At 61.4% G+C, this 115,343-nt stretch carries 84 protein-coding genes and 1 tRNA gene (2 of these 85 only partly in view); 48 read left to right on the forward strand and 37 right to left on the reverse strand.

Translation table 11 applies throughout. From position 1 onward, the window contains the following. Positions 1-985, reverse strand: partial view of a metallophosphoesterase gene (locus KBB96_RS02900; RefSeq protein ID WP_211632069.1) — the 5' portion only. 5 nt of this gene lie to the left of the window's left edge; only the first 985 of its 990 coding nucleotides appear in the window; it begins with the start codon at positions 983-985; its stop codon lies beyond the left edge, outside the window. Positions 986-1,361: 376 nt separating this feature from the next. Here KBB96_RS02900 and KBB96_RS02905 point away from each other — a divergent pair, with 376 nt between their 5' ends. Then, a complete protein-coding gene (locus tag KBB96_RS02905) occupies positions 1,362-3,752 on the forward strand; it encodes a tetratricopeptide repeat protein (RefSeq protein WP_211632070.1) in 2,391 nt (796 codons plus the stop codon). A 152-nt stretch (positions 3,753-3,904) separates the two neighbouring features. Further along, positions 3,905-5,068, forward strand: coding sequence for a rhamnogalacturonan acetylesterase (locus KBB96_RS02910; RefSeq protein WP_211632071.1), 1,164 nt, complete (start codon positions 3,905-3,907; stop codon positions 5,066-5,068). Positions 5,069-5,073: 5 nt separating this feature from the next. Here KBB96_RS02910 and KBB96_RS02915 read toward each other — a convergent pair whose 3' ends face one another. Further along, a complete protein-coding gene (locus KBB96_RS02915; RefSeq protein WP_211632072.1) occupies positions 5,074-5,808 on the reverse strand; it encodes a L,D-transpeptidase family protein in 735 nt (244 codons plus the stop codon). A gap of 37 nt (positions 5,809-5,845) precedes the next feature. Then, complete coding sequence (locus tag KBB96_RS02920; RefSeq protein ID WP_211632073.1) at positions 5,846-6,829, reverse strand: SAM-dependent methyltransferase; 984 nt, start codon at positions 6,827-6,829, stop codon at positions 5,846-5,848. 534 nt (positions 6,830-7,363) lie between these two features. On the opposite strand from KBB96_RS02920, the gene KBB96_RS02925 reads away from it, so the two are divergent. Together KBB96_RS02925 and KBB96_RS02930 are read left to right on the forward strand one after the other, a co-directional pair. After that, complete coding sequence (locus tag KBB96_RS02925) at positions 7,364-7,738, forward strand: hypothetical protein (protein ID WP_211632074.1); 375 nt, start codon at positions 7,364-7,366, stop codon at positions 7,736-7,738. A gap of 5 nt (positions 7,739-7,743) precedes the next feature. After that, the gene (locus tag KBB96_RS02930; RefSeq protein WP_211632075.1) at positions 7,744-8,088 is read left to right on the forward strand and encodes a hypothetical protein; all 345 of its coding nucleotides are present in this window, start codon (positions 7,744-7,746) and stop codon (positions 8,086-8,088) included. A 201-nt stretch (positions 8,089-8,289) separates the two neighbouring features. On the opposite strand, the gene KBB96_RS02935 is transcribed toward KBB96_RS02930, so the two are convergent. Further along, the gene (locus KBB96_RS02935) at positions 8,290-9,051 is read right to left on the reverse strand and encodes an HPP family protein (protein ID WP_211632076.1); all 762 of its coding nucleotides are present in this window, start codon (positions 9,049-9,051) and stop codon (positions 8,290-8,292) included. A 98-nt stretch (positions 9,052-9,149) separates the two neighbouring features. Further along, positions 9,150-10,325, reverse strand: a complete 1,176-nt coding sequence (locus KBB96_RS02940) for an adenosine deaminase (RefSeq protein ID WP_211632077.1) — start codon at positions 10,323-10,325, stop codon at positions 9,150-9,152. 165 nt (positions 10,326-10,490) lie between these two features. Here KBB96_RS02940 and KBB96_RS02945 point away from each other — a divergent pair, with 165 nt between their 5' ends. The 6 genes from KBB96_RS02945 (at position 10,491) to KBB96_RS02970 (ending at position 15,898) form a co-directional block, all read left to right on the forward strand. Continuing rightward, positions 10,491-11,132, forward strand: a complete 642-nt coding sequence (locus tag KBB96_RS02945) for a TPM domain-containing protein (protein WP_211632078.1) — start codon at positions 10,491-10,493, stop codon at positions 11,130-11,132. After that, positions 11,129-12,352 (forward strand): hypothetical protein, encoded by a 1,224-nt coding sequence (locus KBB96_RS02950; RefSeq protein ID WP_211632079.1) that lies wholly within the window; start codon positions 11,129-11,131, stop codon positions 12,350-12,352. The genes KBB96_RS02945 and KBB96_RS02950 overlap by 4 nt, the downstream gene beginning before the upstream one ends. Before the next feature lie 390 nt (positions 12,353-12,742). Continuing rightward, positions 12,743-13,342, forward strand: coding sequence for a methyltransferase domain-containing protein (locus KBB96_RS02955; protein WP_211632080.1), 600 nt, complete (start codon positions 12,743-12,745; stop codon positions 13,340-13,342). Positions 13,343-13,414: 72 nt separating this feature from the next. Continuing rightward, positions 13,415-14,389, forward strand: a complete 975-nt coding sequence (locus KBB96_RS02960) for a S1C family serine protease (protein ID WP_211632081.1) — start codon at positions 13,415-13,417, stop codon at positions 14,387-14,389. Next, positions 14,379-15,380: a S1C family serine protease gene (locus KBB96_RS02965; protein WP_211632082.1), complete on the forward strand. Its 1,002-nt coding sequence runs from the start codon at positions 14,379-14,381 to the stop codon at positions 15,378-15,380. Before KBB96_RS02960 ends, KBB96_RS02965 begins: the two co-directional genes overlap by 11 nt. Next, on the forward strand, positions 15,377-15,898 hold the full coding sequence (locus tag KBB96_RS02970) for a P-loop NTPase family protein (protein ID WP_211632083.1): 522 nt from the start codon (positions 15,377-15,379) through the stop codon (positions 15,896-15,898). The genes KBB96_RS02965 and KBB96_RS02970 overlap by 4 nt, the downstream gene beginning before the upstream one ends. Here the strand turns inward: KBB96_RS02970 and KBB96_RS02975 are convergent. The 3 genes from KBB96_RS02975 to KBB96_RS02985 all read right to left on the reverse strand — a co-directional run bounded on the left by KBB96_RS02975 (position 15,876) and on the right by KBB96_RS02985 (position 22,484). After that, positions 15,876-20,690 carry a PKD domain-containing protein gene (locus KBB96_RS02975; protein WP_211632084.1) on the reverse strand — a complete coding sequence of 1,605 codons (4,815 nt, stop codon included), beginning with the start codon at positions 20,688-20,690 and terminating at the stop codon, positions 15,876-15,878. The genes KBB96_RS02970 and KBB96_RS02975 overlap by 23 nt on opposite strands. Positions 20,691-20,753: 63 nt before the next feature. Further along, a complete protein-coding gene (locus KBB96_RS02980; protein ID WP_211632086.1) occupies positions 20,754-22,172 on the reverse strand; it encodes a cryptochrome/photolyase family protein in 1,419 nt (472 codons plus the stop codon). A 51-nt stretch (positions 22,173-22,223) separates the two neighbouring features. Beyond that, entirely contained in the window at positions 22,224-22,484 is a 261-nt protein-coding gene (locus tag KBB96_RS02985) for a hypothetical protein (protein ID WP_211632088.1), read from the reverse strand. A 704-nt stretch (positions 22,485-23,188) separates the two neighbouring features. Between KBB96_RS02985 and KBB96_RS02990 the strand changes: the two genes are divergently transcribed. From KBB96_RS02990 to KBB96_RS03035, 10 genes are all read left to right on the forward strand, one after another. After that, complete coding sequence (locus tag KBB96_RS02990) at positions 23,189-24,268, forward strand: DNA-directed RNA polymerase subunit alpha (RefSeq protein WP_211632091.1); 1,080 nt, start codon at positions 23,189-23,191, stop codon at positions 24,266-24,268. Positions 24,269-24,301: 33 nt separating this feature from the next. Further along, on the forward strand, positions 24,302-24,706 hold the full coding sequence (gene rplQ / locus KBB96_RS02995; protein WP_211632094.1) for a 50S ribosomal protein L17: 405 nt from the start codon (positions 24,302-24,304) through the stop codon (positions 24,704-24,706). Between the two features lie 345 nt (positions 24,707-25,051). Further along, a complete protein-coding gene (locus tag KBB96_RS03000; RefSeq protein WP_211632096.1) occupies positions 25,052-25,765 on the forward strand; it encodes a MotA/TolQ/ExbB proton channel family protein in 714 nt (237 codons plus the stop codon). Beyond that, positions 25,762-26,208, forward strand: coding sequence for an ExbD/TolR family protein (locus KBB96_RS03005; RefSeq protein WP_211632098.1), 447 nt, complete (start codon positions 25,762-25,764; stop codon positions 26,206-26,208). Before KBB96_RS03000 ends, KBB96_RS03005 begins: the two co-directional genes overlap by 4 nt. Continuing rightward, positions 26,205-26,984 (forward strand): hypothetical protein, encoded by a 780-nt coding sequence (locus KBB96_RS03010; RefSeq protein ID WP_211632099.1) that lies wholly within the window; start codon positions 26,205-26,207, stop codon positions 26,982-26,984. The genes KBB96_RS03005 and KBB96_RS03010 overlap by 4 nt, the downstream gene beginning before the upstream one ends. Positions 26,985-27,303: 319 nt before the next feature. Further along, positions 27,304-28,551 (forward strand): beta-ketoacyl-ACP synthase II, encoded by a 1,248-nt coding sequence (fabF, locus tag KBB96_RS03015; RefSeq protein WP_211632101.1) that lies wholly within the window; start codon positions 27,304-27,306, stop codon positions 28,549-28,551. A 13-nt stretch (positions 28,552-28,564) separates the two neighbouring features. Next, the gene (locus tag KBB96_RS03020) at positions 28,565-28,960 is read left to right on the forward strand and encodes an acyl-CoA thioesterase (protein ID WP_211632104.1); all 396 of its coding nucleotides are present in this window, start codon (positions 28,565-28,567) and stop codon (positions 28,958-28,960) included. A gap of 221 nt (positions 28,961-29,181) precedes the next feature. Next, complete coding sequence (locus tag KBB96_RS03025; RefSeq protein WP_211632106.1) at positions 29,182-29,814, forward strand: hypothetical protein; 633 nt, start codon at positions 29,182-29,184, stop codon at positions 29,812-29,814. A gap of 7 nt (positions 29,815-29,821) precedes the next feature. Next, entirely contained in the window at positions 29,822-31,312 is a 1,491-nt protein-coding gene (locus KBB96_RS03030) for a Y-family DNA polymerase (RefSeq protein WP_211632108.1), read from the forward strand. Between the two features lie 34 nt (positions 31,313-31,346). After that, complete coding sequence (locus KBB96_RS03035; protein WP_211632110.1) at positions 31,347-34,481, forward strand: DNA polymerase III subunit alpha; 3,135 nt, start codon at positions 31,347-31,349, stop codon at positions 34,479-34,481. A gap of 8 nt (positions 34,482-34,489) precedes the next feature. Here KBB96_RS03035 and KBB96_RS03040 read toward each other — a convergent pair whose 3' ends face one another. The 3 genes from KBB96_RS03040 to der all read right to left on the reverse strand — a co-directional run bounded on the left by KBB96_RS03040 (position 34,490) and on the right by der (position 38,063). Continuing rightward, a complete protein-coding gene (locus KBB96_RS03040) occupies positions 34,490-35,278 on the reverse strand; it encodes a cysteine peptidase family C39 domain-containing protein (RefSeq protein WP_211632112.1) in 789 nt (262 codons plus the stop codon). A 103-nt stretch (positions 35,279-35,381) separates the two neighbouring features. Then, positions 35,382-36,356 (reverse strand): ABC transporter ATP-binding protein, encoded by a 975-nt coding sequence (locus tag KBB96_RS03045; RefSeq protein WP_226373629.1) that lies wholly within the window; start codon positions 36,354-36,356, stop codon positions 35,382-35,384. A gap of 321 nt (positions 36,357-36,677) precedes the next feature. Then, entirely contained in the window at positions 36,678-38,063 is a 1,386-nt protein-coding gene (gene der, locus KBB96_RS03050; RefSeq protein ID WP_226373630.1) for a ribosome biogenesis GTPase Der, read from the reverse strand. Positions 38,064-38,223: 160 nt separating this feature from the next. On the opposite strand from der, the gene KBB96_RS03055 reads away from it, so the two are divergent. Then, positions 38,224-38,580: a hypothetical protein gene (locus tag KBB96_RS03055; protein ID WP_211632114.1), complete on the forward strand. Its 357-nt coding sequence runs from the start codon at positions 38,224-38,226 to the stop codon at positions 38,578-38,580. Between the two features lie 14 nt (positions 38,581-38,594). On the opposite strand, the gene KBB96_RS03060 is transcribed toward KBB96_RS03055, so the two are convergent. Further along, positions 38,595-39,152, reverse strand: coding sequence for an arylesterase (locus KBB96_RS03060; RefSeq protein ID WP_264176987.1), 558 nt, complete (start codon positions 39,150-39,152; stop codon positions 38,595-38,597). 98 nt (positions 39,153-39,250) lie between these two features. Between KBB96_RS03060 and KBB96_RS03065 the strand changes: the two genes are divergently transcribed. Continuing rightward, entirely contained in the window at positions 39,251-40,012 is a 762-nt protein-coding gene (locus KBB96_RS03065) for an ABC transporter ATP-binding protein (RefSeq protein WP_226373631.1), read from the forward strand. Next, a complete protein-coding gene (locus tag KBB96_RS03070) occupies positions 40,002-42,578 on the forward strand; it encodes an ABC transporter permease (protein ID WP_211632117.1) in 2,577 nt (858 codons plus the stop codon). Before KBB96_RS03065 ends, KBB96_RS03070 begins: the two co-directional genes overlap by 11 nt. Positions 42,579-43,029: 451 nt before the next feature. Here the strand turns inward: KBB96_RS03070 and rpsU are convergent, their stop codons facing one another. Next, on the reverse strand, positions 43,030-43,263 hold the full coding sequence (gene rpsU, locus KBB96_RS03075) for a 30S ribosomal protein S21 (RefSeq protein ID WP_211632119.1): 234 nt from the start codon (positions 43,261-43,263) through the stop codon (positions 43,030-43,032). A 264-nt stretch (positions 43,264-43,527) separates the two neighbouring features. On the opposite strand from rpsU, the gene ccsA reads away from it, so the two are divergent. The 5 genes from ccsA to KBB96_RS03100 all read left to right on the forward strand — a co-directional run bounded on the left by ccsA (position 43,528) and on the right by KBB96_RS03100 (position 48,023). Then, entirely contained in the window at positions 43,528-44,295 is a 768-nt protein-coding gene (gene ccsA / locus KBB96_RS03080; protein WP_211632121.1) for a cytochrome c biogenesis protein CcsA, read from the forward strand. Then, the gene (gene hemA / locus KBB96_RS03085; protein ID WP_211632123.1) at positions 44,295-45,305 is read left to right on the forward strand and encodes a glutamyl-tRNA reductase; all 1,011 of its coding nucleotides are present in this window, start codon (positions 44,295-44,297) and stop codon (positions 45,303-45,305) included. The genes ccsA and hemA overlap by 1 nt, the downstream gene beginning before the upstream one ends. Positions 45,306-45,324: 19 nt before the next feature. After that, entirely contained in the window at positions 45,325-46,287 is a 963-nt protein-coding gene (gene hemC, locus KBB96_RS03090; protein WP_211632126.1) for a hydroxymethylbilane synthase, read from the forward strand. After that, the gene (cobA, locus tag KBB96_RS03095; protein WP_211632129.1) at positions 46,284-47,795 is read left to right on the forward strand and encodes a uroporphyrinogen-III C-methyltransferase; all 1,512 of its coding nucleotides are present in this window, start codon (positions 46,284-46,286) and stop codon (positions 47,793-47,795) included. Before hemC ends, cobA begins: the two co-directional genes overlap by 4 nt. A gap of 153 nt (positions 47,796-47,948) precedes the next feature. Continuing rightward, positions 47,949-48,023 (forward strand) — tRNA-Thr (locus tag KBB96_RS03100). A 48-nt stretch (positions 48,024-48,071) separates the two neighbouring features. Here the strand turns inward: KBB96_RS03100 and KBB96_RS03105 are convergent. From KBB96_RS03105 to KBB96_RS03115, 3 genes are all read right to left on the reverse strand, one after another. Next, complete coding sequence (locus KBB96_RS03105; RefSeq protein WP_211632131.1) at positions 48,072-56,333, reverse strand: choice-of-anchor D domain-containing protein; 8,262 nt, start codon at positions 56,331-56,333, stop codon at positions 48,072-48,074. A gap of 319 nt (positions 56,334-56,652) precedes the next feature. After that, the gene (locus KBB96_RS03110; RefSeq protein ID WP_211632133.1) at positions 56,653-57,138 is read right to left on the reverse strand and encodes a GNAT family N-acetyltransferase; all 486 of its coding nucleotides are present in this window, start codon (positions 57,136-57,138) and stop codon (positions 56,653-56,655) included. A gap of 8 nt (positions 57,139-57,146) precedes the next feature. Continuing rightward, on the reverse strand, positions 57,147-57,917 hold the full coding sequence (locus KBB96_RS03115) for a DeoR/GlpR family DNA-binding transcription regulator (protein WP_211632135.1): 771 nt from the start codon (positions 57,915-57,917) through the stop codon (positions 57,147-57,149). Positions 57,918-58,197: 280 nt separating this feature from the next. On the opposite strand from KBB96_RS03115, the gene KBB96_RS03120 reads away from it, so the two are divergent. The 7 genes from KBB96_RS03120 (at position 58,198) to KBB96_RS03150 (ending at position 64,595) form a co-directional block, all read left to right on the forward strand. Then, positions 58,198-58,920 carry a hypothetical protein gene (locus KBB96_RS03120; RefSeq protein ID WP_211632137.1) on the forward strand — a complete coding sequence of 241 codons (723 nt, stop codon included), beginning with the start codon at positions 58,198-58,200 and terminating at the stop codon, positions 58,918-58,920. Between the two features lie 25 nt (positions 58,921-58,945). Beyond that, a complete protein-coding gene (locus KBB96_RS03125) occupies positions 58,946-59,710 on the forward strand; it encodes an MIP/aquaporin family protein (protein ID WP_211632139.1) in 765 nt (254 codons plus the stop codon). A 34-nt stretch (positions 59,711-59,744) separates the two neighbouring features. Beyond that, the gene (gene glpK, locus KBB96_RS03130) at positions 59,745-61,235 is read left to right on the forward strand and encodes a glycerol kinase GlpK (RefSeq protein WP_226373632.1); all 1,491 of its coding nucleotides are present in this window, start codon (positions 59,745-59,747) and stop codon (positions 61,233-61,235) included. A gap of 28 nt (positions 61,236-61,263) precedes the next feature. Beyond that, positions 61,264-62,850 (forward strand): glycerol-3-phosphate dehydrogenase/oxidase, encoded by a 1,587-nt coding sequence (locus KBB96_RS03135; protein WP_211632145.1) that lies wholly within the window; start codon positions 61,264-61,266, stop codon positions 62,848-62,850. Between the two features lie 187 nt (positions 62,851-63,037). Further along, positions 63,038-63,598 (forward strand): CAP domain-containing protein, encoded by a 561-nt coding sequence (locus KBB96_RS03140; protein WP_211632148.1) that lies wholly within the window; start codon positions 63,038-63,040, stop codon positions 63,596-63,598. Between the two features lie 6 nt (positions 63,599-63,604). Beyond that, positions 63,605-64,228, forward strand: coding sequence for a ribonuclease HII (locus KBB96_RS03145; RefSeq protein WP_211632151.1), 624 nt, complete (start codon positions 63,605-63,607; stop codon positions 64,226-64,228). After that, a complete protein-coding gene (locus tag KBB96_RS03150; RefSeq protein ID WP_211632154.1) occupies positions 64,215-64,595 on the forward strand; it encodes a YraN family protein in 381 nt (126 codons plus the stop codon). The genes KBB96_RS03145 and KBB96_RS03150 overlap by 14 nt, the downstream gene beginning before the upstream one ends. Positions 64,596-64,605: 10 nt before the next feature. Here the strand turns inward: KBB96_RS03150 and KBB96_RS03155 are convergent, their stop codons facing one another. Next, positions 64,606-65,103, reverse strand: coding sequence for a DUF5362 family protein (locus KBB96_RS03155; protein ID WP_211632155.1), 498 nt, complete (start codon positions 65,101-65,103; stop codon positions 64,606-64,608). Positions 65,104-65,253: 150 nt separating this feature from the next. On the opposite strand from KBB96_RS03155, the gene KBB96_RS03160 reads away from it, so the two are divergent. Next, positions 65,254-66,369 carry an aldo/keto reductase gene (locus KBB96_RS03160; RefSeq protein WP_211632157.1) on the forward strand — a complete coding sequence of 372 codons (1,116 nt, stop codon included), beginning with the start codon at positions 65,254-65,256 and terminating at the stop codon, positions 66,367-66,369. 68 nt (positions 66,370-66,437) lie between these two features. Further along, on the forward strand, positions 66,438-67,577 hold the full coding sequence (locus KBB96_RS03165) for a DUF6607 family protein (RefSeq protein ID WP_211632159.1): 1,140 nt from the start codon (positions 66,438-66,440) through the stop codon (positions 67,575-67,577). A 3-nt stretch (positions 67,578-67,580) separates the two neighbouring features. Here KBB96_RS03165 and KBB96_RS03170 read toward each other — a convergent pair whose 3' ends face one another. The 8 genes from KBB96_RS03170 to KBB96_RS03205 form a co-directional block, all read right to left on the reverse strand. Beyond that, positions 67,581-69,503, reverse strand: a complete 1,923-nt coding sequence (locus KBB96_RS03170; RefSeq protein WP_211632161.1) for a heavy metal translocating P-type ATPase — start codon at positions 69,501-69,503, stop codon at positions 67,581-67,583. A gap of 2 nt (positions 69,504-69,505) precedes the next feature. Beyond that, entirely contained in the window at positions 69,506-70,633 is a 1,128-nt protein-coding gene (gene hflK, locus KBB96_RS03175; RefSeq protein ID WP_211632163.1) for a protease modulator HflK, read from the reverse strand. Beyond that, positions 70,630-71,634, reverse strand: a complete 1,005-nt coding sequence (hflC, locus tag KBB96_RS03180) for a protease modulator HflC (protein WP_211632166.1) — start codon at positions 71,632-71,634, stop codon at positions 70,630-70,632. Before hflC ends, hflK (KBB96_RS03175) begins: the two co-directional genes overlap by 4 nt. A gap of 10 nt (positions 71,635-71,644) precedes the next feature. Next, positions 71,645-73,324, reverse strand: coding sequence for a protease modulator HflK (hflK, locus tag KBB96_RS03185; RefSeq protein ID WP_211632169.1), 1,680 nt, complete (start codon positions 73,322-73,324; stop codon positions 71,645-71,647). Between the two features lie 73 nt (positions 73,325-73,397). After that, complete coding sequence (locus KBB96_RS03190) at positions 73,398-74,858, reverse strand: LamG domain-containing protein (RefSeq protein ID WP_211632171.1); 1,461 nt, start codon at positions 74,856-74,858, stop codon at positions 73,398-73,400. A gap of 15 nt (positions 74,859-74,873) precedes the next feature. After that, positions 74,874-76,073 (reverse strand): thrombospondin type 3 repeat-containing protein, encoded by a 1,200-nt coding sequence (locus KBB96_RS03195; protein WP_211632174.1) that lies wholly within the window; start codon positions 76,071-76,073, stop codon positions 74,874-74,876. A gap of 29 nt (positions 76,074-76,102) precedes the next feature. Beyond that, positions 76,103-77,533, reverse strand: a complete 1,431-nt coding sequence (locus KBB96_RS03200) for a LamG domain-containing protein (protein WP_211632177.1) — start codon at positions 77,531-77,533, stop codon at positions 76,103-76,105. A 4-nt stretch (positions 77,534-77,537) separates the two neighbouring features. After that, positions 77,538-80,012, reverse strand: coding sequence for a LamG-like jellyroll fold domain-containing protein (locus KBB96_RS03205; protein ID WP_211632179.1), 2,475 nt, complete (start codon positions 80,010-80,012; stop codon positions 77,538-77,540). Positions 80,013-80,333: 321 nt separating this feature from the next. Between KBB96_RS03205 and KBB96_RS03210 the strand changes: the two genes are divergently transcribed. Then, positions 80,334-81,341 (forward strand): glycoside hydrolase family 43 protein, encoded by a 1,008-nt coding sequence (locus tag KBB96_RS03210; protein WP_226373633.1) that lies wholly within the window; start codon positions 80,334-80,336, stop codon positions 81,339-81,341. A gap of 193 nt (positions 81,342-81,534) precedes the next feature. On the opposite strand, the gene KBB96_RS03215 is transcribed toward KBB96_RS03210, so the two are convergent. From KBB96_RS03215 to KBB96_RS03250, 8 genes are all read right to left on the reverse strand, one after another. Further along, positions 81,535-82,338, reverse strand: a complete 804-nt coding sequence (locus tag KBB96_RS03215; protein ID WP_211632182.1) for a PA14 domain-containing protein — start codon at positions 82,336-82,338, stop codon at positions 81,535-81,537. 11 nt (positions 82,339-82,349) lie between these two features. After that, on the reverse strand, positions 82,350-84,113 hold the full coding sequence (locus KBB96_RS03220) for a hypothetical protein (protein WP_211632183.1): 1,764 nt from the start codon (positions 84,111-84,113) through the stop codon (positions 82,350-82,352). Between the two features lie 5 nt (positions 84,114-84,118). After that, entirely contained in the window at positions 84,119-85,807 is a 1,689-nt protein-coding gene (locus tag KBB96_RS03225) for a DUF4175 family protein (protein WP_211632184.1), read from the reverse strand. A 1-nt stretch (position 85,808) separates the two neighbouring features. Continuing rightward, a complete protein-coding gene (locus KBB96_RS03230; protein WP_211632186.1) occupies positions 85,809-88,190 on the reverse strand; it encodes a VWA domain-containing protein in 2,382 nt (793 codons plus the stop codon). A 36-nt stretch (positions 88,191-88,226) separates the two neighbouring features. Continuing rightward, a complete protein-coding gene (locus tag KBB96_RS03235) occupies positions 88,227-90,353 on the reverse strand; it encodes a BatA domain-containing protein (RefSeq protein ID WP_211632189.1) in 2,127 nt (708 codons plus the stop codon). Between the two features lie 3 nt (positions 90,354-90,356). Beyond that, the gene (locus tag KBB96_RS03240; RefSeq protein ID WP_211632191.1) at positions 90,357-91,247 is read right to left on the reverse strand and encodes a DUF58 domain-containing protein; all 891 of its coding nucleotides are present in this window, start codon (positions 91,245-91,247) and stop codon (positions 90,357-90,359) included. Next, positions 91,237-92,277 carry an AAA family ATPase gene (locus tag KBB96_RS03245; RefSeq protein ID WP_211632194.1) on the reverse strand — a complete coding sequence of 347 codons (1,041 nt, stop codon included), beginning with the start codon at positions 92,275-92,277 and terminating at the stop codon, positions 91,237-91,239. The genes KBB96_RS03240 and KBB96_RS03245 overlap by 11 nt, the downstream gene beginning before the upstream one ends. Positions 92,278-92,534: 257 nt before the next feature. Continuing rightward, complete coding sequence (locus KBB96_RS03250) at positions 92,535-94,022, reverse strand: O-antigen ligase family protein (RefSeq protein WP_318971843.1); 1,488 nt, start codon at positions 94,020-94,022, stop codon at positions 92,535-92,537. Positions 94,023-94,152: 130 nt separating this feature from the next. Here KBB96_RS03250 and KBB96_RS03255 point away from each other — a divergent pair, with 130 nt between their 5' ends. Genes KBB96_RS03255 through KBB96_RS03265 form a run of 3 tightly spaced genes read left to right on the forward strand, consistent with a single transcriptional unit; the run spans position 94,153 to position 98,160 of the window. Then, on the forward strand, positions 94,153-95,238 hold the full coding sequence (locus tag KBB96_RS03255; protein ID WP_211632198.1) for a transglutaminase-like domain-containing protein: 1,086 nt from the start codon (positions 94,153-94,155) through the stop codon (positions 95,236-95,238). Positions 95,239-95,288: 50 nt separating this feature from the next. Continuing rightward, complete coding sequence (locus KBB96_RS03260) at positions 95,289-96,332, forward strand: transglutaminase-like domain-containing protein (RefSeq protein WP_211632200.1); 1,044 nt, start codon at positions 95,289-95,291, stop codon at positions 96,330-96,332. A 34-nt stretch (positions 96,333-96,366) separates the two neighbouring features. Then, positions 96,367-98,160: a leucine-rich repeat domain-containing protein gene (locus KBB96_RS03265; RefSeq protein ID WP_211632201.1), complete on the forward strand. Its 1,794-nt coding sequence runs from the start codon at positions 96,367-96,369 to the stop codon at positions 98,158-98,160. A gap of 50 nt (positions 98,161-98,210) precedes the next feature. On the opposite strand, the gene KBB96_RS03270 is transcribed toward KBB96_RS03265, so the two are convergent. Next, on the reverse strand, positions 98,211-99,377 hold the full coding sequence (locus KBB96_RS03270; protein WP_211632203.1) for a sulfotransferase family 2 domain-containing protein: 1,167 nt from the start codon (positions 99,375-99,377) through the stop codon (positions 98,211-98,213). Positions 99,378-99,631: 254 nt separating this feature from the next. Here KBB96_RS03270 and KBB96_RS03275 point away from each other — a divergent pair, with 254 nt between their 5' ends. Next, the gene (locus tag KBB96_RS03275; protein ID WP_211632206.1) at positions 99,632-101,044 is read left to right on the forward strand and encodes a M60 family metallopeptidase; all 1,413 of its coding nucleotides are present in this window, start codon (positions 99,632-99,634) and stop codon (positions 101,042-101,044) included. A gap of 18 nt (positions 101,045-101,062) precedes the next feature. On the opposite strand, the gene KBB96_RS03280 is transcribed toward KBB96_RS03275, so the two are convergent. Continuing rightward, positions 101,063-102,007, reverse strand: coding sequence for a hypothetical protein (locus KBB96_RS03280; protein ID WP_211632208.1), 945 nt, complete (start codon positions 102,005-102,007; stop codon positions 101,063-101,065). A 344-nt stretch (positions 102,008-102,351) separates the two neighbouring features. Between KBB96_RS03280 and KBB96_RS03285 the strand changes: the two genes are divergently transcribed. Beyond that, positions 102,352-102,606, forward strand: a complete 255-nt coding sequence (locus KBB96_RS03285; protein ID WP_211632211.1) for a hypothetical protein — start codon at positions 102,352-102,354, stop codon at positions 102,604-102,606. Between the two features lie 198 nt (positions 102,607-102,804). On the opposite strand, the gene KBB96_RS03290 is transcribed toward KBB96_RS03285, so the two are convergent. Beyond that, complete coding sequence (locus tag KBB96_RS03290; RefSeq protein ID WP_211632213.1) at positions 102,805-103,641, reverse strand: glycosyltransferase; 837 nt, start codon at positions 103,639-103,641, stop codon at positions 102,805-102,807. 51 nt (positions 103,642-103,692) lie between these two features. Beyond that, positions 103,693-106,185 (reverse strand): hypothetical protein, encoded by a 2,493-nt coding sequence (locus KBB96_RS03295; RefSeq protein ID WP_211632216.1) that lies wholly within the window; start codon positions 106,183-106,185, stop codon positions 103,693-103,695. A 522-nt stretch (positions 106,186-106,707) separates the two neighbouring features. Here KBB96_RS03295 and KBB96_RS03300 point away from each other — a divergent pair. The 5 genes from KBB96_RS03300 to KBB96_RS03320 all read left to right on the forward strand — a co-directional run. After that, the gene (locus KBB96_RS03300; protein WP_211632219.1) at positions 106,708-109,227 is read left to right on the forward strand and encodes an RHS repeat protein; all 2,520 of its coding nucleotides are present in this window, start codon (positions 106,708-106,710) and stop codon (positions 109,225-109,227) included. A gap of 30 nt (positions 109,228-109,257) precedes the next feature. After that, positions 109,258-110,619, forward strand: coding sequence for an RHS repeat-associated core domain-containing protein (locus KBB96_RS03305; RefSeq protein WP_211632221.1), 1,362 nt, complete (start codon positions 109,258-109,260; stop codon positions 110,617-110,619). Positions 110,620-110,726: 107 nt separating this feature from the next. Beyond that, a complete protein-coding gene (locus KBB96_RS03310; protein WP_211632224.1) occupies positions 110,727-112,511 on the forward strand; it encodes a hypothetical protein in 1,785 nt (594 codons plus the stop codon). After that, positions 112,512-113,771: a hypothetical protein gene (locus KBB96_RS03315; RefSeq protein WP_211632227.1), complete on the forward strand. Its 1,260-nt coding sequence runs from the start codon at positions 112,512-112,514 to the stop codon at positions 113,769-113,771. Positions 113,772-113,950: 179 nt separating this feature from the next. After that, positions 113,951-115,343, forward strand: partial view of a glycosyltransferase family protein gene (locus KBB96_RS03320; protein ID WP_211632230.1) — the 5' portion only. It continues 449 nt past the right edge of the window; the window shows 1,393 of its 1,842 coding nt (coding positions 1-1,393); it begins with the start codon at positions 113,951-113,953; its stop codon lies beyond the right edge, outside the window.

Consider the following 115,343-nt stretch of genomic DNA (forward strand, 5'->3'; position numbering starts at 1 on the left):
CCGTCTTCCACTTGAAGTCCGGCGTCTTCTCGAAGGCATGCAGCAGCTTGCCATTCGCATCGATGTGGCGGAGCAGCAGCTTGTCCTTCGTGATGGAGAGATGTGAGAAACCGAACACCGCCTGCGCGAATTCGGCGGGGTGGTTTTCGTGGATGTCGGTGAGACGTCGACCACCACCACCGGAGATGACGAAGCTGGTCCTGCGGCCTTCCAGTTCGAGATGCTGGAGATCGTGGTCGTGGCCGCCGAGGTAGAGATGCACGCCGTATTTCTCCAACAGCGGTGCGATCTCATCGACGAGTTCCTTGGTGTCGTTGTGCGGACCATTGGAGAACACCGGATGATGGCCGACCATGGCGGTGAAGGGCGCGCGCTTCGATTGCAGCTCCTTTTCCAGCCAGCTCATCTGGGCCTTCTTTTCCTCCTCGGTCATCCAGATCGGGCGTTGCTCGGCGAGCTTGCCGTGGATGGCGCGGTTGATCGGCTCCCAGTCGGTGTCGATGAAGAGCAGGGTGATGACCGGGTTTTCCTTTGGCAGATCCACGCGATAATATTTCGCTGGCATGGTCCAGCGGGTTCCTTCCGGGCGCTTGGCGTAGTCGAGCTCGGCTTTTTCCTGACCGGCGGTCTCCGCGTAATCGTGGTTGCCGAGGATGGCCCAGCAGGGACCGGGGAAGACTTCCTTCGGATAGCAATCCTCGAAGCCCTTTTTCCAGCGCGGCGAGTTCACGCCATCCATGCCGCCGCCGTAAAAATTGTCACCGAGCATCAGCATGCCCACCGGCGGGGCGGGGAGCTCCTTGGTGTAGCGGGTCATGCCGCGCGCGACCGCCCATTGCGATTCCTCCGCACTGCCGAAGTCGCCGATGGCGAGCAGTTCGAGACTCCCGGCCCCGGCTTCCGGAGCGGCCTCGGAACGACGGAGATTCAGCCCGAGGGCCAGACTGGAACAGAAGGCGGTCTTGAGCAGGCGGCGACGGTTCATGGTGGCTGTAGCAGATCACTCCAACGCCGCGCCGCCCATGGAAATTTCGCCAAAATCATTGTCTGGGGGAAATGGCGAGGACTCTCTCTTTGACCTCGGAGAGGTCACGGAACATAGCCGGTGCGTCGCGAAGCGACCTCCGGTGTGCGTCCTCATTGAATCTGCGCCCATGCGTCAGCGGGGCGCGAAATAGCGCCGGGCTCCGCCCGGCGTGCTGGGAGGATTGCTTTGCCGGTGATGCCATCCCCGTCTGGCAAAGCACCGCTGGAAGCACGCAAGGCAGGAGCCCCACGCTACCCGGTGCGACCCACTTCGGGGTCGAAGAAAAAGAAAAGGGGGCAGCCGAGTCCGGAGGTCGCTGCGCGACGCACCGGCTATGTTCCGCGACCTCTCCGAGGTCGGAGAAACCGGCGGCCTGATGTGGTGGTGGGGCGGTTTCGAATGCTTGGGCAAGCGGCTCTGGAAGAAGACTTCGCTCGGTTCTGGCCATTTCCCCGGGGCTCGTACATGCTGCGCGGAAAGCATGGGGCAGGCACGGAAACGGCATGGGGCTGAGGCGGGCACGACGCGGGGCGGTGGCGGTGGGATTTGGATCATCGCCGTCCTCGTTGCGGCGGTGGTCGCGGGCGGAGTGGGTTGGTGGTTGTCCCGGAAGCCGGAAGCTCCAGTGGTCCCAGTTGCCGAGGCAAAGGCCGCGCCCGCACCGGTGATCCCGCCGGAGGACAAGGTCCACGCGGGCTATGCAGGGTCGGCTTCGTGCAAGGACTGCCATCAGGCGGCGCATGAGAAGTGGATGACCTCGAACCATCACTTCGCGGAGCGCATGCCGGACGCGAAGCTGGATGGTCCGGCATTCGATCCCGCGCATCCGATTTCCCATGGACGCCAGACCTCGGAGGCGAAGCTGGATGAAAAGGGCCTGATGCAGCTCATCACCCAGGGTCTCGACAAATCGAAGCAGTCGTTTCCGGTGCGGCGTGTGATCGGCCACGATCCCTTGCGCCAGTTCCTGATCGAGGGGCCCGGCGGTCGCATGCAGGCGGCGGAGTTGGCGTGGGACCCGCACAAGTCGGAGTGGTTCGATGTCTATGGCACGGAGGACCGCCAGCCCGGCGAATGGGGCCACTGGACCGGCCGCGGGATGAATTGGAACGCCCAGTGCGCGAACTGCCACAACACGCGCCTGCGCAAGAACTACGAGCCGGAGACGGACAGTTACCACACCCGCATGGCGGAGATGAGCGTGGGCTGCGAGTCGTGCCACGGTCCGATGAAGGCGCACGTCGATTGGCAGGCGACGAAGACCACGCAGGCCGCGGAAGCGAAGGATCCCACGCTCAAGCCCTTCAGCCGCGATCAGATGCTGGAGACCTGCGGCGCCTGCCATGCGCGCCGCGGTGAGGTCACCGGCGATCTGGTGCCCGGCGAATCGTTCTACGATCACTTCAATCTTACCGTGCCGGATGGCAGCGACCTGTTCTATGCGGACGGCCAGGTGCATGAAGAAGATTACGAATTCACCGCCTTCCTCGGCAGCAAGATGCACGCGGCCGGAGTGCGCTGTGTGGACTGCCATGATCCGCATACCGGCAAGCGGGTGCTGGAAGGAAACGCCCTGTGCATGCAGTGCCATGCCGGTGGCGCGCCGCGTCCCGGCGTGACCAAGCCCGCGCCGGTGATCGATCCGGTGGCGCACAGCCATCATGGCGAAGCCAGCGCCGGAAACCTCTGCACATCCTGCCACATGCCGGTGACGGATTACATGCAGCGCCATCCGCGCCACGATCATGGCTATACGATTCCCGATCCGCTGATGACGAAGGAATACGGCATCCCGAATGCGTGCAGCCGCTGCCACACCGACAAGGATGTGAAGTGGGCGATGGAAGCCACGGAGAAGTGGTATGGCGGCAAGATGAACCGCCCGACGCGCGCGCGCACCGATCTCTTCTCCCGTGCGAAGCTCGGTGACCCGGCATCACGCCAGCAGCTCATCGATTTCCTGAAACAGCCTAACGAACCGCTGTGGCAAACGTCCGCCGTACACCTGCTGGGCACGTGGGCGGGTGAGCCTGCTGCGACCGCCTCTTTGCTCGCCCAGCTCAAGCATCCCAGCCCGTTGGTCCGTGAGGCCGCCGCGCGATCCGGTGGTGTGTTGGCATTGGAGGGAGATGAAGCCACCCGTGCGGCGCTCAAGCCCCTACTGGAAGATCCCGTGCGCAGCGTGCGTGTGGCTGCTGCGTGGATGTTGCGCGATACGGTCGACCCGGAATCGCGCGCGGGCACGGAGCTTTTGCACATGCTGCGCATCGGAGCGGATCAGCCGATCGGGCAGATGCAGTTGGGACAGTATGAATTCGCCCGTAAGAATGCGGCGGTCGCACTCGGGCATTTCCGCAAGGCGGTGGAGTGGGACCCGAACTCCGCGCCCTTCCATCATGATCTCGCGGTGGCCCTCAGTGCCAGCGGTGATGCCACTGGAGCGATCCGTGAGCTTCAGCAAGCGGTGAAGCTCGCGCCGGAGATGGCCGAGTATCACTACAAGCTCGCGCTCGCCTGGAACGAGGCGGGCTCGCTGCAGAACGCCATCGCTTCTCTGGAGGAAACGGTCAAACGCGATCCCGGCATGGGGCGGGCGTGGTATAACCTCGCAGCCGCCTACGCCCAGTCGGGCCGCAAGCAGCAGGCGATGGAAGCCGCACAACGCGCTGCTGCGATCAATCCGCAGGACCCGCGGGTGATCCAGTTGTTGCGGTCGCTGAGGTAGCGGGTCCGTCTTTGCCCCGGCAGGGGCAAAGAGTAATGGGATTCTGCGGCGGCTCTCTACCTCATTTGGCACCGGGGATTTTCTTGCGGCGCTTTCCCGCACCCTTCGTAATGGCAGGCACTCTATTGCAAATGTCTGCCACCGGTATCTTCATGAAAGCCACCTTGCCCTTGCTGCTTCTCGCAGCCCCCGTCCATGCCCAGGAAATCTGTCATGCGGACTTCCGTGATGGCACGCCGCCAAAGTGGTCGGTGGAGGTGCCGGAAGGGAACTACGATGTTACCCTGACTTTCGGCGGCAAGGACGCGACGGATACCACCGTGCGCGCCGAGGCGCGGCGCTTGGTGTTGCCGAACTTCAAAACCGAGGCGGGCAAGACCGCGACCCGCACCTTCACCGTGAACATGCGCACGCCCGCGCTTCCCGATGGCAAGCGTGTGAAGACCAACGCCCGCGAGAAGGATCATCTGGATTGGAACACCACGCTCGATCTCTCCTTCACCGGCAGTCATCCCGGAGTCACCGCCGTGGAGGTAAAGCCCCGTGCGGATGCCCTCACCGTCTTCATCGCCGGAGACTCCACCGTCACCGATCAACAGAACGAACCCTACTCCGCATGGGGACAGATACTGCCGATGTTCTTTCAGCCCGGCACCGCGATTGCGAACATCGCGGAGTCGGGTCTTGCGCTGCGTAGCTTCCGCAGCCAGCTCCGCTTGGAAAAGATCCTCTCGCAACTCAAGAAGGGCGACTACGTGCTGATCCAGTTCGCCCACAACGATGAGAAGGAAAAAGGCGAAGGTGTCGGTGCGTTCACGACCTACAAGGCGGATCTCGAGGACTACGTCACGAAGATCCGTGAAAAGGGCGGCCAGCCCGTACTGATGACGCCGATGTTCCGCCGCCGCTTCGACAAGGACAATCGCCTGCAGGACTCACATGGCGACTATCCCGTGGCGGTGCGGCGGGTGGCGGAGGAGAAGAAGGTGCCGCTTGTCGACCTTCATCGCCATAGCGAATCTCTTTTCAGCGCACTTGGTCCGGATGGCACCACCAAGGCCTTCGTCCACTATCCGGCGAACACCTATCCCGGGCAAACGCAGGCGCTCAGCGATGACACGCACTTCAACACCTATGGCGCATGGCTGCTGGCGAAGTGCGTGGTGGAAGGCATCCGCAAGGACGTGCCGGATCTGGCGAAGCGCCTCACGCCCGGCTTGCCGGTGTTCGATCCCGCGAAGCCGGATCAGCCCGGTTCATGGTCCGTGCCACCGTCTCCTCCTCCGTCCTCCGTGGAGGTTCCGGCGGGGAGTTGAGATACTCACGGTAATTTCCACTCCGCGCGCTTCGCCTGATATTCGGTGGCGGGCAGCAGCACGTAGACGGGATTGCGGGCCGGATCGATGCTGGAGATCAGCCAGCGCAGTTTTGCTTCCGGCATCGTCGTGCAGCCTGCGGTCGGCTTTGTGCCATCGGCGCGCCAGACGTGGAAGAAGATCGAACTGCCACCACCGGGGGTGACACGTGGCGGCGCGTTATGAGCGATGAACAGCTTGATCTTGTGGGCCGGGTCATCCTGCTTCATCTGCTGCTTCTTTTCCCAGGCCGTGGACGGCTCGTGATCGAGGATGACGTTCTTGTTGTAGTCTTTCGAGGCGGGGTCCTCCACCCACAGGTCGCGGCTGGTCACCTTGCGGTAAAAGAGGCCCGGCTTCTTGTTGATGGCCGCGTCATTGCCCCACGCGCCGCCGATGGAAAAAACGCCTGCGGGCGCGCGCCAGTCGCCTTCGTTCTTCAGCTTTGCTCCGGACGGGGCCGGGCTCATGCCGCGGCCCCACACCAGGCCATCGCGGCCAAGGCGTCCGCTCCACGTCGGGCCGACCTGCTTCCACGGGCCACCGCTGTCGCGCTGCCACAGGGCCAGCGTTACGTAGGAGTTGTTCCAATCCTTGGCCGTGCCGACCACGCACTGGGTCGAGGAGGACGGGATCTGAAAGGCGGAAGCGGAGGCCAGAGAGACGAGGCCGACGGCGAGAAAACGGAGCAGGCGCTGCATGGGTCTATGAGACGCCAGATCCGCCGGTTTTCAATCATTAGAACGTCGCACGCGCCCGCAGAACCTTGAAGGCCGATCCCGCGCCCTCCGGGTCGACCAGCGCCTCATCGACCGGATTCAGCGGGTCGATGTGCGGCAGCAGGAAATCCCGCTGGGTCATGATGAGGATTTCCTTCGCCCATGGGGACACGGTCAGATCGAGGTCGGTGAAATTCACGTCCGCGGTGAGGTCCTGCCGGCCCGCATGTTGAAACACCGCCGGACCTTCCACCCGCTGCTGCATCAGGTAGCCGCGGAGGGTACCGTGAGGCCGCCGGTGATAGAGCGTCTCCGCCTCATCCCCATAGTCGATCACCAGCATCTCGCTTCCCACCCAGTCCGATATCCATTCGTTGATCCAATCACGTGCGGATTCATGCACCTCGATGATTTGTCCCACCGCGTGGGGCTGCTTGAAGGAGGTGGAACACGGCAGCTTGTCCGCCGGTTGCCAATCCTCCGTGGGGCCGTCCGGCAGGAGAAACAGCTCGTCCCAGCCGTTTTCCGTCCGGCGGAAACGGCGCACCGGGAAGGCGTCGATGAGTTCGTTCGAATAGATCGCGGCGGAGTGGTCGCAGGCCTCGAGGGCTTCTGCCATGGTGTCATGCCAATGGACGCTTTTTCCGAGCAGGGCCTGTTGTTTTTCACGCAGCGGCAGGGATTTCTCCACCAGATGCAGCTTGGTACGGAGCCGCGTCCACCATGGCAGGGCTTTCATGACGTCCGCCGCCAGCCGTCCTTCGCCGGGGCCGATCTCGATCACGTTCCGCAGACCGGTTTCCGCGATCCATGCGGCGATGGCGCGTGCGAGCGCGCCGGACAGCATCGGCGTGGTGGTGAAGTCTCCTCCGCGCCCCACGCCCCGGATACGGCGTGCATAGTAGCCGCGCCGCGGATCGTGCAGCGCGCGGTCCATGAAGCGGTCGAAGCGCAGTGCTTCGCCATCGGTCCATGGCCAGGGAAGGGCGGGGGATTCGGGCATCCGCCGCTACGCAAGGGGAACTCCGCCGTGGAATCAAGACGTGTGACGGCCCCGCCGGAAACATCGCCCGGTTTTTTTTGACGAAACGCGGAATGCCCGATCAAAATCGTGGGAATGAAGAAGGAATGGATTGCGGGTGTTCTCCTTGTGCTTGTTGCGGCCGGAGTGTTCTGGGTGACGAAATGCGGTGGCAAAACGCCCGCCGTCGTTTCTCCTCAATCCGGACAAGGTGTCGCTTCCTCCGTCCCTGAAAAGACCGCACCATCTCCGGAAACTCTCCCGGAGGCAGCCAGACGCCAGGCCGAACCGCGCCCCAAGCTGGATAAACCGGAATACCCCGTGGCGACGTGGGTGGAAGGCAGTTCCAAGCTGGTGAGAAGTCCTTTCAACAATGAGACCATGATCGACGTCGGAGGGATGCCTCCCGGCGGTCTTGCGCGGGATCCCTCGGAAGGAAAAATCTTCCGAATCCCCGCACCCCGGCAATGAAGGCGGCTGCTTGACGATGCCGGACATCCGGCGGAGTATGGGAGAATGAAGGAACTGTTAGCCGGTTGCATTGGCCTGCTGGGCCTGGCGGCCTGCAAGAAGGAGGAAGCCGCCCCCATCGGAGAGGCGGAGCGGAAGGCCGTGCAAAAGTCCGCGCCGGGACTGGTGGCGGATGCGGACAAAGGTGCTGGCGGGAGGAAGCAGGCGGCTCCGCGGCCGAAGCAGGAAAAGAAACCCGAACATCCCGTAGCCAAGGTGGTGGGAGGGCAACCGGGTTTCGTGGTCAGTCCCTTCAACAAGCAGATCGTCGATGTCCGGGGTGTTCCCGCGGGCACCCTGGTGCTGGATCCCACCTATCCCACCGAGGAGAAGCGTTTGTTCCGGGTTCCGGAATCCACATCCAATCCCAAACCATCCTAATCCCAATGAAATCCATCCTGTTGCTGCCGTTGGCCCTGTTGTGCGCTCTGCCATCCTGCGCGCCGAAAGGTGAGATCGTGCTCGTCCCGGACAACGTCCCGCGCTTGTTCCGCAACCGCTCCGTGCAGGCCGTGTCCTTCGCAGGCCAGTACCCCGAGGCCACGCCCATCCGCTGCTGCCCGTGTCTGGTCCGCAGTCCCTATACCGGAAAGGTCGTACGCGTGAAATCGGTGAAACCCGGCTACATCGCCAAGGACCCCACCGTGAAGTGTGCCGTCCGCTACTTCCGCGTGCCCCAAGATCCGAGCCTTGATGTGGTCGTGGAACAGGAAATCCACACCGCCAAATGAACGCGCTTTCAAAAGCTGTCGTCACTCTCCTGCTGCCGGGTGTGATAACGTCCTGTGGTCCGAATCCTGCCGCCGTGAAATCGAGCGTCATGGACCGCACCGTGGGCAACCGCGTTTACGCTGCGGAAGCCAAGGGGCAGCCGCTGCCTGGGAAACACTATCCGGTCGCCGAGGTCGTGCCCGGCCGGCCGGATGTCATCATCAGTCCCTACACGCAGCAGCCGATCCCGCGGAGCCGCCTGAAAGTGAAGCAGGGACCGCTGGTGGAGGATCCGACCGTTCGCTTCGCGGTGCGCTATTTCCTGCTGCCGGAGTAGGGGATAGCAGGCCCACCAGCCGGATCAGGTCGTCCTCGGTGATATCCACGAAGGAATCCAGACTGCGCAGCGCCGCGACCACCGCCTCATGGCTGGGCTCCGCTTTCGCGACCCGGCGTTTCGCCACGAAGGCGGGGTAGCGCCGCCAAGGGAAGAAGGTGTTGAAAATCACCGCGATGGATACCATCGCCAGCGCGTTGGCCAGCACCGGTTGGAAGACAAACCTGAAACCCAGATCGTGGATCGCCTGCCCGCCGAGCACTGCGGTCAGGCCGGTGGCTCCGCCTGGCGGATGGATGCACTTGAACTGGTGCATCGCGCCGATGGACAACCCCACCGCACAGGCTGCCGCGATCTCCGGCGAGGGAATCCATTTCGCGCATGCGACTCCGATCAGGGCGGAGAAACCATGACCCGCGATCACCGGCCACGGCTGTGAAAGCTGGCCGTGAGGCACCGCGAACAACAGCACCGCGCTGGCCCCCATGGAGGCGATCACCGCCGCCGCTCCGGACAGGTGAAGCACGCTGCGACTGATCGCCACCAGCGCGAGCAATGAAAGAAAGCCGCCCAGCATGGAAAGCAGCTTCTCCTTCGTGCTCACGGGACTGAGTTCGATCCCGAGCCAGTTTCGCCAATGATCCATACGCGGGCGGCGAAATGAATCGTGATGCGATATAAATCAAGCCTTTCATGCCAACCATGGCTGCGGCTCATGACGGGGTTCCCCGGCTGTTGGTGCCTCTACCCCTGGCTGCTCTTCCGCAAGTTCTCCGCGAACGCCCGCTCGGTCAGTTCCGCGAACAGCGTGGCATAGGACGGCAGGAGCCGCTTGTGGATGACCTCCACCCGCTCGTGATGCGGGGCGAAGGCGCTTTTCATCGCATTCATCGTGATCTTTTCCAGATCCACCAGATCGAGCCCGAAGGTGGTGGTGGCGGTCTCGAATTCCTTGGTCATCGAGGTATCGCTCATCAGGCGGTCATCCGTGTTCAGGCAGGCGCGGAATCCAGCGCGGTGGAAGAGTGGAAACGGATGTTCCTCCAGGCTCGGGGTGGCTCCGGTGTGAACGTTGCTCAGCAGGCACATCTCGATCGGGATGCGGCGGTCGAGTACGAATTGTGCGAGTGGTCCGAGTTTCAGGCTGCCGTCCGGTTGCACCTCGATGTCATTCCGCAACCGCGTGCCGTGGCCCAGGCGATGCGCGCCGCACCACTGGATCGCCTGCCAGATCGATTCCAATCCGAAGGCCTCGCCCGCATGGATGGTGATGTGGAAATTCGCGCGCCGGATCGCTTCGAAGGCGGCCATGTGTTTCTTCGGCGGATGCCCGGCCTCACCACCCGCGAGATCGAAGCCGACCACGCCCTTGTCCCGCCACCGGATCGCCAGCTCCGCTGCTTCCAGCGAATCGGTTCGATCACGCATCGCGCAGAGGATCAGTCCCCATTTCACCCCGTATTGCCTGCCACCGCGATCCAGTCCCTCCAGCACCGCCTCCACCACCTCATCCTGGCTCAGCCCGTGGCCGGTGTGGAAAACGGGGGCGAACCGCACCTCCGCATAGATCACTCCATCCCGGTGCATGTCCTCGATGAACTCGAAGGCCACGCGCTCCAGCGCATCGCGCTCCTGCATCACGCCGATGGTGTGGGCGAAGCCTTCCAGATACTCCGGCAGGTTGCCCCGCTGTGCGCCGCGGTGGAACCACGCCGCCAGTTCGCCCGCATCTTCCGTCGGCAGACCCGTGTAACGATGGCTCTTCGCCAGCTCCAGGATCGTCTGCGGGCGCAGGCCGCCATCGAGGTGTTCGTGCAGCAGCACCTTCGGAATGCGGGTGAAATCGAGCGCGTTCACCAGCTCCTTTCCTGAAGGCATGGGAGCGGTGGGAAACAGCTCGGGATAACGATGTTCGATCATGACGCAGTCTAGCAGAACGATGCAGCATCATCCAACCGCCAAAGACTGAAATCGTGCTCTGCAAATCATCTTCGGGCACCCCATTTGACTTTGACCGGATGAAGGTCCGGGCGTAGTCTATCAGCGGTTTTCCACACTCCTCCCTGCATGAAATGTCCGCGCTGTGTGCAACGAATCCACCGCGCGGCCGCGGGCTGTCCGCACTGTGGATTCACGCTTGCGGATGCGGATGCGATTTTCGGTGCGGACGAGGTCGGATTGCGCGCGCTGACGGATGCCGCGGGATTGTTGCGGAGGGATGAACAGCGCCGTGTGGAGCAGGCGATGTGGGATTTCAACCGCCGCTTTCCCCAGCTTTTCATCGCCGTGCATACCGGCTCCTTCAGTGGCGTGGCGAACCTGCGGCAGTTCGGATTCTGGCTGCTCAACCGCGGGGCCTTCGAGGATGTGCCGGTGGATCGTCCGAACGAGGCCGGCGTGCTCATCGCCATCGATGCCGAGGCAAAGGCCGCGGGCATCACCTTCGGCTACCTTCTCGATCCGTTTCTGGAGGAAGAGGACACGTTCCTGTGCCTGTCGCGCGCGCATTCGTATTGGCTGGAAGGACGTTTCGCCGATGGACTGGTGAAGGCGATCGAGCAACTGGAGAGCCTGCTGAAAAAACGCTGCCGCCAGGCCCGGCGGAACCCGGCGAAGTTCGAGCGCCGGGTGGCCCGTCCGCCGCAGGTCGATCATCTTGTGCAAAAGATCCGTCGCGGACGGCAAACCGGGTCCACGCTCACGGAAAACGAGGAGGCCCGCCGATGAACGCGCGCCTTCCGATCACCCTGTTGCTGGCATTCCTCACGGCAGCGGCACCGGCCCGTACCAGCAAATCGGAGAAATCCGGAAGCGGCAAGGGCGGCTCCCGCACCGAAAAGAAGGAGAGAGCGGTGGAGGAACGCCCGCGACCCGCCAAGCCGGAGCGCGCGGAAGCGGCTGCAGTTCCCACCACTCCGCCGCCCGATGTCGTCATTCCGAAATTCCCGCCCACTCCCACGCTCGGACCGGAGGGGGTGCCCGATCCCGCGTTGCCCAAGTGGACCGAGGCGGATCTGACCCTGCTGAAATCCGGCAAGGGGCCTGCCGCCTCCATCCTGCTGTCCGAGGAAATGCCGCCGGACGAATCCGCCGAGCCGAAGACCCAGCCCCCGAAAGTGGCCGGTCCGACCGCGGAGGAACTCGCAGGTGATCTCACGCCGTCCACCGCCATTCCGGACAAATACCTCGCCGCGTATTTCAACGAACGGCCGAAGGCTTTCCTCGTCGATCCGCAGAAGCTGCTCACTCCCGAGCAGTATCGCGACCGGCTCGCCTTCCTGAACTACCATGCTGCGGACTCCACTATCGACCTTTACGTCTATATCTTCGGCGCCTCCCAGGAAATCCCCGGTGAAGTGCGAGCGGAGGAACTGGCGGAGCGCATGTTTTCCAGCGGTCGTCCCGCGGCCTTTGTCTATTACTTCATGGGCGTGCCACAGCGGTCCGTCTTTTATCTGAGTCCTTCGCTGACGGACATGGTCTCCGGAGTGGAACAGCGGCGGGCGCTCCAGAGTTCCGTGCTCCGGGCTCTCGACAAGGCTGATCCGGCGGAGCAGCTCGATGCATTTTCGGTGCAGATGTCGATCCGTCTGTACTGGATGGAGCGCATGCTGGCCGGTGGCACCATTCCGGAAAACGTCGCCTATGTGGGCAATGCTCCGCCGAAGGCCCCGGAAAAGGAAAGCAAGCTTGAGGCTCTCTACCGCAAGCTGCCGCCACGCTGGTGGCTGCCCGTCTCCGTGATCCTCGGATCGGTGGTGGCGGGCTGGAGCATGCGAACCTGGCTCCAGTTCCGGGCGCGCTACCGTTTTCCCGAATTTGATGTGGAGCCGCGTCTTGGAGGGGATCATGCCGCAGGTATCGGTGCGGTGATTTCCTTCGCCAGTTCTTCGCTGCCGCCCGCGGTCCAGCGCGAGCAGGTGCCGGATTACCTGAGACGGGCGTGATGGGTCCGGGAAGTCACGCCTGCATTACGACCTCGAAGAGGTCGCGGAAAGCTTGCCGGAGTGTCGCGCAGCGACCTCCGGATGAATCGATTCTCTTGATATTCTTTCGACCCCGGAGTGGGTCGCACCGGGCTGGTTGGTTGGGTGACGTGATACCGGTGATAGCGGCTTCAAAGGCCTTTCCGCCTCCCGCACCCCGCTGGCGCATGGGTGCGGATTTCAAAATACTCACCCTCCGGAGGTCGCTGCGCGACTCTCCGGCTATGGTCCGCGACCTCTCCGAGGTCGTAGAAAGGCTCTTGGGATGATGTGCTACGGCTTCACAAAACCATTCAAATCCCAGCTATCGCTCTTGCGTCCTGCCGTGTCCGGTCTTCTTTCTTCCGCATCATGACCGACTGGGAATCCCGCTACCGTCAGAACGACACTCCATGGGACAAGGGCAATGCGGCACCGCCGTTGTTGGAATTGATGGAGCGATGGCCTGCCGCCCGGATGTGGGGTGGGGGCGAGGTGCTGGCACCGGGTTGTGGATTTGGCCATGACGTCCGGGCCATCGCCGCCGCGGGTGTTCCGGTGGTGGGCTTGGATCTGTCCGAATCCGCGGTGGAGGGGGCGCGTCAATTTACTCCGACCGGGACCGAGCGATATGCCCGTGCCGATCTCTTCGACCGCTCGTGGTGGCCGGAGCAGGGATTTGGCGGCTGGTGGGAGCACACCTGTTTTTGTGCCATCGATCCGGCGGACCGCCCTCGATACGCGGAGGCGGCCGGTGCCTTGGTGCGTCCCGGCGGCTGCCTGAGCGGGGTGTTTTACCTGACGCCGAATGATCCGGGAGAGGAGGATTGCGGGCCGCCGTTCAATGCTTCCATCGCGGAAATCGATGGATTGCTCGCGCCGTGGTTCGAGCGGGTGGACGCTTGGGTGCCGGAACGGAGCTATCCGGGCCGGGAGGGGCGGGAATGGCTGGCGGTGTATCGCCGGAAATAAGCTCCGGAGCCGTATGCCATTCGGACGGTTGCGAGATCGGAGTTGCCAAGCTAGTATGAATCCCGCGCTTCCATGATCCGCCTTCTTCTCCTGATCGCCTCCGTGCCGCTCGTGGCTGCCGCCGCGCCGGACCGGCCCTATTTCAATGACAAGAAGGTGCCGGACAGCCGCAAGGATCTGGATGCCATCCAGAAGGCGCTCGCGACCGCGCTGCCGAAGGCCCGCGAGGCCACCATTTGCATCGAGATGGGCGAGGGCAGTGGCAGCGGTGTGATCGTTTCCGCGGATGGTCTGATCCTCACCGCCGCCCACGTGGCTTCCGCTGCCAACAAGGAAATGACGGTGGTGATGGAGGATGGCAAACGCCTCAAGGCGGAGTCGCTCGGCCTGGTCTCCACCACCGACTGCGCGATGGTGAAGATCACGGAAAAGGGCAACTACCCGCACGTGGAGATCGATCGCGACGAGTCGACCAAGCTGGGGGATTGGGTGTTCGCGCTCGGTCACTCCGGCGGCTTCGACAAGGAGCGGGGCTCGGTCGTGCGTCTCGGGCGCTTGGTTCGCACCGCGGATTCCACCATCCAATCGGATTGCACGCTCATTGGCGGCGATTCCGGCGGTCCGCTGTTTGACATGCAGGGCCGCTTGATCGGCATCCATTCCCGCGTCGGTCAGGTGTTGGCGCAGAACATGCACGTCCCGGTGAAGGAATTCCTCAATCACTGGGATGAGATGCTCGGCGGCAATTTCGTCGGTGAAGGCCCGTTCGCCAAAGCTCCGGAAAAAGGCAAGGGCTTCCTCGGTCTCGCCACCGAAGCGCGGCTGGAAGGCGGCGTGCGCGTCTCCAAAGTCGGCCGCGAAAGCCCCGCCGAGAAAGCCGGCATCGTAGAAGGCGACGTGATCCTGAAACTCAATGGCAAACCGCTCGCGACCCGCGACGATCTCCAGGGCATGCTCAAGGAGATGGCCGCCGGCGACAAGCTGGCGCTGGAGATGCTCCGCAACGGCAAGCCTGAAACCCTCGTCCTCAGACTCGGTGAACGTTAAGCTCCTTTCCCTCGCGCTTTGTCTCGGCGCTTTGTCTCCCGTCCTCCACGCCGCGCAGAATTTGGAATCGGATTCCCGCAAGAATGGCGATGCGGTGGTGGCGGTGTTCGAGCCGGTCCGGCAGGTGCTCCAGACCAGCAGCGCCGTGATGCGGGATGGCCGCAAGGACATCGCCTACGGCACCGTGGTTTCCGCGGATGGTTACATTTTGACCAAGGCCAGCGAGATCAACGGAGTCGGTTCGCTCGGTGTCATCATCGAAGCCACCAAGTACGAAGCCCGCGTCATCGCCACCGACCCGGTGTGGGATGTGGCTTTGGTGAAAGTGGAGGCACAGGGTCTCCAACCGGTCGTGTATTCCACCATCACGGACGTGCCGCAGGGAACATGGGTGGTGGCGAATGGCGCGACCAGCCTCACCCGCCGCCGTGCCCTGGCCGGGATCATCAGTGCGAAGGCTCGCGAAATCCCGGCCGGGGGTGGTGCCGCGCTCGGTGTGGTGATGAAGGAAAAGTCCAAGGTGGCCGAGGTGGACTCCGTGAACGACCGCAGTGGCGCGCATGAAGCCGGGATTCAGAAAGGCGATATCCTGATGGCGATCGATGGGAAGAAGATCTCCAAATCCGAGGACATCATGGCGGCTCTCAAGGACAAGAAAGCCGGCTCCACGGTGAAGGTCACTTTGCGCCGCAACGGCAAGGAAGAGACCCTCGATGTGCGGTTGGCGGTGCGTGGGGATCTTTATGAAGAGGAGAGGACCCGCAACGACGAGATGAGCGGCGAGTATTCCCGGCGTCGCACCGGGTTCCCCCGTGTGATCCAGCACGACATTCTCGGGCGCAAGGATTCCGTCGGCGGTCCGCTGCTCGATCTGGATGGCAAGTGCGTGGGCATGAACATCGCCCGCGCCGACCGAGCCCAGAGCTTTGCAATCCCGGCTCCCGATTTGAAAGCGCTCGCCGAGAAGATGATCAAGGACGCGTCCAAGTGAGACGCATCCTCGTGACAGGCAATGCCGGCTCGGGAAAAACGACTTTTGCCCGCCGCGTCGCCGCGGAACTCGGCATTCCTTGTCACGGCCTCGATCCGATTGTCTGGCAGCCCGGCTGGAAGAAAACTCCTGCTCAAGAGAAAGCCCGGCGCATTGCGGAGTTGATAACGTCTGATGCCTGGGTGATCGACGGCGTTTCCGATCAGGTGCAAGCAAGCGCGGATATCGTGGTGTTTCTGGACGTGCCGAGATGGTGCTGCTTCCTGCGGGTGGCGAAGCGGAACTGGCGTTACCTGTTCCGCTCGCGCCCTGAATTGCCACCCGGTTGTCCGGAGATCCGGATCATCCCGACATTGATCCGGATCATCTGGAACTTTCCCGCCAACGTCCGGCCCGGGATTTTATCGCAGGTCGGCCAAGCGGGAGAGGGCCGGTGGTTCTTCCATATCCGGACCGCTGCCGGGAAGGACCGATGTCTGGTTGCACTGTCGGAAGTTACTGCGGCACTTCCACGGTGACGCGCAGGAACATGCGGGAATTCCCCGCCTGGGCATCCGGCACGCCGCATCGTACGGCCCGCGAGCCGCCGGAGGGCGAGTCGGTTTCGATGCGCGAGGTGCCCGGAGCGAGCCATTGCCAATTCGCGGTGCCCACCTTGCGGGCGATGGGTGTCCACTGGATCAGGTCCGCACTCATCATGACACGATACACTCCGTCTCCCGGAGTGGGATCGGGCAGCGTGAAGGCACAGCCGCGGCGGCCGGAGAGCGTGGCACCGGCTTTCGGTAGATTGGGAGAGACCGGGCTGTTCGAGTTCGGGTTCAAATTGAATCCGTATTCGATGAAGTTCTGCAAGCCGTCCTGATCCGGATCCGCATTTCCGGAGCTACCAGACGGGTAGTAGTTGATGACCCACTGGCTGTAGCTGCCCGCGACCGGGACGATATCGCTCTGCCAGATCGAGAGCGCATCACCGACGGTGAGGAAGGTTCCTCCCGAGGAGGCCGCCGCACGGCGCCGGTTGGAGGTCGGAGAGGTCAGTGCATACCAGTTGATCGCATCCTGGGAGACGAGGTTGGTTTCGAATGCGCCCCCGTTGACGGATTGGTCGCGGCCTGCCGCGAAATACAGGTTCGAGCCGTAGGCGAAACCTTCGATGACTTCCTTGGCGGTGCGGTTGCTGGTGAAGGTGAGGCCATTGTCCACCGAGGTCCGCAGCAGCGAGGAAGAGGTGGTGTAAATGCCGCTGCCGCAAATCAGGAAACGGTTGTTCAGGAAAGCGGCTTCCGTGCCTGCATTGTTCGTGTCCGTGACGCCGCTGCTTGCCGAGACATCCGTCCAGCTCAGGCCGTCCGTCGAACGGAAGACACGCTGGGCGGTGCCGGTGTTGTAGGTGGACGTCATCAGGAAGTAGCCGTTGCCGTAAGTGACCGCGCCCAGGGCGGCGGCGGATGGAAGGAACGAAGTGGTGGCGACGGCCGTCCAAGTGATGGAGTCGGTGGAGCGGTAGAGCGATCCATTGTTGCCGCACGAGACATACACCGGGCTGCCGGCATTGCCGTTCCATGCAACGGCTTTTTGCTCCATGCCATTGTTGGCGAAGAAGCGCTGGGTCCAGGCGATGCCATCCGTCGAAGTGGCGATGTAGGAACGCCAACCGGCGGTGCCATCGAAACCATACTGCTGGCCGCAGCCCACGAAGCGGGTGCCATCATGCAGCATGCCGTAGAGGTCGGTGTTCAGCCCGAGCTGGTAGCCGGTCCACGTCGCTCCGCCATCAGTGGAGACCGCGATCGGTCCTTTGAACGCTCCACTGAAGAGGGAACCCGCCGCTACGATGCGCCCGCCTCCCACGGCCACAGTCTGCAAATCGCCCGCGTAGCCGCTGACACCCGCGCCGGGAGTGATGGTTCGTTGGGTCCAGTTGGACAGCGGATCTGTCACCACCAGATTCTGCGCGACCGTTACCGGGCCGGAACGTCCGTCATAGACCCGCAACGTGATCGGATAGGTGCCACCCGCAGGGAGGCTCTTGAAGATGCTCGCTCCCTCCGAAAGCGGATAGGACACACCGAAATCCCACACATAGGTCAACGGATCGGCATCCGCGTCGGTGGCGGAGGCGGTGAACTCCATCACGCTGCGGGCGGTGGCCGGAGAAGGAAGGGTGGCGGCGGCACCGGTGGGCGCGTGGTTCGGCACGTCGATCGGATCCGCGTATCGGGCGATGCCGCCGCTCTGCACCACCACGAAACGACCATCACCGAAGGCCATGTCCCAGTCATCACCCGCGGCTTGGTTGGTGGTGGGGCGCGCCCAGGTGCTTCCATTGTCCTGCGAAACGAGGATCGTGGAAGGCGCTCCGGACTCATCCATGGCCTGGGCCGTGCAGACCAGAGTGCCGTCGTGAGCCTTCCGGATGGTATTGGTCGACCAGCGGGTGGCGGAAGGCAGGCCGGCCGGTGCCCACGTGACGCCGTCGTCGTCCGAGTAACGGATGCCGCCATACCAACCGGTGATGAAGCTGCGGCCGTTCGCGCCGGTCAAACCATCGACATCGATACCGGCATCAAGTCGCGGCGTCCACGTGATGCCGTCCGGAGAGGTCAGCACCTTGCGGTCGGAACTGGTGGAGGCCACCCATACCGATCCTTCCCACGCGACATGGTTGAAGGTGGGTGCTCCCGCGACCGAATGGCGCGTCCAGGTCTTGCCATCCGTGGAGAGGAACGCATGACCACCGCCGGTCACGGCGAGGAAGCCTGGTGTGCCGTAGGCCACTTCTTCGATGCGGCTGGCCGTGGCCGGGAAAGCAGATGCCTGCCAGGCGCGGCCATCTTCCGACCACGAGAAACCGGCATCCACACCAGCACCGCTGCCATCGCCCGCCGCGACGAAGACTCCGGCCCCATACGCGGGATGGCAGGCTCCGTCGGTCACATTGGTGGAACCGGCACCGGTATTCCATGTGACGCCGTCCCAACTGAAATAGGGCGTGCCGAAGTAGCCGAAAGCGACGAAGCGATGCTCGCCCCACGCGATGCCCACCACCGGATTGGTAGTGCCGGGGAAGGCGCTGGAAGTCCAGGTGAGCAGGGGATCGGTCACGGTCACCGTCTTGCTGACGACCGCGGTGCCACCCTTCATGTCACTGACGGTGCAATCCACCGTGTAGGTGCCGCCGATGGTCCAGTTGAGCGTCTGGGACGAGTTGGAGTTCCGGTAAACATTGTCCTTGGTATCCCAGGCATACGCCAGCGTGTCGCCGTTGGAGTCGCTGGCGGAGACGGAATAGGCATTGGCCGTGCGCGCGGCCACGGTGGCATTGCCGGTGATGGAGGACGCGGTCGGTGCCGCATTGCCCGGGAAGGGGCCGATATTGACCCGCAGATCGATGTATTCGTTTGGTACGGTACCTCCCGTAGCCAGTGGAGTCACATGGATGTTCGCGGTGGTATCGGAGTAGGTGCGTCCCACGGTCAGGGCGGCATCCGAGACATCGGTCGAGGTGGCGGGTTTCGTATCGAGCAGGTCGTGGGTGCCGTGGACCCAGGCGAGATGGAGGCCGTGGGTCATGGAGGGATTGTTCGTGCGGCGGGGACGGTAGGTCAGCCAATAGTACTGCTCGCTGCCCGGTGTGGCCACCTTCGTCATGCGCACTCCGCGCGGATTGAGGATCGAGGTGGCTCGGTCGATGCCGTAGAGGCGCACGTTCTGTGAAGTGGTCGCATTGGTCCAGTCCGCGGTGGTCAGCCAGTTCAGCTTCGATTTCTGGCCCGCACCGAAATGATCCACGGGCACGGAGCCGCCGCCCATCACATCGTAGATGTCCCCGTATTCCGTGGAACTGCCCGGTCCGGCGATCGATCCGTCGGTGGTGTCCCAGCGGTTCGAGTGTCCGAGGCCGTAGTTGTGTCCGAGCTCATGGGTGATGACCGAGGAACTCACGGAATTCTGGAGCCACATGTTGGTGCCGCCCGCCAGACCGGCGTAGTGGACGCCGCCGCTGGACAGGTTGTATTCCGCGAACACCACGCCGACGATGTCGTAGTCGCCGAAGCCGCCGGCGTCTCCCGCAGGGCCGATGTTGATGGCGGAATCCGCTCCGCTCTTCGTGGAGCGGAAGGTATTGCGGGCATCCAGCAGCAAGCCGCCATTGTTGTTGGTCGCCTTGTAGGTGGCGGTCGTCTGCGGCAGGCGGTAGACGTTCGCGCTCACTCCGATGGTCAGCGAGGTCTTGCCGTAGGAAAATTCCTCCACCGCACTTTTGACGGAACCGCTGAAAGGGTCCGCCACCTGGGCTTGGGTGAAGGGTGCGCCCGGAACGTCCGAGGTGTCGACGCGGATCATGAAGATCCGTTTCACCGTCTCGGTCCACGTCGAGTTCGCCTGGGCGTTGGCGATCGACTGATAGAGCGAGAGGCCGGGGTCCTGGCCTGCGGAGGGCTGGAAAGAGGTCTCCAGCAGAATGGCGGAGCTGATGTGCGGATCGGGCTTGTGATCGAGCGCGGAAAGCCGGCGGTTGGTTTCCTCGAGTTCGGCCAGATCGGAGAATGAGAACACCTTGCCCCCGGCGATGGCGGTGGTGGTGCCGTTGGTAAGGGCTCCAGTGACCACGCTGGAGCGGGGAGCGGACATCCCGAGGGCGGCAAGGTCGGCCGCGTTGACCGGAATGAGCGCGTGATCATATACGGCGGCGTCACCATCCAGAATGATGCCAGTGAGAGGCGCGTGGTCCTTCGACATCATTTCGACACGTTGTCCATAGACCCACAGGGAAGCGCGGGATCCATCCTCGAAGGTGAGCGAGCGGATCGCGTCCGGAGTTCCGGGAGGGAGGGTGCCCGAGTCTCCGCATACCGGATACACCTCCACCTTGGCTGGGGCGGTGAAGGGCCTTTCGACCAGCGCCTGGATCTCCTGCGGAAGAGTGGCGTATTCGGAAAAGGAAAGGGCATGTTGGAGGGCGGCCTCCGGATTCAGCCGGATCAGTTGCTGCATGAGGACGCGCCTTGGCCCGGCGGCTTCCTTCATCGCGCCCAGGGCTTCCGGAGAGTGGTCTCCCTTTATCAACCGGTTCGCGATGCCGTTCTTCAATCTGGCATCCGCCTCCGCCATGTTGGCGAGAGCTTTGGCGGCTGTCTGGCTCCGGGAGCTTTCATCCGGCGTTGGAGTGGCCGCGCCATTTGTTCCGGCGGCGGCCGCCGTTACGCGATCGTTCGATGCGGGCGGAAGTTTTTTCCAAAGCAGCCAGCCGACCGCCAGGGCGGACAAAACTCCGATGACGACGATTCCGCGCGTTTGTTTCATGCAGGCGAGTGTTTAGCTGCCTGCATAGTCAACATCAAGAAAGCTCTATTGACGGAGTTGTCGCTACCTCCGCCCGTTCTTATGCTTCTTGAATATCGCCAGAGTACGATTTCGTTCCGCCTGATGGTCCACAATGGGAAGGGGGTAGCCTTCAGCGATCGGCTGCCCATCCTTTGGAGGTTGCATCAGCTTCTGCGCCGGGACGTGCGTCAATTCCGGCACCCACTTCCGGATATAGTCTCCCTTGGGATCATAGCGTTTGGTCTGTGACCACGGATTCTGGATGCGGAAATAAGGAGCGGCGTCCGCACCGGTCCCTGCGGACCATTGCCAGCCGCCGTTGTTCGAGGCGATTTCGCCGTCGATCAGGTTTTGGAGGAACCATGATTCCCCCAGTTTCCAATCGATGTGGAGATCCTTGGTCAGGAACATCGCGGTGATCATGCGCACGCGGTTGTGCATGAAACCAGTGTGCAAAAGTTGTCGCATTCCGGCATCCACGATGGGAAAACCCGTGTGACCTTTCTTCCATGCTTCGAACCGGTCGCCCGGCTCGTCCCACGGCAGCCCGCGCCACTGGGGGGTGAATTCATGATCCAGCACGTCCGGATAGTGATGCAGGATGGCGAAGTAGAATTCCCGCCAAGCCAGTTCCTTGATGAAGGTCTCGATGCTGGTCCTGCTGGTGCCCCGGGCGTGCTTCATTGCCTCCGCGCACTTCGCATACACCGTCCGGATGGAAACCAAGCCGAAGCGCAAATCCTGGGAAATCCTCGACGTGGCTTCGTCGGCCGGTAGGTCGCGCTGCTTTCCGTAGGAGGTGATTTTTGTTTCAATCAATCGATCCAAGCGGGTGATTGCGGCGTGCTCTCCCGCTGCCACGAGATCTCCCTTAGGCTCGTCCAAGCTCCAGACTTTGACGGTCGGGAGGGGGAGCGAGGACAGCTTATGGGGAGTGCGGAGAGTCTTCGGTCCCGGTTTTTTTTGGGGCTTCTCCTGGTTGAGCCAATTCTTGCTATAAGGGGTGAAGACCCGGTAGGGGCCGCCGCCGCCCGTCAGGATCTCATCAGGCGCGTGCAGGGTGTGATCGTGAAACGGGTGGCACTCAACGCCGAGGCGCTCGCACAGTGCCCGCACTTTCTTCTCCACTTCTTTCCCGAATGGATCGGGATCCTCATTGAAGTACAAAGCGGAGGCTCCGGATTCCCGCAGCAACTTCTCCAACTCGGCCACGGCCTCCCCTTGGCGGAAAATCAAACGACCTCCCATGGCATCCAGGTCTTTGGACAACGAGGCGAGCGAGAGGCACAGGAAGTGCTGCCGCTTCGGCCCCGTCCAATGGTGCCGCTTTTTCCAATCGCTGAGAATGTAGACCGGAACCACCGGCCCTCCCGCGGCCGCCGCGGCGTTCAACGCGCGATTGTCCGCGAGGCGGAAATCGCGCCTGAACCAGTGTACGACCGGGGGATTGTCGGAAGGCATGGCCTCCAACAAAGCGAAACTGTCTTCACGCGCAACTGTTCATGGGACACCTTAGTGTTCCATCAGCAGTTTTTCGGCTTTGCGGATGGTGGATGGCATGAGTTTGCCGTTCACCTTCTTCGAGCCTTCCAACAAGGTTTTCAGTTCTTCGAGGGCGGACTCGGCCGCATCAAGGGCCTTCCGTCCGCCTCCGTAGTGCTTGTCGGAGAAGTAGCGTGTAAACGTGGTCCCGCCACGGCTGAGGCACAATCGCCATCCTTGGAAGGCGGTGTGCTCGTAAGTGAAACGGGTGAGATTTCGCTTCGATCTCATCGTGTTTAGTACGTGAGTCTTCACTCCTAACTGTTGCTCCGTTTTCAAAGAAATTCCATCCCTAAATGATTCCGTTCTAGCGGAAATTTTCCACCCGTCGGATGGGGGCGGGGGCGCTGTCAAAATTGTAACGACACCGGGGCGGTTCCTATTCGGTCATATTCGCCAAACACGTATATCCCCGCATGCGGGCGGAGGCGCTCGGACTACGTCTCGCCGTGCTATATCCAGCCCAAGGACGAGAAGGTCTTTACCAAGGAGGATGATCGCGAGGCGGTCAAAGTTGTGCCACAATCCACTCCCAGCTCGCCGGGGTATAATCAGGAATGATTCGGCATGATGAAGGTGAAGGGCGGCGCTGCCGCGTAATCCAACTGCCTGTCTGACGGAAATCATCCTACCCCGCTGCATCGCGCTGCGGGCGAGAGGGGCTCTCCGAACTGCCCGCAGGCCGCGGCTTGAGTGACGCGGAACAACCGGCCGGGGTGGGGGTGAGCCGGTGGAGCGGGGAGGCTGTGGGGACTGCATGCCTTGTCGCTCCGGGCTTTCCGGTCCAGATATCGGGAAAAAAAGCTTTGCAAGCGGGATTTCATCCGATTTAGTCCCGCCCCCGCGAGCCCTGAAACCGCCGTTGGTCCTCCTGTCGTTTCCGCATGGAAAAGACACCGCTCGCAAGGAGGGCAACCCGGCAACCCACTGATACCATGTCCGTTAAACTGTCTCGTTTCGAGATCCCGAACCGCCTCGTCCGCAACGAGGACACCGCCACCGACGTCTACGCCCAGTTCAGCGCCGAACCCTTCGAGCGCGGCTACGGCCATACCCTTGGCAACTCCCTGCGCCGCGTCCTTCTGTCCTCCCTCGAAGGCGCCGCCATCACCTCCGTCCGTATCGCGGGTGTGCAGCACGAGTTTTCCAGCCTCCCGGGCGTGGTGGAAGATGTCACGGACATCATTCTCAATCTCAAGAAGGTGAAGTTCCTTCACCACGACAAGGACTCCCGCATCCTCTCGATCAAGGTCGAGAAGGAAGGCGTCGTCACCGCCGGTGACATCCAGACCGACCACGTTTTCGACGTCGTCAACAAGGATCAGGTCATCTGCACCCTCGACAAGAAGGTGAAGTTCGACTGCGAGTTCGAAGTCCGCGTCGGCCGTGGTTTCTCCACCGGTGACGAGAACAAGCGCAAGGACCAGCCGATCGGCGTGATCGCGATCGACTCGATCTTCTCCCCGGTGACCCGCGTGAAGTACGCGGTCGACACCACCCGCGTCGGCCAGATGACCGACTACGACAAGCTGGTGCTCGACATCTGGACGGACGGCCGCATCACCCCGCAGGACGCCCTCCTGCAGGCTTCCGCCATCCTCCGCCACCACCTCGACGTGTTCGTCAACTACGACGAGAACGCCGTCGATTTCGAAGAGGCTCCGATGGAGTCCAGCGAGGAGAATGCCGCGCTGAAGAAGCTCCTGAACATGTCGGTGAACGAGATCGAGCTCTCGGTCCGCGCCGCCAACTGCCTCAACAACGCCAACATCACCACCGTGGGCCAGCTCGCGATGAAGACGGAGGCGGAAATGCTCAAGTATCGCAACTTCGGCAAGAAGTCGCTCAACGAGATCAAGGACAAGCTTGTCGAACTCGGCCTCGGCCTCGGCATGTCCTTCGATCCGTCGCTCCTCACCGGCCCAAGCGCTTCGTCGCGTGCCCCGCGCCTCGGCGTGGAGGAAGAGGCTCCGGTGGGCCTTGCCGACCTGATCGCCCAGAACCTCGACGACTGAACCAAGCTTTTTAAATAGAAAGGGACGCACCCGATGAGACATCGCCGCAACACCACCAAGCTCAAGCGCACCGCCGCACACCGCCGCTCGCTCCTCGCGAACCTGGCGTGCAGCCTGATCGAGCACGGCCGCATCAAGACCACCCTCGGCAAGGCGAAGGCCCTGCGTCCGGTGGCTGAAAAAATGATCACCCTCGGCAAGCGCGGGGATCTCCACGCCCGCCGTCTGGCTCTGGCTTTCCTGCGCCAGAAGGACGCGGTGAAGAAGCTGTTCGAAGAAGTCGCTCCGGCTTCGAAGGACCGCCAGGGTGGCTACACCCGTATCACCAAGCTTGGTGTCCGTCCGTCCGACGCCGCTCCGATGGGCTACATCGAGTGGGTCGACGCTCCGGTGACTGCTGAAGCCGCCGAGCCGGCCGAAGCCGCCAAGGCCGAGTAAGGTCCCCGGGATTCGTCCCGACCAAACAATTCAAGAAAAGCCGTCCGCGCCCCGCGTGGACGGCTTTTCTGTCGTACTCCGGGTATGAAAGGCACCATCCGATCGATGTCATTGGGGTGCTGATCGTTTATAAACCGCTCTTTCCCGGGTGGCACTCGCCGAGGCTCGTTGGCCCGCGGCTATGATCCGTGATCCCATCAGGATCCAAGAGTCATTTCAGGCACCTTTCCGGGCACCGGTTCGGTCTCAGAGAAATGTTTTCCCAGCTTCGCTTTTCAATATTCTGAAAGATTTCCGAACAATCGGCGCTGGTCACGGCTGCGGGGGGAGGCTAGGGTCGGCGCAATGATTTTCCGACTGCTTGAACCCTCCGGCCTGATCGAGCAGGGCGGCCCGCTGGTGTGGGTGCTGCTGGTGCTTGCCTTTGTGGGTGCGGTCTGCGTGGTGGAGCGGTTGTTTTTCTTCCACCGGGCGCGGATCAATGTCGGCGACCTGCTGGTGGGGCTTTCCAATCACGTGCGCCGCAAGGCCTTTGCGGAGGCCCAGCACGAGGCGGCCCGGGCTCCGGGACCGGTGGCGCGGGTGGCGCATTCGCTCCTGTTGCGGCATCATCTGGTGCGCTCGGACCTCCGTGATGTGGCTCAGGAAGCAGGTCAGCTTGAAGTCCCTCGCATCGAAAAAAACATCCGTTTGATTCTCGGTGTCGCGCTTCTGGCCCCCTTGGTGGGGATGTTGGGAACGCTGCTCGGCATGGTGGAGACCTTCCAGCGCGTGGGCGAGCAGGGCGGTTATGCCGGACCGGCGGAGCTGGCTGGTGGTGTGTTCCAAGCGCTTGTGACTTCGGTGATGGGGCTGACGGTGGCCGTGCCGATGTATCTCTTTTACCTCTACTTCCTCGGTCGGGCGAAACGTCTGGTGCATCGCATCGAACGCGCTGGGATCGAGATGGTGAATCTCATTTCCGATGCCCGTGCGGAAACCGGGATCGTGTCCTTCCGTGAGGAGGTCGAGGCCCGCAAGCGCTCCGCGCGGAAGAGCAAGGGGGAGGACGCTTCATGAAGCTGGAGCTGACCTTGCCGGAACGGCCGGGTTTCCTCCATGTCGTTCCACTGTTCAATCTCTTCGCGCTGCTGCTGATGTTCTTCGTGCTGGGACCGTCCCTGGTCCTGCAAGCTGGCAAGCAGGTGGAGCTGCCGCCGTCGAAGTTCCAGATGGAGCGCTTCACCGGCGCGCAGGTCGTCACGCTCGGACCCGGTTCTCCGGCCAAGATCTATCTCGGCCGTGAGGCGATCTCGCTGGATGCGCTGGGAAAAAAGCTCGACGAACGGCGCGGCAGCGGGCCCGCCGCGGTGCTGCTGCGCGCGGACGTGGGTACGCCGGTGGTGCTGGAGCAGGAGGTGTCCGAACTGATCCTGCGGAAAAACTACAAGGTGATGCTGGTGGGACGCCCGGCCCAGGTCGGGGCGAGTGACACTTCTTCCTCGAAAGAGACCGACCAGTGAACGACCCCGGCACCAAACGCGAGCGGCGCGATCGTGCCAGCGGCCTGATCTTCGCCTGGCGGGTGGGGGATACGTTCCATGTGGCCACGTGGATGTCGGTGGCGATCGTGATCCTGCTCGGTGCTTTTCTGTTGGGAACGCTCAAGGTGCGGGTGGTGCCACCGCCGCGGATCATCGAGCGCAAGGCCGCCGTGGTGCTGGTGCCCAATACCGCCGATGGGCATGCCTGGGTCGTAAGGGCGGAGGAAGAGGGTCCGTTTCCGGCGCGCTTCCGGCCTGCGGACTCCGGGATCGTGCGGGAGATGAAGGAGGATTTGTTCCGCGATCCCGTTTCACGGCCCGCCTATCGGGCGGTCTTGCGGGAGTTTCCCCAGGACACCGGTCCGGGTGCCGTGCAGGTGGCGGCTCGTGGAGAGCGGGTGTTTCCTCCGCAACTCCTTCCGGAATCCGCTCCGGTGGAAATGGACGCTCAACCGCTGCGCCCCGTGCTGACATTGCTGGCGAAGCTTCCTGCGGATGCCAGGCCGCAGGAGCTGCCTCCATTTCCTGAACCCATGAGTCCGGAAATGGCTGCCACCACCTGGCAATACATGGTGGAGATTGGTCCCGGGGGCAGGGCTCTGAGATGTGTCGCGCTGGATGGCGGCAAGCCGGAAGGCCAGCAGGACGGATTCGCCCGCAGTCTCGGCTCATGGCTTTGCCATGTGCGTTTCGGTCCCGGTGCCGCCAAGGCGGGCTGGGTGGGAGTGGAGATCAGCTTCAGCCGCACACCGTAATGGAGGTCACTCTTCCGGAATTCGTCCTGTGTGTGTTGCTGGTGGCCCTCGGCATCGTGGGCCTTTTCACCTTGGTCTCACGGGTTTCGCGGCGCGGAGTGGAATTGCGGGCGGTTCGCCACCGCATCATCTGCCGCTTGTGTCTCCATCCCTTCGAAGATCACAGCTCGGAAAAAACTCCGACCTGTCCGGCCTGCGGTGCTCTCAATGAGCGCGGGCGGGACCGGCGGCTGGGCTGAAACGGCGGGCCGCCTCCGGGCTTGCGTCGGCGGATTTACGGCCCCATCGTCCCCTCGCGCCCAGCGCGCCCCTATTCACTATGAGCGAACGACGCGTCGTCATCACTGGCATTGGTTGTATTTCCCCCCTCGGCAATGATCTGGCTTCCACTTGGGATGGCCTGAAGAACGGCCGCAGTGGAATCGGTCGGATCACCCAGCTCGATCCCGAACCGTATGAGTGCAAGATCGCCGGTGAGGTGAAGAACTTCAATGCGGACGGCTACTTCAAGGCCCCGAAGGACGCCCGCCGTTCCGACCGCTACGTGCAATTCGCCGTGGCCGCCGCCAAGCTGGCGATCGAGGACTCCGGCCTGGACACCAATGCCATCGACCCGCGCCGCGTGGGCGTGATGGTCGGCTCCGGCATCGGCGGTCTGGCCACGCTCGAGCGCGAGCACGAAGTCTGCCTTTCCAAGGGACCGAAGCGTGTTTCGCCCTTCACCATCCCGATGATGATTTCCAACATCGCCAGCGGCATCATCTCCATGGAGCACGGCCTGCTCGGCCCGAACATGGTGATCGTGACCGCCTGCGCGACCTCGAACCACAACATCGGGGAAGCCTGGCGCATGATCAAATTCGGCGATGCCGATGCCTTCGTCTGCGGTGGTGCGGAAGCGACCATCCTGCCGATGGGCCTCGCGGGCTTTGCCAACATGAAGGCTCTCAGCACCCGCAACGACGAGCCGGAGCGCGCCTCCCGCCCGTTCGACAAGAACCGCGATGGCTTCGTGATGGGTGAAGGTGCCGGCGTGGTGGTGATCGAGGAACTCGAGCATGCCCTCAAGCGCGGTGCCACCATCTACGCGGAGCTCACCGGCTACGGTGTCAGCGCGGATGCCTACCACCTCAGCGCTCCTTCCCCGGACGGTTCCGGCCCGGCCTACGCCATCCAGATGGCGCTGCGCCACAGCAAGCTGAACCCGGAGGATGTGAACTATCTCAACGCCCACGCGACCTCCACCGGTCTCGGTGACATCGCGGAAACCAAGGCGATCAAGCGAGCCTTCGGTGATTACGCGACCAACGGCCTCGCCGTCAGCTCCACCAAGTCCATGACCGGCCACATGCTCGGCGCGGCCGGTGGCATCGAGCTGATCGCCAGCGTGATGGCCATCAAGGACGGCGTCATCCCGCCGACCATCAACGTCGAGGAGCAGGATCCGGAGTGCGATCTGGATGTCGTCCCGAACACCGCCCGCGAGGCGAAGGTGGACGTGGCGATGAGCAACAGCTTCGGTTTCGGCGGCCACAACGCCACCGTGGTGGTGAAGCGTTACGCCTGATCCGCTTCATCGCATGGATGCGCCGCTCTATCGCCACGCCACGGAGATCGCCTTCGGGGATACCGATGCGAGCGGCCTGATGCACTTTCCCAGCGTGTTCCGCTACGTCGAGGCGGCGGAACACGCTTTTTTGCGCGCGAACGACATCCATGTCTTCGACCGCGAGAACGGCGGCTGGCCGCGCGTCCACGTGGATTGCGACTACCGCCGCCCGATGTTCTTCGGCGACAAGATCGAGGTGCGGCTCGGCATTTCGAAAATCGGCGGTTCCTCGCTGACTTGGGTGTTCGAGATCTGGAAAGGCGAAGAATGCTGCGCCGCCGGATCGATCGTCACCGTGCGCGTGAACGCCATCGGCAAGCCGCTGGTAATCGACGCCGCCACGCGGGCGGTGCTGGGTGGTAGCTGAAGTCGTGAGACTTCAGGTGGGGAGGACTTACGTGATCCCCAAGACGTTTTTCCGAATAGGATGTCCGTGCATAGACCGAACACGCACGGGTTTTACCCAACCCGCGTTGTCACCAACGCGGCTACGAAGAGGTGTTCCCCTTGCCTCCGGTCAGCCCTACGGGCGTAATAGAAAAATAGTGTTCTCTTGAACATTTGTTCCGGTGGGCTAAGGTGGCAGCCGTGTCCGCCCTCGACCAACTGCGAAGCGAGCTGCACCGGAAGTTTCCGGGCGCGCATGCGGGATCGTGGCGGTTGCAGGAGAGCGGCGCGGAGTTCACTCGCTTCACCGATCTGGAGGCTTTTCAACCCGGTACGATTTCGGAGGTAGTACCAGCGGCCGGGCTGTCGGTGTTCGGTCTGCTGATCGCGTCCCTGCTGGGAGATCCGGATCGCACTGCGGATTTTCCTGAGCTGGTGCTGGTGGATGGTGGCGATGGCTTCGATCCGGAGTCCTTCACAGCCGCCGCGTGTTCGAAGCTGCTGTGGGTGCGCTGCACCTCCGCCATGGAAATGCTGAAGGCGGGCGAGCTGATGGTGCGGGACGGCAGCATTCCCACGGTGCTGCTGGATGCCGCCGGGCTGGATCTGCGGCAGCTCCGTGCCATCCCGGCGTCCTCATGGTGGCGGCTCAAGCAGGGTGCGGAGCAGACCGGCTCGCGCCTGATCGTGCTCTCGTCCGCGCAGGTGGTGCCGTGCGCCAGCCTGCGGCTCGCCCTGACGGCGGACCTTTCCCTCGCCGATTTTTCCGAACCCCGGCCGGTTCTTCTCAACCGTTTGCAGGCGCGGCCGGAGCGCCTGCGTCACGCCACCTGATTGCGCCATGTTCGCCGCCCTTCATCTCGCCGATCTGCCCGTCATCGCCGCCCTGCGCGGTCATCCATCGCTGCAAGTTCGCCCGTGTGTGGTGCTGGGCGGGGACCATGAGGATGAGAAAGCACGTGGCAAGCTGCCGCTGCTGTCCGTGAATGAAACGGCCCGCGATGCCGGAGTGGTGGCAGGGTGGACGCTCGATCGCGGACGGGTGCGTTGTCCGGATCTGGTGGTGATGCCGCGGCACCGGCGGGTGGAGCGGGAGCTGCTCGCGGAGCTGTTGGTGCGGGCGGAGGCGTTGACACCGGATCTGGAAATCACCGCCCCGGACACCATCCTGCTGGATCTGACGTACGCGCCGCTACGGCAGATCCAGTACTTGGACGATGTCTGGATCAAGGGCGCGGTGGTGCATCACGTACGGGCGGAGACGCCGGACCTGGCGCATCTCGGAGTGCTGGATCCGGATTTCGATGGCGGCACGGTTTCGCCCGTATCCATCGCGGCGCTGCCATTGGGATTGCTGGCGAAGCTGGTGGACGATGCGCCGTTTTTCCAACTGCTGGAGCTCTGGGGGCTGCGCACGCTGGGGGATTTCATGGCCCTGCCGCGGCAAGGCCTCACCGAGCGGCTGGGGGCGGAGGCGGGGCATTGGCATGAGATCCTCCATGCCCGGCATTGCCGCCTGCTGCGGTTGCACCGCGTGCCGGAATCGCTGCAACAAAGCGTGGATTGCGAGGCCCCATTGCATGCCGTGGAGCCGATGCTGTTCGTGTTGAAGCGGATGCTCCACACCTTGTCCGCTCGCCTCGCCAGCCGCCATCTCGCGGTGAACCGGCTGCACCTCACCTTGCGGCTGGAGTCCGAAGAAAGCGTCTTCCGTTCCATCAGCCTGCCGGAGTCCTTGGTGGAACCGGTGGAAATGTTGCGACCGTTGCAGACGCTGCTGGAGTCGCTGCGATTGGCGGCGCCGGTGGTGGGACTGGAACTCGATGGAGAAACCGCGCTGCCCGGCACGGCCCAGCGCGAGTGGTTCACCCGCCAGCTTCCGAATCCCAGTCGCTGGGCGGAAACGCTGGCACGCGTGGAGGCTTTGGTCGGTGGCGGCAGAACCGGAATTCCCGTACCGGCCGCCACACACCGACCGGATGATTTCCGTTTGCTGCCGCCACCGGCTGTCATTGGCTCCGGTGTTCCTTGCGGCGATGACGAACGCCGTCCCGCGTCGCCGCTGCCGATGCGCCGCTACCGGCCCTCGCGGACGATCGCGGTGGCATCCGATCTCGATGGCGAGGTGCCGCGTCCCCTCGCGCTGCTGACCGGCCCGCATCCGGGCCAGATCGTGGAATGCCAGGGACCGTTTCCCATGTCCGGCCAATGGTGGGATCCGGAGGCACGCTGGAAGCGTTTCGAGTGGGACATCCAGATGGCGGACCAGCACCTGCTCCGCCTCGCCTACGTGCCACCGGACCGCTGGCAGCTCGAAGGCGTGTATGCGTGAACGTGGCTGGCTCATTGCGTCCATTTTCCCTGACATGAAACCGATCTTCGCAGGCGAGTTCCACGCGCGCTCGGCGTTCTCGTTCCTGCGTGGTGCGAACACGCCGGATGAGTTGGTCATCCGGGCGCTGGAGCTGGGTTACGATTGCCTCGCGATCACGGATCACAATGGGTTCTACGGTTCGGCCCGCGCCAACAAGCGGAGAGACTTCCTGAAAGAAGATGGTGCAGGTGTGATCCGCGCGAATGTGGGAGCGACCTGGGAGATGGCGGATGGTTCCCACCTTCCGGTCCTTTGCATGGATCGGGACGGCTATCAGTCGCTCAGCCGTGGCTTCACCCATATGCATTTGGACGGCGGATTTGTGATCGAGTCCGGTGTATCCGGGTTGATCGCCTTGACCGGGGATCGGGAAGGGCCGGTGTGCCGGCATCTGCTGCGCGACAACAGGGCGGCCGCCCTTCATGAAGCGGAGAAGCTGGTGGCTCTCTTCGGGCGCGACAACGTGTATGTCGAAATCAACCGCCACGAGCTGCGCGACGACCGCCGCTTGAACCGGCAGCTTGTGGATCTCGCGGAGCATTTGAAGCTCCGCTTGCTCGCGTGCAATGCACCGCTGCATGTGTTCAAGACGGACCGCTTGTTGTCGGATGCCTTCGCTTGTCTGAGGAATCATGTGACGCTGGATGAAGCGGGGCATCTGCTGGCGGTGAATGGTGAGCGTCATTTGAAATCGCCCGCGGAAATGGACGCCTTGTTTGCCGATCTGCCCGAAGCGCTGGAGAATACACGGCATCTGCGGGATCGGCTGGAGTTCACGCTGGAGGATCTCGGTTACCGCTTCCCGGATTTTCCGGATGAGCGTGGCCAGCCGATGTCGATGGCGGATCAGACCCGCAGGTTGCGCGAACTGGCCGAGGCGGAATTCAACCGGATCAGCCCGCGCCATACCATGAACGGTTGGAATCAGATCGCAAAGGAGGTGGATGTGATCCACCGGCTCGGATTCTCCGGCTACTTCCTGACAGTGCATGACATCGTCCACTTCGCGAAGTCACAGGGCATTTTCTGCCAAGGGCGTGGTTCCGCTGCGAACTCCGTGGTTTGCTATACCCTGGGCATTACTGCGGTAGACCCCATCAAGAACGGGCTGCTGTTCGATCGTTTCCTGGTCGAGGATCAGGTGGCGTGGCCGGATGTGGACATCGATTTTCCCTCCGGGGAAAAGCGCGAGTCCGTGATCCAATATGTGTTTCAGAAATACGGCGCACGTGGGGCCGCGATGACGGCGAATGTCATCTCCTATCGCTCGCGGTCCGCCTTCCGAGAAATGTCGAAGGTGCTGGGGTTTTCCGAATCCATCGCCGACCGGTTTTCAAACGAAGGCTCTTCCAGTTGGAAGCATTCGCCGAAGACCGCAAAGGAAAAGCAGGAGGACTTCGAGCAGCGGACGTCGACATTCCTGCCTCCATCCCATCCACGCTTTGGCGCGCTCTCGAAGCTCTTCAATGCCGTGTTGGGAAAACCGCGTCATCTGGGGCAGCACTCTGGCGGCATCATCGTATGTGCGGGGCGGTTGGATTCTGTGGTGCCGATCCAGCGCGCGACCATGCCCGGCCGGGCTGTGGTGCAGTGGGACAAGGACGATTGCGAGGATCTCGGCATTGTGAAGATCGACCTGCTGGGCTTGGGAACACTGGCGGCGATGGAGGACATCATCGAAATCTGCGGGAAGCGCGGTGTTCCGGAAGTGCTGGGCGGGATGGATCTGGAGGAGCCGGAGGTCTTTGCCATGATGCAGCGTGCGGACACGATAGGAACCTTCCAGGTGGAATCCCGTGCGCAGATGGCCTCGCTGCCCTTGTTCAAGCCGAACTCCTACTACGATGTCGCCATGCAGGTGGCCATCATCCGGCCGGGTCCCATCGTGGGGGATCTGGTGCATCCCTTGATTGCGAGACGGCAGGGGAAGGAGAAGATCGATTACATCCATGAGGATTGTCAGGACATTCTGGAGCGTACCTATGGTGTGGCCCTGTTTCAGGAACAGGTGCTGTTGATGGCCCGGAAGATGGCGGGCTTCGACAGCAGGCAGGCGGACAAACTGCGCCGTGCCATCGCCTTCACCCGGGATGATGAGCGCATGAAACGCATTGAGGCGGAGCTACGGGAAGGCATGACTCGGAACGGACATGATGAGGAGGTGCAGGAGAAGATGGCGGAAGCCATCAGCAAGTTCGCCCTCTACGGCTTTCCGGAGAGCCACGCGCTCTCATTTGCCTACCTCGCTTATGCATCCTGTTGGCTGAAGCTCCATCATCCCGCCGCTTTCTACACCGGTCTCATCAACAACCAGCCGATGGGCTTCTACTCCGTCCACACCCTGATGCAGGATGCGAAGCACCGTGGCATCCGGTTCCTGCCGGTGTCGGTGGTTCATAGCGGTGTGATGACGGATGTAGTGGATGAGAAAACGATCCGGCTCGGGTTGCACCGGGTGAAGGGCTTGTCCGCGGATACGATGAAGCGGCTTGTGGATGAGAGAGGAAAGCATGCCTTCGAATCGCTGGAGGACTTTCTCGAACATGCGCGGCCGAAGGATAAGGAACGTCGTGCACTGGCGAAGGCGGGAGCCTTGAACGATCTGCCGCAGGTGGTGCATCGTCGTCATGCACTGTGGCAATCCGAACTGCCGATCCGGGAAGAACTGCTTCGTCATGAGAACACCGCGCCAGTCTTGCCTCCAATGGCGATGGCGGAGCGGTTGAGCGCGGACTTGGAAACGCAGGGCGCGTCCACCGGGCCGCATCCGATGAAACTCTGGCGGCAGACGAACACCCTGCGCCTGCAACGCGCGCGGGATCTCGATTGCCAGCCGCATGGCATGCCGGTGACGGTGGGCGGCATGGTGATCTGCCGCCAGCGCCCGGGCACGGCGAAGGGGCATTGCTTCATCAGCCTGGAGGATGAGACCGGCATCGCGAATCTGTTCGTGCCGGAGTCCACCTACAAGCTGTTCCGGCTGGTGATCGTGACCGAGGGTTACCTGTTGGCGGAAGGCCGGGTTCAACGCCGCGGTGACAGCCTGCCAACGGTGTATGTCACTAGCATCCGTTCCTTACCGGGCTTCGATCCCACGCATGGGACGAGCTCGCATGATTTCCATTGAGGCGTGCTCTAACGGATCCGCATGAAGAACGGCGAGATCTCCCGCTTTTCCAGATCCTGGCGGCTGATGACTTCCATGCCCGACAGCGGATCGGCGATGGTCCACAGGTCGCCTTCGCATTTCAGCAGGGCGATGAAGTGGCCGTTGCCGGTGACATTCACGCCGAGCACTCCGGGGAGATGATCAGGTGAGGGGAGGCCATTGAACTCGAAGTCCACGGTGCGGCCGCGGCGACGCAGGGCGCGGGCGAGGTGCCAGGCTTCGGTGCCGCTGCTGGTGGACCATGCGCGGCGGGCGAGATCCTTTTCCGTGGCGGTCTTGTCGCCGAGGAAACGTAGTACGGTCGCCGAGCTGGCGGGGCCGCAGGTGGACTCGGTGGATTGGATGCAGGAGTCTCCAATCCACTGCTCGATCAAACGTGATTGATCCAGTGGCCGGCGGATCGGCTTCAGGAATGGAGGCAGCATCGCGGCGATGGCGAGGCCGTAGGAAGCCACGGCCAGCGGGCGTGGAATGAACGCGCTCCAGGACACCGCAGCCGGGAGGAAGAACGCCAGCCACCATTCGGAGAGCGGCTGCGCGCGCAAGTCGTAGAGCAGTTTCGTCTCCGGCAGGATGTGGAGATAGTAGACGCTGAACCACAGGCTCGGCAGGCTGAGAAGGGTGAGCACGAGGGCGATGCCAAGCCGCCAAGGTTTCCGCGCACGCTGTGCGAGGAGACCGATCCGCCGTGCCAGCAGCAAGGCCACGGCGATGACGAGGATCAGCGTGGAGATGGCGGCGGTGGTGGGGGACATGCTGAAGTTTGCTAGTTTTCAGTGTTCAGTTTTCAGAGGAAGATCCTGTAACGCCCTCCTCTCGTTCTTGCTGAAAACTGAAAACCGAACACTAGTAAACTCTTCAAGCCAGGCACCCGGGGCAGTTCTGGACGAAGTGGCCGGGGGAAACTTCCGTCAATGCCGGATGGCGGTCGGTGAGACAGAGCTCGGGCTTGCCGATGCGGTTGCGCGGCTGGAAGGCGCAGCCGACGGGCGGACGGGTGAGATCCGGTGGCAGACCGGCGATGGTGTAGAGCGGATCGCCCTTCGGATGGGAGGCCGGGATCGATTTGAGCAGGCTGCGCGTGTAGGAGTGGCGCGGGTGCTTGAAGAGGTCTTCCTTGCTGGCGCTTTCCACCACACGGCCGGCATACATCACGTTGATGTGATCGCACATCTCCGAGACCACGGCGAGGTCATGGGTGATGAAGACCACGGCGGTGCCGAGGTCACGCTGGCGCTCGCGGATCAGGTCGAGCACCTGCTTCTGCACGGTCACGTCGAGCGCGGTGGTGGGCTCGTCGCAGATCAGCAGCTCGGGGCGGGTGATGAGGGCCATGGCGATCATCACGCGCTGGCGCATGCCGCCGGAGAACTCGTGCGGGTAGCTGTGAACGCGTTTTTCCGGCTCGTGGATACCGACCTCCGCGAGCGACTGGATCGCGCGGTCGAGCGCGGCCTTGCCCTTGATGCCCTCGTGCAAGGCGAGCGGTTCCATGAGCTGGTCGCTGACCTTCATGTAGGGGTTCAGCGAGGTCATGGGATCCTGGAAGATCATCGAGACACGCTTGCCGCGGATCTTCTGGAGCTGCTTCTCGGTGGCCTTGAGCAAGTCGATGCCATCAAACATCGCCGAGCCGGAATGGATGCGGCCGGGAGGCTGCGGGATCAGGCCGAGCAGCGAGTAGCAGGTGACGGATTTGCCCGACCCGGACTCACCGACGATGCCGAGGGTCTTGCCCGCATCCACGGAGAACGAGACATCCTCCACGGCATGGACGACGCCATTGCGGGTGTGGAAGCGGGTGGAGAGGTTTTTGACGTCGAGCAGCGGCATGGGCTTGAATGAGATTCCGGAATCCAGACTCCGGAATCAAGAGAAGAGGGTGATCACGTGGGCGTCTTTTGGGAATTGTAAACGAGAGCGATTGGGAACCACGAAAGGCACGAAAAAACACGAAAGTTTGGCGTCAGGGACTTCGCTGCTTGTTCGTTGTTTCAGGGTTTCTGCCCGAATTTTCAAAGCAATCCGTGGCCCAAAATCCGGTGAACTTCGAGATCGGTGTCCACAATCAGCGCAGCCTCATCTTTGGCTGGCGGGCAGCACCCTCCATTTTCGTGAAATTTAGTGCCTTTCGTGGTTCTCCACGTTTGAAGGCTACCTCTCGTCTTTCTTCAGATCCCGCCGGTCGCGTGAGCGCACGGAGAAGACCACCGGGATGCCCGGGGCGGGGTGCTTTTCGCGGTAGCGGTTGGTGAGATACTGCTCGTAGCTGGTGGCCATGAGCTTCTTGTCGTTCACGAACAGGACGAGGGTCGGCACCGGGATGACGCTGTATTTCTCGTTCAGCGCGGTGGTGGCGTAGTAGAGCTTGAGACGCTTGCCGGACTTGCGGTCGCTGCCCGGCGGATTCATTTCAAAGGCTTGGTGCAGGATGCGGTTGAGGACGCCGGTGCCGGGGAGGTTCTGGGCCTTGTCGCGGATCTTGAGTGCTTCCTTCAGCACGTGGTCGACGGCCTGGCCTTTCTTCGCCGAGGTGGCGACGAAGGGAGCGTAGGCGAGGAAGAACAGCTCGCGGCGGACGTGCTCGGTGGCTTCCTCCAGGCGGGCACCGCGCGGGGCGTCCGGGTGATAGAGGTCGAACTTGTTCAGCACGATCAGGCAGGGCTTTTTCTCCTCCATGATGAGCTGGGCGATCTTGCGGTCCATCGCGGAGATCCCGGCTGCGAGGTCGATGACGAGCACGCAGAGGTCGCTGCGGCGGATCGCCTTCTCCGTGCGCATGGCGGAGAAGACCTCCACGGAGGAATCGCGCTTGCCGCGCGGACGCAAGCCGGCGGTGTCGATGAGGGTGAAATTTTCCCCGGCGAACTGGTAGGGGAGGTCGACGGCATCACGGGTGGTGCCGGCGATTTCGCTGACGATGGTGCGCTCGTCCTTAAGGATGGCGTTGATGAGGGAGGACTTGCCCGCGTTCGGCTTGCCGACGATGGCGAGCTTGATGCCCACGGCTTCCGCGACCTCTGCCTCGGCTTCGGTTTCCGCGACGAGCGGGGCGATCACTTCCTCGATGACGTCCACCAGCGCGCCGACGTTGCGGCCGTGTTCGGCGGAAACGTGGATGCCCGCGCCGAGTCCCAGTCGTGCGAAGTCCGCGAAAACGTTTTCGTGCTTTTCGTGGTCCACCTTGTTCAGGACGAGGCGGACGGGCGGCTTGGCCTTGCGGAGCTTCTGGGCGAGCGCCTGGTCGATGGGAGTGAGGCCTTCGTGGGCGTCCACGATGAAGAGGATCAGGTCCGCGGTTTGCATCGCGATGTCCGCCTCGATGGCCACCTGGTCGGCGAAGCCGTCATCCAAGGACGCGCCGATACCGCCGGTGTCGATGATGGTGCAGGCGGTGGTGGTCGCCTTGCAGGGCGCGGAAATGCGGTCCCGTGTGACGCCCGGCTGGTCGTGGACGATGGCGATTTTCCGCCCGGCGAGGCGGTTGAAGAGCGCGGATTTCCCGACATTCGGGCGTCCGACGATGGCGACGGTGGGCATGCGGGAGATTATTGGGGCGAATCCGCTTTTGGGGAAGAGTGTAAAGGACTTTCAGCTCTGAAAGGCGCGAAATTCCACGAAATGAGGACGTTGGAGAGGATTCGGGAGCGTATCGCTCTGCCCGGTTGACCGGCGATGGTGGATCGCGTCTGATTTCCGTATGTCTTCCCGCACCTACATCTGTGTTTCATGCCGCTGGGCGCGCAGGGCGGAGGCGGCTTTCGGATTGGTCACGGAGCTGCGTTGTCCGCTGTGCCAAGGAGGACTGTGGGAGCTGAGCAGGCGCTGGCGGATTCCCCGGAAGACGGACGATGATGGGTGGCGGGAGCTTGCCGTGAAGGTGGAGCGGGATGCCGCGGAATGGCTGCCAAGAAGGCAGCTCATGGGGATTGCGAAGTTGGCCCGGTTGGACGAACAGATCTCAGCACTGGAGAAACAGGCGGCTTCGAAGGGCAGAAACATCCGGCTCAAGAGGCTTCATCGGGAGCGTGCCGAAGTGGTGGTGCGTTACCGCTGATCTGGATGGAATCATCACTTCTTCTTCCGCTCCTTCAACACTGGCTCCAGCACCTTCCACACGTTTTCGGCGACAATCTTCTGCCCTTCCGAGGTGGGATGGATCTGGTCGGCCTGATTGAGCTTGGGATCGCCGCCCACGCCTTCGATGAGGAAGGGGATGAGCTTGGCTTCCTTGTCCTTCGCCACTTTTGGAAAGATCTCGCGGAAGCTGGTGGTGTAGTCCGGTCCCATGTTCCCGGGCATCTGCATGCCGGCGAGGACGATGGTGATGCCGGGAACTTTCTCGCGGGCCTGGGTGATGATGGCGGTTAGATTTTCCTCAGTCTGCTTCGGTTGGATGCCGCGCAGGCCGTCATTGCCGCCGAGGGCGATGACCAGCACGTCCGCGCCGCTGCCGAGCACCCACTTGATGCGGCGGAGGCCGCCGGAGGTGGTGTCGCCGCTCACGCCCGCATTGACGATGGTGTAGGGCAGCTTCGCGGCCTCCACCTTCTTTTGCAGCACGGCGGGGTAGGCAGCCTCCGGATCATCCAGACCGTAGCCGGCGGTGATGCTGTCGCCGAGAATCACGATGCGGCCCGGCGATTTCGGCGTGCCATTTGCATTAGGCTCATCCGCGGCCCATAGTCCGGCGCACGATCCCAAAAGCCCCAGCGCGAGAACTTTCCATGATGCCGCCGATTTCCGACCCAGCCGTTTCAACCACCGCATTGGCCAGCGTAGGCACGGATGCCCGGACCGTCAACCGGCCCATTCTGGAGGTCCGCTCGCTGCGCAAGACCTATCGGAACGGCGGTCACGAACTCACCGTCCTGCGTGACATCGATCTCACACTGGAAGAGGGCGACACCTGCGCGATCATCGGCCCATCCGGCAGCGGCAAGACGACCCTGCTCGGCCTGTGTGCAGGGCTCGATGACGCCAGTGCGGGAACCGTGAAGATTGATGGCCAGCCGTTAGAAACGCTCGATCAGGACGCCCGTGCGGCGCTGCGCAACCGGCTGGTGGGCTTCGTGTTCCAGAACTTCCAGCTCATCCCCACGCTCACCGCCTTGGAAAACGTGCTCGTGCCATTGGAACTGCGCGGTGAAACGGGACGGCAGCAGGATGCGGCGGAGCTTCTCAAACAGGTCGGCCTCGGCGAGCGGCTGGATCATTATCCGCTCCAGCTTTCCGGCGGCGAGCAGCAGCGTGTGGCGCTTGCGAGAGCCTTCATCCACCGCCCGAAAATCCTCTTCGCCGATGAGCCGACCGGCAACCTCGATGCCGAGACCAGCGGCCCGATCGTGGAGATGCTGTTCCGGCTGAACCGCGAAGCGGGCACCGCGCTGGTGCTGGTGACGCATGATCCCTCGCTGGCCGCAAAGGCGCGCCGGGTGATCAAGATGGGCGGCGGAGCGATCATCGGGGAGGAGGAGCATGCCCGCTGATTCCACCCGGCCGCTGCCGCGGACCCTGCTCGGCGCGCTGTTTCACCCCTGGACCTGGCGCATGGCGTGGCGGGATAGCCGCACCCAGCGTGTGAGACTCGCGATTTTCTCGCTGGCCATCGTGGCGGGCATCGCCGCGCTGGTGGCGATCCATTCGCTGAAGGCCAGCGTGCAAACCGGGATCGATACCCAGGCGAAGTCGCTGCTGGGCTCGGACCTGATGGTGTCCTCGCGCCAGCCGATCCCCGCGGATGTGGTGGCGGATCTCACTGCACGGGCGAAACGCGCCGGACACGAGACCAGCTTTTCCTCCATGCTCTACTTCGCCTCGGCGGATGCCACCCGGCTGGTGCAGGTGCGCGCGCTCGATGGCGGCTATCCCTTCTATGGCACGGTGGAAACGGTGCCCGCGGAGGCGTGGCAGCGGCTGCAATCGGAATCCGGCATTCTGTTGGAGCCCGCGTTGCTCGATCAGTTCCAGGCGAAGGTCGGCGACAAGGTGAAGCTTGGTTCGTTGGAGCTGACCATCCTCGGCACGGTGAAAAAAGCCGCGCCGCGCAGTGGTCGCTTCGGGGCCTTCGCGCCGGAGGTCTACGTGCGTCCTTCGGATCTGGAACACAGTGGTCTGCTGGGCTCCACCAGCATGAGCACGCGGGCGCTGCATCTGGAGCTGCGGCCCGGCGTGAACGTGAAGAAGTTGAAGGAAGACCTGCGCGACCGCTTTCCGGATACGTCCATGCGGATCGAGTCTTCCGAGGACCGCCGCGAAACATTGGGCGACGCCCTGGACAATTTCCAACAGTTCCTCGGCATCCTCGCGCTGGCGTCGCTGGTGCTGGGGGCCATCGGCGTGGCGGCGGCGGTGCATGCGCATGTCACGCGCCGCGGACCGACGGTGGCGATCCTGCGCTGCCTCGGTTGTCCGGGGAATCTCGCCTTCGGCATCTACTTCGCGCAGGCGGTCGCGCTGGGTTTGTTAGGTGCCTTGTCCGGCGCGGCGGTGGGCGTCGCGCTGCATGCCGGAGTGGTGGCGGCGTTTCATGACAGCCTGCCGATCGAGATCGATGCCGCGCCGGAGTGGCGGGTGGTCTCTCTCACGGCGGCGGCGGGACTGGCGGTGTGCTGCGGCTTCGCGCTGCTGCCCTTGCTGCGTATCCATGGGATTTCCCCGGCGGCGACCTTGCGCGATGGCGCGGTGTTGGAACGACGCGGGAACTGGCGTTCGTGGCCGGTGTATCTGCTGTTGGCCGGATTGCTGGTGCTGCTGGCGCGCTTGAATGACGATCATTGGAAGCGCGCGCTCGCACTGGTCGCGGGGCTGGCTGTGGCGTTCGGCGTGCTGCTCGCGGTGGCGCGGCTGCTGGTGTGGTTCACGCGGAAACTGGTGCGGCCCTCGTGGCCCTATCTGCTGCGGCAGGGCATTTCCAATCTCCATCGCCCGCGCAACCAGACGCTGTTGTTCCTGCTTTCGCTGGGACTCGGCACCTTCCTCGTGGTCACGGTGTTGCTGGTGGGAAATCTCATCAACCAGCGGCTGCAACTCCGGCAGTTCGATGAAAGCCCGAACCTCTATCTCGTGGATGTGCAGCCCGATCAGGAAGCGGGCGTGAAGGATCTGCTCGCGGAGCAAAAGCTGCCGGTGCTGGAAAGCGCGCCGATGGTCACCATGCGCATCCAGTCCATCCGCGGTGTGCCGGTGCGCGATCTGGAGGCGAAGAAGGAAGTGCCGAAGTGGGCGATCCGCCGCGAGTTCCGTTCCACCTATCGTGACCAGCTGAATGCCACCGAGACGATCGTGGCCGGGGAATGGAAGACCCGTGCCGATGGTCCGGATCAACCGGTGCCGCTGTCCTTGGAAGAGCAGATCGCGAAGGACCTGCGCGTGAATATCGGCGATGAGATGACGCTGGATGTGCAGGGCGTGCCGGTGAAGACCCGTGTCACCAGCCTGCGCAAGGTGGACTGGAGCCGCTTCAACCTGAACTTCTTCATGGTCTTCACGCCCGGTGTGTTGGAAGACGCGCCGGGGTTTCATGTCGTCACCACGCGCGTGCCCGCGGCGTCCTCGTCGGGAGAACTCCAGCGGGCGATGGTGAAGAAGTATCCGAACGTCTCCGCTATCGATCTCACCGTCGTGCTGGAAACGGTGCGTGGCATCCTTGCCAAGATCTCCACGGTGGTCGGCGTGCTCGCGGGCTTCACCGTGTTGGCCGCGCTGCCGATTCTTGCGGGCACCTTGCTGAATGGCCGCGACCTCCGCATGCGTGAAAGCGCGTTGCTAAGGACGCTCGGTGCCTCTGCGCGGCAGGTGCGACTGATCCTGTTCACCGAGTATGTCACGCTCGGCCTGCTCTCCGCACTCACCGGACTGATGCTGGCGGTGGGTGCGAATGTGGTGCTGGCGCTGAAGCTCTTCAAAGCCTCGCCGTGGCCGAGTCCGGTCGTGCTGGTCGTGCTGGTCGGAGCCTTTCTCGTCACCACCGGCCTCGCGGTTCTCGGAGGATTGTTGCTCGGAAGGGGCGTGGCGAAACAGCCGCCGCTGGATTTGTTGCGGAGTGGCGGGTAGGAAGCTGGATTTGGGATAACAGGCTGACGCACACATCCGGAGTGCATCTTCCGACCTCGAAGAGGTCGCAGATCATAGCCGGAGAGTCGCGCAGCGACCTCCGGATCAGGATCGTTCTTTTATTACGACCCCGATAGCGGGTCGCAGAAGGGCGGAACGTTTGTGGAGAACGAATGATCGAGTGAGAGCCACAGGCCTTTCTGCCCTTCTGGCACACCCTCCGGGGTGCTGATACTTTATAGATCGCTCACCCCGGGTGGCACTCGCCGAGGCTCGTTGACCCGGGGCTATGATCCGTGATCCCTTCGGGATCAAAGACAGGCTGCATGGGAACGGCCGACTTCATCCAACCCGCGCTCTCACCAGCGCGGCTACAAGAAGCAGGCACAAAAAAACGGACGCCCTTGAGAGGCGTCCGTTTGTTCCAACCGGTATCGGAACCGGGAAATTTTCAGGCTTCGACGGGAGCGTCAGCGGAGACGGCGGCCGGAGCATTCGAGAAGCGCCAGCGGATCTTGTTGCGCTTCGAAGCGGAGCGCAGCTTGCGGGCCTTGCGCTGGGTCGGGGTCTCGAATGCGCGGCGGCGGCGCATTTCCTCGAGGATACCCTCGGTATCAAGCTTGGTCTTGAGGCGCTTCAGGGCGCGATCAACAGGTTCGCCTTTTTTGACGTTCACTCCACGCATGCGATCAGTAAGTCGTTGGTTTGGTTTGGTTCCGGTGGGTTGGGGCGCGGAAGCTGGCGGAAGGCCTCCCGATTGTCAAGGAGGAACCTTTTCCGATTGTGAATAACTCCAAGAAAATCCCCACTCCGCTCCGTGATTCCACGGTGGGGTGGAAGAATGGCCGGTTTTCGCCCGTCCTTGGGGGAATCCATGCCGGATTCCCGGATGATCCGGGTTCCAAAACCGCTTGCGTGCAAAGCGCCCGGGGGGCATGGAGGGGCTGCCATGGACCGCTATCTGCTGATCGTCTCGACCCTGCTCGCCGCCGTGGGCGCGGTGTTCGGGATGATGTCCGTGCATCACGGCATCCGCAGCCGCTGGACGGTCCTTTGGATGCTGGCCTCCTTCGGCTGCCAGCTCGGCTTCCTGGCGATCCGCGGAGAAGCCCGCGGAGCCTGCCCGCTGCGGGACCTGGGGGAAATCCTGGCGTTTCTGGCGTGGTCGCTCACACTTTTCTATTTCGTCGTCGGGCCGCCCTACCGGCTCTCCCTGCTCGGCGTGTTCACCGCGCCGGTGGTGGTGGTATTCCAGTCCGTGGCCCTGTGGCCCGGGATTCTCACCGAACTGGCTCTGGTCAAGCGCCTGCCGGGAAATGCCTGGGGCGAGACCCACGCGGCCACGTCCGTCCTGTCCTACGGTGCGCTGGCCTTGGCCGGAGTGGCCGGGGTGATGTTCCTGGTACTGGACCGGCAGTTGAAGGAGCATCATCTGAAGAGTGGGCTGTTCCGGAATCTGCCGCCGGTCCGCGAACTGCTGGATTGCATGGTCCGCCTGCTGTGGCTGGGCACGGCCCTGCTCACGGTGGGCATCATCGCCGGATTCATCATGCCGCACTCCGGCGGCTATGGTCACTTCGTGGCGGCGGTCGTCACTTGGATCGGCTACATCCTGTTGCTGGGGATCAAGATGGTGCGTGGCATGACCGGCAGGCGGTTTTCATTGTCCGCGGTGGGCATGTTCCTGGTCTCCCTCACGGTATTCGCTTTCGTCTGATGGAATTGGTTTGTCTCGGCCTCAATCACCGCACCGCGCCCGTGGAGGTGCGCGAGCGCTTCGCCGTGGGCAATACCAAGCTCGGCGAGGCGGCACGCGAGATCGCGTCCATCCAAGGCGTGGCCGAGGGCGTGGTGGTTTCCACCTGCAACCGCACCGAATTCTACTTCGCCGCGGACGAGGGTGGGGAAACCCTGAGCCGCATCGAGCACACTTTGGTCGAGCGCCACGGCCTCGATGACACGGTGCGCGATCATTTCTACCGCAAGGAAAAGGCTGATGCCGCGGAGCATCTGTGCCGCGTTGTCAGCGGCTTGGATTCGATGGTGCTCGGGGAGACCGAGATCTTCGGCCAAGTGAAGCAGGCCTACAAAGCCGCTCTGGAGGCCGGTACCACCGGTGGCTTCCTGAACCGCCTGTTCCAGAAATCCTTCGGCGTGGGCAAGAAGGTCCGCACCGAGACCTCCATCCAGGAAGGCGCGACCTCGATCGGCAATGTCGCCGTCGATCTTGCGGAAAAGATTTTCGGCCATCTCAAGGACAGCGAGGTGATGATCCTCGGTGCCGGGGAAATGAGCCGCCTCACCGCGCAGGCGCTGGTCTCCCGTGGTGCCCGCGGTATCTTCGTCACCAACCGGTCGTATGATCGCGCGGTGGAGCTGGCCAAGGAAACCGGCGGCAGTGCCGTGCGCTTCGATGAGTGGCAGAAGGTGCTGGAGCGGGTGGACGTGGTGATTTCCTCCACCGGCGCGCCACATGCGATCGTCCATCGCGAGGAGGTGGAAAAAGTCCGACGCGCGCGGAAATTCCGTCCGCTGTTCTTCATCGACATCGCCGTGCCGCGTGACATCGATCCAGCCGTCGGCGAGATCGAGGAAGTCTATCTCTACGACATCGACACGCTGGAGCAACTGGCCGAGGAGGCTCGTAGCCGCCGCCAGCGCCAGATCGAGGAATGCGAGCGCATCATTGAAAGCGAGCTCGCGAAGATGAACCTTCCCGGTACCTGATCCGATTCCACTTATACGCATGAGCGAAACCTTCACCATCGGCACCCGCGGCAGCGATCTCGCGCTGGCTCAGGCCGTGTCCACCGAAGCGGCGTTGGCCGCGGCGTTTCCTGATCTCCAGGTCGTCCGCAATGTGATCCGCACCACCGGCGACCGCCGTACCGATGTGGCGCTCAGCGAAGTGGCGAAAGTGGAAGGCGTGCTCGACAAGGGGGTCTTCACCAAGGAACTGGAAATCGCGCTCGATGCCCGTGAGATCGATCTTGCGGTGCATAGCCTGAAGGACGTGCCGACGGTGCTGGAGGATCGCTTCGCCATCGCCGCCGTGCTGGAGCGCGCGCCGATCCGGGACGTGCTGCTCACCCGCGATGGCACGGCTTTGGAAAACCTTCCCGCCGGAGCGGTGGTGGGCACCAGCAGTGTGCGTCGCGCACGCCAGCTTCAGTGGCTGCGTCCGGACCTGAAAATCATCGACCTGCGTGGCAATGTCCCGACCCGCCTGCGGAAGCTGGCCGAGGAGGGGACTTATGATGCGATCATGCTCGCGGAGGCCGGCCTCGTCCGTCTCGGTTATCTGCCGCTTGTCTCTGCTGGCAAGGTGGAGCCTCTTGCCGGTGAGGATGCCGTGATCGCCACGCTTCATGCCGAGCGGTTGCCGGAGGATGTCTTCTATCCCGCCGCGGGGCAGGGGGCCATCGGCTTCGAGATCCGCGCCGATGATGCGCGCGCCTGCGACATCGCGGAGATGATCGGCCATCGCGACACTTGGCTGCGGGTGGTGGCGGAGCGCGAGTTCCTGCGCCTGCTCGATGCCGGTTGTCACACGCCGGTGGGCGTCTATACCGCCATCGAACACGGCCAGCTCCATCTCAAGGCCCGCGTTTTCCCCGAGCAGGGTGGCGATCCGAAAACCGGCGACCTGTCCGCCTGCACCTCCGATCCGCTCCACGCGGCCTTCCTCCTTTTCGAATCCCTCTCATGAGCACTCCCGGTATCTGTTATCTCGTCGGCGCTGGTCCCGGCGACCTCGGCCTCGTCACTCTTCGCGCGAAGGAGCTGATCGAGCGTGCCGATGTCCTGGTGTACGATGCCCTTAGTAGCCCGGAGCTGCTCCGCTGGACCAAGCCCGGCGCGGAAAAGATGTACGTGGGCAAGCGCGCCGCCGACCACGCCCTGTCCCAGGACGGCATCAATGCGCTCATTGTCGAGAAGACCAAGGCGGGCCTCAACGTCGTCCGTCTCAAGGGTGGCGATCCGATGATCTTCGGCCGTGGTGGCGAGGAAGCCGCCGAACTGGCCTCGGCTGGTGTGGCCTTCGAGATTGTTCCCGGTATCAGCTCCGCCATCGGTGGCCCGGCCTATGCGGGCATTCCGGTGACGCACCGCGATCATTGTTCGCAGCTCACCATTTTCACAGGCCACGAGGACCCGACCAAGGGCGAAAGCTCCATCGACTACGCCCACCTGGCCAAGACACCAGGCACGAAGGTCTTCCTGATGGGAGTCGCCCGTCTCCGGGAGATCACCAGCGCGCTGGTTGCCAATGGGGCGGATGCCACCACGCCGATCGCGCTCACGCGCTGGGCGACGACCGGTTCGCAGCGGACGATCACCGGCACCCTGGCGGACATCGCGGACATTGCGGAGCGTGCCGAATTCGGTTCGCCTGCGGTTGCTGTCATCGGCGGCGTGGTGAAGGAGCGGGAGAAGATCAACTGGTTCGAGAAGCGTCCGCTCTTCGGCAAACGCATCGTGGTGACCCGCACCCGCGAGCAGGCTGGAGAACTCTCCCGCGCGCTTTCGAATCTCGGCGCGGATGCCATCGAACTCCCGACGATCCGCATCGATGCCCCAACCGACAAGCTCGCCTTTGCCGAGCACGTCACCCACGCCCACGAATACGACTGGCTGATCTTCACTAGCCCGAATGGTGTGCAGCGCTTTTTCGATGCCTTCTTCGCCGTCTATGAGGACGCCCGCAGTCTCGGCAATCCGCGCATCGCCGCCATCGGTGATGCCACCGCGAAGAAGATTCGTGAATACCGCTTCGGCATCGACCTCCTGCCCGAGCGTTTCGTGGCCGAGGGCTTGTTGGAAACCTTCGAAAAGGAATCCGTTGAGAACCTCACCATGATGTGGGTCCGCGCGGAAGACACCCGCGATGTCCTCTATGACGGCCTCACCGCCCTCGGTGCCATTGTGGATGAATGCGTCGCCTACCGCACTGTCGCTGAAACTTCCGATCCCACCGGCAATCTTGCCCGCGTGAAGGAGGAGGGTGCGGACATGATCACCTTCACCTCCGCCTCCACGGTGGATCACTTTTTCGCCCTCGGCGTGCCATGGCCGGAAGGTTGCGCCGCCGCCAGCATCGGTCCCGTCACCAGTGAGGCCCTGCGGAAACATGGAGTGGAGCCTGCCTTCGAGGCGAATCCCCACGACATCCCCGGACTCGTCGCTGGCATCCGCGGGCACTATGCCAGAGGGTAGGGACATGGCCGTCCCGTTTCTGCCAGCAGCTCATTCGTAATGAGCAGGTCGTGCGAAGCGGGCCGGACGAATTCCGCAAAATCTTTCGCCCGGATACTTCCCGCTTGCCGGGCCGTTCCAACTTTGCATCATACCGCCCGCCCAAGGCGAGACGCCGCTGTAGCTCAGGGGTAGAGCAGCTCATTCGTAATGAGCAGGTCGTCGGTTCAAATCCGACCAGCGGCTCCAGTTTTCAAAGCCGATATGGCGATCCGAGGTTGCCTGAAGAGGTCGGCTTCACTCCGCGGTCACCACGAGCCGGATGAAAAGGCCCGGATTTCCGGCCATGGGAACCGAGAAGATATGGTTTCCACCGGTGCCGGTATCCGCGACGGGCAACCAACTGCCCGGGGAGAGATTGCTGGTGTATTCCGCACCGTAGATGATTCCATCGATGCCGGTTGGCTCGGTGAAGCTCAGGGTGAGATTCCCGCCCGCCGTGAGCGGCTGGGGAAGCTGCTGGGAAGCTCCGGAGGTGGGATTCAGTCCGAGGGCGAACTCGAGCAGGTTTTCCAAGCCATCGTTGTCAGGATCTGCGAGATCGGCTCCGTCACCGGAGTTGTCGGGACTGCCGAAGAAGGTCGTGCGCCAGTTGGAAACAATGAGGGTGCCGTTGCCGGTGAGAGCGATATCGAAGGGATTCTCGTCCGTATCATTGCTCGCGATGTGGATGGCCGCTGTGCTGGCACCACCCGAACTGGGACTGAACGTGACGGTGAAGGTCGTCGTGGCTCCCGGAGCGAGGGTGGTAGCCGCAGGTGCGCCGAGGGTCAGGGCGGAGGCACCGGTACCATCCTTCGTCACTGCCAGTCCGGTGAGATCGGCGGTGCCGGTATTGCGGATGGTGAAGGTGAGAATGGATGAGCCGCCGACCGGAGTATCCGCAAAGGCGACGCTGGAGGTGCCATCGGTGAGGCCGGTTCCCACCGGCTGTTCGATGGCGATCTCGGGAACGGTGCCATTTCCTGTCAGCGCGATGTTGAATGGGTTTTCGTCGGCATCGCTGCTGGCGAGGTGCAGGGCCGCTGTTTTCGATCCGGTGGTGGTGGGAGTGAAGGTGATGTCGAACGTGAAGCTGCCACCCGCCGCCAGCGTGGTGGGAATGGTAGTGGCGCTGAAGAGAACGGCGTCCGCTCCATCCATCGTGAGTGCCAGTCCGGTGAGGGTGGCGGTGCCGGTGTTTTTCACCGTGAAGGATTTCGCCTGTGGCGTGCCTGTCGGAACATCTCCGAACGAAACCGTGGCAGAACCACTGGTGAGACCGGTGCCGACCGGTTGTTCGATGGCGATCTCGGGTGCCGTTCCCGTGCCACCGAGTGCGATGTCGAAGGGATTCTCATCGGCATCATCGCTGGCAATGTGAATGGCGGCGGATTTGGCTCCACTGCTGGCCGGTGTGAAGGTTACGGTGAAGGTGGTGTTCGCTCCGGCTGCGAGGGTCGTGGCACCCGGTGCGCTCACGGCGAACTGGGCGGCATCGGTTCCGTCCTTGGTGATGGAGATCCCGTTGAGATCGCTGATGCCGGTGTTCTTCACCGTGAAAGTGCGGATCACCGGTGTGCCGACGAGAGAGTCGCCAAAGGCAATGGTGGCGGAGCCATCGGTGAGATCCGTGCCTGCCGGTTGCTCGACCGTGATCTCCGGTGCCGCGCCGGTACCACCCATGGCGATGTCGAAAGGATTTTCATCCGCGTCATTGCTGGCAATGTGAAGGGCGGCGGTTCTTGCTCCGGTGGCGGCCGGAGTGAAGGTGACCTCAAACGTGGTGCTGTCTCCCGGTGCGATGGTGGTGGCTCCCGGGGTGCCGATGACGAAGTCTCCCTGGTTCGGGCCGTCTTTGGTGATGTCCGTCAGTGTCAGGTTTGCATTGCCGGTATTGCGGATGGTGAAGGTCCGTGCCACCGGATTGCCGGGAGCACTGCTGCCGAAGGAGATCGATGCGCTGCCATCGGCGAGGTCCGTGTCTGCCGGTTGTTCCACCACGATTTCGGGCGCGGCTCCGGTGCCGGTGAGAGCGATGTCGAACGGACTCTCCGTGGCATCATTGCTGGCAATATGAATCGCGGCGGATTTGGCACCGAATGAACTGGGATTGAACGTGACGTCAAAAGTTGTGGTGGCGGCTGGAGCGAGGGTCGTGGCTCCAGGAGCGCCGATCGTGAAATCGGCGGCAGCCGTGCCGTCCTTGGTGATCGTGCCGAGCGTGAGATTGGCGGTTCCGGTGTTGCGGATGGTGAATGTTTTCACCACCGGTGTTCCGGATGGCGTGGTCCCAAAGCCCACGGTGCCGGAGCCATCCGTCAGCGGCGTCGCGGCCGGTTGTTCGACGGCTATCTCCGCGATGGCCGGAGTGGTGAAGGTCAGATCCGAGCCGGTCACCGTGCCACCGCTGTTGGTGGTGCTGATGCGGAAGTGATAGGTCGTGTTTGAGGCGAGATTCGTGAGGACGGCCGAGACGTTCTGGAACGCATTGCCGTTGTTGGGGGACAGGGTGACGATGGCATCCGTGCCATAGGAGGTGGTCAGGCCGTATTGGAATTTCGCGGTGGTCACCACGCCCTCCGGATGCACCGTTGCATTCAGCGTCGCGCCATAGGCGGTCACACTGGTGGCGGCGAGGGTGGTGGGGACCGGCGGAATCCCGATGTTGGTCATGATGACCCCGGCATTGCCCGTGGTGTAGAGCGTGGAGCCCGATCCCCACAGGGCGTTCAGGGTGGCGGTGGTGTTCGAGACATCCGCGATCCACGATTCCCCGCCGTCGTTGCTTTTCAGCAGCAGTCCGTTGAGCCCGCAGGCCCAGAGGTTGGTGGTGTCCGTGCCCCAGATCGCATTCAGATCGCTGGTGGTGCCGGAGGTTTTCACGCTCCACGCGGTGCCGTTCCATTTTACGATGGTCCCAGTAGCTCCCACGGCCCAGAGGTTGTTGGCGTCCGGCCCCCACACGTCGTACAGGGCATTGGCAGTGCCGGAGGTCTGCGCGCCCCACGCGGTGCCGTCCCACTTGCGGATTGTTCCTGCGGCCCCCACCGCCCAGACATTGTTGGCATCGATGGCGTGTACGGAGTTCAACTGGTTCGTCGTGCCGGAGGTCTGTACCGCCCAGGTCGTGCCGTTGCCTTTCAAGATGATGCCACCGAGTCCCACCGCCCACTGGTTGGTGGTGTTCAGGCCATGTATCGCAAGCAGCAGATTGGTGGTGCCGGAGGTTTGTGCGGCCCATGTGGTGCCATTGCCTTTGCGGATGGTGCCGGTCGCGCCCACGGCCCAGATGTTGGTGGCATCCGCCGCCCACACTCCATAAAGCGCGTTGGTGGTGCCGGAGGTCTGCGGGGTCCAGCCGGTGGTGGCATTGCCCTTGTAGATCAGGCCACCATCACCGGCGGTCCAGACAGTGTCCGCGTCGCTGCCCCACATGCCACGGAAAGGGAAGGCTCCGCCGGTGCCGGAGCTGGTGGTGCTCCATGCGGTGCCGTTCCACTTCAGGATGGCTCCGGCTTCACCCACCGCCCAGCCGGTGGTGGCGCTGGGATGCACGTTGCCATGAAGCGGCTGGGTGGTGTTGGACGTTTGTGTGGACCAAGCCGTGCCATTCCATTTCCGGATCAAGCCGGTGTTGCCCACGGCCCAGATGTTGTTGGCATCGGTGCCGGTGACGGAATACAGCGTGGTTGTGGTGCCGGAGGTCTGGGCCGCCCAGGAAGTGCCGTTCCATCTTACGATGGTCCCGGCATCGCCGACTGCCCACACGTTGTTGGCGGCGGTTCCCCAGACGGACCGCAGGATCTGGGTGGTGCCGGAGGTTTGCACGGCCCACGAGGTGCCGTTGAATTTGTAGATCGCACCGCCGGTCCCCACAGCCCAGACATTGCTGGCATCGGCCCCCCATACGGAGGTGAAGGCGACGGTGGTGGTGCCGGACGTTTGCGCGCTCCAGGTGGAGCCATTGAACTTCCGGATCGTGCCGGAGAGCCCGACGGCCCACACGTTGTTGGCATCGAGCCCCCACACACCGTAGAGATCGTTGCCTGTGCCGGAGCTTTGCGAACCCCACGACGAGCCGTTCCACTTCACAATCACACCGGACATGCCCACCGCCCACACGTTGCTGGTGTTCGTGCCCCACACGCCCTTGAGGTCGAGTTGGAATCCGGAAAGCTGGCTGTTCCAATTCAGGCCGCCATCGGTGGTGCTGCGGATGGAGCTGTAGTTGAGGGTATTCCCGCCCACGGACCAGCCGTTGTTGGCATCCGCGAACCACACTTTCTCCAGCGGGCGTCCATCGGCATTCGCGCCCGCCACCCGCCAGTTCACCGGCGCGGTCGTGCCGGAGCCGGTCAAGGCCACGTCGAATGGATTCTCGTCCACGTCATTGTTGGTGACGTGAAGGGCCGCGGTTTTGAAACCGTTGGCGGCGGGATTGAAGGTGATCGTGAAGGTGGTGCTCGATCCCGGGTTCAAGGCATTCACTCCCGGAGCGGATGCCGTGAATTCCGATGCATTCGTGCCATCCACCGAGACGGCGAGACCGCTCAGCAGGGTGGTGCCGTTGTTCCGGATCGTGAAGGTCTTCACCACGGGTGATGTCCCCACCACCACGCCGCCCCACGCGACGGTCGAGGTTCCATCCGCAAGGTTCGTGCCGGAGGGTTGCTCCAGTCCGATCTCCGGCCCGGTGCCGGTGCCCGTAAGGTTGAGATCGAAGGGATTCTCATTCGCGTCGTTACTGGCGATGTGGATGGCAGCGCTGCGTGCGGTGGGGCTGAAGGTATTGAAGGTGACGTCAAAGGTGGTGCTGGCACCCGCCGCGAGCGTGGTCGCTCCCAGCGAGCCGATGGTGAAGTCGCCCGGGTTGCTGCCGTCCTTGGTCACGGCCAGACCGGTGAGATCCTGATCGCCGAGGTTGCGGATGGTGAAGGTCTTGACCACCGGCGTTCCCATCGTGGTGCTGCCATAGGCTATGGTGCTGCTGCCATCGGTCAGGTTGGTGCCTGCGGGTTGCTCGACCGCGATTTCCGGTCCGGTGCCGATGCCGGTCAGCGCGATGTCGAACGGGTTTTCGTTCGCATCATTGCTCGGCAGATGGATCGCGGCGGTCTTCGCACCGATGGAGGCCGGTGTGAAGGTGACGGTGAAAGTCGCGGTGGCGGCCGGTGCGATGCTGGAGGAACTCAGCGAGCCAACGGTGAACTCCGAGGCGTTCGTTCCGTCCTTCGTGATGGCGGAGAGAGTCAGCGTGGAGTTGCCCGTGTTGCGGACGGTGAAGGTTTTCACCGAAGGCGAGCCTACGGTAAGCGTGCCGTAGTCGATGGTGCTGCTGCCATCGGTCAGGTCGGTGCCAGCCGGTTGCTCAACCGCGATTTCCGGAGCCGTGCCGGTGCCGGTCAGGGTGATGTCGAAAGGGTTCTCGTCCGAGTCATCGCTGCCGATGTGAATGGCGGCGGTCTTCGCGCCGAGAACACTCGGATTGAATGTGACGTTGAAGGTCGTGACGGAAGCGGGCGCGATTACGGTGGAACCCAGCGAGCCGATCGTGAAGTCCGCGGCATCGGTGCCATCCTTGGTCACTCCGGTGAGAGTGAGGTTCGAATTGCCGCTGTTCTTGACCGTGAAGGTCTTCACCACCGGCGTGCCGAGATTGGTGCTGCCATAGGCCACGGTGCCGCCATCGGGCACGTTGTTGAGTGAGGGCTGTTCCACCGTGATCTCCGGTCCGGTGCCATTGCCGGTGAGTGCGATGTCGAACGGGTTTTCATCCGCATCGTCACTACCGATGTGGATGGCAGCGGTTCTGGCGCCCAGAGCCGTGGGGATGAAGGTGACATTGAATGTCACCGTTGCACCTGGTGCCACGCTGGTGCCGCTCAGCGAGCCCACCGTAAACTCGGCCTGGTTGGTGCCATCCTTCGTCACACCCGTGAGTGTCAGCACACTGGTGCCGACGTTGCGGACGGTGAAGGTTTTCACGAGGGAAGCTCCGACCATCACGTTGCCATAGGCCACGGTGCTGCTACCGTCGGTGAGATTGGTGGCGGCGGGTTGTTCCACCGCGATTTCCCGCGCCGTGGTGGTGGCGGTGAGCACGAGGTCGAAAGGGGACTCGTCCGGATCATCGCTGGTGATGTGGAGGTTCGCGGTGCGGGCACCCGTGGTGCTGGCATTGAAGGTGACGTCCAAGGTGGTGCTCGCGCCCGGAGCGAGTGTCGTGACACCGGGGGAGCCGAGCGTGAAGTCGCCCGCGTTCGCACCGTCCTTGGTGACCGCGATGCTGTTGAGCGTCTGATTGCCGGTATTGCGGATCGTGAAGGTTTTCACCAGCGAGCTGCCCGTCAGCACGTCCCCGTATCCCACCGAGGAAACTCCATCCTGGAGACCGCTTCCGGCGGGTTGCTCCACGGCGATGTCCGGAGCGTCCGGTGTGGTGAAGACCTGGTTCGAGCCGAGCGCGGTGCCGAAGGCGTTCGTCGCCGAGGCGCGGAACACGTAAAGCGTTCCGGGAGCCAGGCCGCTGACCGTAGTGCTCACGTTCTGCGTGGTGGTGCCGTTGTTCGGGCTCAAGGTGATGGTCGCGCTTTGGCCGAAGGCCGCGGTCGGGCCGTAGTCGAACTGGGCGGAGGTCACGCCACCACCCGGATTGACGGTGCCATTCAGCGTCACTCCGGCCGGCGTGATGGAAGTGGCGGCCTGGGTGGTAACGGCAGGCGCGAAGGGCGCGTTGGTACGGATCTGGTTGCTCATCGAGGAATACACCAATGAACCGTTCATGCCCCATACGCCGGTGCAGTGCTCGGTGGTGTTCAGAGTCTCGGTCGACCAGGACAAGCCGTTCCACTTGTCGATGCGGCCGTAGAGTCCCACCGCCCAGACATTGCCGGTGCCATCGCCCCACAGGCCGGTGAACCAGTCCGATACCACGGTGGAATGGTTGACCCAGGTGGACCCGTCCCAGCGGTAGCGTTTGCCATTGTTTCCTCCTATCCAGAAGTTGCTGTTGCTGGTGCCCCAGATGGCGGTCAGATCGCCGCTGGGCGGCCCGGTGAAGTAGCTCCATGAGGAGCCATCCCAATGTCGGATGATGCCGCTGCTGGTCGGCGCATAACCCACCGCCCACACGTTGTTCGCGCTGGTGCCCCACACCGCATAGAGATCCACACCGGCGGTGGGGTCATGCACGCTCCATGAGGAACCGTTCCACTTGAGGACGGTATTGAACTGGCCGACCGCCCAGACATTGTTCGCGTCCGCGCCCCAGATGGCGTAGAGATTGCGGGTGGTGCCGGAGGTTTGCGTGGACCATGTGCTGCCGTCCCACCTGAGGATGGCTCCGGCGTCGCCTACGGCCCAGACGTTGCTCGCATCCGCACCCCATACACCCCGCAAGCGGAAAACATTCGGATGCGTCTGTGAAGTCCATGACGCTCCGTCCCATTTCACGATGGTGGACGCGAACCCGACATTCGCCCCCACCGCCCAGATGTTGTTGGCATTGGCACCCCATATGCCCGCGAGTGTTCCGGGTGGTCCGGTGGCGAGTGTGCTCCACGCGCTGCCGTTCCATTTCACGATGTTGCCATGCTCTCCCACCGCATAGACGCTGCTGGCGTTTCCACCTGAGATGCTCAGCAGCGAGTTGACCGCTCCTGTGGCCTGGGAGCTCCAACTGCTGCCGTCCCATTTCAAAACGTCGTTCCCGCCGGTGGTCACCCACACGTTGTTCGCATCCGCCGCCCACAGGTGCCGGAGGGCCGCGGAGGTGCCGGAAGTTTGTGCGGTCCATGAGGAGCCGTCCCATTTCCGGATCACGCCGCCATTGCCCACGGCCCAGACGTTGGAGGCGTCCACGCCGGTAATGCCATTCAAGGTGGCGGAGGTGCCGGAGGTTTCCGGAGACCATGCGCTGCCATTCCAGCGCAGGATCGTGCCCGAGAAGCCCACCGCCCATGCGTTGGTGGTTCCCGTGCCCCACACTCCTTGGAGGACTTGAGTGGTGCCGGAGGTTTGAGCGGTCCAGGTGCTGCCATTCCATTTGAAGATCGTGCCGGAACCGACGAAGGAATCGCCACCCACGGCCCAGACGTTGTTTGCGTCCGCACCCCATACACCCCATAGATGGTTGTTCGCCGTGGGAGTGAAGGAGAGTCCTTGCAGTGCCCACGAAGTTCCATTGTAACGCAGGATCGTGCTGCCGGAGCCCACGGCCCAAACGTTCGATGCATCCGTGCCCCAGATGGCATAGAAGATCGTCGTCGATCCAGAGAGGCCGGTGGGTTGGTCGGACCAGGTCAGGCCGCCATCGATCGTATGACGGATGGCGCCTCCGTCCGTGCCCACGGCCCATCCTTCGGTGGGGCTTGCAAACCATGTGCCGTACATCGGCCGGCCATCGGAATTCGGGCCGGCGGGCCGCCAGTTGTCGGCTTGGGCCAAGGTGAGTGTCAGCAGGAATACCAGCATGCCGAAAAGGCACCCGGCACATCGGAAGCGGGAGGGTGTGTTCATGGCCCGATTGGGGGTTCGGGATTTGAAACGGACGGACCGTTTGAGGGGCCGTCATGCGTTTGTTCAAAAGACGAGGATGCTTTACCGCGGGTGCGGATAAAGGCCATTCAGGCAATCGCATTGAACCCTCACTGCGGGGGATGTCGCAAGACTATTTGGCCCGTCATTTTTTGACCGGCTCTGCATCCATTCCGCTATCTTGGATGGGTGGAGAACAACGATGCCGGGAAGTTCCCGGGCATTGGTTTACATAAGTGGAGTTTCCGGCCACGAATCCCGTGGGACGAAAGGATCACACTGTCGACCCGGGTCTCGTCACTCAGACGAGTTCGCGGAACATGATGTAGGTATCCACCAGGCCGAGCTTCTGGTGGCGGTAACCTTTGGGCGTGGTGCCGATGATGCGGAAGCCATGCTTTTGCCAAAGGTGGACAGCGGCTTCGTTCGTGCTCACCACGATGTTGAATTGCATGGCGAGATAGCCCTGTTTCGTGGCTTCTTCCATGGAGTGCCTGCACAAGGCGGAGCCGACTCCCTTGCCGCGCGCCTCGTCCGACACCATGTAGCCCGCATTCGCCACATGGGAACCGAGATCCGGCTGGTTGGGCTTGAGGATATAGGTTCCGAGAATTTTTCCGTTCTCCGAGGCGACATAGGTGGCGGCACCATCGGCGAACCAATAGCCGATGGCCTTTTCCCGCGGCATGGCCGGGTCGAATGCGTAGGTGTCACCCGCGGCAATCACGTTGCGGAAAATTTCCCAAACAGCGTCGTGGTCGGCGTCGGTGGCTCTGCGGATTTCCATGGCGGAAGTTATTCGGATGCCACGATGACGTCCATGCCGGCTCCGCGCAGTTCGCTGATTCTGGCGGAATCGGCCTGTGGATCGGTGACGACCTGGTGGATCTGATCCGGACGTGCGAAGATGTGGCTGCTGGTCACGCCCAGCTTGCTATGGTCGGCGAGAACGACGGCCTTTTCGACATTGCCGAGCAGCCGCTCCTTGAGCAGGGCGTGTCCGGGATTGATGTCCATCGCGCCGTGGCGGGCATCGAGTCCGTCCACGCCGAGAAACGCGAGGCTCACCAGATAGCGGCGGATCGAATCTTCCGCCACCACGCCGGTGTAGGCGCAGGATCGGTCCTCGTAGGTGCCACCGGTGGAGATGAGATTGATGTTGGGCCGCTTCGCCAATGCCACCACCACGTGATGGGCGTTGGTGATGACGGTCAATGGAATGTCGTAGGGCAGTGCTTCGGCCATCCGCAGTACCGTGGAGCTGGCATCGAGAAAGATCACCGCGCGTGGTGGCACGAGTTGCACGGCTGCGGCTGCGATCGCCAGTTTCGCCTCATGATGGAAGGCGGCGCGTTCCGGCAGCGGGAGACCCGCACGTGCCGATCCCATTGGCAGCACGGCGCCGCCGTGAGTGCGTTCCAGTTCCCCGGCTTCATGGAGAAATGCCAGATCCTTTCTAACGGTCTCATGGCTCACCCCCAGCAGGGCGGCGAGATCCAGGCTCCGGATGCTGCCGGTTTGCTGGAGATGGCGCAGGATCTGTTGGTGGCGTTTGAGTGGCAGCATTTTTGGTTCCGGGATACGGGTTTTCCCCCGCGATTACAAAATAACCGGGAAGGGTCCGCCTTGGGTTTCAGTGGGAAATCCTAACCGCAATCCACGCGAATCCAACCGAAAGAATGGATACTGTTGGGTATAACGAAAGAGACGTTCTGCTGGGTCCAATCGAGTTGATTTCCAAGGATTTCCGTGGCATTCAAAACTGCTTTTCAAATGTGCCGGAGGAGGGGATGGGTGCATCGGATTCATTCAATCCGATCATCAAACCCACATCGCCATCATGCGTATGAAAAACCATCTGTTGCCCGCCGCCCTCCTCATGCTCGCCTCCGCGCCGCTGCTGTCCGCCGGAGAGCTGCCGGCTTCCTATGAAACCCGCTCGGAGGGGGATTTCGCATTCTCGCTGACCGCAGGTTATGAATCGCTGCATGTCTATCGGGGAGCCGACTCCAGCATGGGCAGCGCCAACCTGTGGCAGGGACTGGACGTGGAGTACAAGGACTTCCTCCACTTCAATCTTTACCACGGCAGCGGTACCAATTCCGATTATGAGGAGCTCACTCCCAGCGCCTATGTCCACCACGATTTCGGTCCGGTGGATGCCGCTCTCGGCGTGATCTGGTATCATTTCCCCGACTACCATTCCTCGGACAGCGTCGAGTTCTACCTGCGGCTTTCGCACGACTTCAAGAACGGCATCTCGACCTGGATGCACGTGGGCTACAATGAGGATGCGGACGGCTGGTACGAGGAGCTCGGCATCAAATACACCCGTGAGATCACCGAGCGCCTGTCGCTCGCTCCCTATGCCTCGATTGGCTTCTCCCAGCACTATCGCGGACCCACCGGCAGTGATGGCCTGGACAATCTCACCATCGGCCTCACCGCTCCCTACAAGATCACCAAGCAGGTTTCCCTGACGCCCGCCGTTGGGCTGGCCCTGCCATTGGACACTTTTGATGGCGACAACGAGCTGTGGGGTGCCCTGACCCTTTCCATCAGCTTCTAAATCCAAACCAAAAACCATCCGAATCATGAACCACTATCTCGCCGAGTTCGTCGGCACGGCCATCCTGATCCTGCTCGGCAATGGCGTGGTCGCCAATGCGGTCCTCGCCAAATCGAAGGGCAACAGCGGCGGCTGGATCGTCATCACCGCCGGTTGGGCCTTCGCCGTAGGGTTGGCTGTTTACGCCACCGGTCGTATTTCCGGGGCGCATTTGAATCCCGCCGTCACTCTCGCGCTTGCCACCACCGGCGGCTTTCCATGGGCGGAGGTGCCCGGCTACATCGCCTCCCAACTCGGCGGTGCCATCGCCGGTGCTACGCTGGTGTGGCTCACCTATCTCAGCCATTGGGGGGCGACCGAGGACAAGGGGGCGAAGCTCGCCTGTTTCTGCACGGCCCCGGCGATCCGGTCCACGGTGCCGAATTTCATCACCGAGTTCATCGGAACGGCCATGCTGGTCTTCGCGGTGATGGCGATTGGTCGTGTGAATGCCGGAAACACGATGGACGCCGGAGAAGCCGCGGATGCGATGGCTGGCATCGCCGCCACGTGGTGGTCTCCCTTGCTTGTCGCGCTTACGGTGTTCTCGATCGGTCTCTCGCTCGGTGGTCCCACCGGCTATGCGATCAATCCGGCCCGCGACCTTGGGCCACGCATCGCGCACGCGATTCTGCCGGTGGCCAACAAGGGCAGCTCCGACTGGAGCTATGCCTGGATTCCGGTCGCCGCTCCTATTGCCGGCGGCATTGCCGGCGGTCTGTTGTTCAAGGCTCTCGGCTTCGCAGGCTGATTCCATCTCAAAAAACTCCAATCATCCCAACCACGTGAATCCCCGTTACATTCTCGCCCTCGACCAGGGCACCACTTCCTCGCGTTCGATTCTTTTCGACAAGAGTGGCACCGGCATCGCAGTCAGCCAGCGCGAGTTCAAACAGATCTACCCGCAGCCCGGCTGGGTCGAACACGATCCGATGGAGATCTGGTCGAGCCAACGCGCCACGCTTTCCGAGGTGCTGGGCAAGGCCGATGCCTCCGACCGCGATGTCGCCGCCATCGGCATCACCAACCAGCGCGAGACCACCATCGTGTGGAATCGTGAGACCGGCAAACCGATCTACAACGCCATCGTCTGGCAGGACCGACGCACTGCCGACTTCTGCGCGAAGCTGAAGCGGGAAGGGAAGGAGGCCGTCTTCACAGCGAAGACCGGCAAGCGGCTCGATCCGTATTTCTCCGGCACGAAGGTCCGTTGGATCCTCGACAACGTGAAAGGCGCGCGTGATCTCGCGAAGCAGGGCAAGCTCGCCTTCGGTACCGTCGATAGCTGGCTGGTATGGAAGCTCACCGATGGCCAGGTGCATGTCACCGATGCCACCAACGCCTGTCGCACGCTGCTCTATAACATCCATGAAGGCCGGTGGGACGATGAACTGCTGGAGATCCTCGACATTCCGAAGGAACTGCTGCCGGAGGTTCGTTCGTGTTCGGAGGTCTATGGCACCACCGAGTATGGCACGCCCATCGCGGGTATGGCCGGGGACCAGCATGCGGCCTTGTTCGGGCAGGCCTGTTTTGAAAAGGGCATGGCCAAGAATACCTACGGCACCGGTTGCTTCATGCTGATGAATACAGGAACGCAGGCGGTGGCCTCGAAGAACAATCTTCTTACTACCGTGGCGTGGAAGATCGGGGATGTCACCGAGTATGCCTTGGAAGGTTCCATCTTCATCGCGGGAGCGGCCATCCAATGGCTGCGCGATGAGATGAAGATCATTTCATCCGCCGCCGAATGCGACAGGCTGGCGGCGACGGTGAAGGACAGCGGAGGTCTTTACATCGTTCCGGCGTTTGCCGGACTCGGCGCGCCGCATTGGGACCCGTATGCACGTGGTGCGGCCTTCGGCATCACCCGTGGTACGAACCGCGCGCACTTCTGCCGCGCGGCTTTGGAGGCCATCGCCCTGCAGAGCGCGGACCTCATCAGCTCGATGGAAAAAGACAGCGGCCTGAAATTGGCGGAGCTCCGTGTGGATGGCGGTGCCACCCGCAGCGACCTGCTGCTCCAGATCCAGGCGGACATCCTCGGCACGCGCGTGATCCGCCCGAGCAATACGGAAACCACCGCGCTGGGTGCCGCCTATCTGGCGGGCCTTGCCGTCGGCTTCTGGGAATCCCGCGAGGACATCGCGAAAAACTGGAAGGTCGATGCCACCTTCGAGCGCAAGGCTCCGGAGGATTCCATTGCCAAGCTGTGCAAAGGTTGGGCTAAAGCCGTTTCCCGGTCGCTTGATTGGGAAGAGGGCAAAGCCGAATGACCCCACTCCACCCATTACCCCCGAATCCATGTCTTTTTCCCGATCCCAACATCTCGACGCCATCCGCAACCGCAGCGAACCCTTCGACTTCATCATCGTAGGCGGCGGGGCCACTGGCCTCGGTGCGGCGGTGGATGCCGCCACCCGTGGCCATTCCGTGGCGCTCATTGAAATGGCGGACTTTGCCAAAGGCACCTCGTCCCGCTCCACCAAGCTCGTCCACGGGGGCGTCCGCTATCTCAAGCAGGGGAATGTCAGCCTCGTGCTGGAAGCCCTGCGCGAGCGCGGTCGTCTGGCGAAGAACGCCCCGCATCTGGTCCACGATCTGGCCTTCGTCATACCCAGCTACAAGTGGTGGGAAGGCCCATTCTACGGCATCGGCATGAAGGTCTATGACCAACTGGCGGGAAAACTCGGCCTGGGACCCAGCCGCATGCTATCACGTGAGGAGACGATTGAAGCGATCCCGACAGTGGAAACGGAACATCTCACCGGTGGTGTGGTCTATCACGACGGGCAGTTCGACGACTCACGATTGGCCATCGATCTGGCGAAGACCGCCGCCGGACATGGTGCGCTGCTGGCAAACTACACGCGTTGTATCGGCTTGTTGAAAGAGAATGGCTTCATCAGCGGCGTGCGCGCGATCGATGAGGAAAGCGGCACGGAGTTCACCATCCGCGGTCGTGCCGTGATCAATGCCACCGGTGTTTTCGTGGATGACCTGCGGCGTCAGGATGTACCGGACTCGAAGGCGATCGTCGCGGTGTCGCAGGGTATTCATATCGTGCTGCCGAAGGAGTTCCTGCCGGGCAAAGCGGCCATTATGGTGCCAAAGACGGCGGATGGCCGCGTGTTGTTCGCCGTACCGTGGCACGATCATGTGGTGGTGGGGACCACGGATACTCCGGTGCCCGCGCACAGTCTGGAGCCGCGTGCCTTGCAGGAGGAGATCGACTTCATCATGGAACACTGCGCCCGTTACCTCACCCGCGATCCCCGTCCGGAGGACGTGCTCTCCATCTACGCGGGCCTGCGTCCGCTGGTGAAAGCCGGGGATGGCAGTGATACCGCCGCGCTTTCCCGGGACCATACGATCCTGGTGGCGGAGTCCGGATTGATCACCATCACGGGTGGAAAGTGGACGACCTACCGCAAGATGGGCGAGGATGTAATCGACCAGGCTGAGATGGTCGCGGGTGTGGAGAGCCGGCGGTGCCATACGGTCGATCTGCCCATCCATGGCTGGACCCACCAGCCGATTCCCGAGCCCCATCTTCAGGTGTATGGCAGCGATGCGGCCTCCATCCGCGGACTGGCGGCCGCCGATTCCTCCCTGTCGGAACGCGTGCATCCGGAGTTGGCACTGACCCGTGCCGAGGTGATCTGGCATGCGCGGGAGGAAATGGCACGCACGGTGGAGGACGTGCTCGCCCGCCGCAGCCGCAGCCTGCTGCTCCATGCCCGTGCCAGCCAGGAGGCCGCGCCGGTGGTTGCGGCTTTGTTAGGCAGGGAAATGGGCCGGGATGCCGCATGGGAGGCCGCCCAGGTGGAACACTATCGCCGCGTTTCCCAAGGCTATGTCTTCGGGTCGCCTGAATCCATTTCCCGTTGATCGGAAATCCCCGTTCCAGCACGCAATGTGCTGGAACGGGATGGTTTGAAACTGTATTGGATCCGGGTATATGAAATATGGGTTTTCTTAAAAAATTTGGCTAAGCTCATGGTGAGGAATCTAACAAGTTAAAAATTTCTTTACTGTCAGAATTTTTTGGGGATAGTCCGACCCGTGCTGTCCCAACATGAAAATTGCAACCTGCCTCCCCGCAGTGGTTGCGCTTGCCACGGGCCTCCTGGTCTCGTGCGCCGCGCCGCCTGTCACCAAAGTCCCTGTTTCGTTCTCCGCTTCCTCGGCTGACAAGTCGCTCGGCGGCCAGCTTCTGGCGAACGTGAATTCCTACCGCGCCGCCAAAGGCCGCAATGCCCTGGTGCGCAATCCCGGTCTCGACCGGATGGCCCAGGAGCACTGTGAGTTCATGCGCCTGAACCGCGGCAAGTTCTCCGCCGATGGTGGCAAGAACGTCAGCCACCTTGGCTTCGAGGGGCGTGCGTTGAAGGCCAGATCGTACCTGAACATCACCACGCTCGCCGAGAACGTGGCCGTGGCAAAGACGACCTCCATGCCCTCGTTCGTGCGCATGTGGTCGAATTCCAAGGGTCATGACTATAACATGAGTGCCAGCTGGACCGATACCGGGATCGGTGTGCTTGTGGACAAGGATGGAACGGTGTTCGCCACCCAACTTTTTGGCACTCCGGTGCTGAACCGGATGGAAATGGCTGACCGTCTCCATCAATACTGAGGGCGGATGCCCGACCTCAGACTCGAAAAAGCCCTTCACGCCCGTGGTCTGCGCATTGTCGCGGGCGTGGATGAAGCGGGACGCGGCCCCTTGGCCGGTCCCGTGGCCGCCGCCGCGGTGGTGCTCCCACCACGGTTTTCGTGCCCTGGTCTGGACGATTCCAAGAAACTGTCTCCCGCGAAACGCGAGGTTCTGTACGCGAAGCTGACCACCCATGCGAAGGTCCGATGGGCGGTCGCGCTGGTGCATGCGGAGGAGATCGATTCGATCAACATCCTCCGCGCCACTCATCTGGCGATGCGGCAGGCGGTGTCCGAACTCCGGATGGAGGTGGAGCATTGCCTGATCGATGGCCTCCCGGTGCCCGTCTTTCCGTGGCCGCATGATGGCGTGGTCAAGGGGGATGGTCTTTCGCTCTCGATTGCCGCCGCCAGCGTGATTGCAAAGGTGACGCGGGATTGCTGGATGCAGGAAGCCGCCCGCGAGTTTCCACAATACGGCTTTGAGCGGCACCAGGGATATGGTACTCCCGGGCATCTCGCCGCGTTGCGTTCCCATGGGCCTTGCCGCATTCATCGCCGGTCGTTTCAGCCGGTGTCTCAACTCACCCTGCCGCTTGACGGCGCGTGATGGATCGCCATTGGGGAGGAAGGAAATCGGGGATTTCGGCGAGCGTGTGGCAGCGGCGTGGCTGCGCGCCCAAGGTGAAAAGGTGCTCTATCGCAATCACCGCGCGCCACGGGGCGGTGAGGTGGACATTGTCGCTCGCAAGGGGAAGCTGCTGTTGTTCATCGAGGTGAAGACCCGCCGCCAAGGAGCGAAGATCCGCGGCTATGACGCGGTCAATGCGGACAAGCGGGCGCTGATCGAACGTGGTGCCGGCCACTGGCGCGAGCTGCTGAAGCGGAATGACATTCCGTGGCGCTTCGATGTCATCGAAGTCACGGTGGAGGAGGGCTGCAAGCCCGTCGTCCACCGGATCGAGGATGCGTTTTGAGAGGGCTGATTCAAAGGTGGCTGGTTCTCGTCGCCATGACACCGAAGATGGCCACCACGATCGCCAGGGCGTAGATCACCATGATCACGCAGACCATGATGCCGACGAATTTCCAAAAGGACCGTTGGAGATTCAATGCCTGCACCAGATCCATCGAAGATCCGCTCATCATGAGGCGGGTGATGGCACTCCCGTAGCTCCATAGCTTGATGGAAGGGAACACGTAGAGTGCGGCCATCACGAGATAGACCAGGCCAAAGACGATATTGAATCCGGGGAAGGGGACGGCGCTCGTTCTGGTACTCGCTCCCGCGATCGCGCCGCCAACGAGCATGGCCAGACCTCCCAGAATCAGGAATCCGGTTCCGATAAAGCCGATCACCGAGCAAAACCGCACCCACGGACGGGTCAGCTGGAGCATCCGGATTGCTTCAGAATCGACGGCTGGACCGCTGGAAGCCACGGGAGATTGGGCAAAATTGGGGGAGGCGTAGGGGTCGAGGCTCATCTGGAACCATGAGGCGTCATTCAGCGGTGGGACGCAAGCTCTTGCCGGTGACGGCCCGCCATTCCTTGCCGGAAACCGGGCGGGTTTTGCCATGAGGTTTCCGATCGTTGACCACGGCGCGGCCGGAACGTACAAGCCTGCCAACACATCATGGATCTCACCACCACGGCATACGGCACCTGGAGCGGCGGACGCTTCATGCACTACGGCGAAACCCTCCCGGAGGACCGTTACCTCCAGTGCATCCGCACGGCTTATGAGGCCGGTATCCGCACCTTCGTGACAGCGGACGTTTACGGCAATGGAAAGGCGGATGAGCTGTTGGGCGAGGCCTTGGCGGACGTGGATCGTGAGAGCTACTGCCTGGTGGGCATGATCGGCCACGATTTTTACGTGGGTCAGCGGCAGGGGAACAAGGGCTATCCCCGTTTCACCGATCCGGAACTGCGCGGTTCGGGTGAGTACAAGGACTACATGCGGATGGCCTGCTCGAAGTCGCTGGAGCGTTGCCGCGCCGACCGCTTCGACCTGCTGATGTTGCACAATCCGGACGACATCGGCTATACCAGTGAAGCCGTCTGGGATGGCATGCGCGCCTTGAAGGAAGAAGGACTGACCAGCCGTCTCGGTATCGCTCCGGGCCCGGCCAACGGCTTCTCGCTCGATATCATCCAGTGCTTCGAGCGTTTTGGCACCTACATTGACTGGGCGATGCTCATTTTGAATCCGCTCGAGCCTTGGCCGACAGGTCTGATCCTGCCCGCTTGTGAAAAATTCGGCGTCAAGGTGCTCACCCGTGTGGTGGATTACGGTGGTGTGTTCCATGGCGACCTGAAGCCCGGCCACGCCTTCAAACCCGGCGACCACCGCGCCTACCGTCCGCAGGGCTGGGTCGAGCACGGTCTTGAAAAGGCGGAGCGCATGCTGCCGCTGGCGGACAAGTACAAGCTCACTCCGATCCAGTTCGCATCGATCTGGAACCTCAGCCAGCCGATGGTGGAGAGCGTGGTGCCGACCTTCTTCCAGGAGCCGGTGGAAAACGCGCGCGACATCGAGCTGATGATCCGAGAATTCGCCGCGCTGCCGGATGTGCGTTTTACGCCGGAAGAATCCGAGCAGATCCGTGTGATCGGGGACAATACCGGCTGTATGACGCTCAAGGGCGCGAGCAAGCGCCACGAAACCAGCGAGCGCGCCGACGAGTGGCCGATGCGCCCGGAACTCCTTGAACTTGCGGGCCGCTACGGTCTCGGCGAGGACTGGTAGAGGGGAGCGATTCTCAACAAGCACGGGCCGTTTCCAATCCGGGCGGTCCGTGTTAGGGTGCTGCGTCCATGAAGCCGCTCCACACGACCGTTTGTGCCGCCCTGCTGGTTTTTTCCCTGCCTCTCCATGCCAAGGAGGCGGCGAAGAAAAAGTCCGCGCCGGCTCCGGCCAAGCCCGCTGCCTCCGGTGGGCAGGCCTTCGGATGGCCGTTCGTGGAATGGCAGCAGATGGTTCCCCGTGGGGGCACCACCCGCGGCGCCGATGTGACCCTGCTGGAGGGGCCGAAGGATACGTGGACGAAGCTCCAGGAGCAGGGTATTTCCAAGTTCGAGCGGGACCGCCGTGCGATTCTCTCTCTGGCCGGGAATTATCGCGTCAGCTTCGACTTCACCGAATCGTTCGGCCTCAAGGCGAACTTCAAGCCCGCCCGCCCGTATTTCTCATGGGGCACGGAAAATGTCACGGTGATCGAGGATCGTCCGGAATTCCTCAGCCTCCAGCACACGCTGGTGATGTACTTCAAGGACGAGAAAGGGAAATCCGGCCCGCCGATGGTGATGAAACACTGGCGCGAGGACTGGACCTGGCAGCCGAAGGAGATGAGTATTTACGATAAGGATAGTACTTGGAAGCGCGTTCCGGCGCCTTCGCCCGAAGGCCGGTGGTCGCAGGCGGTCTATCAGGTGGACGATTCTCCGCGCTACCAGGCCATCGGCGCATGGGTGCATGATGGCGGGCTTTCCTCATGGCGCAGCGATCCCTGCGCGCGTCCGCTGCCGCGGCGGGAGTTCTCGGTGCGGAACGACTATAATGTCCTCGAAGGCATCGAGGAGGTGACGATCACCCCCGGCGGCTGGGTACATCAGCAGAGCAACCGCAAGATGCTCGTGGCGAAGGATGGCGCCCGCATCTGCCTGGGTGGAGAGATCGGGGTGAACCGTTACGAGGCGATCACCGCCCCGGATCTCGCCGGACCTTTCAATGCCTATTGGGCGAAGACCGGAAATTATTGGAAGGATGTCCGCGCCACGTGGGATGAGATCCTGCATGGACGGGAGACTTTCACGTTGAAACCGAAGGACGGTGAGGACGAACTCTTCAAGGTCCACTTCACCTATGCGGGCGAACTGGAGAAGGCGGACAGGAGCGATCCGGAGGCGGATATGAAACATGCCCGGGAAACCATCGACCGCTTTTTGGTGAAGTAGTCCTCACGCTGTCGCCAAGGCCGGACATTCGTCCGCCGGAGCGTCGTCGTCCGCCATGCCCTCGAATTTCAGCAGCCTCGCGCTGTTGAAGATCACGAAGAACGCGCTGAACTCATGAAAAAACGCGGCGGCCACCGGACTGATCCAGCCGCAGGATGAAAGCACGATCGCGAGGGCGATGAAGACCAACCCGCAGAGAAGATTGCTGTTGATGATGCCGACCGTCCGTGCGGAGAGCAGCAGGAGATCGGGGAGGCGGCGCAGATCGTGGGACATCAGCGCCACGTCGGAAGTGAGAAGGGTCACGTCATTTCCCGCCGTGCCGATGGCCACGCCGAGATTTCCTTCCGCCAAAGCCGGAGCATCGTTGAGTCCATCCCCCACGACCATCACCCGCCGTCCCCGGTCTTTCAGATTTAGGATGTGGCGGAGCTTGTCTTCCGGCAGGCATCCGGCGTGATAGTCGCGGATACCAACCGCTGCGGCGATGGCCCCAGCCACTTCCTCGCGGTCGCCCGTGAGCATGAGAAAATCGGAAATACCGAGCTGCTGCAGACGTTGCACGGTTTCTGCCGCCTCCGGCCGGAGCTTGTCCGCGAGCAGGAATGTCGCCACATGAAGGCCATCCACCGCCAGTGCCACCAGACTGTGGCGCGTGAGCCCTTCAGCATCGATGGAAATGGGCACGCCTTGATCCGCCAGCCAGGGGATCCTTCCGATCATGACCTTGACGCCATTCACGCCGCCTTCCAAACCGAGACCCGCCGATTCGGTCACCTGCGTGGCCTCCATCTCGGCCGGGCCTGACATGCTTCGGCAGATCGCTTGCGCTACCGGATGACTTGATTGGCTCTCAAGTGCCACTGCCAGTTGCGTGACCGTCGTCGTATCGAAATCCTTTTCATGAATCAGCACGTCCTCCACCTCCAGTTCGCCGCGCGTGAGAGTGCCGGTCTTGTCAAACACCACGGTATCCACCAACCGGGCGGATTCCAGATGACGCACGCTCTTGACCAACAGGCCCATCCGCGCGGCCGAAGCGATGGCGGAAATCATGGCGGACGGACTGGCCAGCACGAAAGCGCACGGGATGCTCACCACCAGCACCGCGATCGCCCGCTGGATGTCCTGGGTGAAAAAGAACACGCAGGCAGCGATGAGTAAAATAAGAGGAGTATAGTACTTCGCGTATTCCTCCGTCATGGAAATGATCGGAGAGGAGGATGCCTTCGCTTCCTCGATGATCGCCTCCACCCGTCCCATGACGGTTTGGCTGCCCATGCCGGTGACTTCCGCCCGGATGGTGCCGTGGACGTTCGAGGTGCCAGCGAAGATGGCGGTGCCGGCAGAGACCTCCACCGGCACGGATTCCCCGGTGACATGGCTTTGATCGATCACCGCGTGACCGGATAGGACCATGGCATCGGCTGGCACGGGTTCTCCCGGGCCGATCCGGATGTGGTCGCCCACCGTGAGCCCGGTGGCTTCGATTTCCTCCTCATCATTTCCGCGCAAGCGGTGTGCGCGGATGCGGCCGAGCTTCCGAAGTTTGGAGACCGCCATCTCCATGCCCAGAGTCGTGCGTTCCTCCAGGATCTGGCCGAACAGCAGCACGATCGCCACGATGCCGCCGGTGACGTAGCGCTGGGTGGCGAGGCAGGCGGCCAGGGCCAGCACCACATACTGGTCCATGTAGAAGCGCGTGGCCGCGAATCCGCTGGCGCGCACCGCGGTGATGAGTTCGATGACGATGGGAAACGTCACCAGCAGCGCTCCGGCCAGGGCAAGCCCATCACGGAGCGTCGATTGATCCGGCCTGAGCCATCCGATCAGCACGGAAGCGATCATGAGAGCGGAGGACAGGAACAACAGCCCGAGTCTTATGCGCGTGGGGCGGTCGAAGCCGTAGGAAGCGATGGTATTCATGGCTACTGGGATTCGCCGCTGCCGCCCGGCAGGGGATCGATCATGAGCGAAGGCGCGGCCTCTCCGGTGGGGAGCAGCGTGCGGGATTGAGCACGCTTCATCACCGTCTCCAGCGTTTCATTGAGCAATCGTGACGAGACAAGATAGGGATCACGGCGGTAGTGTACGAGCATGGCATTGAAAGAGGCGGCTTCACCTTGGGCCGCGCCTACGGTCTGCGACACATCGCTTTGCGCCTTCTGGATGAGTGCCGAGGCATCGCCCTGGGCCTTGGTGACATTCTCGGTCTGATACTGGCGGGAGCTTTCGTAGAGCGTCTTTGCGAACTGGCGCGCGTTCACCACGTCCTCGAAGGCGGCCAATACCTGGGAAGGTGGCGAGAGCTCCATCACGTCCAATCCGGAAATGCCCACACCCAGCCTCAAGCGGTCGGCCTCGCTCTGAACGCGCATCATGGCTTCGTCCGCGAGAATCTTGCGGCCTTCGGTCAGGCTGGTATCGATCGGGTGTATGGCGAGCTGGGAAGAGAGCGCCTGATAGGCGAGGCGTTGCAACAGGCGCGGAACATCCTCACCCGCCACCGTGTAGTGGAATGGATTTGCGATCCGGTAGCGCAGGACGAAGCGGCCTTGGATGAGGTTGTAGTCCTTCGTCAGCGTGTAGCTTTGTTGTTCAGGGGCAAGGCTGCCACCGGTTGCAGCAAGATCGAGCTCCGGGTTGGCGGCGGCTGACATCGGATCCGCCTCAGGGATGGGGATGCCCAATGGATTGGTTGCGGGAGCGGTGGCCATCGGTTGGGTTGGCCCTCCGGTTTTCACATCGCTTCTTTTCCATTCATCGAGCGGGATGGCTGTTTCCTTTCCGGTGTCAAAACGAAGCAGGCGGTCGAAGGGTTCGGGCAGACCCACCAACAAACCGGGACCATGGACATCCGGCTGGAGGTTGCCAAAGCGCAGCACCAGCACCTGTTGATTGGACTCCACCGTGCGGATACCGGAGAAGAGGTACATCAGCAGCAGGATCGCGAAGATCCAGCGGGTGTGCGCGGTCATCCGCTTCATCAGCACCAGCAGGGCTTCCACCCAGCGGCCTTCCTTGCGGATCAGGAGTTGGCCGGGCTCTCGTTTCATCGGAGTTTGTCGCCGGTGAAGATGAAGGGCGTGGGGGCGGGTACCGGGGATTTGTTCGGAGCCTTGCCGGGCTCGGCCGGAGGCAGTGGAGCCGGTTGTCCTTGCACGGCCTTCAGCCATTGCAGGGGTGCCACGCTGGTATCGAGTACGATGGTGGTGTTGCGGTCGATGATGGTGCGCAGGCTCTGCATCTCCCGCAGGAAGCGGTAGAAATCGGGATCCTGCGCATGGGCCTTCGCGTAGATGGAGGCGGCCTCCGCTTCGCCTTGGCCGCGGATTTCCTCCGCCTGGCGTTTGGCATCGGCCAGCAGGCGGCTGGTTTCCTTGTCTGTCTCCGCTTTCATGCGGGTGGCTTGTGCCCGGCCTTCGGCGCGATACTGGGTGGCCTCGCGCTTGCGCTCCGCCCGCATCCGCAGGAAGACCGACTGGGTGTTCGCCTCCGGCAGCAGGATGCGGCTGATGCCCACCGACATGAGTTCGATGCCGAGCTGGTCGGCCGCGTCACGGTTGGCCATGGAAAGCATTTCCTGTTCGATCGCAGGGAGCGAGGTGCCGTTCCTGCCGTCCGAGACGAGATCCGCGAACGAGTGCCGTCCGAGCACCGAGTTGCGGGCACTGGTGACGAGGGCATCGAGCTTCGGCGTCGCATTGGCAACATCCTGCACGGAGGTGTGGAACCGGAGTGGATCTGAAACGCGCCACACGAAGAATACCGGTACGATGACGTTGCGGCGGTCCTGGGTCAGTGTCTCGCTGAGCCGGATGTCCGCATGTTGGAGGCGGCGGTCCACTCTCACCACATGCTCCACCGGTGCGGGCCAACGGAAGTAGTAGCCGGGTGCGGTGAGAATGCGCGTCGGCTTTCCGAATCTCAGGACGATGCCTTGTTCCGTTTCGCTGACCACGAAGCCGCACACCGATGCCAGCACGGCGGCGACCACGAGTAAAATCACGCCAAGGCGCAGCGCGATGGATTTTCGTGAAGCGGGGTTGTCGTTCATGGTAATAGGATCAGTGATAGCCTTCCACGCCGGGGTCGAAGCTGTCCGGCGCACGGTCCGGATCGGGGACGAGCGGTTCGGTCGAAGGTGCGGCGTGATCGATCAGCTTCGGGTTCAGCACGCGGCGGAGATCGAGGTGGGCCGGGACCTGCCCTTGGAACTTGTCATCGAACACGGCCTTCTTGGCTCCGGCCAAGGTGGAGTCGAAGGTGCGGAAACCTTCCCGCAGGTCATACATGCCGGGATCCCCGGCACGCGCCTTCCCGAGGCTGGTGAATCGCGAAACATCGCCGCCGACCTTCGCGAGACGGTTGTCACGCTTCGCTTCGGCTTCGAGCAAGATCCGCCTGGCATCGCCTTGGGCCACGGGCAGTTGTTCGAGGCGGTATTCTTCTCCGCCGTGGATCACCGCTTCCTTTTCCTCGATGGCGCTCACCACTTCCTGAAATGCGGGAGCCACGGCCACCGGCGGATGGATGTCGCGGAAATAGACATCGCACACCTGCAGGCCGCTCTGCCGGCGATCGAGCTCCGCCTGGAGTTCGTGGTGCATGGATGCGCGAAGCGATTCACGGGAGTCCGTCATGATTTCCGCGGCAGGACGGCCCAGGGTCAGATGGAGAAGGGAGCGCTTGGCGAGATCCCGGAGCAGCAGATTCGGATCCGCGGCGGAGAGCAGGTAGGCACGTGGATCGGAAATGCGATAAAGGATGGGGACCGAGATGGAGAGGAAGTCATCTCCTCCGCCGACCAGCGAGAGTTCTTCATCCACATAGTGCGGGCGCTCCCAAAGGATCGGCTTTCCGGGGTCGGACCCGAAGCCCAGCACGACTTCATGCATCTCACTGGTGGCCACGGTTCGCAGTCCTCCGAAAGGCCAGGGCAGGGAGAGGTGGAGGCCGGGTGTCAGCACTTCGTTTTCAAAACGGCCCAATCGCGTCCGGACTCCGAGTTGTCCTGCCGTGACTTCATGGACGCAGGTCATGGCCCAGGTAAGAAGCAGTCCGGCGAGGAGGATCAGCGGGGCACGGCGTTTGATCAGCGGCCACAGCCACATGTCTGCGATTCCGGGCAGCGTGTCATCGGTGATCGCTGTTGGTTGCGGCAGACAGGTGCGCCATTCCGGACCGAGCCACTGGAAGAACCGGAAGGCGCCCGGCAACCGCAGCAGAGGGTACTGCTCCGGCGGCGTGAAAAGCTTAGCGAACGAAGCGGCGGCGATATCGAGGGTCAGGATGAGGCCGAGGACCGTACCCATCCATCCGATCACCACGGAAGCTGCCAGCAATTGCCGTTGATCCGCGATGAGAAGACCCGCCACCGCAAAGTGCAGCAGGGTAGCCAGTTTCATCCAGCGGCTCCGGAGCGAACGATCGCCGCCGTGTTCCACTTGATCGACGATGTCGAGAAACGCGACGACCACCCCACACAGAATGGCCGCCACGGTGAACGGCATGGGCAAAGGAAAGACCGGCAACATCAACCGGCCGACCGAGATCCAATAACCAGCCGCCACCGTGGCGGCGCAAAGCGACAATCCCAATCCTCCGGAAAGCAGAGCGGCGAAGAGCGCCAGCACCGCCGCCATGGGCAACAACCACCCGTGGCCTCCCTTGAACGAGAAGCCGGCCATCGTAATGGCTTCGATCCACAAGAACGCCGCCGGGAGCGACAGTTTGAGGCGGGACATAAGGGGGACGGTCCGGAGCCGGAGTGGGAAGTGGCGCACGGGGGCTCCTCAGTCCCGTGCGCCCGACCACGCGTCAGTGTTTGAACACGCGGTAGAAATTCATGGAGGACGATGGGGCCGGAGCGGTGATCTCAAGCTGGCCATTGACGGGGGTCACCGTGGTGCCCGCTCCATTCAAAGGCAGATCGCTCCAGGTGGTGCCATTGGCGGAGCCTTTGAGGCCGAGTGACAAGGTCAGGTTGCCGTTGGAGGAGTCGCGGCTCACTGAAGTGGTTCCCGCGATCACGCCGGTCAGTACCGAACCGAGGTTGGCGTTGAGCTTGGAGATCAAGGTGGTGTCCGAGACGGATGGGTTGGTTGCGGTCTGATTGACTTCCGCTCCGTCCGCGATGCCATCGCCATCGGTATCCGGATTCGCGGGGTCCGTATGATAGACGATGTATTCCTGGTAGTTGTTGAGGCCGTCGCCATCGTTGTCGTTGGTGTCATTGGCGGCGGTGGCGCTTTCGTGGATGTCACCGGTCAGAGTGATGCTGAAGGTGTCCGGTTGACCGGTGAGCACCCCGCCCCAGCTGCCGAAGAGATAGCCGTTGGCCGGAGTCGCGGTGACCATCACCAGGCTGTTCAGATTGTAGATTCCGGTTCCGGTCACCGTGAGGGCGTCCGGATTGACCGCCGCGACATCGAGATAGGCTTTCCCGAGTGTGGCGAGATCGGTGAAGAGTCCTGCGGCGGCCATGCCGCGGGCGCGGACCTCGTTGATCTCCCGTGCGGTCAGGGCGCGCTTCCAGATGGCGACCTCGTCGATCATGCCGTCCCAGTTCCGACCGGAGGTGCCGTCACGAGACTTGCCGAAGTAGAGTCCGGTGAAGCTCATCGACGAGGTCGCCGCCGTGAGCGTGCCGGTCTTCGTGCCATCCACATACTGGGTCAGGGTGGTGTTCGTGCCATCGCTGGAGAAGACGTGGACGACATGATGCCAGGCATTCTTCGCGAGATTGTTCGCGGCCAGGGAGCTGCCGGTGGCGAGATAGCCCAGATAGTTCACCGAACTGCCCGCCGCCGTCCCCCAGGAGACATCGAAGTTGCCGGTGTCCTTGGTTTCGAACGCGTGAAAACGGGTCTGCGTGTTGGTGGAGCCCGGTGCGAGCCATGTCCATGCGGAGATGGTGAACGAGTTCCCGAGCTCCGTGGTGCCGAGTGGCACGGTGATCGAGTCATTCCGGTCTGTCACCAGGTTCAATGCCTTGCCTGCCAGCAGGGCATTGCGATCGCTGGTGCCGAGCGTGGTCGAGGTGAAGGCGGCATTGCCCGCGAAGCCGGGACCGGACGGGTTGGCGGAACTGTCATAGGAGCCGCCAGCGGAACGGGTGGCATTGTAGGCGGTCGCGCCGGGAGCCTTGTTCGAGAGGCCGGTGACGTCGGTTTCCTCGAAGTTATAGTAGGCGACGATTTGGTCGCTCAGCGCGCCATGCACCGGAGATCCGGACAAAAGCGTGCTCACCAGCAGCGTGAGTATGGAGAAGTCTTTCATGGGGAAATAGCTCGATCAGGGTTGGGCCGCGTTGAAGCGGTAGAAGTGTTTGTCGCCGAACGGGACATTGATCAGGACGTCCAGTTTCGCGCCATTCGGCGTGGCGGTGCTTCCGATGCCGAATGGGGAGGCGGACCATGAGCCGAGGTCCAGAGACTCGTCCAAGCCGATGCGGAACGTGATCTTGCCGGTGGTGGAATCCCGGGTGGCAAGAGGAAGGGTGGAGCGGCCGAGAAGGTAATCCACCAGCCCGCGGTTGCTGACATTGGGATCCGTGCCGGTGACCTCCACCTCCACCCGATCCGGAAGGCCATCGCCATCGGAGTCCACGGACAGCGGGTTGGTATGCGTGGTGTAGGTCTCGTAGATGTCGCTGAGGCCGTCTCCATCACTGTCCGCGGCATACTCCGCCGCATCCGTCTCCGAGAAGCGGAGATTGTCGATGGCGTGCTGGGCATTCGTCGCGTAAACCGTGAATCCGGAACCAAGCTTCGCCTTCACGATGGCGGTCTCATCCGCGGTGACCGCCGGGCGTGCGATGGTCAGTTTCAGGGCCTCACCTGGCTTGCCTACGAGGCCTCCGCCAAAATCGAAGTTGGAAACCGATTCTACTGCCGCGGTCATGGCGAAGTCCGCGCTGTAGGTGGTGGGGCTGGACGCATTGCCGGTGACGGTGATTTTGAAACCGCGGCCTTGGTTCGCACCGAGAGTGAGGTTCGATTTATAGAAGTCCAGTGACTCGAGCTTCACGCCCTTCCCTGCGGTGGGAGTGAACGTGACGGATACGGAATTGCCGGGATCAAAGCTGTTGAGTTGCCCCACGCCGTTGTTGGCGAGATTGTTCGCATTGTCTCCCCATCCGGCGGTGGCTTTGCCAATGCCTTCGATGATGTTGACTCCGGGCGGGCTGCCACTGGAGGTCCAGTTCAGTGCGATATTCGGGGTGCCGGGACCGGATACGATGAAGGCTCCGTTGTCCGCGGAGGTGGTGGACACGTTCGAACCATAGGTTGGTGTCGCCGCCGCCGGGCTGCCGGTGGCGAGCATCAGGCTCAGGTTCGGGTTGTTGATCAGGATGGGCCCGCCCGAGGTGCCGCTCACACCCGTGGCGCTGGCGGTTGCGAAGGTAAGCGTGGTCGATGCCGGCAGGAGGCCGGGACAGGATGCCCATAGGAGGATGGGCGCATATCTGGCGAATGTTTTGCAGTGGATCATTTGAGGGATGCAGGTTTGAACGAGAGGATTCAGGGTTTCCGGCCGCTGATCTGGTAGATCGCTTTGGAGGCTCCCGGAGCGGTGGTCCTGATCTCCAGATCACCGGAGGGCAGGAGGACGGCGCTGGCGGCGGTGAGTGGCAGCACGTTCCAGGTGGTTTGGTTCTCGGAACCCAGCAGGCCGAATTGCAGGAATTTGTTTCCCGTGGAGGTATCCACGCTCATCGCCGGACCATTGATCACGATGCTGCCGGTATTGGCTGTGCCGAGAACGGCGCTCGCACTCCCAAGCAGGCTGGTGTCCGCACTGGTGGGGCTGGTGCCGGTGAAGCGCACTTCATCCCCATCCGGGATGCCATCGCCATCGGTATCGGCGAGGGTCGGGTTGGTACCGTAGATGACGATCTCGTCGTAGTTGCTCAGCCCGTCACCGTCGCTGTCCGCGGTGTCCTTCGCGAAGTTCGCGGAGGCGGCGACGGAATTCGCCACGGTGAGATCGAAGGAAGCTCCCTGCGAAGCGAAGTTGCCGTTCCAGCCGGTGAAGATGCAGCCCGGTGCGGCCTGGGCCGTGATCTGCACGTGCTGCCCGATGTTGTGGACGCCTCCTCCTGAGACGGTGCCAAGGAGTGGTTGGCCGCTCGATAGATTCAGATAGGCCTTTCCCCGGCTTTCGAAGGTTTCCGCCAGACCCACTCCAGCGTGGCCGCGCACTTCCAGTTCGTTCAGTTCGGAGGAAGTCAGTGCACGGTTCCAGACCGCGACCTCGTCGATCAATCCATCCCACTTGCGGTCCTGGCCGGAACGCGCGTTGCCCAGCACGATCCGGCTGAAATCCATGCCGGAAGCCGTTGCCGAGACCGTGCCGAAGTAGGTGCCATCCACATAGGCGGTGAGATTGATCGTGGTGCCCGTGGTTTCGAACACATGCACCACGTGGTGCCAGGTGCCGCGTGTCAGGTCACCGGTGGGTCCGTTGGTCTGGGCATTGTAGGCGGCGTAGGTGTCCGCCGTGCTGGTGCCCCAGGAAACATCGTAGTTGGTTTCGCCTTCGAAAACGAAATAGCGGGTGCTGGTATTGGAAGGGAGCGGCGCGAGCAGATGCCAGGCGGAAATGGTGAAGGTGCCTCCCAGATTGTAGGCAGCGGGTGAGACGCTGGTGGTGGAAGGACCGCTGCCGATGGGCAGCTTCATCCAATCACCGTCCGCATCCACGAGGTTCAATGCCTTGCCCACCAGCAAGGTGCTGCGGTCGATCGAGGAACCGGAGCGTGTGACCGTGCCGCCGTTCCACGCGGTTTCCGGCGTGCCTCCCGCGATGATGAGGCTCCGGTTGTTTCCGCTCTTGTCGGATAGATCGGACTCGAAGTCGTAGTAGCCCGCCAGACCATCGGTCAGCGCGGCGCCGGCGGGCAGCGCCAGCAACAGATGAAGCGCGGAGAGTTTGGAAAGCGGGGGGAGCATGGGTTTACTGTTGCGGGGCTTTCGCTTGGAAACGGTAGAAGCGCTGCTGGCCCGCGGCGGGGGGCAGCTTCAGCTTGAGGAGATTGTCGATCGAGCTGATGCCCGCTTCCGGAGATCCCAGCGGCACTGCCTGCCAGGTGTGCAGATCCGTGGATGTCTCCAGGGTCAGACGCACCCGCAGACTGTTGTCCGCCGGATTCTTGAAAGTGGTGGAATCCGCACTCTGCCCCGGGGCCGCGATCTGCCGGAGGTAGGTGTAGAAGGGCGTGTCGTCGTGCAGCGGGCTGGTTCCCATCGCGTATTCGATGAAAGCCGGAATGCCGTCGCCGTCCGTATCACCGATGGCGTCCGCGGCGTTGTTGGCATCGAGACCATGGGTGTTTTCCCACCAGTCCGGCAGGCTGTCGCCGTCGCTATCTACCATGGATACCGTAGTCGGGATCGCTTGTGGGTTTCCCTGGTTCCAGAGCGAGGAAATCTCCGTGTCATCGAGCACCCGCGACCAGATGGCGATCTCGTCGAGCAGGCCGTTGTAGTTGCGGCCGGTACCACCGCGATGTCCGCCGAGAATCAATCCACCGTTTTCCGTGAGGGCTCCGGGAATCGGCAGGGCGAAGGTGGAGACCACCTGGCCATTGAGGAAGAGACGCAGTTGGTTGCTGTCAAAGGTGACCGCCAGATGGCTCCAGTGGCTGAGCAGCAGGCTGCGGTCCACCTGGGTGAGGAAGGGGCCTTGGACAAGTTCGGTGGGAGAGTTGGTGCCGCCGGAGGATGCGACGGCGGGTTTCAAGGTGCTGGTGTAAAGGACGACCGCCACCTTGTCCGCGCTGGTGCCGGCTTGGATACCCACGGAAATGCCGTAACCAGTGCTGCCGGTGCTGGTGGCTCCGGCCGGAGTGGTCTCCATCAGGTATTGCTTCTCGGTGCTGCCATCCGCCGGAAGGGTGGCGGGCTTGAGCCACGCCGAGGCGGTGTATTTCGAGCTGTTCTCCGGCAGGATGCTGCGGGTGACCTGGAGATATTGGCTTCCCGAAGCGGTGAAGGAGGCGGCACCACTCCGCACGCCTCCGGCTGCTCCGGTGGTGGAGCCATTGACTGCAGTGGTGTTGATCCGGCTGCCCAGCACCGATTGGTTCGTGCCGTTCTGGTCGAAGGGCCAGTAGGCGCGCAGGTCTTTGGCGAGGCCCGTGCCTTCGAGCGGCACCAGTTTATCATACGGAATGGTGACGATGCGCTGCAACGTGCCGTTCGCCAGATAGTAGCGGGCGGTCAGCACCGCCGGCTGCACCCGCGTGTCCGAGGTCAGCGTGAGGAACTGCTGTGGTTGCTCGGAGGTCCATTCAAGGTCCGGGTTGTAAACGTTCAGTGATGGAATCGTACTGGTGTGGGCCGGAGAGCTGACAAAATCATGCACGTCATAGCCGAGACGCTGCGGGTGGATGAGATGGCGGGAAACGTGGATGTCTCCTCCGAGCAGGACCACGCCGGGAATCCGCTGCGAGCGGATGTAGTCCAGCATGGCGTCACGCTCGTAGTAGTACGTCTGCATGTCGTCGTTCTCGGAGCCTTTCTTGTCCTGCCAGATGCCCCCGAACGCGACGACCTTGAAGGGAGCGCGCGATTGCTTGAGTGAATCGAGGAGCCACGTCCATTGCGCGTTGCCGAAGAAAGTCGGCTGACCCGGGGCCACGGGTGAAGCCGCGGTCTGTGTGAACCAGCGGTCGTCGATCAGGAAGACCTCGATGGGACCGCAGGCCACCTTGTTGTAGATGCCTTCCGTGCCAGTGCCGTACCGGGCGTGCGCCCGGTAGTTCACGAAGCCCGCGCGATTGACCGCTTTGTTCGGGACGGTGAGCCCGTTGCCATTGTTGAGACCGAAGTCATGGTCGTCCCAGGTGCCGGCGGAAGGCACCCGGGCGATCAAGGCGCTGATGTTCGGCGTCCGCAGGAAGTCGCGGTGCTTTTGCAACACCGTCGCCGAGGTGGAGGTGTCAATGTAGGGCGTGTCGCCCATGAAGAACATCGCGTCGACATTCAGGGAATCGATGCGCGCCCACACCGGCTCGGAGGTGGCATTGGCACAGGAAGCGAAAGCCGCGGTGAATAGACCGCGCTCGCCAGGGCCGGGAAAGGTGCGGAAGCGGTGCTGCTCGTCATTGCCCGCCAGCAGGGTGGGTGTGCCATCTCCCGCGATTTGATCGATCCGGTAGCCATAGGAGGTGGAGGGCGCCAGGCCTGTGATATGGAAATGCACCGCATAGTCCTGGACCGCCGCGCTGGTCTGCGTGTCACTGCCGACCACCGCTCCGGTGGAATCCAGCACACTGGCCCGCAGCGTCTGTACCACGCCATCCGGACGATAGAGAAAGCGGGCATCGGTGCTGCCCGTCTGGCCGATCATCGGGCCGACCACCTGCCCCTGGGCAAGAGGCAATGGAATAACAGAGAAGAGCACCAGCGGCAATTTTCCCAGACGCATTACAATTCGGGGTTAATTTATTTCTTTTTGGGAAACAAGTGGAAAAGTTTCCCAAAAAGAAACTAAATTGTCGCTTTGTGGTAGTTACGGGCAATTTTATACCGGAATTGTTTCCTTTGGGAAACTTTGAGGTCTGGATTTGATGGTGAGGAGAGCCATTCCTGGTTCCTTGGCAGTCTCATGATTTCTGCCATGCTGCGGCAGCTTCTATTGCACCCAATGATGAGATCCTCGCTCGTACCCGTGCTTGTTTGCTCCGCCACAGCGGGGCTTGCCGTGTCCTCCCTTTCCTTTGCGAAGGAAACTGTCGGAGGCAATGCCATGATCCGTCCCGCCGAGGTGTGGAAGGACACCAGCGGCAAACCCATCGACGCCCACGGAGGCGGCGTGCTGTTCCACAACGGCACCTACTACTGGTATGGCGAGATCAAGCAGGGGAAGACCTACCTGCCCAAGGAGAACGCCTCATGGGGCGGCACCCGTGTGGATGTGGAGGGCGTGTCCTGCTATGCCTCCAAGGACCTGCTGAACTGGGAAAGCCACGGCAATGTCCTGCCCGCCGTATCCGGTGGCGATCTCGATCCGAAGAAGGTGCTGGAGCGCCCGAAGGTGATCTACAACGCGAAGACGAAGAAGTTCGTGATGTGGTTTCATAGCGACAGCCTCGACTACGCCGCGGCCCGCTGCGGTGTGGCGGTGTCCGACAAGCCCACCGGCCCCTTCACCTACGTGAAGAGCTTCCGACCCGATGTCGGCCAGTGGCCGCAGGGCGTGACCGAGGACCAGAAGAAGGACACCAAGGCCGCGTGGGTCCGCGATCACGAGGCCGGCCAGATGGCGCGCGATCTCACCGTGTTCGTCGATGACGATGGCAAGGGCTATCTCTTCGCCGCGTCCGAGGACAATGCGACGATGCACATCTCGGAGCTGACCGACGATTACCTCGGCACCACCGGCAAGTACATCCGCATCTTCGAGGGCCGCTCGATGGAAGCTCCCACCGTCTTCAAGCGCGATGGCAAGTACCACCTCATCGCCTCCGGTTGCACCGCTTGGGCTCCGAATGCCGCGCGTTCCTGCGTGGCCGATTCCATCTGGGGGCCGTGGACGGAGATCGGCAATCCCTGCGAGGGCGACAAGGCGAACATCACCTTCGAATCGCAGGGCACCTACGTGCTGCCCGTCGCGGGCAAGCCGGGTTCGTTCATCTTCATGTCGGACCGCTGGAACAAGGACAACCTCCCGGACTCCCGCTACATCTGGCTGCCCATCGCCTTCAATGACAAGGGTCACGCGGTCCTGCGCTGGCAGGACGCGTGGAAGCCGTGAGTGATTTCGATTCCGCGCCCTGTGTCAGCGGGGCGCGGTAGTAGCACAAGCATTCCTGCTTGTGAGTGTGGGCGGTTCGATGCTTCCAATGGTCACAAGCCCTCCAAGAGCTCCCGGTGAAGCGAGTGGGTAACATGGTTGTGGTGAGAGAGATGATCTCCTCCCACTCACAAGCAGAAATACTTGTGCTACTTCACGGATGGCACACCCACGGTGTCGGGCTCACGCTGAAGGGAATCGTGTTGTCCCCCGTGGGCTGCGGCACCGGCTTCGCCTTCACCTGGAACACCGGCAGGGAAGGGCGCACGCCATAGCGCGGATCGTTCGTCGTCGGATAGGTCACGCCCTTCTTCTCAATCAGGATCCACGCCCCGAAGAGATTCCCCGGGATCTCGCTGACGAGGATGTCCAGGTCGATGATCTCGTCCTTGCGGCAGGTGAACCAGTCGCCACGCTTCATGTTGCCGGCCCACACCTTGATGTTCTCCTCGGGAAAGGGCTCCTTCCACTTGCTCCAGTTCTTGTGACTGCCGTAGTTGGAAACCAGCACCGTCTTGCTGTTCACCGCCACGGCCATCGCATCGTCCGCGATGCCGACGAAGCGGTAGGTGCCGTCCTCCGGTGGTGACACCTGCGCCTTGTAGATCACGATCCAGTGCGAAGGCTTCACGATGTCCTTCAGACCGTAGGCCGCGGGTGCGATGTCCGCGCTCACCGTGGGGATCAGCACCTCTGTCGCATACAGCGGCTTCGTGCCGCGGAAGTAGCGGCTCAGGGTGCGCTCGTCCCAGCCGCTGTCGAGGAATTCGCCGATCGTCCGCAGGTTGTCGCCATCCGGCAGCGGCTGGCGCTTCTGGGTCTGCTTCAGATCGTAGAAAATGCCCAGCATCGTGCCGGCGGTTTTCTTGGAAGAGCCGAAGACGGTGTCCTCCGCGTCCTGCCCGCGGGCGGTCGCGGCCATCAGAGACAGCAGGGAAATGAAAAGCGTACGTTTCATGGCGTGGGTGGTCACTTCCGGGTGCCGTCGTCCTCGGCCAGGTTCTTGATGTATTGGTTCACCTGCGGCTCGTAGCCGGGCGCGGCCTTCTCCTGCTTCAACATCGACAAGGCCTCGCGGCGCGCATCGCTGCCATTCGAGACGGCCGCATTGAACAGCACGCGCGAACCGGAGTTGCCGTTGCCCATGCCGTTCTGGTGGCTGTCGTTGGCCGGGCCGTTGTCCTTCTGCTGCTGGTTCGCGGCCATCTGGTTGGCCATGTCCTGCATGGTACGCAGCGCGTCATCCACGCGGGCGCGGCTGTGATAGAGATGGTGCTCCACCTTGTCATTGGCCGCGGCATTGTCGGCCATCTTGTTGAAATCGTTCAGCGCGCGGTCCATCGCCTGCGCGGATTGCTCGCCTGCGGCCTGTGCTTTCTGTCGCGCGGATTCCACTTCCTGCCGCGCCTGCTGGAGCCGCTGGTGGAAGTCCTGCTGCTGTTTGTTCTGCTCGCTGGCGATCGACAGGTTCGCACGCGCGTCGCCGAGTTCCTTCATCGCGTCCTGCAGCGCGGATTCCTGCGGTGACATCGATTGCTGCTGGGAGCCGGAGGATTGCCCGGAGTTCTCCGCCAGTTGGTCCGCTTTCTTCTGGAGGCCCTCGCCCAGCTTCGCAAGCTGGTCCGCGATCGCCCGCTGGCTGTCGGAAGCCTGGCCGCGCTGGCTCGCATCGTTGCGGAATTCCTTGGCCTGGATCTGCTCGCCGGTGTTGGCGGCCTGTTGCTTCGATTGCTCGGCCTTCGCTCCCGAGTTGGCATCGAGCTGGGAAAGCCGGTCCTTGATGGCGTCGAGACGGTCGGCGACGTTGCGCTGTTCCTCCGCGGCCTTCTGCTGCTCCCATTCGTTGAGGCGCGGCGTGCGGTCGGCGAGATTCTGCTGCTTCTGCGAGAGATCGTTGAGCTCCGATGCCATCTCGCGGTTGCGGTCCTCCTCGGACTTCGCCTTGTCGAGGCTGGCCACCATCGATTGCAGGGATTCGAGCACCTTCTGCTGATGGTCGGCCGCCGCGTTCAGATCCTTCTCCATCGCCGGGGCGGCTTCCTTCGCGTGCTCGGCCATCTGCTTCGCCTCGGCGGTCTTCGCCGCTTCCTTCACCGGCTCGGATGCCGGAGCCTGCGGATCTTCCGCGGCCTTCTTCACCGCCTCGGCGGCGGCCTTCAGCTCCTTCTCAAGGTTCGCCTGCTCCCAGCGTTTGTTGGCGAGCTTGTTCTTGGCATCCTGTGGAGCCTTCGGATCGGTGGCGTTTTGTTTCGCCAGATCGCGGGTCTCACGCAGAGTGGCGGCCTGCCGCACCGCCAGATCCTGGAGACGTTTCTGAAGCGCGGCCTCGTTGGCATGGCGGGTCAGCTTGTCGGCCAGCTCACGCAGGACCGTCTGGATCTCCTTCTGGTCGCGGCCTGCCTTCGTGAGGGCCGCGACCACCGCCGCCGCATCCTCGGAACGGCTCGCCGCCATCAGATCCTGCACCACGCCGGTCATGTCCTTCGCCGCCACGTTGTCGAGCGTGCCGGTGGCTTCCTTCAGCGTCTGGATCTCACCGGAAGCGGTACGATATTGCTCATACTCCTCGATGAGATCGACCACGTCCTGCTTCAGGCGGTCCGTGGAAACGCGGAGCTGCTCCTCGGAAACACCGGACTGGTAGGCTCCGGTGCGGGCGGTATTGGGATCCGCCGCCGTGGCGAGGGCGGTCGAGAAAGCGAGTGCGGTCAGAAACAGGCGTGGCGTTTTCATGACGATCAACGGGCGGAGTTTTCGGTGCGGACGTTGATCGCGCGCTGCTGGTCATACAGACGCTCGATGTCTTCCGCCTTGCGGGCGATTTGTTCGAGGAGTTCCTGGCGCTTCTGCTCCTCGGTCACGATGAGAACGGTGTGCTCGGTGCTGCGGCTGGTCTGGATGCCATTCACGCCGTTGTTATCGACGGCTTCAATCCAGAACACGATGGAATCCCCGGCGGCCGGTGAGGGGATGATGCGTCCGAGGTTCCAGTTGATCCTGCGTTTCAGCTCGGCGCTGCCGTTCGGGATCTCCACCGGGATGCGTCCGTTTGCCGTGGGGCTCTCGCTGCTCTGATCGCCGTGCATCACACGATAGTTCAGCGCCACGTAGTTCAACGCGAAATCGTCCACGGCCTCGAAAGCGACCGGGATCGTGGCGGTCGCCACCGCGGTGATGAATTCCTTCTGCGGCAGCGTCATTGCCACCGATGGCGGACGGTCGCGCAACAGCTCCACCGGATACACCGGGTCCTGCACCGAGCCATCGCCATCACGGCCGACCAGGTGCAGCGACAGGCTCTTCCAACCGCTGCCCGGCACCACCATCGCATTGCGGAAGGCGGTCTTCTCCGGATCGACCAGCGTGAGATCGGTCACCTCGCCACCCTTCACGGTGACGGTGCCGCTGCGGACTTCCTTCGAAGTCGTGCCTTCGATGCGCAGGGTCGATCCTTCCAGCAGCTTCAGTCCACCCGGGGGCATCACCGTTTCCGGCAGCCTCGTATAAGGCGGATAGACCTGCACGAAACGCAGGTCCTTCACGGAAGGCGGATAGTTCACCTTCACCGCGTGGTCCTCGGAACGACCGTCGTTGATCTCGAAATGATAGTGGAACGGTGCGCGCACATTCTTCACCACCTGGCTGAATTCCGCGGAGCCATTCGCTCCGGCCGACACCGCCAGCGATTCGGTGCGGTCGTCGCCGTGGGTGATGACCAGCCTGCCCTCGGGCGGCACCACGCCCTCGGCCTTCGCCGAGAGAGCCACGTCACCCCCTTCATCGATCTCCAGATCTCCGCTCACCGCGAACGCGCGCGTGTCCGGCGGAAAGGCTTCGTGCGAAAGCAGGATGCGCTTCACCACCAGCCACGATACCGGCTGGCAGGCGAGCAGCACCCCGAGTGCGATCACCAGCGGTGCGGCCATCCACTTGAACGCGGTCTTCAGCCTCGTCGTGTGAACGACACGCTCGACCAGTCCGGGCGACTTCGCCTTTTCCGTGACTTCATCGATGAGATGCCGGACCAGAGCCGCGGATTGTGGTGGCGCATCCGATTGCGGCGAGGCGAACTCCACCGCGGAGATGAGCGCCGAGCGGAAGTCCGGCACCTCGCGTTCGACCAACAACGCCGCGCCTTCGCGGTTGAGTCGCTTCAGCCATGGCTTCAGGGCATAACGGTAGAGCAGCCAGCACGCTCCAACCACATCCAGTGCGAGCAGCACGCAGCGGACGGTCCATGACAGATTCAACCAGCGGTCCACGCCGCCCTGTGCCAGCCATGCCAGCGAAAGCCCGGCCAGCAGCCACACCGGAAACTCCGCCACCGCCACGGCGAGATGACGGCCGCGGATGCGGTCGAGCAATCCGGCCAGCGACGCGGGCAGGCGCGGAGGTGCGGGATCGTTGGATGGAGGGGAAGCGCTCATGTCATTTCAATCGGGCCAGGCGGCGCATCAGCCATTCCGCGCACAGCAGCGCGATCATGCCGGCCAGCACCCAGCCGGAGTAATAGAGATCGATCTTGCGGGAGGTGGCCACCTTCGTGCTCACGGCGGTGATCCAGTCCGGCAGGTTCTTCAGGTCCTCCTCACGCAGGAAGCGCCCACCCGACATCGCGGCCATGTTCTTGAGCAGGCGGTCGTCCATCGCGGTCTGCGAGCTTTCGAGGTTGGTGTCGATCACCTCGAACTTCAGCACGCCGTTCGGATCGTGCAGGGTGTGGAAGGAATAGCGTCCCGGCTCCGTCGCCACGAACTCGCCGCGATAGCCGTTGCGACCGGTGCCGGTGAGATTGAGCGAACGCGGGGCCGCACCGTTTTTCTCGATGGTCAGCACGCCTTCCAGCGAGGGCTGCATCAGCGGGGAATAGTCGGCGTTGTAGGCGTTGCCGGAGATCGTCACCTTGTCGCCTGCGGCGTATTCCTTGCGGTCGGTGCGGAGCTGGGTGAGCGACGATGCGCCGTCGAGCAACTGCAACGCGAGCGTCTGCATGATCTGGCCCCACAGGATCGAGTAGTATTTCTCCCCGGTGCGGCTGCGCCAGCGGTGCGTTTCATCGGTGCCGAAGTAGACGCACTTGCCGGAGCCATAGCCCTGCATCGCGAACACCGGGAGCTGGCCGTAGCGGCCTGCGCTGGAAGAACGCGGATCGACGAGCAGCACCTCCGCACCGGTCTTCACGCGCAGCACCGGAGCGACCCAGCGCACGCCGGGGAACTCGCTCCAGATCTTGCGGTTCACCGCCGGATCGGGGTCCATCTGGAGATACGGCGAAAGGCGGCCCTGTGTGGTCAGCTCCAGTGCGAAGGGCTCGGGTTCCTTCTGCGCGTTCCACTCGCGCGGGCGGCTGGTGTCCGGCACCACCGGCAGCAGCGGTTCCAGAGGTGTGCCGGCATAGCTGCCCGGGTTGAAGTTCGGCCCGGCGAGGAAGATGATGCCGCCACCGGCCTCCACCCAGTCCACGATCATCTCCATGCGCTCCTGTCCGAGGCTGTCCGGATTCACATCGCCGAGGATCAGCACCTGCGACTGGAAGAGCTTCTCACGCGAGTCCGGCAGCGATGTGAGGAACGGGGAGTCCGGCATGCGCTCGAGGCCGGGCTCGCCCTCGATCATCACGCACTTCACCTCCAGCCGCTCGTCGCGTTGGAGATAGTCGAGCAGGTAGCGGAAGTCCCAGCGCGGGGCCTGCTCCACCAGCAGCACGTTGAACTTCTTGTCGGTCACGCGCACGGTGGTCGAGCCGCGGTTGTTGTCCTTGCCGATCTCCTCGGCGCGCACCGGCACGGAGACTTCCAGCTTCACCTCGCCTGCTTTCTTCGGAACGAGATGGAAGATCACGTCCTGTTCGTGATCGCCGCCGAGCGGCAGGTTCACCTTGTCCACCGGCTCGCCATCGGCGGTGAGCGTGATCGTGTCCGGCCGTTCATCGAGATTGCGTGAGACGACACGGGCTTTCACTTCGAGACGTTCGCCGACGAATGCGAGCCGTTGCGCGGTGACCTCCTTGATTTCGAGATCCGGTGGCGAACTCACGCCGACGCCGTAGAGGAACAGCGGTACGTTTTGTTCCTTCGCGATCTGTGCGGCCTCCAGCGGTGATGAGCCGTGGTTGTTGCCGCCATCGGTGACGACGATGATGCCGCCGAGCGCCTGGCCGCGTGGTTCCTGAAGCACCTGGCGCACGGCTTCACCGATACCGGTGGCGGTTTCCTCCGCATCGATCTTCGGCCATGTGACCGACGGTTGCTTCTTGTCATCGCCGGTGGTGGCCGCGGCACCGAGCGGCTGGGTGGTTGCGCCGAAGCGGTAGAACAACAGGTCCGCGCGGGCGGCGACTTTCGACCACACGTCGAGCTTGCGGTTGTCGCCGAGCCTGGTGATGAGGTCGTGGCGGGAAAGATCCTTCACCTGTGCGGTGATGGAGTCGGAGGGGGATGAATCGAGGCGTTGCGAGGGATCGACGAGGCCGATGGCCATCGCGGCGCGGTTGAGATCGGCGGGTGTTTCGCGGCGGTCGGAGAGCGACATGCTCTTCGAGGCATCAACGACCACGGCGACGGGTTGTTTCACCGGGCGCTGCTCCTGGATGCGTAGTACCGGCTTGGTGAGCAGCGTGGCCATCACCGCGCAGGCGATCAGGCGCAGCACCATCATTACGAGGCGCTTGCCCCATTTCACGCGCGACGCGCAGCGGAAGTAGGCGACGATGGTGGCCGCGGCGAGCACGCCGAAGATCAGGAACGCCCAGCCGGGCGAAAGCCCCTCGTGGCCGAGCGACCACGTGCGTTCGACGCCGAGAGCGTCCATGGAAGCGATCAAGAGACTGGAAAAGGCGGGCTGCATTTATCGGGCGTGGCTGATGCGGTGGGCCAGTGCGGCTTCCGCCACGAAGAGGGCGGCCACGCACCAGATGAGGGCGGGCCAGTATTCCTTGAGGATCACCAGACGCGCGCCGGGGGCGGCGGCGTTGTCGCGGGAGACTTCGGACAGATCGGTGAGGGCCGCGGGTTCCACGGCACGCAGGTCGGACTCGGTGGGATCGAGTTGCACCGAGAACACCGCCACCGGCTCATTGGCGACGGCGATCTGATAGGCACCCGCGCGATCGGTGGCGGCGTAGCGCAGGACCGCGCCATTGCCGCTGCCGTCACCGGAGACCTGGCCTGCGGTGCGCGCGGCATCCGCGCCGGGACGTTGCAGGGTGAAGTCCTTGCCGCGCAGCGATTCATCCACCGTCTTGCGGAAGACCTCGCCGGGGGAGAGCACCAGCTTCGATTCGTTGCAGCGGTTGAAGTATCCCATCAGCCGCTGGAAGAACGGCACGAACGAGGGATGCAGCGGATGATTCGTGGCGTCCTGCGTTTCACCGGCGCTGAACAACGCCACGGTGCCGAGGCCATAGGTCCACTCCGCGACCGAGGGCGTGCCATCGGCGAAGTTGGCGATCACCCGCGCGTCCTTCTTCGGCGAGAGCGGGAAGTAGTGCGCGAACTTCACCGTGCCGAGATTGCCGTTCGCGGGATCGTTCCAAAGCGTGGTCACCGGATGGGTGAAACCATTCGCCTGCCACGCGATGGGCGGATGATTGGCATCCGCGGTTACCGCCGCCCCGAGCGAAGCGGGCAGCATCTTCGCAAAGGCATCCTGAGACGCCCATCCGACCGGATCGCCGTTGTTTCCCGGGAAGACGGCGAGGTTGCCGCCGTCCTTCACATAGGCATCCAGCGCGGCCAGCACCGGCGCGGTGAGATTGCCCGGATCGCAGAGGAAGACCGCGGCGGGGCGCTGTGCCGGAGGTTTCGCCAAAGCCGAGGGCAGCTCGGCGAGACGCAGCGAAACCGGAGCGAGATAGTAGCGCGAGGCCTGCTCCTTCGGCACCGGTGTCAGCGCATGGGCGAGGAAGAATCCGGCGCGTGCTTCATCGAGCGGCGCGGCATCGGATTCGGCGAGGATCACCTCCATGCGGTTCGCCACATCCACGGCGGCGACGCGGCGGTTGTCGGCCTCGAAGCCATCGGACGGCAGCACGGCGGTGATGCGGTGCGGACCGGCACCGGGGAATTCGACGGTCACGTTCACGCCCTGGGTTTCCCCGGGTGCGATCGCCGGGATCACCGCGGAACCGGCGGGCGCGCCATCGTCCAACAGAAACTCGACCCGCACGCCGCGCACGGTGGCGGCACCGGAGTTCATCACTTCCGCATGGAAACGCGAAGGCTGTCCGACCGCAGGCACGCCACCTTCGATGCGCAGTTGCACCACGCCGAGATTGTCGACCGGCGTGCCGATCACGAAGGGGCGGATGGTGATCTCCGGATGCTCCTGCGCGAGCTTCTTCAACTCCGGGCGCTGGCGGAAGGCGGTGGCCTGGCCATCGGTGTAAATGTGGATATCCTTCGGACGATCATTTGCGCCATCGAGCGCGGTCACCGCCAGACGCAGCGCGCCGAGCAGGTCGCTGCCCTCGTCACCGACACGCGCTTCATCGAGCGACTTGCGGAACAAGGCGATGTCGTCCTCCGGCTTCGCGATCAGTGCGGCCGGTCGTGTGGCGGCGAGATAAAGCGCGAGCGACGATTGCGGATCGAGCTTCTCCTGCCACGCGCGGATGTCCTGCTTCGCCTGGTCGAAGCGGCTGATCGCACCATCCGCCTGCGTCATGCTGGCGGAGGCATCGAGAATGACCACCGCCGCGATGGGACCGCTGCCATGACCATCGCCCCGCGCGGCCCCTCGCATCACGGGACCGGCGAAGGCGAGCACGGCCATCGCGACCAGCAGGCAGCGCAGCACCAGGAGAATGAGATCGTCCATCTTCACGCGGCGCTGGTTCTGCTGGACCACGTCGGTGAGGAAACGCATCGCCGCCCAATCGGTGTGGCGGGTGCGGAACTTGTTGAGCAGATGGATGATGACCGGCAGGCCGATTGCCGCCAGTCCGCCGAGGAGCCATGGAGAGAGGAAGCCCATCTGTTAGGAACCGAGGGTTTGGCGGAAGGCGAGATAGCCGCTGAGCGTCTCGGCGAGGTTCTTGCCGGTGTCCACGAGGAGGTAGTGGGCCTGGAACTTGTCGCAGATCCGGCGCACGCGCGCCTGGAATTCGCCGAAGTTCTTCAGATACGAGCGGCGGAAATCATCGGGCGAGAGCTTCAACTTCGCATCGCTCTCCAGATCGCGGAACTCCCACGTGCCATCGAAGGGGAATGTCAGCTCGTAGGTGTCCAGCGTGTGGAAGACGACGACCTCGTGGCCGCTGAAGGTGAAACGCTCCAGCGCTTTCGAGAAACCTTCCTCGTCATCGAAGAGATCGCTGATGATGATGACGAGCCCGCGGCGCTTCGCCTCGCGCGAGACTTTTTGAAGGGCGGTGCCGAGGCTCGTTTTGCCAGTCGCTTGGAACGCGGCGAGGCGGTCCATGATGTGTTGGATGCGCTGGAGGTTGTCGGTGCGCGGCAGATACTCGCGCACGTCCTCGTCCACCAGTGCCAGTGCCACGGCATCGCGTTGCAGCAGGATGATGTGGGCGAGGCAGGCGGCGAGCACCTTGGCGAACTGGAGCTTCGTGACCTTGGCGGAGCCGTAGTTCATCGAGGCGCTGCCATCGACGACCAGATGCGTGACGAAGTTCGTGTCCTGCTCGTACTGGCGGATGTAGTAGCGCTCGGAACGGCCGAGCACCTTCCAGTCGAGGTGGCGGATGTCATCGCCGGGTGCGTATTCGCGGTGCTGCGCGAACTCGATGGCAAAGCCGTGGAAGGGCGAACGATGCTCGCCCACGCGGTAGCCTTCCACGATCTTGCGCGCCATGATCCCGAGGGCATCGCCCCGCGACACGGCGTCCGCATCCAGGAGATCAGCGTTCATGCTGGGGGATCGCTTTCAGCACCCGGGAGATGATTTCATCAGAGGTGATGCCCTCGCTCTGCGCGCTGAAGTTCACCGCGATGCGGTGGCGCAGGATCGAGGGAGCCACGGCGGCCACATCCGCGCAGCCCACGTAGAGCTGGCCGTTGAGCAGGGCATGGGCCTTCGCCGCCATGATCAGGCTGAGGCTGGCGCGCGGTCCCGCGCCGAAGGCGAGATAGCGTTCGCAATCCGGCAGCGCGCCTTCCTCCTTGGGCCGGGTGGCACGGACGATCTTCAAGGCGTAGTGGAAGACATGGTCCGCCACCGGCAGGGCCTTCACGGTTTCCTGCATGCGGAGGATCGCCTCGCCATCGAGCACGGCCTGCGGCTTCTGGCTCTTGGCTCCGGTGCCGCGCTTCATCACCTCCAGCTCCTCCTCGGCGGACGGATAGCCGACGTGGATGAGGAACATGAAGCGGTCGAGCTGGGCTTCCGGCAGCGGGTAGGTGCCTTCCTGTTCGAGCGGGTTTTGGGTGGCGAGGACGAAGAATGGCACCGGCAGGTCGCGGGTCACGCCGCCGACGGTTACGCGGCGTTCCTGCATCGCCTCCAGCATCGCGGCCTGCGTCTTCGGCGGCGTGCGGTTGATTTCATCCGCGAGCACGATGTTCGAGAACAGCGGGCCGGGGTGGAACTTGAACTGCTTCTCGTTCGTGACCGGATCGTGGTGGATCACCTCGGTGCCGGTGATGTCGCTGGGCATCAGGTCCGGGGTGAATTGGATGCGGCGGAAGGAAAGATGCAGCGTGTCCGCGAGGGTGGAGATGAGCAGCGTCTTCGCCAGTCCCGGCACGCCGACCAGCAGCGCGTGGCTGCGGGTGAGGATGGAGATGAGGATCTCGGAGATGACACCCTTCTGGCCGACGATGACCTTGCCGAGCTCCTGTTGGATGGCCTCGTTGAGGAGGCGGCAGTCTTCGATCACCTTCGGATCGATCTCCGGCTGGGCGCCGTCCGTGGGCGCGGGTGGGGTGAGGGTTTGAGGCATGGCGTTGGGTTGGGCAAGGAACTGATGGAGGGCCTTCCGCCGGGGGCGGAAGCGATCCGGCGATCCTATTCACAGACGCGCCAAGGAAGACGGTTATTACAACGTTTGAGAGGAACCATCCGAAGGGGGGAAAGCACGTACGGACATCCGTGGGGAAAGCCGGGGGCTCCACCAGATCCGAAGAAAGCAGGGCCCCGACAAGGTCCCGACGGGGCCCGTGAACTAGCCCGGAGCCCGCCAGCTTTCCGCGCCTCGGTTCATGAGATCTTCCAGAGGAAGAATAGTGAATCAGGCCAAGCCTGCCGGATGTCCTGCCCCACTCCGGGGCTGGTGGCGAATTTCCATTCAGGATGGAGCGATGTGAGCTTCTTCCACGCGCGTGAGCTCCCGGTGGTATCGAGACTGGGTAGAAGAACGAGGACCTGTGAAGGCACGGTCTCCGGTAGCCGGGGCTTCCCGGTGGGGTGGACCAGAAACAGGGAGGTGCCGGGCCACCGGGAGACCAGTTCGAATCCCTCCGGGAAGCGATCGCCGCATGCCAATATGGAGACGGGAGCGGAATGGGAATCCGGGCTCCAATTCCGGGCGTTGTCCGGCACATGAATGGACAAGCCGGTGGCGGGGGCGGCCAGGATCAACCGCCGGAGTTCCTTGCCGTAGCTGTCCCCCAAGACCGAACTGTCGGGAAGAACGATGATGGATTTTTCTCCGTGACCCGGTTTGGAAGCTCCTGCGGCGGTCAGGGTGATGCTTCCAGAGCGGGTCCTTGTCACCTCCACGTCATGGGGAAGCAGATGTCCTCCAAGATAGATCAACAGCACGGCACAGCAGGCTGTGGGCAGAGAGAGGGCGGTGGAAATGCCGATACTTCTCCATCTTCTGGCTGGTAGAAAGGCAATCCCCGACAGGACGATACATGCGGCGATGGCTGGAACGTACCAGAGCTTTCCAAAGATCCACAACGTGCTGAATACGTTGGCGACCAGGAAAGAAAGGATTGAGGAGCCCGCGCCAAGAACCAGAAGCGCCATGCGCTGCCTCATGGGGGATGAAGTGGCAGACATCGCATCGCGGGCGGTGGAAAAGGCAAACAGGAGCAGAGAGATCGCGAGGAACAGAAACAGCGCCAGCACCGGCAGCCCCCGTTCCACCGCCACGTGGAGATAGCTGTTGACCATGCCCAGATAGCGTTCATGAGCATCGAAAGGCTGGAACCATTGGGTGAAGTTGATGCCAGACTGGCCTTCTCCCCATCCCGACCAAGGGGACACGGCGATCATCTGAAGACCGCCCTTCCACAGAATCCAGCGATTGCCGGTGGAGGCATCCTGGCTGATGAAACGCGGGTCCACTCGTGCGAAAAAGCCGGTGGCTGCGATCAGGATGACGAGCCCTAGCAACCTCGCTGCCGTCAAGCCGCGATCAAATGAGACGGAAGACTTGGGAACCCGGTCGCCTCCACGGTGACGGAGCCTGAAAACCACCCCACTCAGGATGACGCCGGAGAGCAGCGCGGCCACCAAGGCTCCGCGGCTGTATGTCTTGCAAAGCAGAAACCAGAGCGAGAGCTCCCCACCCAGGAGGATGATACGGGTCAGATGGGATCGCCAGTCCCGCGCGGCCATGGAAAGGCTGGTTCCCCATAACCACGGGATGAGGGTCGCGATGAAGGCTCCTGCCTGATTCGGGTTTTCCCATCCGAGATTCCATCGCAGATGTTCTCCGAAAAAATACACACCTTCCATGTGTTTTTTGTATTGGCATCAACGTGTCTCCTCAATAGCAAACAATGAAATAGAAATGGGAATTTTGTTGAAGATTGGGGCGGCGTTTTGTGTGCTGATGATCGGTCGGGCGGGAGCGGAACCCCTGTCCGTGCAGCAGGCACTTGATAGAGCCGGAGACAACCGTCCCGTTCTGGAAGCATCCATCAAGGCCGGGCCTGAGGATGATGTGGTTTACCTGATCCGCCGTGCGTCGCAATACGATCTGGTCAACCTGACCCGGGAGCAACTGATGGAGAATGTGACCTATGCAAGGAAGGTGCATGTGGAACTTCCTTATCTGCAAGGTCGTCTGGATGATGCGATGTGGCGCGAGTGGGTATTGCCCTATCGGGTGTTGGACGAGGATCTGGACCTGTGGAGAAAGCGGTTTCATGATACCCTGATGCCGCTGGCGGCCGGGAAGCATACGACCGCGGAGGTGGCGGATGCGCTGTTCGATTGGATGTGGGGGCCGGATGACAACCGCAGGGTGAAGTTCGGTGTGTCCGAATTCCGCACCAAGTCCGCTGCCCAAACCTTGGAGGTGGGGGAGGGCGCGTGTCGTGAAATGAATCTCCTCTTTGTCGCCATGCTGAGGTCCGTCGGCATACCCGCGAGACACTGCACGGTGGGCTGGTGGTATCAAATCGATGAACGTCATTTCTACTGCGAGTACTGGGATGCTCAGGAAAAGAAGTGGTGCGCGACCGACGCCTCCGACCGGCAGGGCCGGAGATTCTCCCTGCCGAAGGCTGAAGTGGCGAGTGGACGATGGAAGCCGTTGGTGGCGTATGTCCATCCGGCCTACCCGGAGGAACGGGATATCTACGGAAGGAACCTGTGGGAGGGACGCGAGAGCGCGCTGGATCAACTCATCTCCCGGCGAACCATGGCAGTACAGGAAGAAACCCCGGCGAAAAATCCGGTCTATACGGCCTATGTCTGGAACAGCGGGTCCTGGAGGCCGGTGGCCGTCACACGGAAGAGTGGCGATGGCGCGCGGTTTTCGTTCGCGGATCTCTCAAGCACGACGCGCCCGGTGCTGGTGACCGCATGCGAGGATGGGAAGTACCAATGGGGGTTCACGGGCATTCCGGCGGATGGAGACGTCGTCAGGTTGAGAGGGACCGGAGCCGCCGGCAGGTTGGCATGGCCTCTTTCCCTGGAAGATTCGTTTAAAGGAGGACTGCGATGAAAAGGTATGCCTTCGGCGTTTGTGTGTTAGGCATGGGTTGCTTGGCATCCGTGGCGGAGGCTTCGTTTGATGACGGCACCACTGCCCATGACCGCGCGAAGATTTATGAATTTCTGGACAAGGTGGAGACCGCTGTCGGGATCAAGGAATTTGAAACCGTTCCTTATGAACGCGCGAAGCACCTTGCGGAAAGCCTCGGGAACCTCGACCGCTTGTCATTGCCTCCACGGGTGTTCCTGGATCATCTGAAGACGGTGGAATCGGGGAAAAGCAGATTTTACCGCCAGCAGCCGCTTGCACCGGAACAGGTGGATGACTATCTGCTGCCCATGCGGCTCCGCTATGAGCATGCTTCCCATCAGGAATGGATGGTGGAACTCGCCGGCAAATTCCGTCCGCTTGTCAAAGAAGGGACCGGTGTGGACGAAGCCGCTGTCTTGATCACCCGTTGGATTTCAGACCACCTCAAGGTGATAGGGCCGACACGCGCCTATCGGATTCCCGTGTGCGGTGATCTGGATCCGATGACGGTCCTGAGAGGAAAAGCCGGGACGGAGACCGACCTTTCCATCTTTGCCGTGGCCGCTTTTCGTTCGCTTGGCATACCAGCCCGCCTTACCTGGGCTCCGGCCCTGCGGAATGAAGATGGGGGCAAGGTTTGGATCGAGTATCTCCGCGAGAATGGAGAATGGGCGGCCTGGGCTCCGTCCTGCGGCTCCACATGTGACGGAGGGAAGGCCCTGCGTGCGGAACTGAATGGAAAGCTCGTGTTCGTTCTCACGAACCCCGAAGCGCCCCTGGATGTCACCGGGGCCTACGCGCCAATGGTGGAACTGCGTTTTGAATCCGCCCAGCAGGATACCACCGCGTGCATCCTGGTACCCGGCTCCACCGGTCTGGCTCCCGCCGGCGGTCTGGAGTCGGATGGGATCAAGCCGGGCCACGGTATCCGTTTCGCACGTGGCGCTTCATATCTCGCAGTGACCTCCGGTGGGCGGGCATTTTTCCTGTCCTTCCTGGATCCCGGCAAAGATTGCAAAAACATTCTGGTCCGGATGGAGAACGGCTTGCCCCGAATCGAGCAGTCCCCTTAAGTGCCGGTGGATAGATTGTGCCATTCCTGATATCATGAAACCGTATTCCAAGCTTTTTGTCTCCGTGCTGTCGCTTTCCCTCATGGGGGCGTCATGCCGGAAGAGTGATTCCACCGCCTCCGGTGAGGGAAAAGGCGGTGACGCTTCCGTTCCCGAGCTCCGCTCCAAGGCCAAGGCTCCCGCCGAACCCTCGAAGCTCCTCAAGGTGAATTGGGAGAGAGGCATCGCCCAAGCCCTGTCCGCACAGCTGGGCAAGCCCGCGTCCGACATGACCGAAGCGGATGCGCAGTCCATCACCAACCTGAATATCGACAAGAAGGACCTCGTAAGTCTGATGGGGCTGGAGAACCTTGTGAACCTCCGCACATTGTCCGCGAACGGGAACCGCATCTCCGAGCTTCGCCCTTTGCTCGCGTTGAAGCAACTCGAGACGTTGAAACTCAATGGCAATCAGATTTCCGACATCAGCGCGCTGGCGGAAATGGGCAGCCTCAAGAGTATCGAGCTGGAAAACAACGACATCGTGAAGATTGATGCGTTGGCGAAAATACCCAATCTCCAGCAGCTTTTTCTCTCCGGCAACCAGATCACCGATCTCACGCCGGTCTATTCCCTCTCTTCCCTTACCTTCCTCTCAGCCTCCCACAACAATCTGGCGACTCTGCCGACGGTGAAGCCCGGGGAAAACCTGATCTCGCTGGATGTCACCTACAACCGCCTGCAAATCGAGGACGGTTCCGCGGCGAAAAACCAGATCGATGGAGCGCGCAACAAATCCCGGCTCCGCTATCGTCCGCAGCGGGATCCGATTGTGGACGATGGGTACCTTGAGATTGCCCTGCGGAAAGAATTGAAGAAGCCGTTCGGTGCCTTGGCTGCCGAAGAACTCTCCCAGTTGCAGACTCTCGTCATCCCGGAAAGCAATATCCGTTCCCTCAAGGGGCTGGAGTATGCCGTCAATCTCAAGACCATCAACATCCGGCGCTCCAAGGTGACGGACATCGCACCATTGGCCGATCTGAAGGAGTTGCGCAATGTGGACATCAACAGCTCGCGGGTGACGGACATCTCGCCTTTGGCGGGGCTGCCCAAGCTTGTTGTTCTCCAGGTCGGGGGGCTGAAACATCTCGATCTCCAGCTCCTCGTCGCCTGCCCCGCATTGACGATTCTGGAGGCGAAGGATTGCGGTCTGGAGAATCTCAACGGCGTAGCGGCCATCCGCACGCTCACCACCATCGACGTGACCTCCAATCCCGCGCGCACCATCGCTCCGATCTGCCAGTTGCAGGATTTGAAGGTGCTCGATATCAAAGGCACCCGCTTTCAGGACATCGAGTTGCTGGGTGAGATGAAAAACCTCAACCGCCTGGTCGTGTCCTTTTGCGATCTGAAGGACATCGGCTGGGTGTCCAATCTCAAGGCATTGAAGGCCTTGAACGTATCGAACAATCCCATCGGTGAGTTCTCGCCGGTCGCGGCATTGGAGGAGCTTCAGGAATTCCGTGCGTCCGAGACGGGCATGTCGGATCTGTCTCCTTTGAAAGCACTGGCGAAGCTGGAGGTGATCGAACTGAAGGGGAACCGCATCTCGGATCTCTCGCCTTTGTCCTCGCTCCAGGGCGTGAGACGTCTGGATATTTCCCAGAACGCGGTGTCCAATGCCAAGCCGATCTCCGGGTTCACCAAACTCCAGGCGTTGAATGTCGCGGCAAATCCCATCGCAAATTCCCGCGATCTTCCTCCCTTGAAAGGAAATACAAAGCCTGCTCCGGGGGCAGGTCCCATGCCGGCGGCGAATGCGGTGGCTCCTCCTGCCGTGGACGAATAACGAGTGGGGGGAGGCTTGACGAAGCGGGGCGGCGCATCCGCGCCATCCCGCTATTTCCGAGCTGTCACGGCAAGACGGGCAAACCCCGCATCTTCGCGGTCAAACCGGCTGAACGCCGCTTCCGCGAGAGTCTCCACCAGCATGCCCTCGTCATAGACGAAGGCATGCTTGTGCATCCAATGGTTGAGTACGAACGCGGGGGCATAAACCGGAGCTCCTGTGGAACCGTTGGCTACAGGCAGATGCTTGTCCATGTAGTCCACGACATAGCGTTCCGCGTCCTCGCTTTGCATTTCCAGCAGTTGGGAAGCCGCGCCGAGATCATGGGTCAGGACCTTCAGGGTGCCTCCCGGGCGGATCACCCGGTAACACTCTGTTGCCACCTGCATAGCCTCAGCCGGTTCGAAATTCTCCCAGATCCCGTCCGCTTCTATGGCGTTGAGGACCCCGTCCGGCAACTCCAGCCGCCGGTGGTTGGCGAATCCCGGGATGCTGGATAGTGCCAATGGCCCGGCCACGGGTTTGTCCGCTGCTTCCGGGGCGGGACGTTCCATCGAATAACCGAACGCTTCGAAATCGCGGGCATATTTCCTCCCGATCAGTTCGAAAGCCTCGTCATCGTAGTAGTCGGACCAGTTGTAGCTTCGCTTGCTGTTGTGGATGTGCGGGAGTTGTGCCGTGATGCCGAGATCGGCGCACAGGTGCTGCCAGTCATCCTGAAGCGATTCGAACCTGAGAACACGGTCACAACGGATTTTGCCGGTGCTGTCCGTCAGCCAATCGGCCTGGCTCGCTCCCAGGTCATGGCTGATGTAGCCATTGAAGTCGGCCAGCCTCTTGAGATCGTCCGCCCAGGATGGTCCGGTAAAGAACGCTCTGGCTTCCGCACTCGTCCTCAGGAGATAAAACAATTCCGAGAGCGCGCGATCGTGGGGATTCCGAACAACGGTGAAGATGTAACGCCCGTCAACCTGGCCCCGGCGCTCGAAAAAGCGTATGGACTCATGTTGGATGACCTGGCTGAGGACGTCGGGCCTCTGGCCTGGAGGAGCCTTGCGCAAGCCGCCGGGAAGCCCGAAGGTGTCGAGTTGTTCCTGGGTGAAATCCTTTGGATTCTGCACGCCGGTGGCCATGGGGCTCAACGCTCGCTCGATGCTGGTTCCGGCGGTTTTGGGGATATGGATGAACAACCAAGGCTTGGGACAATCCGCGAGCATCGTTCGAAACAGGGGTGCTTAGATAACTCCCGGCAAGATGCAGAAACGGCAATGCAACGTCCACCGCTATTTCCGGGAAAGACCGGACGGAGTGATGTTGAACCGGATCAGGCGGCCGGATGCGGCAATGGTCCTGGTGGCTTGCGGGAGGGTGGGGGAGATTTTCTTTTTGATTGCGGAGGAGTTGATGAAATCCGCTAAATGATTTCGTGAGGATCGGCTGGATCACAGGCTTGGTGTTGGGGATTTGTTGTGTGTCTGCGACCCATGGGGAAAGCACTTGGCTCGAGAGCCTGGAGGCGGCATCCCCCACCGCCGCGAATCCGCTCCTGATTCCCAAAGGGGATGCAGCGGGTCGTGAACGATGGGCGGAATGGATTGCGAACTATTCCACGCTGCCGGCCGACCAGGTACGCTCCAATCCTGCCGCCTCGGTGTTTCCCGGCGCGGTGAAAGGAGAGGTTGGCCGCGTGAAGGGCCGCCGGTTCGGAATCGAGCTGGATCGGGCCTACTGGCAGTTCACCGGACTTTATGCTCCTCCGGGAGAGAAGATAACGATCACGGTTTCCGGAGGCCTGCCCGCGGAGACGAAAATTCGCATCGGCTGCCATACGGATGATCTTTTCGAGACGGACCAGTGGTCACGCTTTCCCGTCATTTCGCGCGAGGTAACCCTGGCCACCGGGAAAACGGAGATCGTCAACCCGTTCGGCGGGCTGATTTACATCGATGTCCCCCGGGATGCCGGCCGGGGAGGGCGGTATCTTCCGACTCATGGCGGATGCGTCTGGCTCGACGAACATCCCGCGCGGGAACCCCGTGGGGTGCGGGAGATTCTCATCGACGGCGCCGTGGAGGCCCCACATTTCCGCTTGGGAAAAACGACTCCTGAAGAGTGGCGGAAACAACTGCGTGATACGGGAGCACCGTGGGGCGAGTTGGAAGGCCGCAACATGAGTTTCGCACTGCCTGCGGATGTTCTCGCCAGTGTGGAGGATCCGGCGGAATTGCTCCAATATTGGGATCGAGTGCTGGACGAAGCATGGAAATTCTCCGGTTTCCCCGGCACCCGGGGACCTACCGAACGATTCGTTCCCGATATCCAGACCGCCGCCGGGCTTCTGCATTCGGGCTACCCGATCGTCGGCCAATATTCACATGCGCGCGAGATGGTGGATCTGGCGACGCTTCGAAGCGAAGGGAACTGGGGGCTGTTTCATGAACTGGGTCACAACCACCAGAGCGATGCGTATACGTTCGACCGCTTTGTGGAGGTCACGGTGAACCTGCATACCCTCTACTTGATGAAGGCGGTTTGCCGCAGGGAACCCGCGGAAGCGCGGTTGGGATGGGATGTCACCGCCGATCTTAGAAAATTGACCGTGGGGGATGCCGGTGTCTTCGAGCGTCTGGCGCTGTATGTGCCGCTGATCGAGGAGTTTGGGTTCGAATCATTCACCCGGACCTTCCGGACGTATTGGGTGGAAGGTGGGATGCCGGAGATGTCGGACAACCAAAAGAAGATCGACGAGTTTGTAAGGCGCTATTCGCAAGCTGTCGGCCACGATTGCAGCGGATATTTCGCCCGCGTGGGCCTGCCATGCGGCGCGCGGACTTCGGCCGGGCTTGCGAACCTGCCGAAGTTCATGCCTCCCGGATTGGAGTGATGGGCGCGGCCGCGGCCGTCACGGCTTGATGTAGACCACCTCGCTGGCCGGATTGGCCCAGGTGGCATACTCGATGTCCATCGGCATCAGCAGTGATCTCGTGTCCATGGGCACGAATGTCAGCACTCCGGAGGGAGCCAATCTCGGATAGATCGCCAGTTGGAACCATTCGTCAAATCCGTAGTTAGGCCACAAGGTCGCATTGATGTTCTTGGTTCCATAACCGGGAAGAGTTACTTCGATCGGCATGGTGCCGCGCCGGGCGTGCCAAGTGAATGCTTTGATCCAGGTGCTCATCGGATAGCCGCCGCGGGCTCCGAAGTGTCCGCCCAGCAAAGGACGGTAACGAACCGTCTCCTTGATCTCGGCGTTGTAGTATCCGGGTACGCGCCAGACTCCGAGTCCGGAATCCGCCATGGCCCGCGTTCTCGCCACCTCGGAGGATGCGAAGCCCGTTCTGTCCGAATCCATGATCGTCACCAGCTTGCCCTCGTCCTCCAGGGCGAGGAACCGCCAGAAGCCGCCCGGGCAATAGCGGAGGGAAGGGCTTTTCATCAATTTGATCTCCCATCCCAACTCGATGAAGTCCGGGATCAGGAAGGCAAGGTCCGAGGCCAGATAGATCCGGAAGCAGGTTTCGGGATTCTGCTCGGCCATTTCCTTGCCATGAAAAAGGACCGGTTCCACGTAGCTTTCCCATGGCTTGAAGCGTTTGATCAATCCCAGGCGGCCTGCGGAGATCATTCTCTCGCGCGTCGGCGTGGGCAGTTCGGGATCGCTCGCCTGGGTATGCTTCCAGAAGAGGGTCATGCTTGCGATCTCCGGCTTGTCCGGCTGGGGGTTGATGGTTTCCGCCACTCCGAACCATTCCTCCAGCTCTTCGAGTTCCGCTGCGGTCGCGTTTTCTTCGAATTCAGCGATGAGATCGTCGCTCAGGTAGGGGAATACTTCAGTCCAGCTCATGAGATGGCGTTGGGTTTTGGCTGCATCCGGCGCAGGATGTTCCGGCCTTCGGGGACGGGTTTCCGCGGACACATGTCGTGTGCCCGATTCCATGCCAAGGCGGGAGTGGTGGCAAGTATGGAAGCAGCGGAAGATTGAGGGAAAAACGGGTCAGAGTGATGGTATAAAATCGGCCAGAGATTTTTTTGCGGGAATGATTAGATTAATGTTGATGTGTCTTGTTTGTCCTGTCATCTACGGCGTCGCGATCTTGTTAAAGCCAACCTGAGCATATGGAAACGACTCGAAGAAATTTTGTTAAAAGAGCCATCGCCGGAACCATCGTCGCGGCGACGCCGCTGGCCATGACCGGACTGGTTGCCGCCCACGGTGCGCCGACCCCGACGCCTTCGCGCAATCCGAAGCCCGGCGATCCCTTCGATACCACCGCGCCGCCCACCACTACCAACACGAGCACTGAGGGGCCAACCACCGCAACGACCGCCCCTGTGACCGACCCCGTTACCACCGATTTCACGACCGAGCCGGTTGTGACGACCGAGCCGCCGGGGCAGACGACCATGCCGCCGACCACGATGTTCACGACTTGGAATGGATAAGATCGGCCTTCCAAATCGCTAGAGATATCAAAATGATCCCCCGGGCTTCGGTCCGGGGGATTTTTTATGCCACACGAGGATTGTCCTCCTGGATCTCCACCGCGAGTGGATGTGACTGAAATTCAGCCGGAGGCAAGAATCTCCGATTCGCGGGAGTCGTGGGAATGCGTCCCTCCGGTTTTCCTTCCGGAGCCGGTTCTAGTTGTCTGTCACCGGTTCGTGCCCGGAGAACAACGGGCTCAGGCACCGGTGCTTCAACATCAATGTATCCACGAGATTGCCTGGCGGGCATTGTTTGACCGCATTCGGGGAGCGTCTCAGCATTTCGCCATAGAGATGGATGGCGATTGAATCCCGGAACATGTCATCCTCCAGACGGAACTTGCCGTTGAAGCTCCCGAGCCAGCGCGGGTAGGCAAATGGATAGACCAGATGATGGGGTGCCGCCGTTTCGGCCAGTTCATGGTGCTTGATCACCTCGGTGAACGCGAAAGGGCCGTTCGATGCGAATGGCGCGTTGATTCGCAACCGGGCTTTTTCTTCCTCATCGTTTGAATAGTGTGGGGAAGCGGGCTGCCATGCACGCCTCCGCCCGGGCTTTTCGCAGAACTCGACAAGCTGGCGCAAGACCTCATGACCGGGCTCGAACGCCAGCAAACCGACGGAAATGATACCACCCTCCTGGCGGCAGAACCAAGGCATGGCCTCGGGTTGGAACGGCTTCAGACATGCCACATCGAGATCCGTCCAGACACCACCTTTCCGATAGAGAAGTTCGTAGCGGAACCAATCCGCGAATGGAGCGAAACTGCCGGTATTGTGCCGGAACAGGGACGAGCGGGGGATGATCGATGAGCCATCGAGCACGGAAGCTCCCTCCGGCACTCCCTTCACCGGACCGTAGGTGTATAGATCGAATGCATGGCCATGATCCATGAACGAACGGATGGTCAGTTCCCCCAACGCGGGTAGTTCATCGCCGATCCAAAGGGATGAAATGACTGGCAGGGTTGGAGATGGATGAGGCGTTTGCATTCGGCTGTGAAATGCCTGATGACGGGCTGCTGCGTAAGCGACGCGGCGTGGTCAGCCAGCGGACACGGTCCGGCTGGCGGGCATGGGTGCCATGCAGAATGACAGCGTTTCCGCTTGTTGCTGGGCCATGAACTCATCCCATTCAGCCCCGGACTCCCGGAGGCCGGGCAGGAGTTTCAACGCGGTGTCACGGCGCCACAATACCGCCGTGCATAGCTTGGCTCCGGTCAGTTTCACCAGATGCGGGGACCAAGCCAGATTCGGACTCTGGGCTTCGGCCAGGAAGTAGAGGAGCTCCCAGTCAGGTGGCAGTTCTGAAATGGCCCGATCCATCCAATCCGCCGCATTCTCGGCCCACGTGCAGTCATCCTCGCAAATCAGGGCGGTCTCCGCGCCGCTTTCCAGGAATGCTTCCAAGGCCTTGATGGCTCCGCGCTTGGCCGCCGTGGCCTGCACCGCGTGATTCGTCCGGGATTGGCCGACCATTCCATACAGCCTCATCATGCTGACCTCCGGCCAGCGCACGGCATCCGGGGCGGGCAATTCCTGCTCGATGCACTCGAAGACAATCCCTTGGGATCCCCACTCCTTTTCCAACAGGATGCGTCTCTCGCTCCGCGAGGAAAGAGAGATGACATACACCTTCTCAGCGAAAGAAGCGATACACTCTCCCAAGCTGGGGGTAACAGCTTGCGGTTCCCGCTGGACCGCGGAGGTTTCCGCGATCCGGAGATCCGGAGCCGGGGTGCGCCGCAGCACCTCGAATCCTTCGCCACTGTGCAGGGACTCAAAGCCGGATTCCCTCCACTTCTCGGACGCTGATTTTTCTTTGGCAAAGTCCGTTCGGTTCAGCACGACCAGTCCGCCGGGTTTGACATAGGACTGGAGGCTCAGAGCCCCATCGCGCATTCCTCCTGGATAGTGCGGTCCATCCACCAGAAATAGATCGATATGATCCAGCGGCATATCACGCAGATCAAACCATGGCAGGGTGCGATCCAAGGGCCGGTGGAAAGTCCGGGCCTTGGGGAAGCCCTTCAAAGCCGCCTGGGCGCGGGAGAGTCTTACCGCGCTATGGTCCAGAACCATAATCCTCGCTTCGGGATGGTGCTCGCACAACACGCGGCTGCCATAGCCGGGGCCGACTTCGAAGATGGTGTCCGGAGCCGGAGCGAAGGAGGCCAGCTCGCTTTGGAGGAAAAGCCGCAGCGGCTCCTCCAGATCGGTCATGAACTTCTCCTCCGTAAACCGATCGCTGTGCTGGGGGGCGGCTGCGAGGGTTGGCTGACACACGGTTAGATAGAGGTCTTCATCGTAGTCTGTATCAAGCCCGCTGCTGATCGGTGCGAAATCGAGGACCTGGGGATCGGGGCCACCGGCCGGCCATTCGTGTCGCTTGATCCTTGCTTCCCCTTGGTAGCCCAGCTTTTCCAGCCCTTGTATCGTCTCCGCCGCCACGGGACCCTGTAGCAAAATATGGCTGGTTCGGTTCTCCGCTTCCGATAGCCATTCATCCGCCCGCACTCCGGGGCCGAAGCGGACCAAGGTCTCCGCGGCTCCGGCTTTTGCCAGTTCATCGCGCAAGCGGGCCTTGGAGGCTTCCACCACGTTCAGATCGGGAAAGGACAGATCATGCGCGTCGACCCGTGGATTCTTCCGCCCGGGCTGTGGAGTGGCATGGACGGTGACTCTCCAGCCTCGTCTCGCCATCGCGTTCATGCCGGTGGAGGTGGAAGGCTGCACCTGGATCTCGCGCGGCTTCTTCCACAGCCCGAGACGTAACTGCTCCCAGTTTGTCATCTCACCTTCCCACAAGTCGGCCCGCCAGACTTTGTTCCCCCGCTGCCATGGCTTCGGACCACCGGTCCAGTGAACGATTCCTTCAGGCACCCCGCGGTACCAAGTGATGCCTCCGGCGGTGACCCGCTCTTCACCCGCCGCCGCCACGATTGCGGCGACTTTCTCCAGATTGTCCCACTGCGGCACCAGGTTCCATTTCTTGGAAACACCCTTGACTCGTCCTTCCGTCGCGGCCGTGAGGGATATTTGCTCGTCCTGCCCGATGTGCTCGTGCGCGTACAACAGCTTTTCCCAGGTCCCTTCTTCCCTCATGGCGGTGAGGTTCATCATCGGACCCATGAAGAAGTAGGGGTAGTTTTCACAGTGGCTGAGCACCTCCGGGAGCCCGCCACGCCGATGCATCTGCAATCCCAGGGTGTTTCCCTCTCCGAACAATCGGCCCAGGAGCAGATTGCCCTCGAAGTCCTCTTTGAAATACTCCTCCAGATCGCAAAACACCGACATGTCATGATCCATGATCAGGCAGCGGTCCCATTCCAGATGGTCGCGGATCACGTACAACCGGTCGAACACCGCCGCCGGCACGTGGGATGGGTACCGGCCGAAGTCCGATTCACCTCCATCAACTCCTGAAATGAACTCCACCTTGAGACGATCGATTTCAAATGACTTCGGTTGGAATCCCCGGCAGAAGAATTTCACATGAACATCGGCTTGGGTGCGGCGCAGAATGCTGGCGATCAAGGTGGCGTTCTTTCCGAAACCGCGGGCATCGGATGATAGGGAAATCCTGCAAGTGGGCATGAGGCTCTGGATGTTGGAAAATGAGGAAAGTGGAATGAATCGGGATGGGCAGGGACGGGCGTAAGGGCAACTCCGCATGAGTTGCGGCATACGCCGGAGCATCGTCTCTCAGACTCCACGCTTCGTTGCCGTATGGGGTGCGGCGGCGCAAGGCGATTCTGTGATGAATGCGATCTTGGGTGTCGCAAATCCGCCGAAGACCGGTTCGTTCCCGGAGAACGGTGCTATCCGGGCTTCAGAGGCCATGAGGATCAAAATCGGCCATTTGTGATAGAATGAAAAAGACGTGCGGAACGGGGTGAAAAGTCATGATTAAACTAGGAATATTCTTGCCAAGGTAGCGGGCATTTCGAGGATGGAAGATGTTCTGTATCGCTTGGCCGAATGAGAGTCCCATTTTCACTTGTTAGCTTCATCTTGGAAAGACGATCGGAACGAAAGATTTTCGCATGTTGCCGCCACGTGCTGGCAGCCGCCCTTTTGGTTTTCCCTATTGCTGCGGCCGGCCCTGTTTGGGAAAAACCGGTGCTCTCGCTGGGATCTCTGGATGTCGATGGAAGGTTGCGGCAGAAATTCGAGCTCGGTACATTGGCGGGTTCGCCGGAGTTCGCTTTCCCGATCTATCTCGAGCATGGATTCCGCGCTGAAGATCCCGTCAGCGAGTATAAAGTGCCTCAGCTTGAGACATACGCCGCTCCGGAAGGCCGGGACCAGATTCTCTGGCTGGAGCCCGGTGGCCTCAGGCATTTGTTCAAGAAGGCCGACGTGCTCAAGGCCGTGCCTGACAAGCAGACGGCCCCGTGGGTCGCGGTGGAGCCTGAGCCCGGCGTCATGGTGTTCCGTTCCGACGACGGCTGGACCTATCATTACAGTGCCGGAGCGATCCGCTCGCTGAAATCTCCCGCTGGCCGCGAACTCCTCTTCGATACCGATGGCCTTCAGGTCACCCGTATCTATCAGAAGACAGCGGGCGGAGATCTCACCCTTCTCAAAGCGCGCGAAAGCGAACTCGGCCAGCCTGAGACACTCACCATCGGTCCGGATGTTCATCACTTCCAATACGATCCGGACACCGAGCATCTCAGGACCTGGACATCTCCCCGTCTCGGAGACAAACCTGTCTCCTTTTCCTACGACAAGGCTGGCCTCCTTCAGGCGGTTGTCCTTCCCGGAGGACAGAAGCTTGCCTACGCATGGGATACCCGGCAGAATCTCCAGCAGAAGAACAAGGATCTGGAGCTCCCCCTGGAAGGTCCCGGTGTCTTCCTGGTGCGGGATACCGATTACTCCTTCACCTTCGGACTCACCCGCCAGGGCATCCGTCTCTTCCGGACTGATGCGGCGGGGCATACCGAGGGCATGGTTTTCAATCCTCTGACCCAGCAACTCACCCGCCGCAGCCGTGACGGAGGTGAGACCACCGAGTTCTACGGACAGAGGGGCGTGACCAAGAGCCGTCTCGAAAGCGTGCGTGATGCGCGGGGGCGGGAAAGCATGCGTATTACCTATGATGACAAGGCCCGTGTCATCAGCCGCCAGGCACCCGGCAGCCCGCCTTTGCGCTTCGAATACGATGACCTCGACCGCGTGACGAAAATCTCCCGCCTTGATGAAGTCATCAAAAGCTATGTCTATGAAGGGGACTCCGAGAAGCCGGTCAGAATCACCGATGCTCTCGGAAACTCCATTCAGATCTCCTACGATGCCGCCGGTCAGATGACCCGCTACAAGGATCTGGATGGAGCGGTGTTCGAGTTCATTTACGATGAAGTGGGTCAACTGGTGGAACAGCGCTTCCCGCTGGGCTATAAGAAAACGATCGAGCGGGACAGTTTCGGCCGTGTGATCCGTGCCCGGGAAATGGATGGCCGTGAAAGCCGCTACGACTACACCGCGGACAACCGCCTGGCGAAAACCAGCAATGACGGCGTGGAGTGGAGCTACCAATACGACGCCGAGGGGAATTTCACCGGTCTGCTCCGGGACGGCAAGGCATGGCAGAAGATCGAGCGGGAAAAAAACGCCGAGACTGGTGGCGAGATAGTCAAAAACATCAATGCCAAAGGGGATGAATCCGTCATCCAGCTGGATTCGAAGGGAAACATGGTCAAGGAAATCGATCCCCTCGGCCAAAAGACCCAATACAAGCGTGATGCGCTCGGCCAGCTCGCCGGCTGGGAGGACGGCCGCGGCAGCACCGTGGATCTCCAGCGGGATCCTCTCGGGCGGATTTCCGGCGTAGATACCGGCGGTGGTCCCGGCATCAAGATGACTTACGATCAGACCGGCAGGCTCCGGGAGAGGAAAACCGGGGAGCAGGACATCCGCTACGATTACGATAAGGAAGGTCGCTTGGTCAAAATCGACTACGGCAAGGGTCAGACCGTCGACTACACCTATGACCGCTATGGCCGTGTGGACACCGCTCTCACCGGTCAGGGTGTCAAGACCACCTATACTTGGGATGTTTTGGATCGCAAGGCCAGCGAACGCAACGATATCCCCGGCATTGGCTCCACCCTCCTAAAATGGACCTACACCCCGTCCGGCAGGACCAAGACCGTCACCGTTTACAAGAATGGCGATGACGAGGCTCATCGCCTCCAGGAAACCGGCTATCTCTACGATGCCCTCGGCCGCTATGAGCAAATGACGGTCAACGGAGAGCCGAAGGTCTGGTATGAATACGACAAGGCCAGCCTCAAACTGACTCTCAAGCGTTTTTTCAACGGCTGGACGGTCCGTTACGAAACCTATCCCGCCGGCTACCCCAAATCCCTCGTCGCCAAGGACGACAAAGGCAAGGTCATCAAGGACGTCGGCTACGTCTGGAACGCGGAAGGAAAGCTGGAAAAGCGCACGATGGACGGCGTCCTCCAGGAATACCGCTACGATTCCCTCGGCCGTCTCACGGAAGTGATCAAAACCTCTCCTACGGAAAATACGAAGCCGGATCGCTCCACTTCAAAAGCCGATTCTTGATTGAGTCTCTTTGCCAAATAGAACCAAAAAATGACAACCAATTCGAAAAACAAAACTACCAAGCATGCCATCGTGGCGTGCGTGTTGGGATTGGCCGGGGCTGCGTCCGCCAATACCTCAGAAAAATATGTCTATGATGCTTCGGGTAATATGGTGGAAAAAACCATCAACGGAGCCGTGACACGGATGTCGTATGACGCTTCCAACCAGCTTATCTCCACGAACAAAGACGGTAGGGAGGAAGCCTATTTTCATGATACTGCTGGTTGTCTACAAAACGTAGTGAACGCCACCGGCGAAAAAATTCGGTTCCAAACCACCGGCTATGCCGGAAAGGTGTTGGAATTGAATTCGTCGGGGCTCATTTCGAAATTATTTTATAATTCGGAAGGCCAGCTTGTAGGGAAAATTACGGGTGGAGACTCGACCAATTATGCGTGGGATGGATATTCCTTGGCGATGGATGGAAGCCATGTTTTTACGAATGAAGGACATATCTCTGGAGGCGTCCCTCTCCTTATCGATGGAGGTGAGGTCGTCATTTCCGATTATTTAGGAAACACTTTGTCGAGCGGCACCACGCAATTTGATGGCAGTGCTTATGGTGACGGCTTCGAGAGTGGACGGTACACTGGCAAAGCCTACATTGCTGAACTAGACTCATACGTGTTCAAGCACCGTCTATATTCATCTAGTATTGCAAAGTGGAATATGCCCGATCCATCTGGGTATCCAGATGGTGCAAATAATAATATCTATGCATGCGGTGATCCGATTTCACGAATTGACGCAGACGGGCTGATCAGTTTTACAACTCAAACTCCTAGCCCCAGCACATTTACCCAACCGGGAGGAAGCAAGGTCGATACCGCGATGAACGCCGTAGCTCACGAAAATCGGAACGATACGAAAAATGTCATCGATACGAAGTACAATCCCACAGTACTGCCTGCTAACAAGCTTCTGATGAAACTATCTACTCTCGATAGAGCAAGTGATACTGTAGTTTTGAAGACCTCCGGTGATAGCGCCTTCAAGGCGGATGGCGGTGCCAGCAATGCGGGAGTCAACATAGAAACCGTGGAAACTTTCGGGCTAGCCAACGGTCAGTGGGAATCTATCCAGACGATTTTATCCAATGTCGCAGGACCTACGGCGAATGCAGTTGCGAATTCTGAATATCTTGATAACAATAACAGCACTACTTGCCCGTTCTATGCAGGAACACCACCGGGTAGCCCTACTGTTAGGGATTTTCCTCGACGCGATTGGCCAACATCGGGAAAAACTACATGGAAGGCATATATCGTTTATGGTGACTACATGGCATCCACGAAAGAGTTTTATTCGGATAAAAACGCGGGCATAAAATATGGTTTTACGTTGGAGTAAAAAATTAATACTCCCTAGGCGGCGTCATATTATTGAGAATCACCTTGATATTCGAGGTGGTTCTCTTATGTTTAGTTGCTTGACGTTATGCATTCATCATATCGCGCATGAATCACGGTCGTCTATATGCCATTCTGTTCTTTGTTTCCATTGGTCTTGGAATGGTATTCCCCTTGCAAGTGTCGAAGAAGCATGGCTCCATTGATGCTGTTTCGAGTTCGCAAATTCCAAAAAATAAAAGACGGGAAAAGTCGGAAAAATCCTCCGATTTTGCTTCATCGTCGGACTTGGCAAGATATCTGGGTGATCTTAATAAGATTGATGGTGTCGAAAAAGCTCTGCTCCAATTTTCTCGTTTCAATGCCAGTTCCTCTCGAGTCGATCGGGCAATGGGAACAGCGCTAATTGCACAAGCCGCCGCACAGGATCCTCAAAAAGTATTCGATTATTTTAAGGGTGATTGGCGACGGATTCCACAAGGTGCCAAAGAGACCCTGTTTAATGTTTGGGTAAAGTTGGAACCTGAGCGTGCTATTTCTGAGGTGAGTAGCCAAAGAAATGGCGCGTTTAAACAGGAAGCAGAAGCCCTGTTGTTCACAGCTTTTTGTGAGAAGGCCCCCTCCAAAGCTTTGGAGATTATGAATAAAAGTGGGGCCAGTATTTCAAATATAGCCAATTTCACTAGTTTGGACCCATCGTATCAGATATTTTTCAATATGTCGATAACGGATCGCTCCAAATGCTTGAGTTCCCTAGATTTGATCAGTGATCCTAAAATGCGAGAAAATGCACTTCAAGGAATGGTGCGTGGTATTGCAAGGACAAATATATTGGACTCCATTAACTTTGCTAGTTCCATTCAAGATAAGGACATGCGTAAATCGCTTGTAGGAACCGCTTTCCAAGAGGGTTTGTCCATTGATCCCGAGGCGGCAATTTCTCTGTTGAAAGAATCGGGTTCCTATTTGAAGGAAAATGAACGGTCCGAGATATTAAAATCTAATATCGGGCCGCTTCTTGCTTACAAAGCTGACGAGAATTTTGATTTGGTGATGAGCTCCGTCGCTTCTGCTGTGGATCGGCAAAAAGTAGAGGAGGTAATGCTAAACCAATTGTTGGCCAGTGATCCGAGCATGGCCTATTCGAAAATCCTCAAATACCATCCGGAGGTTCTTTCAGAGAAAGAAGCCATCCAAGGTCTGTCTCCGGAGCTCCAAGCTCTAGCTCTTCAGGCCAAAGGAGCCAGCGACCCCAAATCCTTGGTAGAATGGGCGCAAAAAAATCAAGGAGTCGTATCTAACAAGATACTCCAGCAAGCTTTGGCAAAAGCGGGAAGGGTGGATCCTCAAAGTATTCTTGAGTTTGCAACGCAGAATATACCTGGTGCCAGCCAGCAAAACTTCGCGGGCGACGTTCTTTCCCAGTGGTTTCAAGATGATCCCCAAAAAGCTGCTCTATGGACTAAGGAGCATCTGACTTCGGATTCTTCATTGACTGAAACTCTCGCAGAGCGGACGGTATCTGATTTTATCAGAAAAAGCCCGGAAACTTTTCTGCAATCCTTTTCCCAAGAGGACTATATAAATGCTAAAAATTTGCAAGATTTCCAAATTGCCACCTTGCAGTGGTCTTTAAAAGATCCAGCAGCGGCAGCGGCGTGGGCTGACAATCTGGGAGCAGGCCAACTTCACGATGCCGCTATCGAGCAAATATCTAAAAATTGGGTAGAGCAAGATAGCATGTCAGCTAGCACTTGGATAAAAGCTCTTCCATACGGTGAAGCTAGACAGGTGGCCATCAGGAATATGGTGAATTACTTGGAAAAAGTCGATCCTGTAGCGGCGGCTGATTGGCAAGGCGAACTGGATTCCAAGCCTCAAAAAAATCAATAAATGAGGATATATCGAAATATTGGATTGATTGCTGTGGCAGCAGCGGGCTACGCTGTAGGTTGCTGGATGGTTTTGATCTTTGATGCGTCTCACGATACTGCCAGTTCAAATGGGATATCGAGCCACAAATATACCAATCGTGCGATACGATTCCCTTCGGCCCACAGGTCCTCCGGTGAAAATGCTTCTGGGAGTGGTGAAATAAGCGCCAAATACGAGGTCTATTTGAAAGGCCTTCCTTCCATCGTGGCGGGAGTGGCGGCGCGGAATGACTTCCTAGAGCAGATCAGGTCTCTCGATCCTGGGGAATACTGTTTTGAGGAAACCCTGTATTTGGACATCTGTGTAGCGGGGCAAGAAGACCCTTATTCTATCCTTTCTTATCTATTGGAATCGCCGATTCCTAGAACAAAAGATCTGGTGGCGCAGGGCCTATTTGACGGATGGGCTCAAATCGATCCGGCGGCAGCGATAGCTGCGGTTGAAAAGCTTCCTGATGGTCCAAATAAAACCTGGCTTTCAGCTCAACTGTCTTCGTCATTGGTGAAATCAAATCCGGAAGAAGCTTTGGAATGGTTCAAGCGATCCGGTCAAGCAGTCGATAATAGTATATTGATAAATATTTTCCAGAATATCGGGAGCAAGAACATTGAGACTGCTATTCAGAATTTGAGTAATCTGAAGAGTGGTCAACAGCATATTTCAGCCATCAAGGGGGTAGCGAAATTTTTTGCTGAAAGCGATATTAAAAAAGGTGTCGCCTGGGCTAACGACATTAATGACGATCAAGGGAAAAAAGCTGCGCTGGGCGTTCTTGTTAGCAAGAGCATAAAACAATCTACTGCCGATTTTGATTTCTTAATTTCCAACCTAAACAGCCAAGAAGAGAAGGCTAGTATGATTTTCATGGCGATGCACCCTGCAGTGGGAGGAGATTTTGAAACACTCTATCGATCTGCAGAGGAGAATTTAACTGGCCCGATCTTGCAAAATGCGGAGTCAAATCTGATATCAGTTATGGGAAGTTCTGAAAATTTCGACAGTGCATCGGAAATAATCGAAAAAATGCCTATGGGGGGAATTCGTGATGGTTGTCTCGATACTCTCATATCAAAGGGGGTGGATCTCTGTCCGCATGAAACGTATAATTGGTTGGTTGACAGTGGGGAGTGGAATTTCCTGAGTGAGGATCAAAAAAGGAAGGTAAGAGAAGGGGTTAGTGGCTCACGTGCTGGGTCATATCTAAATTGGGGAAAGTGAAAACCCGGAGGAACGTGTCTTTTCGATTGAATGGTTGACCGATTCTCGATCGCTTGGGGGAACCGGGTTCTTATGGATGTTTCTCGCTTTATTTCCAGCCAGTTTGCTTTTATTAATCGTTGAGGCAGATTCTCATTCTCTTGTTGGCGAAAAACATATTTCGGAATTCACGATTGATTATGGATAATTATGTGGCTGATCATAAAAATATCGAAGAAAGACCACGAAGATTAGGAATTTCGGCTTTTATTCGATATTATAATGACCGGCACACTTTGCTGGCTTGCTTGGAGAGTATCCGCGGTGTTTTTGATGAGATCCTAATCATTCATCAGCCTTGCGACGATCACTCGGAGGAATTGCTGGATCGCATCGGCGGTGGATTGATCCCTTCTCTGGCGGGGGAGAGAATCCGCGTCATTTCCTATCCTTGGTTTGTGTATCCACCTCATTACCCGGTGGGATGGAAGAAGCCTGACGCGCTCCATACGTTGGCAAATTATTGCAACTATGGCCTGATGCATATTGAGACCGAGCGGTTCCTGAAAGTCGATGCGGACCAGATCTACTTCAACGGTGTTCTCAAGGAGATGCTGGAGCGCTCAACCCGAGAGGGCGTCGATTATTTCCCGTTCGGAATCAATCTGTTCCTGGATGAGGACGGTTCTCCGATGGGAGATCCAGCCAGACCGTTCAATGGCTGGGATTTTGATACCGAGATGATGAGCTTCTCCAGAAAGCCCTTCTTCACGCATACACGGGACTATGAAATATTGAGAGCGGAGGGAAAGAGGGGGCCGAGGTTTCCAAAACCTCTGTGGGTACATCTGACCCAGATCCGCCGTCCGCACCGTCTGCCTCCCGGCGTGTGTCCTTTGGAGCAGGTGTCAGAGCATCCCGCGCTCATGACGGCGATTTCCAGTCCGGAATTTCCTCCGGTATTGGAAATGGCGCGTGCCTCCATCCGCTCATCGGAGAAAAATTCCCTGACGTTCCAGTGGGTGGAGGAATTCCTGGTTGTGGGAACCGCTCCGCCCGATCGGGGCGAACGACAAGGGGAGGAGATCGACCGACACCCCTTCGTTGTGCGCTTTGGGGATGGAGGAAGTCCCCATCGGATCGGAGTGAATCGGGAGTTTACAGGCCGCAAGACGAGCCTGCACTGCTTGGATGGATGGCGGCCTCATCGGACGGATCATCTGGTGGATGCCCGCGTGATGTTCACGCGCCCGCTGGAGGATGGCGCGCCCATGAACAACGGGTTGTTCATCAGTGGGGCGAGACGGGATGAGGTTGCGGAAGTGACGGACAACATCTCCCATATTCCCCGGAAGGCGTTTCACGATTTCCAGCGCGATTATGGATACGATGATCCTTCTCCGGAGCTGATTTTCGTCTATTACGTGAAACGTTGTTTGGGAAAGGAGGTCCGGGTGGTGAATTTCGGTGGTGGATCGGAGGATGATCTGTCGCGTCTGGCGGCTGTGGGCAGGAATTCCCGACGGGATACCGAGAAAACCATTCTGGCATCCATCCTGAGTGGTTCGATGCTTGGGGTGATTCCTGCCGATG

The sequence above is a fragment of the Luteolibacter ambystomatis genome (genome assembly GCF_018137965.1).
GTDB classification, from domain to species: Bacteria; Verrucomicrobiota; Verrucomicrobiia; order Verrucomicrobiales; family Akkermansiaceae; genus Luteolibacter; species Luteolibacter ambystomatis.

Excerpts from the sequence above, each read along its gene's own strand:
- KBB96_RS02905 (WP_211632070.1), top strand. The coding sequence starts at position 1,362 with ATGTTCCGCGACCTCTCCGAGGTCGGAGAAACCGGCGGCCTGATGTGG.
- KBB96_RS02910 (WP_211632071.1), top strand. The coding sequence starts at position 3,905 with ATGAAAGCCACCTTGCCCTTGCTGCTTCTCGCAGCCCCCGTCCATGCC.
- KBB96_RS02915 (WP_211632072.1), bottom strand. The coding sequence starts at position 5,808 with ATGCAGCGCCTGCTCCGTTTTCTCGCCGTCGGCCTCGTCTCTCTGGCC.
- KBB96_RS02920 (WP_211632073.1), bottom strand. The coding sequence starts at position 6,829 with ATGCCCGAATCCCCCGCCCTTCCCTGGCCATGGACCGATGGCGAAGCA.
- KBB96_RS02925 (WP_211632074.1), top strand. The coding sequence starts at position 7,364 with ATGAAGGAACTGTTAGCCGGTTGCATTGGCCTGCTGGGCCTGGCGGCC.
- KBB96_RS02930 (WP_211632075.1), top strand. The coding sequence starts at position 7,744 with ATGAAATCCATCCTGTTGCTGCCGTTGGCCCTGTTGTGCGCTCTGCCA.
- KBB96_RS02935 (WP_211632076.1), bottom strand. The coding sequence starts at position 9,051 with ATGGATCATTGGCGAAACTGGCTCGGGATCGAACTCAGTCCCGTGAGC.
- KBB96_RS02940 (WP_211632077.1), bottom strand. The coding sequence starts at position 10,325 with ATGATCGAACATCGTTATCCCGAGCTGTTTCCCACCGCTCCCATGCCT.
- KBB96_RS02950 (WP_211632079.1), top strand. The coding sequence starts at position 11,129 with ATGAACGCGCGCCTTCCGATCACCCTGTTGCTGGCATTCCTCACGGCA.
- KBB96_RS02955 (WP_211632080.1), top strand. The coding sequence starts at position 12,743 with ATGACCGACTGGGAATCCCGCTACCGTCAGAACGACACTCCATGGGAC.
- KBB96_RS02960 (WP_211632081.1), top strand. The coding sequence starts at position 13,415 with ATGATCCGCCTTCTTCTCCTGATCGCCTCCGTGCCGCTCGTGGCTGCC.
- KBB96_RS02975 (WP_211632084.1), bottom strand. The coding sequence starts at position 20,690 with ATGAAACAAACGCGCGGAATCGTCGTCATCGGAGTTTTGTCCGCCCTG.
- KBB96_RS02980 (WP_211632086.1), bottom strand. The coding sequence starts at position 22,172 with ATGCCTTCCGACAATCCCCCGGTCGTACACTGGTTCAGGCGCGATTTC.
- KBB96_RS02985 (WP_211632088.1), bottom strand. The coding sequence starts at position 22,484 with ATGAGATCGAAGCGAAATCTCACCCGTTTCACTTACGAGCACACCGCC.
- KBB96_RS02990 (WP_211632091.1), top strand. The coding sequence starts at position 23,189 with ATGTCCGTTAAACTGTCTCGTTTCGAGATCCCGAACCGCCTCGTCCGC.
- rplQ (WP_211632094.1), top strand. The coding sequence starts at position 24,302 with ATGAGACATCGCCGCAACACCACCAAGCTCAAGCGCACCGCCGCACAC.
- KBB96_RS03000 (WP_211632096.1), top strand. The coding sequence starts at position 25,052 with ATGATTTTCCGACTGCTTGAACCCTCCGGCCTGATCGAGCAGGGCGGC.
- KBB96_RS03005 (WP_211632098.1), top strand. The coding sequence starts at position 25,762 with ATGAAGCTGGAGCTGACCTTGCCGGAACGGCCGGGTTTCCTCCATGTC.
- fabF (WP_211632101.1), top strand. The coding sequence starts at position 27,304 with ATGAGCGAACGACGCGTCGTCATCACTGGCATTGGTTGTATTTCCCCC.
- KBB96_RS03020 (WP_211632104.1), top strand. The coding sequence starts at position 28,565 with ATGGATGCGCCGCTCTATCGCCACGCCACGGAGATCGCCTTCGGGGAT.
- KBB96_RS03030 (WP_211632108.1), top strand. The coding sequence starts at position 29,822 with ATGTTCGCCGCCCTTCATCTCGCCGATCTGCCCGTCATCGCCGCCCTG.
- KBB96_RS03035 (WP_211632110.1), top strand. The coding sequence starts at position 31,347 with ATGAAACCGATCTTCGCAGGCGAGTTCCACGCGCGCTCGGCGTTCTCG.
- KBB96_RS03040 (WP_211632112.1), bottom strand. The coding sequence starts at position 35,278 with ATGTCCCCCACCACCGCCGCCATCTCCACGCTGATCCTCGTCATCGCC.
- KBB96_RS03045 (WP_226373629.1), bottom strand. The coding sequence starts at position 36,356 with ATGCCGCTGCTCGACGTCAAAAACCTCTCCACCCGCTTCCACACCCGC.
- der (WP_226373630.1), bottom strand. The coding sequence starts at position 38,063 with ATGCCCACCGTCGCCATCGTCGGACGCCCGAATGTCGGGAAATCCGCG.
- KBB96_RS03055 (WP_211632114.1), top strand. The coding sequence starts at position 38,224 with ATGTCTTCCCGCACCTACATCTGTGTTTCATGCCGCTGGGCGCGCAGG.
- KBB96_RS03065 (WP_226373631.1), top strand. The coding sequence starts at position 39,251 with ATGATGCCGCCGATTTCCGACCCAGCCGTTTCAACCACCGCATTGGCC.
- KBB96_RS03070 (WP_211632117.1), top strand. The coding sequence starts at position 40,002 with ATGCCCGCTGATTCCACCCGGCCGCTGCCGCGGACCCTGCTCGGCGCG.
- rpsU (WP_211632119.1), bottom strand. The coding sequence starts at position 43,263 with ATGCGTGGAGTGAACGTCAAAAAAGGCGAACCTGTTGATCGCGCCCTG.
- ccsA (WP_211632121.1), top strand. The coding sequence starts at position 43,528 with ATGGACCGCTATCTGCTGATCGTCTCGACCCTGCTCGCCGCCGTGGGC.
- hemA (WP_211632123.1), top strand. The coding sequence starts at position 44,295 with ATGGAATTGGTTTGTCTCGGCCTCAATCACCGCACCGCGCCCGTGGAG.
- hemC (WP_211632126.1), top strand. The coding sequence starts at position 45,325 with ATGAGCGAAACCTTCACCATCGGCACCCGCGGCAGCGATCTCGCGCTG.
- cobA (WP_211632129.1), top strand. The coding sequence starts at position 46,284 with ATGAGCACTCCCGGTATCTGTTATCTCGTCGGCGCTGGTCCCGGCGAC.
- KBB96_RS03105 (WP_211632131.1), bottom strand. The coding sequence starts at position 56,333 with ATGAACACACCCTCCCGCTTCCGATGTGCCGGGTGCCTTTTCGGCATG.
- KBB96_RS03110 (WP_211632133.1), bottom strand. The coding sequence starts at position 57,138 with ATGGAAATCCGCAGAGCCACCGACGCCGACCACGACGCTGTTTGGGAA.
- KBB96_RS03115 (WP_211632135.1), bottom strand. The coding sequence starts at position 57,917 with ATGCTGCCACTCAAACGCCACCAACAGATCCTGCGCCATCTCCAGCAA.
- KBB96_RS03120 (WP_211632137.1), top strand. The coding sequence starts at position 58,198 with ATGAAAAACCATCTGTTGCCCGCCGCCCTCCTCATGCTCGCCTCCGCG.
- KBB96_RS03125 (WP_211632139.1), top strand. The coding sequence starts at position 58,946 with ATGAACCACTATCTCGCCGAGTTCGTCGGCACGGCCATCCTGATCCTG.
- KBB96_RS03135 (WP_211632145.1), top strand. The coding sequence starts at position 61,264 with ATGTCTTTTTCCCGATCCCAACATCTCGACGCCATCCGCAACCGCAGC.
- KBB96_RS03140 (WP_211632148.1), top strand. The coding sequence starts at position 63,038 with ATGAAAATTGCAACCTGCCTCCCCGCAGTGGTTGCGCTTGCCACGGGC.
- KBB96_RS03145 (WP_211632151.1), top strand. The coding sequence starts at position 63,605 with ATGCCCGACCTCAGACTCGAAAAAGCCCTTCACGCCCGTGGTCTGCGC.
- KBB96_RS03155 (WP_211632155.1), bottom strand. The coding sequence starts at position 65,103 with ATGAGCCTCGACCCCTACGCCTCCCCCAATTTTGCCCAATCTCCCGTG.
- KBB96_RS03160 (WP_211632157.1), top strand. The coding sequence starts at position 65,254 with ATGGATCTCACCACCACGGCATACGGCACCTGGAGCGGCGGACGCTTC.
- KBB96_RS03165 (WP_211632159.1), top strand. The coding sequence starts at position 66,438 with ATGAAGCCGCTCCACACGACCGTTTGTGCCGCCCTGCTGGTTTTTTCC.
- KBB96_RS03170 (WP_211632161.1), bottom strand. The coding sequence starts at position 69,503 with ATGAATACCATCGCTTCCTACGGCTTCGACCGCCCCACGCGCATAAGA.
- hflK (WP_211632163.1), bottom strand. The coding sequence starts at position 70,633 with ATGAAACGAGAGCCCGGCCAACTCCTGATCCGCAAGGAAGGCCGCTGG.
- hflC (WP_211632166.1), bottom strand. The coding sequence starts at position 71,634 with ATGAACGACAACCCCGCTTCACGAAAATCCATCGCGCTGCGCCTTGGC.
- hflK (WP_211632169.1), bottom strand. The coding sequence starts at position 73,324 with ATGTCCCGCCTCAAACTGTCGCTCCCGGCGGCGTTCTTGTGGATCGAA.
- KBB96_RS03190 (WP_211632171.1), bottom strand. The coding sequence starts at position 74,858 with ATGAAAGACTTCTCCATACTCACGCTGCTGGTGAGCACGCTTTTGTCC.
- KBB96_RS03195 (WP_211632174.1), bottom strand. The coding sequence starts at position 76,073 with ATGATCCACTGCAAAACATTCGCCAGATATGCGCCCATCCTCCTATGG.
- KBB96_RS03200 (WP_211632177.1), bottom strand. The coding sequence starts at position 77,533 with ATGCTCCCCCCGCTTTCCAAACTCTCCGCGCTTCATCTGTTGCTGGCG.
- KBB96_RS03205 (WP_211632179.1), bottom strand. The coding sequence starts at position 80,012 with ATGCGTCTGGGAAAATTGCCGCTGGTGCTCTTCTCTGTTATTCCATTG.
- KBB96_RS03210 (WP_226373633.1), top strand. The coding sequence starts at position 80,334 with ATGATCCGTCCCGCCGAGGTGTGGAAGGACACCAGCGGCAAACCCATC.
- KBB96_RS03215 (WP_211632182.1), bottom strand. The coding sequence starts at position 82,338 with ATGAAACGTACGCTTTTCATTTCCCTGCTGTCTCTGATGGCCGCGACC.
- KBB96_RS03220 (WP_211632183.1), bottom strand. The coding sequence starts at position 84,113 with ATGAAAACGCCACGCCTGTTTCTGACCGCACTCGCTTTCTCGACCGCC.
- KBB96_RS03225 (WP_211632184.1), bottom strand. The coding sequence starts at position 85,807 with ATGAGCGCTTCCCCTCCATCCAACGATCCCGCACCTCCGCGCCTGCCC.
- KBB96_RS03230 (WP_211632186.1), bottom strand. The coding sequence starts at position 88,190 with ATGGACGCTCTCGGCGTCGAACGCACGTGGTCGCTCGGCCACGAGGGG.
- KBB96_RS03235 (WP_211632189.1), bottom strand. The coding sequence starts at position 90,353 with ATGGGCTTCCTCTCTCCATGGCTCCTCGGCGGACTGGCGGCAATCGGC.
- KBB96_RS03240 (WP_211632191.1), bottom strand. The coding sequence starts at position 91,247 with ATGAACGCTGATCTCCTGGATGCGGACGCCGTGTCGCGGGGCGATGCC.
- KBB96_RS03245 (WP_211632194.1), bottom strand. The coding sequence starts at position 92,277 with ATGCCTCAAACCCTCACCCCACCCGCGCCCACGGACGGCGCCCAGCCG.
- KBB96_RS03250 (WP_318971843.1), bottom strand. The coding sequence starts at position 94,022 with ATGGAAGGTGTGTATTTTTTCGGAGAACATCTGCGATGGAATCTCGGA.
- KBB96_RS03265 (WP_211632201.1), top strand. The coding sequence starts at position 96,367 with ATGAAACCGTATTCCAAGCTTTTTGTCTCCGTGCTGTCGCTTTCCCTC.
- KBB96_RS03270 (WP_211632203.1), bottom strand. The coding sequence starts at position 99,377 with ATGCTCGCGGATTGTCCCAAGCCTTGGTTGTTCATCCATATCCCCAAA.
- KBB96_RS03280 (WP_211632208.1), bottom strand. The coding sequence starts at position 102,007 with ATGAGCTGGACTGAAGTATTCCCCTACCTGAGCGACGATCTCATCGCT.
- KBB96_RS03285 (WP_211632211.1), top strand. The coding sequence starts at position 102,352 with ATGACCGGACTGGTTGCCGCCCACGGTGCGCCGACCCCGACGCCTTCG.
- KBB96_RS03290 (WP_211632213.1), bottom strand. The coding sequence starts at position 103,641 with ATGCAAACGCCTCATCCATCTCCAACCCTGCCAGTCATTTCATCCCTT.
- KBB96_RS03305 (WP_211632221.1), top strand. The coding sequence starts at position 109,258 with ATGACAACCAATTCGAAAAACAAAACTACCAAGCATGCCATCGTGGCG.
- KBB96_RS03310 (WP_211632224.1), top strand. The coding sequence starts at position 110,727 with ATGAATCACGGTCGTCTATATGCCATTCTGTTCTTTGTTTCCATTGGT.
- KBB96_RS03315 (WP_211632227.1), top strand. The coding sequence starts at position 112,512 with ATGAGGATATATCGAAATATTGGATTGATTGCTGTGGCAGCAGCGGGC.